This is a genomic window from Marinobacter sp. tcs-11 (assembly GCF_002049515.1).
In the GTDB taxonomy this organism is placed as follows: Bacteria; Pseudomonadota; Gammaproteobacteria; order Pseudomonadales; family Oleiphilaceae; genus Marinobacter; species Marinobacter nauticus.
Window position 1 is genome coordinate 1 of record NZ_LLYU01000011.1, and the last position, 109,007, is coordinate 109,007.

General features: G+C 54.5%; 102 protein-coding genes and 2 pseudogenes. 32 read left to right on the forward strand and 72 right to left on the reverse strand.

Annotation, left to right across the window (positions count from 1 at the left end; all coding sequences use genetic code 11):
• Nucleotides 1–113: 113 nt before the first annotated feature.
• From ARC85_RS12825 to ARC85_RS12960, 28 genes and pseudogenes are all read right to left on the reverse strand, one after another.
• Nucleotides 114–748: pseudogene (locus ARC85_RS12825) on the reverse strand (transposase); the annotation flags it as partial.
• 1,214 nt (nucleotides 749–1,962) lie between these two features.
• The gene (locus ARC85_RS12830) at nucleotides 1,963–2,376 is read right to left on the reverse strand and encodes a lysozyme family protein (protein WP_286714966.1); all 414 of its coding nucleotides are present in this window, start codon (nucleotides 2,374–2,376) and stop codon (nucleotides 1,963–1,965) included.
• Between the two features lie 111 nt (nucleotides 2,377–2,487).
• Entirely contained in the window at nucleotides 2,488–3,297 is an 810-nt protein-coding gene (locus ARC85_RS12835; protein ID WP_286714967.1) for a hypothetical protein, read from the reverse strand.
• Nucleotides 3,298–3,325: 28 nt separating this feature from the next.
• The gene (locus ARC85_RS12840; protein WP_286714969.1) at nucleotides 3,326–3,613 is read right to left on the reverse strand and encodes a helix-turn-helix domain-containing protein; all 288 of its coding nucleotides are present in this window, start codon (nucleotides 3,611–3,613) and stop codon (nucleotides 3,326–3,328) included.
• Nucleotides 3,614–3,687: 74 nt separating this feature from the next.
• The gene (locus ARC85_RS12845; RefSeq protein WP_286714970.1) at nucleotides 3,688–3,963 is read right to left on the reverse strand and encodes a hypothetical protein; all 276 of its coding nucleotides are present in this window, start codon (nucleotides 3,961–3,963) and stop codon (nucleotides 3,688–3,690) included.
• Nucleotides 3,964–4,056: 93 nt separating this feature from the next.
• Nucleotides 4,057–5,295, reverse strand: coding sequence for a hypothetical protein (locus ARC85_RS12850; protein ID WP_286714971.1), 1,239 nt, complete (start codon nucleotides 5,293–5,295; stop codon nucleotides 4,057–4,059).
• Nucleotides 5,296–5,791: 496 nt separating this feature from the next.
• A complete protein-coding gene (locus ARC85_RS12855; RefSeq protein ID WP_011783184.1) occupies nucleotides 5,792–6,541 on the reverse strand; it encodes a hypothetical protein in 750 nt (249 codons plus the stop codon).
• Nucleotides 6,542–6,565: 24 nt separating this feature from the next.
• Complete coding sequence (locus ARC85_RS12860; RefSeq protein ID WP_011783185.1) at nucleotides 6,566–6,967, reverse strand: hypothetical protein; 402 nt, start codon at nucleotides 6,965–6,967, stop codon at nucleotides 6,566–6,568.
• Between the two features lie 211 nt (nucleotides 6,968–7,178).
• Entirely contained in the window at nucleotides 7,179–7,448 is a 270-nt protein-coding gene (locus ARC85_RS12865) for a hypothetical protein (protein ID WP_011783186.1), read from the reverse strand.
• Nucleotides 7,449–7,511: 63 nt separating this feature from the next.
• Nucleotides 7,512–7,889, reverse strand: a complete 378-nt coding sequence (locus ARC85_RS12870) for a hypothetical protein (RefSeq protein ID WP_011783187.1) — start codon at nucleotides 7,887–7,889, stop codon at nucleotides 7,512–7,514.
• A gap of 30 nt (nucleotides 7,890–7,919) precedes the next feature.
• Entirely contained in the window at nucleotides 7,920–8,282 is a 363-nt protein-coding gene (locus ARC85_RS12875) for a hypothetical protein (protein ID WP_011783188.1), read from the reverse strand.
• A gap of 25 nt (nucleotides 8,283–8,307) precedes the next feature.
• A complete protein-coding gene (locus ARC85_RS12880; RefSeq protein ID WP_011783189.1) occupies nucleotides 8,308–9,117 on the reverse strand; it encodes a PRTRC system ThiF family protein in 810 nt (269 codons plus the stop codon).
• Nucleotides 9,118–9,129: 12 nt separating this feature from the next.
• The gene (locus ARC85_RS12885) at nucleotides 9,130–9,852 is read right to left on the reverse strand and encodes a PRTRC system protein B (protein WP_011783190.1); all 723 of its coding nucleotides are present in this window, start codon (nucleotides 9,850–9,852) and stop codon (nucleotides 9,130–9,132) included.
• A 74-nt stretch (nucleotides 9,853–9,926) separates the two neighbouring features.
• Complete coding sequence (locus tag ARC85_RS12890) at nucleotides 9,927–11,333, reverse strand: hypothetical protein (RefSeq protein ID WP_286714973.1); 1,407 nt, start codon at nucleotides 11,331–11,333, stop codon at nucleotides 9,927–9,929.
• Complete coding sequence (locus ARC85_RS12895; RefSeq protein WP_157680765.1) at nucleotides 11,291–11,518, reverse strand: hypothetical protein; 228 nt, start codon at nucleotides 11,516–11,518, stop codon at nucleotides 11,291–11,293. Before ARC85_RS12895 ends, ARC85_RS12890 begins: the two co-directional genes overlap by 43 nt.
• 1 nt (nucleotide 11,519) lies before the next feature.
• A complete protein-coding gene (locus tag ARC85_RS12900) occupies nucleotides 11,520–11,729 on the reverse strand; it encodes a PRTRC system protein C (protein ID WP_041657380.1) in 210 nt (69 codons plus the stop codon).
• 187 nt (nucleotides 11,730–11,916) lie between these two features.
• Nucleotides 11,917–12,384 carry a hypothetical protein gene (locus tag ARC85_RS12905; RefSeq protein WP_286714974.1) on the reverse strand — a complete coding sequence of 156 codons (468 nt, stop codon included), beginning with the start codon at nucleotides 12,382–12,384 and terminating at the stop codon, nucleotides 11,917–11,919.
• 16 nt (nucleotides 12,385–12,400) lie between these two features.
• Entirely contained in the window at nucleotides 12,401–12,628 is a 228-nt protein-coding gene (locus ARC85_RS12910; protein WP_286714975.1) for a hypothetical protein, read from the reverse strand.
• Nucleotides 12,629–12,683: 55 nt separating this feature from the next.
• Nucleotides 12,684–14,552 (reverse strand): PRTRC system ParB family protein, encoded by a 1,869-nt coding sequence (locus tag ARC85_RS12915; RefSeq protein WP_041657377.1) that lies wholly within the window; start codon nucleotides 14,550–14,552, stop codon nucleotides 12,684–12,686.
• 87 nt (nucleotides 14,553–14,639) lie between these two features.
• On the reverse strand, nucleotides 14,640–15,086 hold the full coding sequence (locus ARC85_RS12920) for a hypothetical protein (protein WP_041657374.1): 447 nt from the start codon (nucleotides 15,084–15,086) through the stop codon (nucleotides 14,640–14,642).
• A gap of 166 nt (nucleotides 15,087–15,252) precedes the next feature.
• Nucleotides 15,253–15,951, reverse strand: coding sequence for a hypothetical protein (locus ARC85_RS12925; protein WP_011783196.1), 699 nt, complete (start codon nucleotides 15,949–15,951; stop codon nucleotides 15,253–15,255).
• A 160-nt stretch (nucleotides 15,952–16,111) separates the two neighbouring features.
• A complete protein-coding gene (locus ARC85_RS12930; RefSeq protein WP_011783197.1) occupies nucleotides 16,112–16,375 on the reverse strand; it encodes a hypothetical protein in 264 nt (87 codons plus the stop codon).
• Nucleotides 16,376–16,402: 27 nt separating this feature from the next.
• Nucleotides 16,403–16,987, reverse strand: a complete 585-nt coding sequence (locus ARC85_RS12935; RefSeq protein WP_011783198.1) for a hypothetical protein — start codon at nucleotides 16,985–16,987, stop codon at nucleotides 16,403–16,405.
• 280 nt (nucleotides 16,988–17,267) lie between these two features.
• Nucleotides 17,268–17,867, reverse strand: coding sequence for a hypothetical protein (locus ARC85_RS12940; RefSeq protein WP_011783199.1), 600 nt, complete (start codon nucleotides 17,865–17,867; stop codon nucleotides 17,268–17,270).
• Nucleotides 17,868–17,979: 112 nt separating this feature from the next.
• Complete coding sequence (locus tag ARC85_RS12945; protein WP_286714976.1) at nucleotides 17,980–18,687, reverse strand: hypothetical protein; 708 nt, start codon at nucleotides 18,685–18,687, stop codon at nucleotides 17,980–17,982.
• 51 nt (nucleotides 18,688–18,738) lie between these two features.
• On the reverse strand, nucleotides 18,739–19,047 hold the full coding sequence (locus ARC85_RS12950) for a hypothetical protein (protein WP_011783201.1): 309 nt from the start codon (nucleotides 19,045–19,047) through the stop codon (nucleotides 18,739–18,741).
• 187 nt (nucleotides 19,048–19,234) lie between these two features.
• Nucleotides 19,235–20,020 (reverse strand): hypothetical protein, encoded by a 786-nt coding sequence (locus tag ARC85_RS12955; RefSeq protein WP_011783202.1) that lies wholly within the window; start codon nucleotides 20,018–20,020, stop codon nucleotides 19,235–19,237.
• Nucleotides 20,021–20,058: 38 nt separating this feature from the next.
• The gene (locus ARC85_RS12960) at nucleotides 20,059–21,465 is read right to left on the reverse strand and encodes a DNA cytosine methyltransferase (protein ID WP_286714977.1); all 1,407 of its coding nucleotides are present in this window, start codon (nucleotides 21,463–21,465) and stop codon (nucleotides 20,059–20,061) included.
• A gap of 183 nt (nucleotides 21,466–21,648) precedes the next feature.
• On the opposite strand from ARC85_RS12960, the gene ARC85_RS12965 reads away from it, so the two are divergent.
• Nucleotides 21,649–22,038 carry a hypothetical protein gene (locus tag ARC85_RS12965; RefSeq protein WP_286714981.1) on the forward strand — a complete coding sequence of 130 codons (390 nt, stop codon included), beginning with the start codon at nucleotides 21,649–21,651 and terminating at the stop codon, nucleotides 22,036–22,038.
• Between the two features lie 228 nt (nucleotides 22,039–22,266).
• On the opposite strand, the gene ARC85_RS12970 is transcribed toward ARC85_RS12965, so the two are convergent.
• Genes ARC85_RS12970 through ARC85_RS12980 form a run of 3 tightly spaced genes read right to left on the reverse strand, consistent with a single transcriptional unit; the run spans nucleotide 22,267 to nucleotide 23,399 of the window.
• Nucleotides 22,267–22,845 (reverse strand): hypothetical protein, encoded by a 579-nt coding sequence (locus ARC85_RS12970; protein WP_286714982.1) that lies wholly within the window; start codon nucleotides 22,843–22,845, stop codon nucleotides 22,267–22,269.
• A complete protein-coding gene (locus ARC85_RS12975) occupies nucleotides 22,832–23,131 on the reverse strand; it encodes a hypothetical protein (RefSeq protein ID WP_286714984.1) in 300 nt (99 codons plus the stop codon). The genes ARC85_RS12970 and ARC85_RS12975 overlap by 14 nt, the downstream gene beginning before the upstream one ends.
• Nucleotides 23,132–23,153: 22 nt before the next feature.
• Nucleotides 23,154–23,399 (reverse strand): hypothetical protein, encoded by a 246-nt coding sequence (locus tag ARC85_RS12980; protein ID WP_286714985.1) that lies wholly within the window; start codon nucleotides 23,397–23,399, stop codon nucleotides 23,154–23,156.
• Between the two features lie 164 nt (nucleotides 23,400–23,563).
• Between ARC85_RS12980 and ARC85_RS12985 the strand changes: the two genes are divergently transcribed.
• On the forward strand, nucleotides 23,564–24,700 hold the full coding sequence (locus ARC85_RS12985; protein ID WP_286714986.1) for an ATP-binding protein: 1,137 nt from the start codon (nucleotides 23,564–23,566) through the stop codon (nucleotides 24,698–24,700).
• Nucleotides 24,701–24,733: 33 nt separating this feature from the next.
• Here ARC85_RS12985 and ARC85_RS12990 read toward each other — a convergent pair whose 3' ends face one another.
• The 5 genes from ARC85_RS12990 to ARC85_RS13010 all read right to left on the reverse strand — a co-directional run bounded on the left by ARC85_RS12990 (nucleotide 24,734) and on the right by ARC85_RS13010 (nucleotide 29,098).
• Nucleotides 24,734–25,705, reverse strand: coding sequence for a hypothetical protein (locus ARC85_RS12990; RefSeq protein ID WP_286714988.1), 972 nt, complete (start codon nucleotides 25,703–25,705; stop codon nucleotides 24,734–24,736).
• A 17-nt stretch (nucleotides 25,706–25,722) separates the two neighbouring features.
• A complete protein-coding gene (locus ARC85_RS12995; RefSeq protein ID WP_286714989.1) occupies nucleotides 25,723–26,274 on the reverse strand; it encodes a hypothetical protein in 552 nt (183 codons plus the stop codon).
• 14 nt (nucleotides 26,275–26,288) lie between these two features.
• On the reverse strand, nucleotides 26,289–27,779 hold the full coding sequence (locus ARC85_RS13000; protein ID WP_286714991.1) for a hypothetical protein: 1,491 nt from the start codon (nucleotides 27,777–27,779) through the stop codon (nucleotides 26,289–26,291).
• A gap of 150 nt (nucleotides 27,780–27,929) precedes the next feature.
• Complete coding sequence (locus ARC85_RS13005; protein ID WP_286714993.1) at nucleotides 27,930–28,631, reverse strand: hypothetical protein; 702 nt, start codon at nucleotides 28,629–28,631, stop codon at nucleotides 27,930–27,932.
• Complete coding sequence (locus ARC85_RS13010; protein ID WP_286714995.1) at nucleotides 28,628–29,098, reverse strand: hypothetical protein; 471 nt, start codon at nucleotides 29,096–29,098, stop codon at nucleotides 28,628–28,630. Before ARC85_RS13010 ends, ARC85_RS13005 begins: the two co-directional genes overlap by 4 nt.
• A 356-nt stretch (nucleotides 29,099–29,454) precedes the next feature.
• Here ARC85_RS13010 and ARC85_RS13015 point away from each other — a divergent pair, with 356 nt between their 5' ends.
• Complete coding sequence (locus ARC85_RS13015) at nucleotides 29,455–29,769, forward strand: type II toxin-antitoxin system TacA family antitoxin (protein WP_286714997.1); 315 nt, start codon at nucleotides 29,455–29,457, stop codon at nucleotides 29,767–29,769.
• A complete protein-coding gene (locus ARC85_RS13020) occupies nucleotides 29,769–30,323 on the forward strand; it encodes a GNAT family N-acetyltransferase (protein WP_286715000.1) in 555 nt (184 codons plus the stop codon). The genes ARC85_RS13015 and ARC85_RS13020 overlap by 1 nt, the downstream gene beginning before the upstream one ends.
• Here the strand turns inward: ARC85_RS13020 and ARC85_RS13025 are convergent.
• From ARC85_RS13025 to ARC85_RS13050, 6 genes are all read right to left on the reverse strand, one after another.
• Complete coding sequence (locus tag ARC85_RS13025) at nucleotides 30,320–30,766, reverse strand: hypothetical protein (RefSeq protein WP_286715002.1); 447 nt, start codon at nucleotides 30,764–30,766, stop codon at nucleotides 30,320–30,322. The two genes, ARC85_RS13020 and ARC85_RS13025, sit on opposite strands and share 4 nt — an antisense overlap.
• Before the next feature lie 12 nt (nucleotides 30,767–30,778).
• Nucleotides 30,779–33,499 carry a DEAD/DEAH box helicase gene (locus ARC85_RS13030; RefSeq protein ID WP_286715004.1) on the reverse strand — a complete coding sequence of 907 codons (2,721 nt, stop codon included), beginning with the start codon at nucleotides 33,497–33,499 and terminating at the stop codon, nucleotides 30,779–30,781.
• Nucleotides 33,496–33,996 carry a hypothetical protein gene (locus ARC85_RS13035; protein ID WP_286715006.1) on the reverse strand — a complete coding sequence of 167 codons (501 nt, stop codon included), beginning with the start codon at nucleotides 33,994–33,996 and terminating at the stop codon, nucleotides 33,496–33,498. Before ARC85_RS13035 ends, ARC85_RS13030 begins: the two co-directional genes overlap by 4 nt.
• Before the next feature lie 244 nt (nucleotides 33,997–34,240).
• Nucleotides 34,241–34,561 (reverse strand): hypothetical protein, encoded by a 321-nt coding sequence (locus ARC85_RS13040; protein ID WP_041657361.1) that lies wholly within the window; start codon nucleotides 34,559–34,561, stop codon nucleotides 34,241–34,243.
• On the reverse strand, nucleotides 34,561–36,462 hold the full coding sequence (locus tag ARC85_RS13045) for a single-stranded-DNA-specific exonuclease RecJ (protein WP_286715008.1): 1,902 nt from the start codon (nucleotides 36,460–36,462) through the stop codon (nucleotides 34,561–34,563). The genes ARC85_RS13040 and ARC85_RS13045 overlap by 1 nt, the downstream gene beginning before the upstream one ends.
• Before the next feature lie 162 nt (nucleotides 36,463–36,624).
• Complete coding sequence (locus tag ARC85_RS13050) at nucleotides 36,625–37,758, reverse strand: hypothetical protein (RefSeq protein WP_286715009.1); 1,134 nt, start codon at nucleotides 37,756–37,758, stop codon at nucleotides 36,625–36,627.
• A 755-nt stretch (nucleotides 37,759–38,513) separates the two neighbouring features.
• Here ARC85_RS13050 and ARC85_RS13055 point away from each other — a divergent pair.
• The 5 genes from ARC85_RS13055 to ARC85_RS13075 all read left to right on the forward strand — a co-directional run bounded on the left by ARC85_RS13055 (nucleotide 38,514) and on the right by ARC85_RS13075 (nucleotide 43,008).
• The gene (locus tag ARC85_RS13055) at nucleotides 38,514–39,005 is read left to right on the forward strand and encodes a DotD/TraH family lipoprotein (protein ID WP_011783221.1); all 492 of its coding nucleotides are present in this window, start codon (nucleotides 38,514–38,516) and stop codon (nucleotides 39,003–39,005) included.
• 12 nt (nucleotides 39,006–39,017) lie between these two features.
• Nucleotides 39,018–39,908, forward strand: coding sequence for a type IV secretory system conjugative DNA transfer family protein (locus tag ARC85_RS13060; RefSeq protein ID WP_286715010.1), 891 nt, complete (start codon nucleotides 39,018–39,020; stop codon nucleotides 39,906–39,908).
• Complete coding sequence (locus ARC85_RS13065; RefSeq protein WP_286715012.1) at nucleotides 39,905–41,119, forward strand: type IV pilus twitching motility protein PilT; 1,215 nt, start codon at nucleotides 39,905–39,907, stop codon at nucleotides 41,117–41,119. Before ARC85_RS13060 ends, ARC85_RS13065 begins: the two co-directional genes overlap by 4 nt.
• 344 nt (nucleotides 41,120–41,463) lie before the next feature.
• Nucleotides 41,464–42,504 carry a ParM/StbA family protein gene (gene parM / locus ARC85_RS13070; protein WP_011783224.1) on the forward strand — a complete coding sequence of 347 codons (1,041 nt, stop codon included), beginning with the start codon at nucleotides 41,464–41,466 and terminating at the stop codon, nucleotides 42,502–42,504.
• A 36-nt stretch (nucleotides 42,505–42,540) separates the two neighbouring features.
• Nucleotides 42,541–43,008, forward strand: coding sequence for a hypothetical protein (locus ARC85_RS13075; protein ID WP_286715014.1), 468 nt, complete (start codon nucleotides 42,541–42,543; stop codon nucleotides 43,006–43,008).
• A 68-nt stretch (nucleotides 43,009–43,076) separates the two neighbouring features.
• Here the strand turns inward: ARC85_RS13075 and ARC85_RS13080 are convergent, their stop codons facing one another.
• The 3 genes from ARC85_RS13080 to ARC85_RS13090 form a co-directional block, all read right to left on the reverse strand.
• Nucleotides 43,077–43,931 carry a hypothetical protein gene (locus ARC85_RS13080; RefSeq protein ID WP_286715016.1) on the reverse strand — a complete coding sequence of 285 codons (855 nt, stop codon included), beginning with the start codon at nucleotides 43,929–43,931 and terminating at the stop codon, nucleotides 43,077–43,079.
• A 119-nt stretch (nucleotides 43,932–44,050) separates the two neighbouring features.
• On the reverse strand, nucleotides 44,051–46,693 hold the full coding sequence (locus tag ARC85_RS13085; RefSeq protein ID WP_286715018.1) for a DotA/TraY family protein: 2,643 nt from the start codon (nucleotides 46,691–46,693) through the stop codon (nucleotides 44,051–44,053).
• Complete coding sequence (locus ARC85_RS13090) at nucleotides 46,690–47,211, reverse strand: 6TM ABC transporter family protein (RefSeq protein ID WP_286715021.1); 522 nt, start codon at nucleotides 47,209–47,211, stop codon at nucleotides 46,690–46,692. Before ARC85_RS13090 ends, ARC85_RS13085 begins: the two co-directional genes overlap by 4 nt.
• Nucleotides 47,212–47,336: 125 nt before the next feature.
• Between ARC85_RS13090 and icmW the strand changes: the two genes are divergently transcribed.
• From icmW to ARC85_RS13115, 5 genes are all read left to right on the forward strand, one after another.
• Complete coding sequence (gene icmW / locus ARC85_RS13095) at nucleotides 47,337–47,861, forward strand: type IVB secretion system protein IcmW (RefSeq protein ID WP_286715023.1); 525 nt, start codon at nucleotides 47,337–47,339, stop codon at nucleotides 47,859–47,861.
• Nucleotides 47,862–47,873: 12 nt separating this feature from the next.
• Entirely contained in the window at nucleotides 47,874–48,524 is a 651-nt protein-coding gene (locus ARC85_RS13100) for a hypothetical protein (RefSeq protein WP_011783229.1), read from the forward strand.
• Nucleotides 48,524–49,630 carry a hypothetical protein gene (locus ARC85_RS13105; RefSeq protein ID WP_011783230.1) on the forward strand — a complete coding sequence of 369 codons (1,107 nt, stop codon included), beginning with the start codon at nucleotides 48,524–48,526 and terminating at the stop codon, nucleotides 49,628–49,630. The genes ARC85_RS13100 and ARC85_RS13105 overlap by 1 nt, the downstream gene beginning before the upstream one ends.
• Nucleotides 49,630–50,928: a hypothetical protein gene (locus ARC85_RS13110; protein WP_286715076.1), complete on the forward strand. Its 1,299-nt coding sequence runs from the start codon at nucleotides 49,630–49,632 to the stop codon at nucleotides 50,926–50,928. Before ARC85_RS13105 ends, ARC85_RS13110 begins: the two co-directional genes overlap by 1 nt.
• A gap of 136 nt (nucleotides 50,929–51,064) precedes the next feature.
• On the forward strand, nucleotides 51,065–52,159 hold the full coding sequence (locus tag ARC85_RS13115) for a hypothetical protein (protein WP_286715026.1): 1,095 nt from the start codon (nucleotides 51,065–51,067) through the stop codon (nucleotides 52,157–52,159).
• A gap of 109 nt (nucleotides 52,160–52,268) precedes the next feature.
• Here ARC85_RS13115 and ARC85_RS13120 read toward each other — a convergent pair whose 3' ends face one another.
• The 12 genes from ARC85_RS13120 to ARC85_RS13175 all read right to left on the reverse strand — a co-directional run bounded on the left by ARC85_RS13120 (nucleotide 52,269) and on the right by ARC85_RS13175 (nucleotide 72,715).
• On the reverse strand, nucleotides 52,269–52,985 hold the full coding sequence (locus ARC85_RS13120; RefSeq protein WP_286715028.1) for a hypothetical protein: 717 nt from the start codon (nucleotides 52,983–52,985) through the stop codon (nucleotides 52,269–52,271).
• A gap of 16 nt (nucleotides 52,986–53,001) precedes the next feature.
• Nucleotides 53,002–53,604, reverse strand: a complete 603-nt coding sequence (locus ARC85_RS13125) for a hypothetical protein (RefSeq protein WP_286715029.1) — start codon at nucleotides 53,602–53,604, stop codon at nucleotides 53,002–53,004.
• A 33-nt stretch (nucleotides 53,605–53,637) separates the two neighbouring features.
• Nucleotides 53,638–53,985: a hypothetical protein gene (locus ARC85_RS13130; RefSeq protein WP_286715030.1), complete on the reverse strand. Its 348-nt coding sequence runs from the start codon at nucleotides 53,983–53,985 to the stop codon at nucleotides 53,638–53,640.
• A 162-nt stretch (nucleotides 53,986–54,147) separates the two neighbouring features.
• Nucleotides 54,148–55,602, reverse strand: coding sequence for a YqaJ viral recombinase family protein (locus ARC85_RS13135; RefSeq protein ID WP_049756955.1), 1,455 nt, complete (start codon nucleotides 55,600–55,602; stop codon nucleotides 54,148–54,150).
• Between the two features lie 171 nt (nucleotides 55,603–55,773).
• On the reverse strand, nucleotides 55,774–58,626 hold the full coding sequence (locus ARC85_RS13140) for a type IV secretory system conjugative DNA transfer family protein (protein WP_286715031.1): 2,853 nt from the start codon (nucleotides 58,624–58,626) through the stop codon (nucleotides 55,774–55,776).
• The gene (locus ARC85_RS13145) at nucleotides 58,626–58,916 is read right to left on the reverse strand and encodes a hypothetical protein (protein WP_286715033.1); all 291 of its coding nucleotides are present in this window, start codon (nucleotides 58,914–58,916) and stop codon (nucleotides 58,626–58,628) included. Before ARC85_RS13145 ends, ARC85_RS13140 begins: the two co-directional genes overlap by 1 nt.
• Before the next feature lie 2 nt (nucleotides 58,917–58,918).
• Nucleotides 58,919–60,292: a secretion/conjugation apparatus DotM-related subunit gene (locus ARC85_RS13150; protein WP_286715035.1), complete on the reverse strand. Its 1,374-nt coding sequence runs from the start codon at nucleotides 60,290–60,292 to the stop codon at nucleotides 58,919–58,921.
• The gene (locus tag ARC85_RS13155) at nucleotides 60,292–60,780 is read right to left on the reverse strand and encodes a lytic transglycosylase domain-containing protein (RefSeq protein ID WP_011783240.1); all 489 of its coding nucleotides are present in this window, start codon (nucleotides 60,778–60,780) and stop codon (nucleotides 60,292–60,294) included. Before ARC85_RS13155 ends, ARC85_RS13150 begins: the two co-directional genes overlap by 1 nt.
• 862 nt (nucleotides 60,781–61,642) lie before the next feature.
• A complete protein-coding gene (locus tag ARC85_RS13160; protein ID WP_011783241.1) occupies nucleotides 61,643–62,527 on the reverse strand; it encodes a hypothetical protein in 885 nt (294 codons plus the stop codon).
• On the reverse strand, nucleotides 62,524–63,300 hold the full coding sequence (locus tag ARC85_RS13165; protein WP_286715036.1) for a hypothetical protein: 777 nt from the start codon (nucleotides 63,298–63,300) through the stop codon (nucleotides 62,524–62,526). Before ARC85_RS13165 ends, ARC85_RS13160 begins: the two co-directional genes overlap by 4 nt.
• An 89-nt stretch (nucleotides 63,301–63,389) precedes the next feature.
• Nucleotides 63,390–71,102, reverse strand: coding sequence for a helicase-like domain-containing protein (locus ARC85_RS13170; protein ID WP_286715039.1), 7,713 nt, complete (start codon nucleotides 71,100–71,102; stop codon nucleotides 63,390–63,392).
• 74 nt (nucleotides 71,103–71,176) lie between these two features.
• Nucleotides 71,177–72,715 carry a hypothetical protein gene (locus ARC85_RS13175; protein WP_286715041.1) on the reverse strand — a complete coding sequence of 513 codons (1,539 nt, stop codon included), beginning with the start codon at nucleotides 72,713–72,715 and terminating at the stop codon, nucleotides 71,177–71,179.
• A 280-nt stretch (nucleotides 72,716–72,995) separates the two neighbouring features.
• On the opposite strand from ARC85_RS13175, the gene ARC85_RS13180 reads away from it, so the two are divergent.
• Nucleotides 72,996–73,508, forward strand: coding sequence for a hypothetical protein (locus ARC85_RS13180; protein ID WP_286715044.1), 513 nt, complete (start codon nucleotides 72,996–72,998; stop codon nucleotides 73,506–73,508).
• Nucleotides 73,509–73,685: 177 nt separating this feature from the next.
• Here the strand turns inward: ARC85_RS13180 and ARC85_RS13185 are convergent, their stop codons facing one another.
• The 6 genes from ARC85_RS13185 to ARC85_RS13210 all read right to left on the reverse strand — a co-directional run bounded on the left by ARC85_RS13185 (nucleotide 73,686) and on the right by ARC85_RS13210 (nucleotide 81,281).
• Nucleotides 73,686–74,027 carry a hypothetical protein gene (locus ARC85_RS13185; RefSeq protein WP_011783246.1) on the reverse strand — a complete coding sequence of 114 codons (342 nt, stop codon included), beginning with the start codon at nucleotides 74,025–74,027 and terminating at the stop codon, nucleotides 73,686–73,688.
• A gap of 47 nt (nucleotides 74,028–74,074) precedes the next feature.
• On the reverse strand, nucleotides 74,075–74,494 hold the full coding sequence (locus ARC85_RS13190; protein WP_286715046.1) for a hypothetical protein: 420 nt from the start codon (nucleotides 74,492–74,494) through the stop codon (nucleotides 74,075–74,077).
• A gap of 43 nt (nucleotides 74,495–74,537) precedes the next feature.
• On the reverse strand, nucleotides 74,538–74,969 hold the full coding sequence (locus ARC85_RS13195; protein ID WP_011783248.1) for a hypothetical protein: 432 nt from the start codon (nucleotides 74,967–74,969) through the stop codon (nucleotides 74,538–74,540).
• 136 nt (nucleotides 74,970–75,105) lie between these two features.
• The gene (locus ARC85_RS13200) at nucleotides 75,106–78,165 is read right to left on the reverse strand and encodes a putative type IV secretion/conjugal transfer ATPase (protein WP_286715047.1); all 3,060 of its coding nucleotides are present in this window, start codon (nucleotides 78,163–78,165) and stop codon (nucleotides 75,106–75,108) included.
• A 12-nt stretch (nucleotides 78,166–78,177) separates the two neighbouring features.
• Nucleotides 78,178–79,050, reverse strand: coding sequence for a recombination-associated protein RdgC (gene rdgC, locus ARC85_RS13205; RefSeq protein ID WP_286715049.1), 873 nt, complete (start codon nucleotides 79,048–79,050; stop codon nucleotides 78,178–78,180).
• 83 nt (nucleotides 79,051–79,133) lie between these two features.
• Nucleotides 79,134–81,281 carry an ATP-dependent helicase gene (locus ARC85_RS13210; RefSeq protein ID WP_011783251.1) on the reverse strand — a complete coding sequence of 716 codons (2,148 nt, stop codon included), beginning with the start codon at nucleotides 81,279–81,281 and terminating at the stop codon, nucleotides 79,134–79,136.
• Between the two features lie 134 nt (nucleotides 81,282–81,415).
• On the opposite strand from ARC85_RS13210, the gene ARC85_RS13215 reads away from it, so the two are divergent.
• On the forward strand, nucleotides 81,416–83,344 hold the full coding sequence (locus ARC85_RS13215) for a CHC2 zinc finger domain-containing protein (protein WP_286715051.1): 1,929 nt from the start codon (nucleotides 81,416–81,418) through the stop codon (nucleotides 83,342–83,344).
• Here the strand turns inward: ARC85_RS13215 and ARC85_RS13220 are convergent.
• Both ARC85_RS13220 and ARC85_RS13225 read right to left on the reverse strand, forming a co-directional pair.
• The gene (locus ARC85_RS13220) at nucleotides 83,308–86,865 is read right to left on the reverse strand and encodes a DEAD/DEAH box helicase (RefSeq protein ID WP_286715053.1); all 3,558 of its coding nucleotides are present in this window, start codon (nucleotides 86,863–86,865) and stop codon (nucleotides 83,308–83,310) included. The two genes, ARC85_RS13215 and ARC85_RS13220, sit on opposite strands and share 37 nt — an antisense overlap.
• A complete protein-coding gene (locus ARC85_RS13225; protein WP_286715055.1) occupies nucleotides 86,866–88,284 on the reverse strand; it encodes a hypothetical protein in 1,419 nt (472 codons plus the stop codon). It lies immediately after the preceding gene.
• Nucleotides 88,285–88,453: 169 nt separating this feature from the next.
• On the opposite strand from ARC85_RS13225, the gene ARC85_RS13230 reads away from it, so the two are divergent.
• The 11 genes from ARC85_RS13230 to ARC85_RS13280 all read left to right on the forward strand — a co-directional run bounded on the left by ARC85_RS13230 (nucleotide 88,454) and on the right by ARC85_RS13280 (nucleotide 98,971).
• Nucleotides 88,454–88,756, forward strand: a complete 303-nt coding sequence (locus tag ARC85_RS13230) for a hypothetical protein (RefSeq protein WP_286715058.1) — start codon at nucleotides 88,454–88,456, stop codon at nucleotides 88,754–88,756.
• Nucleotides 88,757–88,764: 8 nt separating this feature from the next.
• Nucleotides 88,765–89,112: a hypothetical protein gene (locus tag ARC85_RS13235; RefSeq protein WP_286715060.1), complete on the forward strand. Its 348-nt coding sequence runs from the start codon at nucleotides 88,765–88,767 to the stop codon at nucleotides 89,110–89,112.
• 617 nt (nucleotides 89,113–89,729) lie between these two features.
• Complete coding sequence (locus ARC85_RS13240; RefSeq protein ID WP_286715061.1) at nucleotides 89,730–89,957, forward strand: hypothetical protein; 228 nt, start codon at nucleotides 89,730–89,732, stop codon at nucleotides 89,955–89,957.
• Between the two features lie 86 nt (nucleotides 89,958–90,043).
• Nucleotides 90,044–91,300: a tyrosine-type recombinase/integrase gene (locus tag ARC85_RS13245; RefSeq protein ID WP_286715063.1), complete on the forward strand. Its 1,257-nt coding sequence runs from the start codon at nucleotides 90,044–90,046 to the stop codon at nucleotides 91,298–91,300.
• A gap of 257 nt (nucleotides 91,301–91,557) precedes the next feature.
• Nucleotides 91,558–92,334 carry an MBL fold metallo-hydrolase gene (locus ARC85_RS13250; RefSeq protein WP_286715065.1) on the forward strand — a complete coding sequence of 259 codons (777 nt, stop codon included), beginning with the start codon at nucleotides 91,558–91,560 and terminating at the stop codon, nucleotides 92,332–92,334.
• Between the two features lie 30 nt (nucleotides 92,335–92,364).
• A complete protein-coding gene (locus ARC85_RS13255; protein ID WP_286715067.1) occupies nucleotides 92,365–94,269 on the forward strand; it encodes a site-specific DNA-methyltransferase in 1,905 nt (634 codons plus the stop codon).
• Entirely contained in the window at nucleotides 94,266–96,989 is a 2,724-nt protein-coding gene (locus ARC85_RS13260; protein ID WP_286715068.1) for a DEAD/DEAH box helicase, read from the forward strand. The genes ARC85_RS13255 and ARC85_RS13260 overlap by 4 nt, the downstream gene beginning before the upstream one ends.
• Before the next feature lie 114 nt (nucleotides 96,990–97,103).
• A complete protein-coding gene (locus ARC85_RS13265) occupies nucleotides 97,104–97,514 on the forward strand; it encodes a hypothetical protein (RefSeq protein ID WP_011783264.1) in 411 nt (136 codons plus the stop codon).
• Nucleotides 97,515–97,528: 14 nt separating this feature from the next.
• On the forward strand, nucleotides 97,529–98,137 hold the full coding sequence (locus tag ARC85_RS13270; RefSeq protein ID WP_286715069.1) for a hypothetical protein: 609 nt from the start codon (nucleotides 97,529–97,531) through the stop codon (nucleotides 98,135–98,137).
• 55 nt (nucleotides 98,138–98,192) lie between these two features.
• Complete coding sequence (locus ARC85_RS13275; protein ID WP_353744299.1) at nucleotides 98,193–98,492, forward strand: DUF7673 family protein; 300 nt, start codon at nucleotides 98,193–98,195, stop codon at nucleotides 98,490–98,492.
• Nucleotides 98,492–98,971 (forward strand): hypothetical protein, encoded by a 480-nt coding sequence (locus ARC85_RS13280; RefSeq protein WP_011783267.1) that lies wholly within the window; start codon nucleotides 98,492–98,494, stop codon nucleotides 98,969–98,971. Before ARC85_RS13275 ends, ARC85_RS13280 begins: the two co-directional genes overlap by 1 nt.
• Before the next feature lie 59 nt (nucleotides 98,972–99,030).
• Here ARC85_RS13280 and ARC85_RS13285 read toward each other — a convergent pair whose 3' ends face one another.
• Both ARC85_RS13285 and ARC85_RS13290 read right to left on the reverse strand, forming a co-directional pair.
• On the reverse strand, nucleotides 99,031–99,756 hold the full coding sequence (locus ARC85_RS13285; protein WP_011783268.1) for a nucleotidyl transferase AbiEii/AbiGii toxin family protein: 726 nt from the start codon (nucleotides 99,754–99,756) through the stop codon (nucleotides 99,031–99,033).
• A complete protein-coding gene (locus tag ARC85_RS13290; protein WP_011783269.1) occupies nucleotides 99,753–100,448 on the reverse strand; it encodes a helix-turn-helix domain-containing protein in 696 nt (231 codons plus the stop codon). Before ARC85_RS13290 ends, ARC85_RS13285 begins: the two co-directional genes overlap by 4 nt.
• Nucleotides 100,449–100,726: 278 nt before the next feature.
• Between ARC85_RS13290 and ARC85_RS13295 the strand changes: the two genes are divergently transcribed.
• The 3 genes from ARC85_RS13295 to ARC85_RS13305 all read left to right on the forward strand — a co-directional run bounded on the left by ARC85_RS13295 (nucleotide 100,727) and on the right by ARC85_RS13305 (nucleotide 104,201).
• A complete protein-coding gene (locus ARC85_RS13295; RefSeq protein ID WP_286715070.1) occupies nucleotides 100,727–102,562 on the forward strand; it encodes a hypothetical protein in 1,836 nt (611 codons plus the stop codon).
• A gap of 49 nt (nucleotides 102,563–102,611) precedes the next feature.
• The gene (locus ARC85_RS13300; protein ID WP_041657329.1) at nucleotides 102,612–102,956 is read left to right on the forward strand and encodes a hypothetical protein; all 345 of its coding nucleotides are present in this window, start codon (nucleotides 102,612–102,614) and stop codon (nucleotides 102,954–102,956) included.
• A 588-nt stretch (nucleotides 102,957–103,544) separates the two neighbouring features.
• Entirely contained in the window at nucleotides 103,545–104,201 is a 657-nt protein-coding gene (locus ARC85_RS13305; RefSeq protein WP_041657325.1) for a hypothetical protein, read from the forward strand.
• A gap of 42 nt (nucleotides 104,202–104,243) precedes the next feature.
• Here the strand turns inward: ARC85_RS13305 and ARC85_RS13310 are convergent, their stop codons facing one another.
• The 5 genes from ARC85_RS13310 to ARC85_RS13330 form a co-directional block, all read right to left on the reverse strand.
• Nucleotides 104,244–104,924, reverse strand: coding sequence for a hypothetical protein (locus ARC85_RS13310; protein ID WP_286715071.1), 681 nt, complete (start codon nucleotides 104,922–104,924; stop codon nucleotides 104,244–104,246).
• A gap of 7 nt (nucleotides 104,925–104,931) precedes the next feature.
• Complete coding sequence (locus tag ARC85_RS13315) at nucleotides 104,932–105,663, reverse strand: hypothetical protein (RefSeq protein WP_011783275.1); 732 nt, start codon at nucleotides 105,661–105,663, stop codon at nucleotides 104,932–104,934.
• 109 nt (nucleotides 105,664–105,772) lie between these two features.
• The gene (locus ARC85_RS13320) at nucleotides 105,773–106,003 is read right to left on the reverse strand and encodes a hypothetical protein (protein ID WP_041657321.1); all 231 of its coding nucleotides are present in this window, start codon (nucleotides 106,001–106,003) and stop codon (nucleotides 105,773–105,775) included.
• A gap of 478 nt (nucleotides 106,004–106,481) precedes the next feature.
• Nucleotides 106,482–107,135 carry an RNA-guided endonuclease TnpB family protein gene (locus ARC85_RS13325; protein ID WP_286715073.1) on the reverse strand — a complete coding sequence of 218 codons (654 nt, stop codon included), beginning with the start codon at nucleotides 107,133–107,135 and terminating at the stop codon, nucleotides 106,482–106,484.
• Nucleotides 107,136–107,277: 142 nt separating this feature from the next.
• A complete protein-coding gene (locus ARC85_RS13330; protein ID WP_020742476.1) occupies nucleotides 107,278–107,592 on the reverse strand; it encodes an ArsR/SmtB family transcription factor in 315 nt (104 codons plus the stop codon).
• A 111-nt stretch (nucleotides 107,593–107,703) separates the two neighbouring features.
• Between ARC85_RS13330 and ARC85_RS13335 the strand changes: the two genes are divergently transcribed.
• Both ARC85_RS13335 and ARC85_RS13340 read left to right on the forward strand, forming a co-directional pair.
• Nucleotides 107,704–108,738 (forward strand): permease, encoded by a 1,035-nt coding sequence (locus ARC85_RS13335; RefSeq protein ID WP_000098298.1) that lies wholly within the window; start codon nucleotides 107,704–107,706, stop codon nucleotides 108,736–108,738.
• A gap of 12 nt (nucleotides 108,739–108,750) precedes the next feature.
• Nucleotides 108,751–109,007: pseudogene (locus ARC85_RS13340) on the forward strand (transposase family protein); the annotation flags it as partial.

The following is a 109,007-nucleotide window of genomic DNA, read 5'->3' on the forward strand; positions in this document are numbered from 1 at the left end:
TTATGTTGGGAGGAGAAAGCTATCGACTGAAGCAGAAAGTTACAAGCTAGACTATGAAAGGTGGGTCAATTTTATTGGCCAAAGGTGGGTCAAAATAAATGGCCATTGACAGCCATGAAATCGATCGACCAACAGTGGTTCGTCAGTTCTGGAACGCACAGTGGCTCTGGGTTTCTGCTTGGCAGCCGCTTCTTTCCCTTTCGCCTCAGGTTGAGTTTGAGCAGGCAGTACACGCGGTAAACTCGCTTATGGTTCCAGACGTGCCCTTGGCGTCTCAGAATTTTGAATAGCTTTCTAAAGCCATACCGAGGGTACTTGTCCGTTAAAGCCAGCAGCACATCGATCACAGGATCATCACGCGATGTATCGAGCTGATAGTGGTAAACAGATCTGCTCAGGCACAGTGCCTTACAAGCCGCTCTGATGCTCAGCCCATGGGTGCCTCGCAGGTAATCAACAAGTCCGCGTTTAGCTGCTGGCTTCAGAGCTTTTTTTCGATAACGTCTTTAAGGGCTCGGTTTTCCAGACTCAGGTCCGCAAACATCTGCTTGAGCCTACTGTTCTCTTCCTCCAGCGCTTTTAGCCGTTTTATGTCGGATGCTTCCATCTCACCATATTTGGCCTTCCAGTTGTAATAGGTGCCGTCAGATATGCCTTGCTCTCGGCAAACATCCTTAACCTTCCGGCCGCCTTCAACTGACTTCAAGATCTGTACGATCTGGGATTCCGTGAACCGTGTTTTGCGCATCATCCGTTCTCCTTTCGCATTGCTGCATTATGCCGGAGAACTCTAGGTATCAGTGGTCCGATTTTAAGGGAGGGTTACAATCCCTTCGCCCGCTTTTTAATTTCTAGGAGCAAGGGCTGTTGCACCAATCTTCCGATCTCTTGTGCATTTTTTTCTGATATTAGTGATTTTCAAACTCAAGTATGAACGACCTTGGATGCCGTCTTTGTGTCAGCTACTGCCGTTCAAAGGAGCTCAAATTTAGGCCGCTATGTCGACAAGCTGTGTGAAAACAAAAACTGATGGTGAGCTCAGTCAATTAAATACGATTCTTCGATATTGAATGCATGTTGAGACAACTCTCGTGCGCGGTTTTTGATCGAATTTTGAACAGTCTAAAGTTTCATAAGAATTCTCACACAGCCTGTCGATATTACAGAAACCCTCATCCAACAGATTCGATTCGAGCTCGGTGGCCGAATAGTCGCAGCTGCTGTCATCCCAGCGGGTGCCACAAGGTGTCCGCTTTGGGGAATCAGAAATGCATGATCTGAGTGAATATTAGGGGCGACTAACAGGCGGCTTTGTTCGCACTGCGGCCCCTTTACCCTACCAACTTTTGCACAGAACGGATCGTTGCAGCTTGGTTTCTACCAACCTAGTTTTGCACAAAACGGAGGCTATGCTTGGATGACAGAAGAGCTCGATTCCAACCCTAGAATGCAAATAGCCCAAAGAACAGAGTAAAAAGCGCTGCCATTAATTTGCACGCTCCTTTGCGAGAACGAAGCTCTTCCTGACTGTTTTGATCATCAAGCATCACCAAATCTCCTTAATCATCGCTGATTGGGTGTAACGTGGTGCGCCCAACTGGCCTGGTGATGATCCAGAACTGCTGGGTTGTTCCGCTGTCCATGTGTTGGAGGGTCACCAGCTGTCTCACTTGCGGGAGTCCATATTGGAACAGAAAGAATCGTGGCTTTGTCATTGAACAGTCCGCCAACGGGTATTTGTGCTTTCCCAGGTTAATATTTTCACGCTCAACCGCAGCTTCATGCCGTGATAGCAGTCTTGGCTTCTCAATTTTGAGCATCCACCATCCCAGACAACAGGGAGTCATTATCAGTAGGGGGCTCCAAATGATGCTCAATGGGATCGCCACCATTCCCACAATAAATAGGGGGTGGGGTGGAGGTGATTTTGCTTCCGATCTACTTGTCATCCGTATTCCTATGTCAGAGCTGCTCGTAAATGGCGCGAACACGATCCCTCATGGGGTAAGATTCGCGCTCCTTACGGCCGTGGTAATAAACGGCAACAGCATCCCAAATACTGTCTTCATTGCCGCCAGCTTCGTTCATAAGCCACCAAGCCGAAGCGTAATAGTTTGGGCATGGATCATTACGAATGGACTCGCTAGAAACTCCGATTTCGCCGGCTACGTGGGGAATCACTAGGTCATAAAGCCCCATGGGGCCATAGTGTTTAGGTTTACCCTGCCAGTTGGCCCGGGCCTCCAGGACCATGGCATGGAAAACCTTTTCAGGAATCTCAAATTTTGCCGCAGCATCGGAAGCACAGGCTGGCAATTCCGCAGAGGCCTGGGCCGATGCTAGGATCAGAAATGCTGAGGCTACTGTCTTCATCATGGTTCGATTCCCAATTATGATTTCCGGTCGATTATTCTAGTGAGATCTTTGCCGCAAACGGCCTGCAGAATAGCTGACAGCATCAGTATCATTGCCCCGCCGACGAAAGGTTTAGGTCACTTTAGCCTTAGGCGCCTTCGTGCGGGTTGTCGACAGCGAGGCATAGCGCTCTTTTTCATCGTTTCGCAATTGGGACTCTGGTCGAATAATGCCAACAAAAGCGACAACCACGAGAAGCATTCCGAGTCCAACGCCGACGTAGGGGATTCCTTTGGCAAATTCCCCAACGAAGGAAATAAATTCATCGGCTTGTGCCGCTGAGGAGGGGGCGGAGGATGCCAGTGCCGCGAGGACATTCGACCCTATGGCAATCACGAAAGCAGCGATTAGTAGTATTTTCAGCTGGCCCACAGCGCGATCCCTGAGTACGCCGTCCATTTCCTTTCGTGTGGCTTTCTGCTTGGTCAGCGATGGGCCTTTCGGGAAACGCTTGTACCTGGCGTTCTGCTTGGCGATGGTCTGAAGCTGACTGTACTCATGGCCATTGACCTTCACCGTCAGCGATTCGTTGTCTGAGAACAGTAATCCGACCTTAGCCGTGGCCTCTCCGGGGCCGCTGGTTGCGATAGCACCGAATGCCGCGCCGATTAATACGCCATCCAGGATGGAGTCGTCCCCGCTCAAGCCATCAATCAGCCCGCCAGCAATGGCACCGGTTGCAATGTTGTTGTTGCGACGCTTCTTGTGCTCAAGCGTCTTTCGCTTGCGATCATCTTCAATCGTATCGGAGGTTACGATTAAGTCGAGGTGGGCGAGATCCCATACTTTGCAGGTATTCAGCAGGCTGGATTGAGCGAATCGTGTTTCTCGGATTTGGTTGTCGATAAGATCGAGGCTTTTGCCATTGGCCAGATTGATCACGTGGATTCTCCAATTTGGTAAGGAAGATTTAATTGCATTCTAGCACGCCTAAAACGTGCTGCAAATTAATCTGAATCCACTCGGGTTTGATCGGGCCCCAGTCCTTAACTCGATAGACTCCATTCTTTGTGGCCCCCGTAAATTCGCAGTGCACGCCAATCTCACCAAGCGCTGAAATGGCGTCTTGCGCTGTGCGGCGCGGCATTCCTGTTGCTTCCATGATGGCAGGAACCGTGTTGACGCCAGAATCTATAAGGTGCGCCACATAGATTCGCCTGTAGAACGCTGTTTGGGTTTTGGTGGCTCTTTTAGTCATGGTTTACGTGTCATTGGGGTGGGGTGACAATGCAGGAAATCGTTTCTGCGGTTTCCAGGGCGGTATCATCAAACTCAGTCTTTGGGGGCGGGCCAACTCATTAAAGCAATATTTTCTGGATCGAAGCTTACGATAGAGCCGTCCGCCTGTTTCAACTCATAGTGACGAGTGAAAATATTGACGTTCAGATCACCTTTCAGGGCGCAAGCGGGTTCGGTGCAGCCTTCGAGGTAAACTGTCGCGTCCTCTGTTGTCATTAGTGCCGGCGCGACCGCCCATACTAGAAGCATGACAATGAATGGCAGCATGACAACGGATAGCCACCCTGCGCTTTGGCGGTTTCTACTCACGGAAATACCTCCTCAATTCGTGCTTTTAATATAACACGGTAACGAGGTTCGGACTCCTGCCAGCCTCCATCGATCATTCGGGGATCTGACGGTTCAAGGGTCGCGGTAGTCCTTTTTGGCGCGAATCCTCGGCATGGTTCTTAATCTGTGCTCAAAGGTGGCCACATACTCACTGGTGAGTTCGATGGGTTCCAGCTTCCCGACGCCACATTCCTCGCAAATGTCTGTGTGCTGGGTGGTAGGGAGGTGGCAGTATTTGCATAAGTAGGCTTGGTCATAGCCGTGTTCTTGTATTGCCTGCAGGTGCTTGGTGTTCCGTTCAAGCCGTTTCTTTTCGGGCAACCAGTTCTTCAGGGTTGATTGCTCTCTGCTCTCCCAGGCCAGCTGCTGTTTGAGCGCGTCATGCTTGGCTTGTTCCTTGGCGTGCGCAAGATCCCTGATGCGCATTTGTTTTAGCGCTTCAGCTTGTTCGGTTGACTCGCGTTCACGTTCTTGCTGCTGCTTTCTGGCTTCTTCGGTGGCGACCTGAATTTCCTTCAGGGTTCCAAATTGCACTTCGTACTGTCGGCCCCGGCTACGCCGTTTCAGATACCGTGGGCCGGTGCTGTCAGGATTGGCTGTTAATATCAACGATGGTGGACTCAGGCTTTCCAGGTAGTTTCCGATGACCACTTCCGGTTTCAGAAGTTGCTCATTCTCGGCCGCATCCAGAAACCAAATATGAGCTGGGCTGAATCGTTTAGTGTTTGATTCAGCCAATAGCTTGTCGGCCCAGTCGACGACACCGAACGCTTGAACAACTGCGTCGGCTATCGAATCGGCGAACAAAAGCGTTCCAGGTGCTTTCTGGAAAATGTAATGGTCAAAGACGAAGCCCTGCCAGGCAATCGGATGACCGTTGAAAAGCCAGTCCCCTGGCACTGATCGATGAATCGCTGCAGGGATGGTTTCTCCCTCAGAGCATTCACTGGCTAATCGTTGTTGGGCGTAGGCAATGCCGTTTTCGGATAGTTTGAGCAGCTGGGTCATTCTTGCGTTGTATCCGGCCGGCCGCATTATGGTGTGGATCTCATTGATCTTGCTGCCGTGGCGTAAGCGGGCGTGGGTTTTCCGGGCATGTTCGTGATCGGCTTTCGCTCGCTCAATCGCTTTCTGGCTTTGTTGCCGCTCGTGCCGGGCCTTTAGATCTTCCAATCGCTTTTGAACAAAGGGTGTTTTGTCATATAGGGAACACTGGAACCACTTTCGGGGCGCCAAATGAAGTACCTGGTTTGTGAATTGTTCAGGGTCATCCACGATGGAGCGGGGCAGTTTGCTCAGGTCAATCTCCATGAGATTGTCCAGGTCCCGGGTTTTTTCGATATCCGATTTGTGCGAAACGGCTACCTCGATATACAAGGTGGCCTCATTTTTCAGGGTGGCTGTTAGATCGGGGCGCCAAAGGCGTTGGCTTTCCTCCTGGCTAACTCGGGTTTCATATACGCAGTGTATGAATGTCACTTCCCGCCTTGGGAGCTCCAGGTTTTCTACCAGGTCGTCCGGGTCATCCGGCAGACTTGAACGGAGTTCGATCGTCTTCTCTGGGATGGTGATGCCGCCATGCTCAAAAATAATCTGGATGGCCATGGAGTGAACGGCTGTCTCGTAACCGCCGGGGCACTCGGCTGCCTGATGGTGTGCAAAGTAGGATCGGTGATTCGGGTTCGATCTATGGCGAGCCTGAAGCTCGGCCCCACACCCTGGGCAGGTGCAGTTACAGGCGAGGCCGGATGGCACATCATCCGGCCGTACCAATCGCTCCCCTTGGAGTCCGAAAGGGGTTCTGAGATTATCTGAAACTTGGCGCATTCCTGTGGTCGGTCTCTTCGGTAAACCAACGCTCCATATCAATCACCAGTTCGGTGTCCACGCTTGTTATCTTCGGTGGAGGCGAAAGTTTACCTTGGTGTTCCGCCGTCTGTAGCAGGCGCTTGTTTTCAAGCTGTTCCCGTTGCTCCCGAAATACGCTGGATAAAGCCGATACCGGAATATCGAAACCGTCGTGTTCATTCATGTGCCGGCGAAGGTCTTTAAATTGTGAGGGGGCGGGTGGTGATTCGAGCAACCGTTGTGCATCGGGTGGTCGAATATCGTTTTCTTCTGCCCAAAGGGTCACAGCCTTTCGCCAGGCTTCGCTATAGGGCTGGGTATCAAATGTCACCCGATAGGCGTCAAAAGAACCATCATTCTGCCTTTTCTGATGATTGACCCGAAAGGCGGCTCTCCAATTACCTCTCCGGTTGATGAAGAAAGTCAGGGTAATGCCGTGCGCTCCGACACCGCGATACGGTTTGGTTGTCTTGTGGTCCTGCGTCACGAACAACCGGTATTGATATTCGCGGCTTTCCAGTTCCCATTGGTGGTCCAGGGCCTTCGCTCGGCGCTCCTGCTCACGAAACAACGGGTCTGACGCGTTCTGCGTCTCGGCATTTCGCGTTGAAAAGTATTTCTGATGGTAGCGACCTCCGAAAGCCCTTGTCACTCGGAAGCCGAGCCAACCGGTTGGGTGATCGCCAGCTTTATAGAGTTTGACTCCCATGTTGTCTCCCGAGGTAGTGCCTGGTTAAAGCTTATAGCAGTGGTAATCCACGCCTTTGAGCGTCCAGATCACAAAGCTGATGGTGTCCCCTTTGACTCGATACTGCGCTGTATCACGTTGAGGTTTTCCGAGCGGCGCTTCGTAAAATGAGGTCAAATGACACATTTCGCCATACTGTTCTTGGAACGATTTTCGGTTGAAGGTTATCTCGCACTGCTTTCCGTAACTCGAATCAATCTCTGGTTGGGTAATGTGCGCAACCTTTTCTTCCGACTGTGAAGCTGGATTAATCTTCTTCGTGACCAGCAGGCATTCGCCAGAGTCTCTCAGTATGCTGATTTTGTGGTAGCTCTGATTGGCGAAAGCCAGCGGGCTTAATGTGAGCATTGTGATCAGAGCGAGTATCCGGAGCTTGGGTTGTTTCATGGTTAATCCTTGTGTGACGTGTGTCTCAGTATACCGTTTGTGAGAACCTCGATGGAGGTAGTGCTTTGTTGTGTTGATGTAAATCTTCTTTTAGGCCGAACTGCGTTCGGGCTTGGGCGGGCCGGTGGCCCTTAGCTTTTGCGTCCAGTCGGGCCTGCCCTCCCGAACACGTAACCACACCGCGCTTGCGGTGCGGTTGCTGGCGGATTGGCTAGATCGGTTTGCCGGCGTTCTGATAACGCGTTTCTTCATCGCAAGGCGTGATCGGGGTGCCGTTGTGCTGGGCTTCCAGGTCGAAATCCTCCGGTTGCCTGATGGCAATCTGATCGTGGTAAATGTCCAGGGCGGCGTTTGCCAGATGGCGACTTGGTACAGCTGCGTTGATCTGGATGACAGTTTGCTCCGGCACCTGCCGGTCGAGCGGGTGGAGTTCGTTCAGTGGCTTGCGAGGGGTGGCGTGAATCGTGACGATTGCTGGCATGGTGTGTTCCTTTTGAGTGGTGTGGCCCTCGCGTGGATTCGGAGGGCTGGTTCGTGGGTTGGGTCAGGGTGCAAAGGGTTCGTCGAGTGAGAATCCTACGGCGCGACTGAGGCTGGACAGGCTGTAGTTGTCCTGCCATGCGGCTCCGCAATTCATGCAGAACACCTCCTGAAAGGCGGTGGTGTTGTCGATCTGAACTTCGTCTCCATTGATATTCCGGCTCTTGCACGAGGGGCAGGAGGCGGGGTCGTGGTTCAGGTAGTATTCGGCAACGGTAGCCGTCCCGCTGAGTTGCTCTCGGGCGTCATTCAGCATGGTGACGGCTGAGGTAAAGTCCTCATTTTCAAGGTCGCACTGGCGAGCGGCGTTCAGCAGTTCCTCGATCTGGCCGAGGTCGAATTTCAGTGGCAGTGCGCGCTTTGCGGTTGTTGCTGTGGTCATGGTGTTACTCCGATTAAGGTGTTGGGTGTCTCAGGCGGCGTCGTCCGCCAGCAGATAATTGATGGCGTCCTGGCCAAGAATTTTCCAAACGTCCTCTGCGTTGTAGAGTCCGTCGAGGTATTCAAACTCGCAGGGAATCGCCCCGAAGTTCACTACCGTGTCCTCCGCGTACACCATGAGTTCGTACCAGCGACGAATCTCACCGGCCTCAATGGACACGCGAACGTTGTCGTAGTGGGCTTCCATGCGGTCGGCAAATTCATCCAGGCGGACGCGTTCGCCGCGCCCAACCAGAAAGCCGTAGTTGGCGACGAGGTAGCCCGCTTTTGGGAGAATGGCGGGGGCTGAGGTGGAGCCAACGGTATCGGTGCGGGTGATGTGTGCGTAGTCCATGTGAGTCTCCGGTGCTGTCGTTTTGTTAGTGTTTCGTGCTGTTGATGGGCATGAAGGGGATGCCCTGGCTGTAGCCGGTGGCCAGATCAAGCATGACGCCGTTGAAACCCAGCTTGCTCTCGCGTAATAGCTTCCAAAGCATGTTGATGGCAGCGCCGGATACGCTCTGGTTGATCATCAGGTCTTGTCGGGCCAGGGACTCGGCTGCGGAGCAGGAAGGCCGGTTGTCGTCCTCGCGGGTGGCCATTTCGGGGAAATGCGCCAGTGCAGTCGGCCATTCGTCAGAGATTTGGTTGTCTCCAAACCGCCCGAACACCACTTGCCCCTTGTCCTTATCGCAGCCCAGGTCGAGCCAGTACGTGTCTGCGTGGCCACGGTAGCCGTTCACTATCCAGGGATTGTTCTGGTGGCGATCATCGGGCTCAAAGCGCGCCAGCGCTTCTCTGCGGGCGTCCAGATTGTCTACCGCTGTAATGACCAGATCGAAGCGACCGAGGCGGCTGTTGCGGTTGAATCGCTCCGGCAGGGCTGTCCAGTTGGTGCCCATCATCAGGTTGGCGCGTTGTACCAGTGCAATGGCTTTGTTCGCACCCACTTCGTGAGGCCAGAACCGCTGGCGGACGACATTGCTAGGGGATACTTCGTCGTCGTCCATGACCGTCACTGCCAGCCCTTTGCCGCCGAGGGTGATCAGGGCATGGTGCAGGCGAACAAGGCCGTCAAACAGCTCTGAGCCGTTACCACCGGCCCCGATCATCAGAATGTCCAGCGGACTGCTGGCGTTCAGGAAGCTGGGAGGCGCGGTGCGGACAGGTTTCTCGATTTGCATTGTCATGGCACTCTCCGGTCAGAAGCGGGCGTTACGGGTGGTGATGTGGCGCATCCATTGTTCCAGTTCGCAGCCCATATCCTTGAGCTTGCTGACGGGGAAGCGGGCCTTGCCTTGCAGGTCTTTGAAGAAGGTTTCCATTTGCTTGTTGCTACCCACGGTTGAGGTGTCCTCCACGGCGGCGTACTCGGGGTTCCAGTGCGTAAACGGCGAGGTGAAGAACATATCTTCCAGCTTTTCGATCTGGCCCTGATGGGGGCGGTCGGGTAGGCGGTTGCCACCGGAACACCAGTGGCCGATATTGCTTTGAATGTTGGGCAGGCCGCAGTGCAGAAGCTTGGTGTTGCGCTCAGGGCGGCGCTCGCCTTTGTAGGCCGCAACGTGCAGGGAGCCTTTGTGTAGCATAAAGACAAGGGACGGTACGGCAACGGTGTATTCGTGTCCCACAATGTTGACGACTGTTTTCGAGCGGGGGCGATACCACATCATCGTCTCATGTGAGGAAGCCAGGCACTTCGCGTCCAGAAATTCCAGATCGGAACCCCGGTAGTCGCCAAGCATGGCCATCAGGGACATTTTGTCGTCATGCCCGAACGGGCGACCGGCCCCAAGCACTGACTTGGTTTCGGTGTGGTGAATGTCGTGGGCAAGGATTGAGAAGGTGTCTTGCGAGTCGCCAAAGCGGGCGCGGTGAATGACGAGGGCGCAGCTTTGAACAAAGGTGTCTGGTTGTTGGGTCATGGCTAATCTCCGGTCATTTCTTATGCTTTCATAGTACGCCATACGCGTACCTAAAGCAAGCCGGATTTAGCGTTTTACTCGGTGTCGTCGTTGCCGATCAGGAACAGTTCGGCCAGCAGTTGGTGTCCCTTGTTGAGATCGTTGACCCATTCAAGGATGGTCTTTGGGTCTGCATCCCATGACAGCATGACGGCGCCATCGTCGCCCTGCATATACATTTCGTGCATTTGTTCAGCGTACTGTGCGCACAGGCGGTCGTCCTCGCAGTAGACGGGGGTTAGTTCGTCCAGAACTGGCAGGGTTGCCTCACTGCTATCCGACACCAGATGCGCCCGCTCCACGCACCAGTTTTCTTTGCCCTGGAAGGGCTCAAGCGCCGATGCCACATCGTTCAGCCATGTGCTCAGGCGTTTGTCGTGTTCGGTTTTTGGTGCTGGCAGGCTTGCCATTGTTTTCGTAAGTAGGTCTACCGTTGCTTCGGCCTCCAGCTTCCAGTTTCCTACGATCTCTTGGTGCATAGTGACTTCGGCAACATAGTGCTCCCATGCCTCATAGCACTCGATGATAAAGCAGTTGCTGGCGCTGATTGCTTCCTCCACGTTTGCTTCGGAGTCGTCAAGATTGTGAGCCGTGAGGTATGCGGCAATACCGTTAAGGTCATCCTCAACTTCGTCGATCATCATGCCCCCCATATCCGCTAAGTTGGTGGGGGTGTAGAGGGGAAAGAGGTGCTTCTGAATCAGGGTGAGGCCCAAGGTCATCGCCTTCCAGTAGGCGGTGCTGGTTGTGATTACATCAACGCCTAGTTCCAGTCCCATCGTGTGATCGGCTCCCATCAGTAGGCCGCCGCCAATATTGGTCTCACCGGCAAAGCACAGGGTTAGCTCAAGTGGCTCTCCGTGGTGCAGAACGTTAGGGTTCATGCGCTCGTTGAGTTCTGCGGCGATTGCTTTGAGGGTGCCTGCCAGAGCGTGGTTGAACGCGGCCCAATCGGCACGAATGTCCTGATCGGGGTTCTGGTTGATCTGCATCAGCTTGTGAAGCTCATTGATCAGGCGCGGGTCGATCACTTCTGGTAGCTGCTTTGCCCAGGCGGTCACGAACCGGCCAATCTGTCGCAGTGGGGCGATTTCGGTCAGGCGGCTGTGAATGCCGCGAATGATCTGGTTGCTGTCGTCATTGGCTGCGTGTGTCGAGAGATAGCCAATGGCTGACCAGAGACGGTTGGGGTGGCTTTTGTTGTCCGCCAGCCAGCGCGCTTGATCGGCGCTTACATTGCCGGACAGGGCCAGCAGGCGAATTGTGTCGGCCAGCGTCTTACGGGTTGGCTGGTGCGGGAATCGGGTATCGCGGAATACCTCGCCCATCAGCGTTTGGGTGTCCGGCAGTGTTGCCAGACGGTGAGCCGCCAGCATAGGCTGGCTGGCCCACGCTGGGTTTACCTGGGCAGGTTGGGCATCATGGTTTCCGGCATCGGGCATCCCTTGACCGAAGTGGCCAGTCTGAATAAGTCCCTGAGTTCGTGCTGCGCCAAGCATGATGCATCCCCTGTATTTGTTTCGTTGAAAGTTGAGCCGAGACGTTGCTGGTCATGCGTCTGTTTGACCGGCTTGGAGGGCAACGGCTCGGTTGCCCATTCCTCAAGCTCGGCCAGCGCCTTGGCCATGCTATCCATTTGCGTGGTACTCATTCGGGACGAGCTGATACACAAGCTGGTCATTCTCAATGCCGATTTCGTTCACTTTGCCGAATCGAAGCGTTGGGTACTGATCTTTGTAGAACTCAAGCACCTGATCAGGCGTCAGATCGGAATCAGGGTCGGGGAGGTCGGTCGCACCGAAGCGGAATGCGCGGGTCAGAACGGTTGCTTGGGCCATGTGTATTACTCCTTGTCAGTGTTGAATGAAGGATCACCTTCACTTGTTTTAAGTGTACGCGTATGGCGTACTTATGACAAGGGGGGTTGATGGTTTTTTCGGGTGATAAGATGAAAAAAGCCACCGGCAAGGCCGGTGGCAAAGGCTGGCGGTGCCAGCTCTGGAGACTCGCCACCCATGACGAGATTTACAGATCGAAACCGGCGCTAACCGTGGAGTCGTCGGAATCGGTCGATGTGTCTGTGTCCTGTGTGGTGTTGACCGGCCCTGGGCTGTCGCTTGCAGCAGCGGTAGTCTGTTCGGTTGCCTTTTTGGGGCCTTTCTTCGCATCTTTGGCGGCGGCAGCAGAAATGGCGGCATCCAGGGCGGCGGCACGATTGGCCCATCCGTTGCGTTTACCGGCCTGTTCTTCAACCATGTTGGCCAGCTTTTCCTCAATGGCGTCAGGTTCGCCAACAACTTTGATTGGCTGGGCCAGGGCGGCGCTCAGCAGGCGCAGTTCCTCGGGCGCTTTGTCGGACACCGGCCCAACCAGTGGCTTGACCACAACCATGAGTTCGCCTTCGGTGCTGGCGGCGGAAATGTCCATTGTGATCTTGGCGGTCTTGCTGTTTAGAATCGGAGTAACGGCGTTGAGCAGGGATGCAGGGTTCATGGTTTTTCCTTTTTCGTTAGTTGGCTTGCGTAGTCAGTTCTTCGGGAACCGTCATCAGGTTTGTGTCAGTCTGGTCTTTGCAAAAGATCAGGCCTTCTTCCAGGTCAATTTGTTTAACCTCAACCCACCGGGGTTTCTCCGCCCCGTTAAGGTCAGACCACCACAGGCGGTCGCCGGTCTGGATGGGGTGATCGTCCTTGGTGTGGGGCTGCCAGTTCATGGTTTCGGCGGCGACGTTGTTCATACGGGTGTCCTGTTCTCTTGTGGGCTGACCTCAAGGGTCAGCCCGTTCAATGGGTTTATGCTTTGAGCTTCAAGCCTTCCGGCAGGTAGCCTGCAAAATCGAAGGGTGAATCCTTCACGGCTTTGATCAGATCGCCTTTCTTGCCAGCGGCCAGTTTGGCGAATGCCTTTTCACCGTGTTCTTTGTCGTAGGCTTCCGCGAAACCAGAGTCTTTGAGGCGTTGCGTGGCCATTGGCTTGGTGAATGGCTCCAGGTACTCGCTGTCCATTGTGAAGTGCTTGGTCAAATCCACTTCGCGGGACTTGGCTACCCAAACCGCTACGGAGCCGAAAGCGTCCTTTTCGTTCTCGCCACCAAATGAGCTTTTGGCCTTCTGCATAACCTTGGCGGCAATCCGGCGCTGCATGGTGGTCAGTTGCTCCATGCTCAGGGTGTCCAGCATGGCGGCAGCTTTGGCGCGGTTCTCGCCGGTCAGGTTCATCGGCCAGCCCTGGGGCTTTTTGTCTGGCTCTACATTGGCGTCGGACATCATGCTCAAGACGCTGATGATCAGGGCAGTCTTGTCGTCCTCGTAAACGTGAGCGGCAGCGGCAGTCCGGTGTACCTGATGGTGAAGATCAACGATCTTGCGTGGAATTGCGCTCTTGGCAACCTCTGGCTTCTTCGCGGGCTTTGCGGCTGCTTTGGACTTCGCGGCACTCGCGGAGTTGTCGGTGGTTTCAGTTGCCTTTGCTTCTGAGGTTGCTGTATCGACCTGAGTAGCTGGCTTGTCGCTGTTGTCTGTGGCTGGTGCCTTGTCAGTGGCGATCAGGTTTTTATGCTCCTGCACTTTGTTGGTGTGGCAGGGCAGGTTGAAGCAGACGTTCTTGGTGACAGCAGCGCGGGAGCCGAGCGTGTTGTCGATGGTTGCGCCGTAGTGTTCGCAGCTTTGGCAGGCGGTGGCCTGTTCTTCGCCAACACCATATGTGCCAGACTCAACAATCACCGTGGTGGTGCCTGCCGCCAGTTCGCTGGTAAAGGCGACACGGTGGAAGGATTCAGATAGGTCGGCTTTCACGCTGTCCAGATGGTTTTGGTTTTTCTTGTTGAAGCACTCTTTGTTCAGGCAGCGGGCTTTGCCGAGCGACTTGCTGTCGGCAAACAAAGAAGTCTGCGTGTTTGAGTTGTGCGGGCAGGTCTGGCAATCGGTCAGATCGAATGCCGCCGCTTTCAGCGTCAGGGCCATGCCGGAAATGATCTTGCTCAACTGATCAACCGTCAGGTTCTTCTCAAGAATGGCCTGAAGCGCATTCTTCTGTGAAGTTTCACGAAGGCTGGACAGCAGTTGTGCATGGCCGAGAGCAATCTTTTCGTCCACCAGTGCTTGCGAAACTTCGTCGCAGCAATGGGTTAATTGAATCCGGCCATCAAAGAACGCAGGCGTCCAGCCCATGATGCGGCAGACTTCTTCCTTGTCCTTGCCTTGGGCCAGCAGGGCTTGTGCGGCCAGTCCGGCGTCAACGGGGCTCATATCAATACGCTGGATGTTCTCGGTGGCCGCATAGTCCAGCATTTCTTCGTCAGTCAGGTGCTTGATCAGGGCAGGAATTTCGGTGCGACCAACCTCGCGGGAAAGCAGTAGTCGGGTTTCGCCGGCTACCAGTTCATACTCTCCGTCGATCTGAGGGTGTGGGCGTACCAGGATGGGCTGGATTACGCCTTTGTCGCGGATAGACTCGCGCAGGTCGGACATTTTGGACTTGGAGCGAATCCGGCGCGGGTTGTGGCCTTCACGCTTGTGGATGCGGTCAGTGGCAATGATGGATGCTTCCTCTGCCTGCTCGGTTACGGGGGCTTGGGCTTTGGTGCTGTATCCGCCGCTGATCGCTTCGGCAAACATGGATTGGTTCTCGTTTGCTTGGGTGGTTTGGGTATCCAGTGTCATGCGAATCACCTCATCGCTATGGCTTTATTGTATAAATGAAGTGTACGCGTATGGCGTACCCTTTGCAACCCTGATTTACGCTTTTTGTCAGAATTGTGGGTAGCCAAATATGCGGCTCATGCCCTCTCGGTGTTCAACCCGCTCTGCAAATTGAAAGACATAATCCGCCGACAGTTGGAGCCGAAACCACTTCTTACGAAATGTCTCGGCGGGCCAGGCCCGATTCGTGATAATGCGATCACCAGGCGTTAGCCATTGATAGAGGGAATCCCCGTTGGGAAATGTTTTGTCGCAGCCATAGCCAAGCTGTTCGGTAAGCCGGATATTGTGAATGCCAAGTCGTTGTGTTCGGGTCAACTTTGACAGGAAGTTGATCAGCGGGGATTCCGGAATCAAGATCGGAGCATCAATCTGCTCGTTGCCGGTAACTCGTGTTTTCCTGGGCGTTGCCTTTGTGTTTGATGCCCCGCCAGGACAAAGGCCGTCCATTCGGGAATAGTTGGGGCGTTGAAGTTCGTGTCGTCGGTTGGGCATCAGTGTCATCCGGGGTTCGCGTAGTACAGACTATAGTGGCCGATACGATGTAGCCATTTTAGCGTGATTGGATGATCGGAGGGCGGGAGTGGGCTGCTTCAGGATGGGGTTGTCGCCTTTTGGCGACATTCAAGGGGCGGCGCCAGTTTTGGCGCCGAAGTGTTGGTCAACCTGCGTTGCGGTCGGCCACGGCGTTCATTCGTTGCTTCCGCCAGTTCTGATCGCCGCAATCCATGACTTTGCTTTCAAGTACCATAGTCATTAATGGTTTGAGTCCTGATAGCGGAAAGCTGGCGGAATAGATTGGTGTGAATGTGGTGGGCTTGCGATACCAGACGCCAATCGACTCTGTGCCTCCCATGATCTGATCTTCCAAAGCCTGCCGAGCGGTGTCGGGGTTGAAAGGGAAGAACGAAACGGACATCAGCGCAGGCCCCGATCGGGTATTGACCGGTGTTGCTCCGATACGTGTTGGGTTATATCGGCCAACCTCGTCTACCGTGATGATCTGATCAAGTTCACTGTTATTTATCGCATTGGCCAGGTCTGGCGTTTCAAATAGTGCCTGCGCACCGTCTACATTCCTGGGCAGCTTGTGAACGAAGGTGTAACTCGGTATTCCGGTTCCCTGGTCGCACTGCACCGTGAGATTCAGGTATTCCCCATCATCGCGCTCATAGCGAACGTGTGTTTGGCCTTGCACCTTTTCGACCGTCCATTCGTTCTCAGCAATAGAGGGGAAAGATAGGGTGGCCAATGCGAATCCGGCTGTTAGTGCGGCGTATCGTATGTGCTTGCCAATCACTTCGGGCTCCATAGTTTCAGCTTGTTGAACTCTTGTTTGCAGTTGGTATCGCAATCGCATTCCAGGATGCGGTTTCTGAGAAGGGGTTTTATGTGGTCAGGTGTCTCATTCCATCCACCGCGTTGTTCAAGGTATTCCTTAACCAGCTGGAGATTGGGGCATTGCTGGGGGTTGCTCATTTGTTTGCCTGTATCGTTGCATTGGTCGTCGTTTTTTGTGCCTACAAGTCGTTGTCTATCGTGGTTGGGAACCATGATTCATCCTTTGTTAATGTCGGTGACCAATCGTCAAGGGAATCGTCTTTTTTTCGTTGGCCGGTTGTCGGACGACTATTCGTAAACAGCCCCATCGGTAGCCACCAAAGAACCAACAGGACAATCCCGACAAGGGTGTAGCCGCTATTAAATGCCACGGCCACTGCCCAAAAAACAGTGGCGGTCATCAGAAGGTAGGTGACGATCAGTTTTGGTGTAATCGTGATCATTGGGCGCTCAATCTATCTGTGACTTGTTCAACCTGCCTGTTGTTGCAGTCGGTCTGGCAGTTCCCGCATTGGGCGTCCCGTATACAGTGGGTCGCACCGGCCCATGCCCTGGGCAATCTCTTTGAGTTTCATGGTGAACAATACCATTCGCTGGGCGTCCGAATTATCCCGGATTTCAAAACCGTATCGGGTATCCGTAAAGAATGGAACCTTGGCGATCATCCGGTGAGTCGTGATTCCAAGGGTTTCCGCGTTGTCCTGGCTCCAGGTTACCGCCATGATTGACCGTTTGCGAAGTTCGGTTGCTGTCAGGATTCGGGCTTGCTCTATCGCCTTGTTGAGTTGCCGGATGAAATCGGCTCCCCGAACTTGTTGCCCGCGTCGATCAAGGTATTTTCCGTGATCAAACTCGCGCTCCATACGAAAAATGAATCGCTGGTGAAATTCGTCCAGACTGCCAATGAAAAGAAACGTCCAGCGAGCGTCGCTGGCGGGCTGGTCAGTCTCGTGGATGCGGCCCATCACGACGATGGCCGGAAGACTTGACCGGGAGCTGGCCAGAGGGTTCTCGGTGGTGAATACCTGGAATGCCTGCAAAATTGTGGCGCTCACGGCTTACTCCTTTCTGTGGTTGTGCGTAGCAGTAGAAAAAAAGCCCCGGCACCGGAAAAGGAAGAAACGGTTGCCGGGGCAGCTGCTACCATCAACGCCTTGATGATGTGGTTAAGGTACGCCAAACGCGCACACTCTGTCAATCATTAATTCAGATTAAAGTATACCAAGGGATACGATATGGCAGATCGGTGTCGCTGTATTCGGAAGGGTGGGGCTGGCGGTCCAGTTGTACCGGCAACCGCTCAGCGTGACCGGTTGCCGATGGTACGGTGGTTGGTTAGCGCGGGGCCATGCCTGGATCGTCGTCCTCGCCATCATCAACCGTTCGGGTTTGTTCGCCGGGGCCGTGTTCGGCTAACGCCGTCAGAGTGCTGGCGGTCTTACGCAAGTTAGTTGGAGTTCCGTCCAGCCCGTAGTCAAAGGTATAGCTCTGACTTTCCATGCGCTCCTGGAACTCCCGGCAGGCGGTATATGGGTCGTCCTGTTCAAGTGCAGTATTCAGGTCATCGATCATATCCTGGATAGCCAAAGGCAGATCGTCTATCCGCTGAAACAGGTCAACCGGCGCGCTGATCGGTACAAAGGCGGGCCGTTCCAGCCACGCCTCCATATCGCTGGCCAGTTGATGCTGGTAATCCGGTGAAAGGTTGGCCGCAGCATCCAGGCGGCTGGCTGAATCAATCGCTTTGTCGGTCAGCTCTGTGATCTGATCGGTTGTGTGGGCAACCGTCAGGCAGTTGTCACCAGCGACGAAAAATACCTGGCGCAGTGCAGGGGTTGGCGTGGTAATCGCTGGCCCTTGTTGGCTTGCCAATGCTTGATGAACCCGGTTCCATGCTTCGGTTAATCGGTGAAATGCTGGGTTGCTGGTTGGCATCGTGGGTATCCCGCGTTGTGATTCGATCAATCCTCAGATTGTGATTCGGTTCCCAGGGAGCTACAAGGCGGCAGGTCGCCTATGTGGCGTTTTGGATACGCTGATTGTTCTGTCATTCGGTTCGCGTTTTCCAGATCGGTTTCCATCGTCGATTCCGATAAAAGTCGTCGTTCCTGGAAATCATCAGAAGGGCCGGCTTCTGTTCGAGTTCGTAGAGCGAATAACCAAGGCTTGCCTTTCGGGCTGGCGGATTGCCAGTTTGGTTCACCAGTAAGGGAACGAATTGGCTTCGATATGGGTTGTAGCTGCGAACCCAAGGGCCAAGAAATCTGCCGTTGCCTTCTTCGTTCACCTGGAGGCCGTGGGCAATGTGCTTTTCCCAAAAGGGGATTCGTCTTGGATTGTTGTGGTCAGTCGATGAAAGCTTGCCTTCCAGCCAAGGGTCGGGGCCGCTCACCTGCAGGAAGTCCTGAAAGGCCAGATCGAGTAGCCAAGTGTTGATTCCGAGCCCTTCCAGTTCACCGCTGTTGGTGATGTCAGTGACTTTGGCGATATTTGATTCACTGTGTCCGGCGCTGATATACAAAATTTCGTGAGCCATTGATGGGCGTTCGCGCAAATCCCCGTTTTGCGGCAGTTGCCGTGTGACCTTGAATGACCAGTTGGCGCCTTTCAGGTCTGTCGTCACCACTATGCGGGCTTTCGGAGTAAGGTGCTGGCGGTCTTCCATTACGACACTCAACAATGACGCGGCGACGTGCTTGTTCGCAAAGCGCTCAAACTCGGGCCGGTTAAAAATCAGGTATTCCGTCTTCTTCATAGTGCATCCTTATGGCGATTGGCTTGCCAACGGGTTACGACGAGTTGGAAATTAAAGCACATTGGCGGTCTGTAGGATTGTGATGCCTTGTAAGACGGCGCTACCAATCAGGGCAGTCACGTTGATCAGGTTTGCCAGACATTGCCTTTGCCAGTAGTGGGGGATGATGTAGGTTAGTGGTGCTAAGGCAATGAGTGAGCAAGTGGCAAGTGTGGAGTAGGGTGCCACTGCCGGAAGCGTGAGCATGGCGATTGCCCCGGCAAACATTCCTACGAGCAGAATCCCGTAAAGGGCGCCGCCTACGAAGTCTCTTGTGATCACCCTGTCTTTTGTTGCGATAGTCTGCGTATGTTGCTCCATAACTGCCTCTTTTAGCGGGAGTGGTGTGGTTGGTGAGTGTTCATGTGTGCCCTGGTGTGAGCTTCAACGCTGTGCCGTAGTCATGCGGGCCGTTGGCCCTTTGCTTGTGCCTCGGCGGGCGTTGCCCACCAAGGCGGTGGCGGGTCGGGCTTCGCCCTCCCTGCCGGGAGAGCGGTTGCCGTCCGGTTTAGCCCGTTACCTTGTCCCATTGCTCAATGAATTGCTCAAGCCAGATCAGGCGGGCCGGATGGATATTCAGGTTGTCGGTGTGCAGCAGCTCGTCAGCGCTCATGTGTGGCAGGTTTGCGGCCTGACAAAACGCACGTAGGGCGTCGATTAGTCCTGCCTCGGTCGTGATCGCTGCCAGATTCAGGTTGAGCCAGCGACGATCTTGGTTGAGTGATTGCGGCAGTCCGTACAGTCCCACGTAGTCGATGGGGTAGCGCGTGGCTTCATCCTTCGTAACCCAGCCTTTCCTATCGTTCCAGTAGCCTCGCCCGTTCTCGGTTCGTGCCTCGCTGGCGCTGAAAATAGCCCATGTGTTGGTTGTGGCTTGATTCGGGGCCAGAGCCACGAAATCGCATTCATCCCCAAGACTCAAAAGCAGTGAATGCCGAACATTGTTGACGGTCTCCAGGGGAGTGAAGTGACTGGCGTTATCAAGACCTGTCCAGCCGTGATCGTCGCTCCAGTATGCCTTATCTTCGCTGGTGCTGCGTTCGCGCTTCAGTACCAGCGGGGCGTTGTTGTCTTGGGTGCCGTTCATGGCGTCTCTGATCGCCTCTACGGCCTCCTCGGCGCATTCGATCTCGTAGTGGCCTTGGGCAATGTCCTCATTGCTGTAGTCGCTCTCAGCGCTGAATCGCTCAAGTCGTTCGTCTTTGCCGAGTTCAACGAGGGCTGCGAGGGCTTCAACATGATCGGGGCGAAGGCGAATCAGTAGGTTTGCAGTGGTGTTGTTGGTGTCGGTCATAGTGATGTTCCTTTCGTGTGTTGGGGTGGTGCTGGCGGTTAAGCCGCCAGCGCCGTTGGTTCGATGTGTTGGGTCATGGTCGGGAGCAGTGTTTCCGCCAGTGTTCGCAGGTTGTGGCCCAAGGCGGCGCCGATGGCCTTGAACAGCGGGTAGATCACAGATTGCCCCAATACTTCGTGTGCCACGGTGTTGGCCAGCTCACAGGTTTCTATCCAGCCCTTCGGGAGCGCCTTCACGGCAGCGTGCTCTGCGACCGTCAGCAGGCGCGTATAGCGGGGTTTGGTTGGGTGCATGATGTGTGGGTCGGTGCTGCGGATTCTGGCGTATCCGCGAGTCACGGTGTTGATGTAGCTTTCTTCGCCGGTATACAGCTGGCGCTGAAAGCCGCTGCCTTTCTTGGCGTCACGGAGCGCCTTTTCTTCGAGGTAGGTGTGGATGGCCCAGCGGTCATCGTCCTCGCTGATCGGCTCCAGTACGTCCGCCAGCTTTTCTTCTTTGACGCGCAATGGCTTGATGTCGGCCAGATTAAACATGCCTGCCTTGGCAAGATCGCGGCTCATGGCAATGACTACGGCGCGGTCGCGGTTTTCCAGTGCGCCGAAGTCACAGCCGTTCAAGGTGGTCTCGACCAGAATCGTATACTTCCAAGAAGCCAGAACCGAGCGGATAACGGCCATGCTCGGAGAGTTCAGCAGCTCCGGTGTGCATTCGATGATGGCTGCCGCTGGCTGGAACTTCTTAATCCATTCCAGTGAGGTAAAGAACAGGGCTCCGGCTTCAGGGTGTTCCTCGGCGCTGGCCAGTTTGCGCTTGCTACGTCCGGCCTTTGATTGGCCGCTGCAGGGTAGACCGATCTCCATCAGGTCGGCGCTCGGAACGTGGTCAAACTCCATATCCTGAACGGGCGCGTTCACCAGTACGCTGGATGAATCGAACAGGTCGGCGTTTGCCTTCAGGGAGGCGTCCAGATAGCGCCCGTCAATTTCCGCTGCCAGCAAGGTGCGGGTTTTGATACCTGCGCTGCGCCAGCCGTCATGCAGCGACCGCGACATCACCCCAGCTCCGTGGTACATGCTCACGACATTCAGCGGCTCACCCTTGAGCAGCTTGGTCAGTAGGTCACGGTCACGCTTGAGCGCCTTCATGGAGTTCGCCAGACGACGAATCACGATGCGGCCGCGACGGACAACGGCCCGGAGTTTGGTGCCGACAGGGAACCACTCGCCAACTTCCTTGCTGTTCAGGTCGATGATCGGCTTGTCCTTGTAGGCGGATACCTTGCGATCACCGTCTTTGCAGGCTTTGAGGGTGACGGTGCCGTTCTTGAAGCTGATGTTGTACCGGGTGTCCTGAGTAAATGCGCCACGGGCCAGACGTTGGCCTTCCAGCCAAATGCGGGGCTTTCCGCGATTGATCTTGACGGTGGGGGCGAGGATGGTGGTCATGGGTGTTCTCCGCTGTTCTCATCTTATGTCTTTATAGTACGCGTATAGCATACTTGCGTCAAGTTAAAATACTGATTTATATGTTCTTTGCGGTTTTTCTGGTTGTTGCTAATTGTGCGCGTATGGCGTACTATGGTTAACACGTACAGAGGTTTTCAGGCTTGAACGGATTGGAGGTGCAAGATGCAGACATACACAGATGCCACTGAGGGTTACTTGATGCCTTTTGGTTGGGAGTGGGTTGACGAGGAAGTGTTCGAGGCGGGTTTCTGGTCTGAGGCTCAACCGCGCATGAAGGAGGCGGTGGCCCTGCCTGTCCGTGATGTTGTGCATACGGTAATGGATGCCTGGCGGCACCCGGATGGTCGCGTGATGCTGGTGACGGACGGAGGCGGACTTCTTTCGACGGGCGGTTTTCATGTGGTCTGGTGGCTCCCGGCCACCGGCTCGGAAGAGTCCCCTCGCTGTTATTGTGTGGGTGAAGATCAACGGTTCAGTGATGGGTTTCTTCGCTGGATGGGCTCGGGCTTTCAGGGCGACATGCCGGAGCGCGGCTATGAGTATATGAGCTGACCTTGGGCGTGAAAGCCGGTGGCGCCATGCTCTCGGTTTTCACGCGTTGCCCGATGGTGGCTATGAGGCATAAAAAAAACCGCCGGCGCACCGACGGTTGTGGTGAGTGGTTCCCAGCGAGAACTATCCACGAAAAAACATACCGACCATATCGGGCAGGATGCCCAACACCCTTCGATTGTAGCCTAGCTGGCGAAGCGATTGGTGCCCCGCCTCTCATTCATGGGCTCAGAACAGGCTGGGCTGTATTTCGTCGTTCGGGTCGCTTTCGCTATCCAGTTCGCCGTCCACCAGGTCAAACAAACCCTGGTCGTGAGTCTCCTTGTGTTCGGTTGCTCTCGGTTGTGATGGTTCTGCCACTATTTCCTTGCTGGCTTCCGCTGGCGGGGTTTGTTGTTCGTCGGGCTGGTGGGCTGCTGCTTCCGGCTGGGGAGCCGAGTAGTTGGACTTTGGTTTGATGATTCGGCCGTCCAGATCGAAGGGCATATTGCAGGTGGCCGCAACGGCGGTGTCGGGCGCCCGGTTCAGGTCGATCTTGAGTGCTTGGGCGAGAGCGATGCCCGTTTCAACCAGATCGGAGCCGGTGGCCACCAAATGCCGTTCCGGGCAGGCCACGATGGCTTCCTGGTCATTCAGTTTGATGTTCAGGACGAGCAGTTCTGTCTTGGTGGCTGGATTGCCGGGGCCGATAATCCAGCGCTTGTATGGATTGTATTGTGCATTGGGTAGTGCGTTTTCAATGTAGCGGCGCAGATCGTCGTCCATTGGGCGCACGTTTGGCTTGGTGTCACGGTCAGTATTGCTCACTTTGGCTTCCCCTTTGTGTCAGGCTTGCCCAATAGGGTTTCAGGGTGTCCGCTGGTTCTGGCGTGGTCAGCGATTCGCTGGCGGATTCCCAAATGCTTTCGTCGCTATCGGTGACCTCAATCTGGATAGCCGCTCTGGCCAGCAGGCCTTCGTTGGTGTTCCGAAGGCGGTCTACGGTCTGCCGATCATCGTCATCGTTCAGGTTGAGATTGTACCGGAGGGCCAAGCGCTGGCGGACCATGTGTTCCAGTTCGTCCGAGTCGAGTTTATGGGTGGAATGGGTCATGCTGGCCTCCGGTGGTTGTGGGTTATGCGGTCGCCGCAGAGTGGATGGTGCCACGGACAAAAGCGCAGTGGCCGTTGAGGTTGTAGCGGGGGTGGGTTTCCAGTACCAGCTCGCCTTTGTCGGTCTCGAATGCTGACATTGGCAGGTTGCCGGTGCGCTTGGCGAAATCGGCAACGGTGATGGGTTTGCCGAGGGTATCCGCCAGTCCGGGGGATGCGTACTCAGGGATGAGTGCCAGGTCGTCGGTGAAGAATGCGATAGGGGTCATGTGCGAATCCTTTTTCATGCTCAGTGTATGCGTATAGCGTACCATATAGAACAACGGGATTGCCACACCGATTGCCTGCCATTTAACCAGTTTGTGGCAATTAGTTGGTTTTAGTAATACCATTTACTAATTAGTTAATCCGCCTACTAAACCGGACTAAAGTTATGCAGATTCAGTGGCACTACGAGCGCAGCAGGTTGATCACGACCGTGTTATCGGGGTTTGAGGCTGGGCTGTCCAATACCATTACCCTGTTCGCACCCAGGCGGATGGGAAAAACCGAGTTCGTGTTGTATGACCTGATTCCAGCGGCCGGAGAGAAGGGTTACAAAACGCTCTATGTCAGCTTTTGGGAGAATCCGGATGATCCGGTGTCGAGTCTGATTGGTGCGGTTGATCGTGCCATTAGCGGTTCCTCCTGGTTGAAGCGTCGAAAGGCGCCGGAGAGTCGATCTATTCGGGAGGTCAAAGTCGGGGGAGGGGTTAATCCGGCAGGCGTTGTGTCCGGTCAGGCGGCTGTGAGTTTCAATGATGCGGTGGCGCCGGACTCGCAATCGCTGTCAAACCTTCGTTCAAAGTTCACTCGCCTGTTGGCCATTCATCCTCGTGTGCTGTTGTGTCTGGATGAGGTGCAGCACCTTGCGACCAGGGAATCATTCGAGCCGCTGGTTCACTTCCTTCGCACGCTGATTGATGAACATCGGGAGCGGCTTTTTGTGGTCTACACAGGCTCCAGTCGGGATGGGCTTCGTCAGTTGTTCAGCCGGAGAAAGGCGCCGCTGTTCCGATCTACTTCCCAGATTGATCTGCCTGATCTTGATGCGGGGTTTGTTCAGCATATTCTTTCTGCGTTTCAGCAGGCGACCGGGCGCTCTCTGGATCTCGCCAGTGCCATGCGGGCTTTCGTTGCCTTGAATCGGGTGCCCTGGGACTTCCGGGCGCTGATCGAGATAATGATACTGTCTGGCGAGACAGATATTCTGGCCGCGACTGACCGGTACCGTGAAGTTCAGATTGAGGAAAGTGATTATTTGAGTACCTGGAAATCCCTGAAGTCGGTCGATCGTGCGGTGCTCGTCTGGTTGTCCAGGGAGCGAGAGGGTGGACTGTATCAGGAGGGTGCGAAGCAATTTGTCGCGGATTATGTGGGGATGGAGCTGGCGGATGTGTCAGTTCATACCATTCAGAATGCCGTGAAGCGGTTGCGAGGTGAGCATATCTGCCAGGTTGATCAGGGGGTCTGGGATTTTGAGGATTCCCACTTCAAAACGTGGGTGGCTGAGAATAAGGATGCCGATTGAGTGCCGGCCTGTGGGGCCGGCACCGGTGGTGGGTTACCAGGGAGTGGGGCTTTCGGACGCGTGATCGTCGATATCGCTCGCCAAATCCAGTGGGCCATCGGCCGCATGTGCTCTCGCCGAGGGCGTTGCGATGGTCTGCAGCAGGCCTTTTGCTTCGGCTGGCGTCAGTGGATACCCGAATGGCAATGGATTCTTGCCCAGCTGGGTGGCCATTTCGTAAATCGGGTCTGCCAGGTCATTGTAGAGTTGTGTTTGCCCAAGCATGACCGGGTTGTTCAGATCAACGTGAGTCCAGCGGCGTCTCTGGGTGTCGGTGACCTCCGTGGAGGTTCCGGTTTGGGTGGCCATTTCTTGAATCAGGTCTACTACGTCCGTGTGTGTGGCTGAGCGACGATTGTAGTCCGGGGGAATGATCGCCATTTCGATGCCGGTGCTGATGATGGAGTTTCGCAGGCCGTGGTATGAGGTCAGCATATCCTCCAGTTCCGGGTTAATCATTGGGGCTCCTGCTTCCTGAGCTTTCGTCTCGGTGCTTCCCGGACGCAGGGTTTCGCACAGTTGGGAGGGTTGGCTGGATGGTGTGATTCCCCGGGCTTGATCCAGTCGGTGCAGAAGGAACTCCAGGTACTCCCGTTCGTGAAACCAACCGCTGTTATTGCGCAGCCACAGTTCCGTTGCGTCATCCATTTGAGTTGGTGAAAGTTCCCCGATTCGCTTCCCTTCGACGGCTGCGAAGTTTGGTGCTGGCGGATTCTCAACGCGAACGGGGCGTTCAATCAGTCGCTCGGCCGCCAGCTCCAGCTCGTTCTTGGTTCGGGTGAGCGCTTCCCCGAGGCCTTGGGCCAGTTCAAGCAAGTGGGGGGCAGTGAGGTCTGCATCCTCTCGGCATAGGCCGGCGCTGATTGCTGCATCTGCAATGGCTCGGCCAAGCATGTTGCGCTGATGGGCCAGGCGGTTACGTTCTTCCCGCAGTTGTTCGATTTCCTGGCTGGCGGTCTTTTCCATGAGTTTGCTCCGGATAGTTAACGTGAAGGGCTGGGTTGTTCGTCGCTGTCGGCATCGTTCGCCAGCTGTAACGGTTCGTCGGTCTCGACCTCGGGTGGCTGCTTTGCTCGTTCGCTCAGCGTGCTGATGATGGTTGATAGTTCGGCGCCGGTGACGCTCGTTTTGCCTTGTTCGATCAGGCCTGCGTCGGCTGCACTCTTAACGATGGTGCTGACCAGGCTGTTCAGGCGAGCCTGAGTCTGTCGAAGGTCGCCGTTCTCCAAAGGTTTTGATTCCCGGAGGTGCTGCGATGCTTCATCAGCTGGGCGGTGCCGGTTCAGGTGCCGTAAAAATGTCGGAATGTTGCGATTCGGGAAACTGAGCTGATCGGTGGTGCTTTTGATGATTCCGTCTATCGTGGTGAGCTCAACCTTGCTCTCGCTGGGGTATAGGTGCACGTAGGCACCGTTCAGGTCGGAGTAGACGCAATCCTTGTTCGGTGTCGTGTAGCAGAAATTGGTAAACCCGTAGTCGGCAAAGTAAGCCTTCATGGCTTCCAGGGTTTCTTCGGTCGAAGGTGTGGCGGTCATTACGGGTGCTCCAATCAGTTCAGGCGTGGGCCTTCGTCTTCGTCGGTATCATGGGGGTCCGATACGTGCAGGGCTTCCGAGTCTTTCAGGGATGCTCGATAGCTGGCCGAATTAACCGAGTCGATCTTGCGCTCGATCTCCGATTGTTGCTGCTTGAGCATGGCCAGGGTGTACCGTTCATCATTCGAAACGCTGTGGCCTTCCCGGATTTGCTGGCGGATCTCATCGGTGAGCTCCTGGTGCATGAACTCCAGGTCGGCCGCTTTGCTATAAAGGGTGTCCAGGCTGGTGTTGCGAAGCTCGTCGTGCCAGCTCTGTAGCATTTGGGTGTCCGTGAACAGGTGCTCGGTCGACGGCTCCCCGTATAGGCTGGCCATTTCAATGTCGGCCAGTGCCAGTTTCACCTTCAGGTTTTCCGGTGAGGGCAGGCTATCCAGAATGTGCAGGCGCTCGGCCGCCAGGGCTGGCGGTAGGTCGGTCGGCAAGTCCTTGGCCATCTGCGCCGGTACCCGGGCCTGAGTGTCGTGAATGTCTTTCAGGTGCGGACGTACAAACTCTGTCAGCTGCTCCCAACTGTTGTAGGGCATGGCCCGATGTGCATTCGGGTGGCACCAGAGGGAGGCGGCAAACTCCGCCAGCGTGGTGGTGCGAAACAGGATATCCGGATTGCGGGCCAGACTGTCGACCTGGTGCTGGTCAGGATTGATCAATACGGTTTCCAGTGTATCCGGAGATTCCCGCAGTGCGGCCAGTATCACCTGGTCGTCGGCGTGCTCTTGGTCACGCTGGAATAGTGTTTTGAGGTCATAGGTGGTGCCGGCGTGCTCGCCAAAGTTGCTCAGGCTGGCCTCAATCGCCAGGTTAACCCCTCGCGGGCGCGGGATGACCAGAGGATCCTTGGCTTCCCGAATCTCTCGCTCAAGCTTGGCCAGACTGCGGCTTGCCTGATCAAGCATCTTGTCCGTGGCCGGTGCGAGGTCGCCTACCCGGTGAGGAATATCGGTCTCCCGGGTTTTCTGCTGGGCTTCGGCCTCCCGCTGGGTGAACCGGTGTGCCTTGTCGATGTTGGTTGTGTAACCCTGGGCGTTCTTCGCCCAAAACAGCATTTGGTTGTCCGGGTGTTCCCGGCTGTCCTGCAGGACATAGAGATCCGGATTATTCAGCGTCGCTTGCTGGCGGGCGTATTCAATCAGGGTAACCAGGTGTGCCAATGGTAGATCGTTGCCGGGGTCCGGGTTGGCTTGGCTGTACGCCTTGAAGTTGCTGTTATCCAGTGCAGTCAGGGCGTCAAACGCTTCGTGTTGGCTGATGTGTGCGCCGGCGTCGTTGACCAGTTGTGCCTGTTCTTTCGCGCGCTGGTGGTCATCGTTGTTGTGCTGGCGGATTGCCTCAAGGATTTTTCGGCCGGCCGGGGTTTGTTCGGCCATGGCCAGGAATAATTCGGGGTCGGCCTTGATCGTGGCCAGCCACTGTTGTCGCTTCTGTTCGCTGATGGTTTCGCTCATGGGTGTCATCGTCCCGTATGGTCACAATGGGTATCGTAATCTGAAATAACATGACCAAATGATAGCGACTATGGCGGGTGTGGTGGTGGTTGCGGTGGCGAACAAGTGCCCGAATCGCGCAATCCGGGTCACTTTGGATACAGTGGGCGATTATTGTTGGTCGGTGCTTGGCTGGCGGGTGGATAGCTCGGTTGCGTGCAGGTGTTCCAGTGCGGAAGCCAGCAGGTCTACCTGGGTGATTGGTAAGGCCCGGTAATATCGAGTTGGCAATGGAATCGCGGGACCGATGCCTAAGATGCGGTACCAGCGCAGGCGCCAGACTCTTTGGCTGACCAACTGTATCTGCGGTTGTCTTGCTGCTTCGGGGTTCGGGTTCTTCATTTGGCCGCGCAACCAGGTCTCAAAGATCAGGTGCAGCGCGTGGGCGCCAATCAGAAAGACCATGCTTAGAAGCCCGATGAAGGCGACAAAGGTTCCGTTGTAGCCGGCTATCCATTCAGTGCCCTGGTTCGCCGCCAGGTAGAGTTCCCGGGGCTGCAGGAGTTGGAAGGCCGGTATCAGTATGAACGCGCCGATACCCGCGATCAGAAACCGCTTCGCCCTCCGGTCACGATGTCGGTTTCGGGTGGTAAACATCTCCACTTCGGTGCGCCTTGCCTTCAGGGCATCCAGGCGTGTATTCCGTGCATCCGGGTGGCTCGATGGCATTTGAATCTGGTTCAACACCGATCGTTCGGCTGCAATGAGCTGGCGGATCTCCTGTTCGTACAGGCTGTAGAGGTGAGGTGATGCGTTTTCGCCGGCAGGATCACTTCGATACAACGGCTTGCCGTCTTCCTGGTGTGGGATCATGCCTGGGCCTCGCTTTGATTAAAGAGTTCCGTAACCGGGGTCTTCAGATCTGGGAGTCCACCGGTGACAGCCCTGGTAGTTTCAACGATACCTTTAAGGCCCTGGCGAACCATGTACTGGATCGGGGTTTGCCCCATAAAGGGTAGGCCGCCACGAGACGCCCGCATATCGTTGCGGGCCAGGGCGATGCTGCCGTGCCTGTGAGCAGTCTCTTTATACAGCATCACAAGGCACCGGATCCTGATCAGGGTTCGCCGATCCAGCGGGGTGATGGATTCTTCCTCTACCTGCTTTCGCAAGCTCAACAGCTGGATTAGTCCCACGCCAATCAATGCAGTCAGCTCAGACTCATTGCACTGCCAGTCTTTACCAATCCGGAAGAAGGCTCGTGCTGCCATAAGGGAGACGGTCTTGCTGCGTTCAGCCTTTGGTTCAGGGGGTGTCAGTGTGGGAATTGTCGTTGCCATGATCGCTATGTTGATAGAAAGCTTGTCCACTTTTGAGTGGTTGTATGCCCCGCATTATACGTGCCTTATCGTTCGGGTGGTGTTAACAGTCTTCAAAGCGTCTGCGCACCGCCCCTGAAAAGCGCCCGGAAAGGCCGCCTGTGGGCGGCATTCAACTCTGAGTGAATCATCTGTCGGCGAGACCTGGCCGGCGCTGCCGCATGTATCGAGGCGAGAGGGCTGGATACCATCTGCGGCGGGCGCCGCCGATGGTGGCTCGGAACAGGCTCCCGCCTGTGCCGAGGGTGTGCACCGCTTCACTTGTACGTCACTTAGGCGTACAATTATTCTGAGAATTGAATGAATGAGGTGCCAACATGATGGTAGCTGATAATCCGGGGGGCGTTAAACGGCGTGGTCAGCGCAACACTGCGCGCTTTAATTTCCGCGCCCCTGAGGGTATTAAAGAGGTGGTAGAGCGCGCCGCGGCGCTGTCTGGTCAAGATATGTCGGCGTTTGCCATCGATGCCATGTACCAGCGTGCACTGGCAACGATACGGGCTCACGAAGTGACATTGTTGAAGGCGGAAGATCACCAGGCCTTTTTTGATGCGCTGGAGAACCCGCCAGAGCCTACTGAGAGACTTAGGGGTGCCTTTGCACGGCACAAGGCGCAGGTGGTTCGCAACTGATGACTCTGAGTGTCACCTTTGAGTTGCTGGATAGTGCCCGGCACCGGCGGGACGAGTTTTCCTCCGGTGTTGGGCAGGTTGATCGATTCCTGCGAAAGACGGCAGGGAAGCTAATGAAGGGTGGGACAGCGCGGGTCTTCGTGGCCGTTGAGTATGGGGGTGATCCTGGGCGGATTCTCGGTTTCTTTTCGATCAATGCTCATACCGTCAACTACAGCGAGCTCCCCCAGAGATACAAACGGTACTCCTTGCCTAGTGGGCATATCCCTGCTGCCTTTATTGGCATGATGGGTGTGGCGGCTGATGTCCAGGGGAAGGGTATTGGCGGTCTCTTGCTGGTAGAGGCGTTGCGGGCTGCGCATCGCGCTTCGCAGCATCTTGGTACTGCAGTGGTTATGCTCGATGTGCTGGATTGTGGGGATTCGTCGGCGGTAGCGCGACGGCTGAGATTGTATCGTGACTTCGGTTTCAAGCCCCTACCGTCCCAGCCGTTGCGTTTATTCATGCCTATGGCGACCGTTCGCCGCCTTATCGAAGAGGTCGAGGGCGATTAACTCATGCCCGGGCTGTCGTATTCATCCTCATCTTCATCCTCATCGTCAAATTCCTCCACCTGCATTTCAAGTTCCATGGATGCCGCCAGCTGATCCCATGTGGCGTGGGCAATGACCTCCGCCAGCTCGCTGATGGTGTAATGTGACACGGTTGCCGGTTCTTCGGTGTGCATGTCGCTGGCCTTGGGTTCGCCAGACTCCCACTGCCCAAGATCGGTTAGGGGGTGATCTGTTTCATCGTACCGATCAATCAGACCGATGTTCATCGCTTCTTTCAGGGGTGAGGTAAGGGCGACCTGCTCTGCGACGATCTGATAACCGTCAATCAGATTCATGCTGATCGCGCGGACCTGATCTTGAGTGATGGCGCCTTCCAGGATCAGGTCAATGCTGTAATTCATGGATGCGCTGCTGTAGTCCAGTTGCAGTCGGGTGTTCGGCATGGCTTGTCTCCTTTATCCGTTAATCGGCATGCTTGTGGTGTCTTGGTGCTCGGCTGCGTCACAGAGCGTTAAGTGGTTTTGATCAAGGGGCTCTCGCTGAGTTGCTGGCAGTATCCCTTGTACCTGGTCGTGGAGCGGGGGTGCGTTTGCGAGCTCCTGTAGCCAGTCCGCAAAGTCGAACCCGCCCCGGCCTTCGGTGGTGCGGTAATCGGTTGGCATCTCTATGTCGCCGGCTTCAAGAGCCTCGTCAATGGTTTGCTGCTTCTCTATCAGTCGTCGAATCATCTGGGTGTCGATGGAGCCCTCAACGGCCGTGTGATACACAAGAACGTGATCCAGCTGGCCAATACGGTGTGCCCGGTCCTCGGCCTGGTTCATATTTCCCGGTACCCAATCAAGCTCAGCGAAAAGAACGGTCTGTGCCGCGGTCAGTGTCAGGCCAACGCCGGCTGCCTGTATGGTTCCCACGAAGACTTTGCACTGTTCGTCGCTTTGGAACCGGTCAGCTTGCGCCTGGCGTTGCTCGTTCGGGGTTTTCCCGGTGACGACGGCCACGGTTGCCGGGGTGCCTCGCTTCCCAGCCTGTCTCTTGAAGTGGTGATTGAGTGCGTCGACATAGGCTTCAACGACTTCCGCGTGATGGCAGAACAGGATGAGTTTGCCGTTGGCCAAGACCGTTTTCGCCAGCTCTACGACCTGGGGAACTTTTGATAGTGCAGTTTCCTTGCGCACCTCGCTCATCTGATGAAACGCTGTGCGGGCCTCTTTCACCAAATTTTCAGCCTGAAGCCGGTACCGCGTGCGCTGAACGCTGGATAAGGCGGTTTCGGCTTGTGCGTGTTCGTACTCGGTTCTGAGTGCGCTTCTCTTTTCAAACAGCGCCTCAAGTGTGGCGGTGGCCTGTTCCAGTCTCCGGTATTGCCCGTTGTGATCCGCCAGCGCTGGTCGATCAAGCTCGATGATCTGTCGGGTTTTCGGTGGCAGATCCTTGAGTACCTGCGCCTTCCGTCGCCGGACCATAATTCGCGCCCGTAGCTGGCGGTTCAGCTCGGGTAGATTGGATGAGCCTCGCGCATTCCAGCCGAAGTCCGTCTTGTGGGCGTTGCAGTAACGAATTTCAAAGCGATGCTTGTCTGCGAAGAAATCCGGATCCAGTGCGTGGGCCAACGGCCAGATCTCGGCCGGCCGGTTCAGAATCGGTGTGCCGGTGAGAAAGAGTTTCCGATTTGCCGGGATGCCCGGGGTTCGTTTTTCACCGCTACCGTGCCCGAGGATAGCCTTTGTCCGTTTGGCATCCTCGTTTTTGAGGGCGTGGGCCTCGTCAATGATCAGGAGGTCCCAGGGCTGTTCGGTCAGTCGTTCGTAGTGCTGTTCCACCAGGTCAAAGTTGATGACCACAACCTCCGGGGTGCCAGAAGGCCAGCTATCCGGTCTGCCGTCGCGGACCCGACTGACCGAGAGCGCTTTGGTGTCCCATTTTTCAAACTCGCGTTGCCAGTTGATCTTCAGGGAGGCGGGGACGATCACCAGGATTCGTCGTACCTCCGGTAAGGCATTGGAGACCCCGATTGCCTGTATGGTTTTCCCAAGTCCTGGCTCATCGGCAATTAATGCATTGCCCAGCTGCAGCGCATAGGCGATACCCGCCTTCTGGTAGGGCAGGTAGTCCAGTCCTTCCGGGGCGACCAGTTTGCTGTGTGTTGGTAGCGCCGCATCCAGGTCGGCTTGCCCGGATAGATCGTGGGTTGCCTTTAAAGTGGTCAGCCGGTTCTTTATCGCTGTTGGTGTTGGCAATCCCAGCGTCGGAGCGTGGCTCTCCAGGGTAAGGCCATACTGGTGCTGCAATGCTTTGATCAGGGCAACCGTGGTTTCGCTGATGGGTACCCGAAAATAACCGGCCCTTCCCTTAGTGGTGCCCCGGCCTTTGCGGCTTTTCACGTATTGGGCTCCCGGCTGTTCCATGATCAGGTCGTACAGCCCTGCATTTGGGTAGCCGTTGGCCAGCAAGTCTGGGTCGGTCGGATTGCGGGTTGTCTGGATCTTCAGTGCGGTAGCCTGGCTGGCGGTCGCCGGTGTCCTGCCGGTGATGACCTGGATGTTCGGCCTGGATTCGGTGATGGCCAGATCGGTATTGCGTCTTTCGAGTGTATGCGGTGCGCGCACACTCGAATTACTTACCGGGAGAATCGGGGGTGGCTCCTCCGGGTTCTCGTGAGCGTGGTTGCCTCCGATTTCCGGTACCGGAAGTACAGCCTTGGCGCTCTCCTGGTCAATGCGGTCCTGGCGGCGTCGCTCCTGCCAGAGCTTCTGGTGGGTCTGTAGGTGTGTCCGGGCCTGCTCGTTGCTGAGGGCCAGGCGAAGTCCGCCAGCTTTCAGTTGTCGGCCAAGCTCAATCAGGCGAATCGTATTGTCGTGGCTGGCGGGCACCTGGTAAATGTAGAGCGTCTTGGTCGTTACCCTCCCGCTGATCCGGGATTCCTGATGCAGTAGTCGCTCTTCCTGTTTGACCAGGTGGGCGCCCGAAAGCCTTTGGTTGATGAAGGCGATGGACTCCGCGTGTGTTTGGATAGATAACAGGAAGTCCTGGCCGTCCTTGGTCAGATGAAGCTGGCCAATAGCGGGCAGGGCTGGCTTGCCCGCCGCTTTGCTCTGGTGCTGCGGGCTTGGCTGAACGGTGGAGCGGGAGCTGGCCCCGCCGCCATGGAGTGCTAGTCTCCGGGTGTACTCGCTCATCGGCCCGGTGTTTGCCTGGTTTCGGCGGTGTCAGTCTGTGTTTCCCACCAGGGATCCATCTTCACAATCGCGCCTGCATCCAGTGCGGCCTCGTTGGCCTCGAAAAACGCTTCAAATCGCTCAAGGTTTTCGAGGCACCAGGCTTCCAGCTCCTTTGCTGTTAGGCGAGGGGAGAAGATGGCGCCGGGTCCGGCCTCAAGTTCAGCGATCATGTGAGTGCCATCGCCAAAGTCTCGGCACGCTGCGTTGGTGTAGTCCATCACGGCCGTGGTTGCTTGCCGCTCTCGCCAGTTTCCGCCTACGGCAACCACGATGGGTTCATCGGCCACGTCGGCCGGCTTTGCCGAAATTTGCACTTTCTCGCCAACCATCTTGGGTTTTTCGGTCACCTCAAGGAGTGTTCGCTGGTGGTAGATGAGGTCGCCTTCGTTCAGGGTTATTGAAGGGGTCTGTTTCCAGCCATCCCGGTCAAACCGCATTATGCTTGGTTGGCTCATGGTGTTGATCTCCATTGGTTGTGGCGCGTTATGGTCTTGCGCTGATCGGGTTCATGCTTCCTTCTTTATACCGTCTTGGTTCGCGTGTGTGGGGGCTTGAGCGCGATACGGGGCGGGGTTGTCGCCTTTTGGCGACTCCCTGCTGGCGGATAGCTCGGGCTTCGATTTCTTGTGAGGGGCGAGGCCGCACAAAGGCGGCTATCTCAGGTTGAGGTTTCGTTCTTGCGCTAAGCGCCTAGCGCTTTTATCTGTTGCTTCCAGACTGTTCGGTTGTTGAGGTGGTGATGCGTGCGAGGGCTCTCCGGGTTGCCTCGACTTTAATGGCCTCCCAGTCACTGCTCAGGACGACCGCCGAACCAATCAGGCAGGCCCAGGCGCTCAGCCAGGGTGTCCCGGCTCCAATCGTGGTGGCCAAGGGCATTCCATGGAGGCCGGTATAAATCAGTCGGCCTCCCACAACAATGATGGATGCCCAAAAGAGGGTGGAGGTCACCGGTCGGCGCGTCCACATGGATGCCAGAATGCATCGGCCCGCCAGCAGTACGGAGTTGGTTGAGCGCGTCATTATTGGCCGACCCCTATGATGTCGATGGATTTTGCTATCGCCTGGATTTCGTTTTGCCCCCGAAAGCGGTTGATCGTCAGAGTGTAGGTCACCCGAACTGCAGACCCAGGAGCCACCGTATCCGGGTTTTCCTCGTCTCGGCTGAAAAACCAAAGCATCGGGATAGCCTTGGCGCCATGGGAGACCGGGTAAATCGTTGTGCCGTTCTGATCGGTGTTGCTCAGTGGCTGCTCGTCGGCATCCATGACCAGTAGTTTCTGGTGGGCCGTTCCCACTCCGGCTGCCCGAATGACTTTGAAGTTCTGGGTAAAGGTTGGCTCGGGAAACAGGTTGCCCCAGGGCTGGCGTTCAATCCAGGCGGCAAACGCGTGATCTCGAAGGTGTGCCGGAAGTGCGCCATCGGCATACACTGGATTTACAAGAGGGGATACCGTAAGGGAGTGTTCGACCGCTTTCGCAAACAGACGCTTAAACCGGTTTAGCTCTGTTTTGTGCAAGGACAGGCCTGCTGCCCGAGCGTGACCGCCGAACTGCATCATCAGATCCGGGGCCTGAGCCGCAACGAAGGCCAGCGTGTCTCGGAGGTGCACGTTGTCAGAGCGGCCAGAGCCTTTGAGCCAGTCAGGGTCACCGTCTGCCTCCGGCGTTCCAGGTTTTGCGTTTGGGTCACCTTCCGGGGCGAAGCAGATTACCGCACCTTTCGTTCGCTCCTTAATGCCCGACGCCACCAACCCAACAAGGCCCGGATGCCATGACGGGTTGTGGAGAACCACGCACGGCGTTTCGGTGTCCGGGGTGTCGCTCAGGCTGGCCAAGGCCTCGTCGGCTTCCTGTTGCATCGTCCGTTGCACCGATTTTCTTTCTTCGTTCAGTTTGTGGCATCGGTCTGCCTCAATGCCGGCCATCATCTGTGTTTCGGAAAGCAGGCACTCAATACCGGCGGTTGGGGTTTCCAGTCGGCCAACCGCATTAATTCTGGGTACCACCTGGAAGGCGATGTCGCTGGCGGTCACCGGGTAGCTTACGTTGGCCGCTTCCAGCAGGGCGCGGACGCCAAAGGAGAGGTAGCCGTCGAGGTGGGCTTTCCGTGCCGGCATTTGGAGCCCCTTGTTGATCCGGTCCAGGCCCACCTTAACCATGATCCGGTTGTTCAAATCCATCGGAACCATATCCCCGATCGTGCCAACGGCCACCAGGTCGGCAAAATGGTTGATCTGGACGGCAGCGATCCCTCCCGCTGCGGCCGAGGTGCGACTGTTTCTCTTCAGCCGGCTGATCAGGGTTTGGCGAACCAGGAGCATCATATAGAAGGCCACGCCACATCCGGCCAACGCCTTGGAGGGAAACGGGCAATCCTTTCTGTTCGGGTTGACCACAGCGAAGGCGGTGGGGAGGGTTTCGCCCTGGGCGTGGTGATCGGTAATGATCACATCGGGCGCCCCATTGGGATTAGCGCTGCTTACGCCTTGCCATTGCGAGATTCGGGTGACCGCATCATGAGAGGAAATCCCGTTATCAATTGTGACAATCACATCGGGGTACAGTGGCTTGATTTTGTCTTCCGCCAGCCGGGGCTTGAGGCCGTAGCCATAACGGAAGCGGTCAGGAATAACAGTGTGCAGGCTTGCCTTGGGCATTCGGAAGGCCGACAGGGTATCGGCAAACCGTTTCATGCATCGGTTGAAAATCGCGGCACCGGTCGCTCCGTCGCAATCAAAGTCGGCTACGCAAATGATCGTCTGGCCTTCCAGTAAAGCATCGGATAACCGAACTGCTGCTTTAAGGGCGTCCGTCAAAAGGGTGGGGCTGACCAGGTGCTTTGGGTGATAGGTCTCAGGGTAGCCGGCACCCCGATTAGCGAAAATGTGTTCCTTGAGCTGGCGGACGGCCGGATTTTCCACGGCTGGGCCAGTCGTAACGATTTCTCTGCTCTGAGGGGGAAGCCCGGCCGATTCGGTTTGGCTTGTTGATGCAGTGTTCATATCCACCTCTATCTATCTCGATATCCAGTTGTGTTCGGGTGACCTCAAGCGCAAGCGGTTAATAAACGCGGTACCGCCGTCTCAGAGTTTGTCCAGGAAGCTCTGGCCAACCGTATTGGTCTCTTTGCTTTCCCCGCTGGCGGGGTTCCCGTATCGACCTCGGGTGGCCGGCGTTTCGCCTTCGGTGTCCTCATAGCCTCGGATAGCCCCAAGGCCTTTTTGGCGACGCGCTTCATTCAGCTCTGCGAGGGTGTCCTTTACCTTGTCGATATCCCCGCGTGGTGGGCGTGCCAATGGCAGCTTGGTTGTCCGGTCTACCGATATATCTCCGTGCGAGTAATAGCGGACGTTGGTAATGGAGGTGTGGCCCAGAGCGGCCGCTGTCTCTTTCATCGATGCACCGCCCCGACGGAGTTCCACGGTATAGATCTTCCGGGCCGTCCGAAAATCCGCCTCAGCCAACACCTCAATCGCCTCCGGGTTGTCCATGTATATCTGTTGAAGTATCCGGCGAGCCTGAATGACCAGGTTGGAGCGGGTGCCCTTGGAAATGGATTGGGCGTACTGAAGCGTTTGGTAGAGCGTTTCAATTTGGGCGTCCGAGAACTCGTCCAGGATAAGCCGGCGAATGCGGGGTTCCTCATCACGAGATTTGGCCGTCTGAACCTCCAGAAAGGGGAGCTCTTTGGATTCCCCGGGAAGTATCTGGCACGGAGGCTGAACAAGTTTAGCGGTCGACCATTCGATCGTTCGGAGTCCCGTCATGCAGGTCACCAAGAATAGTTGGATGGCCTGGTACTGCGTCACGGTGAACTGTTGAGTCTCGAAGTAATCCTGCAGGCGCGAAATGGTGTCCTGTGAGATCAGATGGGAGAGCGCGAAATTACGCCGTTTATTCGGGACGTTGTTTCGGGTTTCCAGGAGCAAGCTTTCCATCTTGGTTTCCAGCCAGTGCATTTTGTTTCGCCCGGCAAAACGTCGGATGTCCTTCAGGTCGTTCCGCTTGGTTTTCTTTGATGCAGCTCCGCGATCCAGGTGCTTCTCCATCCAATCAGCGAATGCCTGTTGGGTGTCCTTATCTCTCAGTAGGTGTTCCAGCAGGTTCTCGCGGACGAATCGACCGAATAAGGATCGGGTTCGATCGGGTACGCCACCGGTTGCCGAGAAAGGGCTTGGGTTGTCGGTATCAAAAGGGGTGTCGATTTTTCCGATCACTTTGGTGCTCCGGGGTAGTCAGTCGCAACAGGGTTCACCAGCGTTGCGGGTGTCTTGCTCAGATATGGGTGCTTTAGAGGTTTTTGTTCCCCAACTATATAAACTCATAGTATCACATACAAACTACACAGGTGCCTGTGCACTGTATAGGATGTGCTAATGTAATTATTGCTCGCGATCTTCTAGCCGCTCACTGGTAATTGGCTGCTGAGCGATCAACTTTGACCCATATTCTTCGGGTTCAGCGAGGTGCTGGTGGTCACCTGGCACGTGGATAAAAATTGTCTCGTGGCCGTCTTGTGGCGCTTTTTTCATTTTTATGGGGTCTATTTTTCTCAATTTTGCGAGATGTGCGGCTGGCGGTTCATGGGTAGGGCGTCTGGATGGCTTTTTATACTGGCTGTTTTGTGGTCGTTTCGTGCTCGTTTGATGGCGTTACTGCGGCTGAACTGTGGCGCTCTCGTGGCCGTTCAGTAAGGCAGGGGGGTTGAATCTAACTCTCATGGCGCTTTCGTGTCCTTCTGGTGGCCGTTTTATGGCCTTCTATCTTGAACGTTCCCTTTCTGGCCTTCCCATGGCCCTCCTGTGGCCGTTTCGAGGACGTATTGAGGCTGATGGGCCGGTTATGTGCTGATTCGTGTTACTGTGCATCCTATAGATACGTGTAAGCCGTAGTTTGAATCATGCTTGATCGCTCAGGCTCCTGCCGCCAAGTGGTAGAATTGCTGGGAATCTAACTTCATAAAGGTATAGGTATGCTGAAAAAGGCTATTGGTTGTTTTGTTGTCCCGGTTGTTCTTCTGTCTGGCTGCGCGTCATCCCCGCAGGATGTGACGATGCAGATCGATCCCGGTGTTGTTCAGTTATCTCAGGCCGCAAATGAGATTTCGCAGAGCTACAAGATGCTTTCCTATGCGGAGAGTGCTCGAGTGACTGCGGATGGTGCCGGTAAATCGCTGGACTATCATCCTGAGGATTTTCCAGAAGAGTGGCGTCGCTCGGTTGTTCTGCGTGAGGATTTTTACGGCGAGCTGGAGACCTTCTTGCGCGGCTTGTCCCGGTTGGTTGGCTACCAGGAGCCGCAGGTAATTGGCAATGCACCCGTTGTTCCGATAACGGTAGTCGTCAACCGCACGGAAAAACCGCTGGCTGAGTTCCTCGTAGATGCCGCATATCAATCTGGCGGCCGGGCTCTGGTGACTCTGGACCCGAATGTGGATCGTCTGCAAATCACCTATCCGGAGTAAGGGGTTCGTTATATGGAAGCCATGCCGCTCGATATCTGGATTGAGGCTCAGAATCCGCCAGTATATGAGGAAATTGTTGAGTATCGCGCGAACGGCAACACGTTTGGTGATCCTGTGGACGGTGAGGGTGGTGCAAATATCCGTGGCAGCGCTATTCGGGAAACCGCTTTCAGTCTTGCTGCTCAAACGGCGCTCGCCTGGCGCTATGAAAAGCTTTTGGAATTTACCAAGAGTCAGGAGGGGACGCTGGACCGGATCGCCAGCTTTGCACCATTTGTAGTTGATCAGCACATGCTGTTGCCCTCCATTACTGAGATTCGGGATCGCTTTGAGTTATCGCCGGATGATCAGCAATTGCGAACCGTGGAGATTCAATATCGAGTGGATGAGCCTCCCCGGGCCATTAGCGTCCCGCCTACATGGCGGGATTACTTGTGGAGAGAGTACAGCTATCCCGAGGCGCCTCACCCCAAGCTTCTTCCGCGATCAAGCGCTGAGGCGGAGATTTGGGAGGAAGCGGTCGAAGAGGGTTGGCGTTCTGGGTTGGAGCAAGCTCACTTTTCTTGGACAAACAACCTGAATGAGCTGGTTCAGGATATTCGCGGCCGAGTCACCTACCGGATTCTTGAGTCCCGGGGCATCGTTGAGCGTCCGGTTATGGTTGGCTCTGAGCCAGAGATGACAACCGGAAGTGATGGTCGTGTGGTGAATGCTGGTGACACCGTTTATTCCGTGGCCGTGCCTATGAGCTTCAAGAGTCAGGACAGCTGGGGTGCGCTTTGGGTGTCTGATGATGCTATGCAGCGGGCGCCGGCGTTTGGGCATGAGTCGTTCCTGGCTTTGGAGCCTGATGAATCACGAGTGGGTGATCAGTCAATGCCGGTGTTCGGTGAGGTTGAATGATGGTTCAGAAGGATTCGATTCCCCTTATTAATGACGAGCACCCGTTCACCCTGGAGAAGTGGAATGATGCCCTGATTCAATTGTATGAATGGGGTGTGGATGACATTTTGTTCCAGGATGGTGAGGCGTTGGCTGTCCAGCGCAAGGGGCGCATTGTCACGGTTGGAACTCGACCAATGGATTTGGAGACCGTCGAGTTTATTCTAAACGGGATGTATAAAAACTCTGCGGCCGCCATTCTGCAGAAGGGTGAGGATCATAACTTCACCTACCCGGTTCGCAAGGATCGGACTACCACATATCGGTTTCGGGTCAATGCCACTGCTTCCATGGGTATGTATTCCTCGCCCGTCGGTGTGGATATTACCATGCGAACCATAGCTCAGGTTCCGCCAACAATGGCTGAGCTAAAGGTCCCTCAAGAGCTTATTGATCTGCTCTTCCCGAGAACGGGAATTGTGATTGTTGGTGGTGCAACAGGGTCAGGTAAGACAACACTGCTCGGGTCTGTCATTCGGGAAATTCTCACTGATCCCGTTGGCCGGAGAGCGCTCACCTACGAGAGCCCGATCGAGTTTGATTATCGGGCCATCCCTAATCGAACCGGCCGAATTGCGCAGTCTGATGTTTATATCATGCTGCGAGATTATTCCCATGCGACTGCCAACAGTCTGCGCCGTCATCCTAATGACATCATCTTGGGTGAGGCCCGGGATGCAGAGACGATTGAAGGCGCTGTCCATAACGCTGAGACAGGTCACCGCGTTTATACGACGGTTCACGTTAACTCTGTTGGAGAAATGCTTTCTCGGATGGCGGGCGTTTTCCCTCAAGGTGAGCGATCCCGTGCGCTTTCCGGCCTGATTGGGAGCGCCAGGACTCTGATCTATCAGGAGTTGGTACCAACGGTCGACGGTGGGAGAACTGCGATTCGTGAATATTTGAGCCTCGATGATCAGATGCGCCGGACTCTCTACGCAACAGACGAATCCAAGGTGACGAAGGTAATGACGGATTTGGTTGACCGATATGGTCGGCCGCTGATGCGAGATGTAGAGGATCGTTACCGCGAAGGTGTGCTATCCAAAGCAACATTTGAGCGTTATCAGGCGGAGCTGGGTGGTGCCGGGACGGAAATCGTTATGTCCGACTCTGAACAGGGTGAAGTTCTATTTGGAAGTGAGGTAGCCGATGAAGCTGCATCTTGTTGAGTATACCGATGCTCATGGTAATACGGGGCCAATCATCTGGGCTCACAAGAGTCAGCGGGCCTCAGTGGGTGGCGTTGTGTCGGTGGTCGGCATCCTGCCGTTCGCCTTCCTGCTTCTTTTCCCTTATGCCGTTTTCTTTCAGATAGCAATTGTAAATTTGGGGTTGGATATTTATCGGACCAGGAAGCGAGCCTATCGGTGGGCAGACATAACGCGCCGTTTTCGCTTCTTTCTGACAGGTGGTTATTGGCGTGTGCAAAGGGCGCACGCTCTTCGGCAAACCAAGTGGGCTTGGGATCATTTCAAGGGTGTTAGGCATTAACCCAACATAAGGATTGAAAACTATGAAGACGAAAAGACGCGCGATCGACAATGGTTACAACCACCATAAAGTCGCCTGGGTAGAAGATGGCAAAATCAAGACAATCAAGTACCCAGCGATTCTCGGTTCATCGACTGAAGCGATGACAGAGCTCGGTGGTGGCTATGCCAACATGTATGAGTCCACCTCTGGTGAGCGCTTTGTGGTGGATGAGCACGTATCCAATCGGATTTCCTTGAGGACTGGTGATTATGGCCTTACCGAAGGAAATCGCGTCCTGGTTAACCACGGGCTGCGTGAGACCGGTATCAAGCCGGATGACGAGGTCATGTTGGTCACTTCGTTGCCTGTAAGGGATTTCTTTAGCTCCGATGGCTCTCGTAACGAAGACCTGATTGCCGGACAGAAAGAATCAATGATGAAGCCGGTGAAGGTTGTTTTGAATAATACTGACGACCCGGTTCGTGTCGCCAATATCGTTCGGTCTGACGTTGTTTCCGAAGCGGTGGCTGCGGCCTTCGATTTCCTTGTGGACAATGTTGGCGAATCAGCAAAACCCTTGCATGCACCATTAGCTGTCCTGGATTTTGGTGGGTCCACTTTTGATGTGGTCACACTGACCAAGGATTTGCGTATTCGTCATGCATCATCCGGCACGCTCAAGCGTGGAACCATGGATATCATTGAGCCGTTGAAGCGATTGCTGCTCAAGCATGCACAGGAAATGAAGATCAAGGTTTCTGAGATTCCAGACTGGATGATCAACCAGGTTATGGCTACCGGTAAAATGCCGTACTTCAGTTATGAAGATGGAAAGCCGAAAAATACTGAAATGCCTGTGAACGATGTAATCGAGGCGGCTGCTGCAGAAACCGTTTCTGAAATAAAGGCGTTCGTGAAACAGAAGATTGCTAACTTCAGCGAGTATCAGGCGGTTCTCCTGGTTGGTGGCGGCTCTTTGTTGTGTCGCAAGCTGTTCCGCGATTGGGAGGAGTTGCCGCAATTCATTGTTATGGATGAGTTTGCAAACGCTCGGGGCATGCTAAAGCTGGTCAGCATTTAATACACTGCTTATGCGGGGCGTATCGTGAAAGAAGACGTGAAGCGAGCACGAATTTTAATCGGTGGCGACAGCGGTTGCGCTGGGTATACGCAAGAAGAAAAGCGCATCCTCAATGAGATCCTTGGTAGTCGGGTTTCGGTGCGCAACATGATTGTCCATAACGCGCTAAGGATTGTGTGTCAGGCCATCCTGGAAGATCCAGATCGGGGGTGCCCGGGTTCTCTCATGGAATTGCGGGCATCCTTTGGTGGTGCGGTTGGTAATCCTGTAGTGGCTCGTAGTGCTGCTTCGCCAGCGGCGAAAGACGCAGTGACGGTGGAAGCTGTTGATGCTGGTGATGATGCCGAAGCGTCGGCTGTTGATGATACGCCTGACTGGTTGGCCGCTTCTTCGAAGGCGTCCCCCTCAGAGTCGGAGATTGCTCGGGAGCAGGCCTCGCCTCCTAAGGAGGAAGATCCTGAGCGGGCACTCATGCGGAGTCGGGCTCAGTCATTCATAGGGTAAAAAGAAGGGTTGGTGCAAAAGAAGAGGGCCGGGTACCTGAGTGGTAGCCGGCCCTTTTTTTGTGGGGGTTAGATGGCTGAGTATTTCTCCGGAAGCTTGCCGCCACTATCAACTTCTGTTGTTGCGGTTCCTGGGCGGCCGGCGCAGTATTGGTTGACTGGACCATGCCGCTCAATCATCGGAGCAAGCCACTGTTTGTAGCCGCCGTTGCTCCATCCTTTCAGTGGGATCTCTTCACCGATAGGTGTCAGAAGGCCGGAGTAGGCAAGCCGCAGATATTCCAGCGCAGCGCCTTCTCCGTTAGCGCTATAGCGCTTGGCATACTCCTTCCGCACTCGGTCGTAGTATTTACCTTCATCACCCCGGTAAGCCACATGCTTATTGCCTTTGGCGCTGAGGCTAATAACCCGCAGAACCTCAAGTGCTGCCCCAATCGTCCACAGTGGGATAAGGATCGCAAACAGGGCGAGCTTGATGGGAGCCACAAAGATAGCGTCAGTGAGTACGTTGCCCGTAACGGTGGTGCCAGCGTTCACCTCTGGTTTGGTGACCGGCCAGAGGCGGGCGCGAAGACGGACTGCGCTGTAGCGATGAAACTGGAATGCCAAGGATACGGCGATGCCAAACGCAATTGCGGAACCTGCAAGCGCAAATACCAGCATGAAGATTCCGCCCCAGTCTTTCGGTAGCGCGTGGATTCCATACCAGCCTCCAACGAAGAAGATGAACGCTGATCCGATCAGTGCATGGTAGTTGCGCACTTGATCAAAGCCTGAGCCTGTGTTCAGTTTGGCGCCGATTTTCGCTGCGTGTTCGGGAACATTGTTGCCAAGGGTTCTGCCGATGTCAGTCATGGCTGCAGAGGCAAATGCGCCAGCGGTAGTGGCGTCCTGGCCGGCTTCTCGGTTTCTTTGGTTAGCCATTATCGGCCTCCTTGGTATCTATTGACTATCTATGTTTCCAGAATACCAGCCATAAAAAAAGGCGCTAGTTGGTAAAGACCGACTAGCGCCGTGTGGTGGCCCAAATTTATGTAGTTGGGTTAGAACCTTCTTCTGGGTGCTCCCATTCCGCCCCCGTCATTGCCATTTGAGCTGCCTGGCGTGTTGCTTGGCTTGCTGGCGGAGCGCTGTGCCATGCTTTCGCCGCGGCTCATCACAGCAACAATGGCGCTACGCGTAGCTTGCTCGGTATTGTTTTCACCGAAGGTTGCGCGATTACCAATCCAGCCAATTGCGCGATCGTTAAGCTCCAGCATGCCCGAGAAAATCCGCATGATAACTTGGTATGAAATGATCCCCACAAGGGTGACGCCGGCCATCGTAGAGACAAGGCCAAAGCTGTAATTCGTCGTCATACCGAGAAATCCGATCATGATGTAGTCGATCATAAAGGTTCCTACTATATCGAGAACCTTTATGCCGATTGTGAAGCCAATGACCATTAAAGACGGATAAAAGAGAATTGATACAAGGTGGATGAGCCCTTGTTGTGCTGTCTGCGGTGCAAAGGCCTTCTGGCCCATGTCGCTTGCGAACAGGATTGCCCATAGAGGAATGACCACGGTCGCTTCAACCACATAGATCATCCATTGCACCAACCCGATAATCCATTGAATCATCACGACGGCGGGCAGGTAGAACGCCAGAAATATCCCAAGGAAGAACAGATACATAATCAATGGCGTCAGGTCCTTTAGGAATTCCAGCGCCATGATGCCCAGAAATGAACTGGTGACCCAGTTTGATGCTTTGGATGCTACCCACGAAGCCGGATTTGATACCAGGTCAACCGCCTCTGTAACAAGGCTCTTTCTGTCTGGATCTGACCACAGTTCGTATGTCCGTGCTGTAAGCTGAATCCCATACAAAACTTCGGCAAATGTGATTAAGTTGTGCCCGGTATTTACAAGCCCGGTTACCAGGTTGTCGTCTCTTAGGGAGTCCACGATGAATGGGAAAACCATTGAGCGAAACAAGTGGCTTGGCCCCCATCCTGTGCCATCCCCGATGAGCGCACCGTGGTTGTCCTCTCCAGACTCAACCATTGTCTGGATATAGGTAGAGATATTCTCGCCAATTTGCGACGCGGCCACTGAGCCGCCAGGCCCCCGGCTTCCAGCGTTACCGGCCAGGCTTCCGTCTGATGCATAGCTCAGCGGATTGGCATCCAGCCGGGTATTCATCACTTCACGGTTTACCGCTCTTCGGTATGCGGACAGTCGGTCAGCAATCCGTGCCGCAAATTCCGGGTCACCGGTGACCTGTTCTATCAGTACAATCAGCCGGCCGACATTCATTCGGGATTGCGCCGAAAAATTTACGGTTTCCAGCACTTGAGAGTTAAAGGATTGCTGCTGAAACCAGTAGAGACCCAATACGGGCCAACCGGTTCGCAGGACCGCATCTTTGTGTGAGTCGCCGGTTTCGACACTTTGGCTGCGAAGGTTATCAAGCGCGGTTCCATAAGCGCTGTAGATATTGGATTGCAGGCGGTCGATGGCACTGACTGCGTTCTTAGCTGCTGATACGACCTCCGCAGGCTCATTTGCCTGGGTGAGCCGGTAGTCACCTTGAAGGGACGGATCGAGCATTGAGTTGAAATACAGCTCAAGGTCGTAGGTAAGTGCCCGGGTGGCGGCCTCAATCTCTGGCGAGTTGCGTAATGAGATAAACTCCTGGCTGATGCTTCTGTGCGCTGCGGTGAACGCTTGGCTGATTTTTTGTTTCGTTGGAGTTCGACTGAGCATATCCGCAACGCCTGTGCATAGGATGCCTCCCGGGCAGGCCCCGCCAGCGCCGCTTGGGGCTTCCATTTCAGAATTGTCCGGCCGGTTGTTTACGTTATATTCACCAACGTTGTAGTCTCCGAAGTAACTGTCATATTCCACGATCGTTGAGCCGCAGACAGAATTGAGTCCGGTTGGTTGGTTCACAAAGTTTCCTGCGGAACCTTCACGTGTTAACTCATACAGTACGCCCTGACGCGAATACCCTTCGCCATCCTTGAACGTGTCAACCGGTGGACCAGCCACTTCCAGTAGTTCGGATTCGGACATTCCTCGTGGGTTGATGGAAAGACGAGCACCGTTTTGCTGCTCCATATAGGCGCCCACAGCGTTAATCACAGCCGTGCATACCTCGCTATCGATGATTCCCTGCACGGTGGTTCTGACGGCTGGTAGGGGGGTCTCGGTGATCACCGTGTAGTCGCTTTCACCCATAGCCGCTTCTGACGAGAGGTTGCCAAGAAGGTTTGACTGCTCCCCCATCCATATAGCCGCATACTGTCCCGCTGAATATCCGGATGGCATCGGTACCGCCAACAAAACAGCGACGGTAAGATGAATTGGAGCCCAGGTCATCGAGATCGGTGAGCTCTCAACATCTTTTGCTTGCGCGACCACAAGAACATGTTGGAGCGATTTGGCGATGATCACGAATACGATCACAATCATGCAAACGAGAGAGAAGGGGCGAATTACTGACCCTATGATTCCCGCTTGGTCGGGCTGACTGCCAATGCTGTCAGCTTCAAAAAGTACCGACAGAAGCCACTGACCAAAACCGCCAGTAGCCACGGCACGTTCATTCACAGGAATTTCAGCCATCGCAAGTGTTGAGGCAGTCGCAAGGGCAAGGATTGCTGCAAGCCAGAGACTCTTTCTCATGTAGCGGATGATCATGATCTGCCCTTCCTTATACGCCGACGCTGCAGCCAGGCCGCATATGCGAAGCACGAGGTCTGAAAAAAACCGGCAAATGTGACTGCGCCGCAGGCTAAAATTGACCATGCCCCAATCGCCGATGAAGGATCTCGACTTACTACAAGAATGGCGGTGTAGAGCGCGAGGATGATCGTAATTGCACCGGTAATAATCGGCGTTACCCAAATCAGCTTTGGTTTCGAGACCGGATCGCCGGCATTACCATTATTGCGCCAACGCCCGCTTAAAATGTCCTTCCATAGATTTGGGAATCTGCTTCTGATCCGTTTGCCATCGCGCAAAAGAACATCAGCAGCTGTCACTTTTGCGGTGGCTCGCCCGACCTTTCTCAGAATACCTTTGCCGGCTTTGGGATTTCTGCCGGTGTTGGCATCGGTTGATCTTTCGTTTTCAGATTGATGCGCCCATCCGGAATCGTTCTCTCCCGACTCTGCAGGCCATCGTTCTGCTTTGCTTTGGACTCGCATTTTGCTCATGGGGGTGACGTTCCCATTCCCGAATTGATTTCAGTTATAATATGCACTAATCCATGTGAAGTCTGTTGGGGTCTTCGCCATATCAGGCCGGTTTCCCCAAAACGCAACCCATTAGGTGTCAAATAGTGGAACAACTCTTTGAAATGCCCGGGGGCGGAGCTCCCGAATCTGGATCTCAAGGTCAGACAGCGTACTGGCAGCGAGTCGATACTGTTGCGCACGATGTTGTCCAGATACTTGATGAAAAGGAGCACTGGGTAATTGAGGGTAGTCCGGATTTTCAGGCTGTTCTTGACGAGTTGCTCGATTTAGTTCGGGAGCATCCTCGCCTTTCCGAGTTTGTGAGTGAGCAACCGGAATCGGCATTAAAGCTTATGGCCTATCTGCATACCAGTACCGCGATGATGTTAATGCATGTGAATGCTGAATCTCGGCCAGCGTTCGTCTCCGCGTTCTTGGAGGTGGTTACCGAGGTTCTTCAAAGAAATCCTAAAGGGCAGGTGGGGGTTGCTGCGGGGCTGGCAGTGGACCGCTTTCTTGCTTTTGAGAGGGCGGGGCTTGTGGCTCGCATTTTTTCTAAGGAGCGCGTCGAAGGCGTCCTTGACGCCATAGAGCGCGCAGGCGTCTCCGCGTCGTCGCGTCGCACCTGATTAGGAGGGTTTATGAAGCTGTTGATTCCAGGGATTTGCGTTGTGGGTGTTTTTGCCTTACTTAGCGGCGCACCAAATATCAGCTATGCCCAGGGGGCTCCGGCGTCGCAGAATGCGTGTTCGACGCTGGACAAGATGCGTAAGGGTTACCGTGAGATGAACACGGCAATGGCAAAAGAGCGTACCAGGAAGGTCTCGGAAGAAAAGGAAGAATTCGACGCCGAGGATACGGGCTGCTTTGGTGACTGGGGTACCAATATCGGTCTTGGGCTGCCTGGGTTGGCTGACGCATTTTTTGACCAGCTGAAAGATCAGGCTTGCAGCGCTATGAATGACTATGTGAATAGTCAGCTGGACGCCTTGAGCAGCAGCATAAGCGGGCCGCTTGATCTTGTCGGGCTGGATGTCAGCTTCGGTGGGGAGCAGCCGTTCAATCTATCATCTACAGAGAAGAAGATTGGCCTTGATACGGGCTCCATCGTTGATGATGTTTTTAAGGGGGCGCCAGATCTTGAGGATAGCGGTATCGGTGGTTTTGATGGCCAGGTAGGAAAAAATCCGTTGGGTGACCAGGACCTTGATGATATTTACCTGAATCAAGGGCGGGGCGAGTCAATTCCGACGCCAAACTGGAATCCTTCAGCTGGTGGAAGGGGGCAGTAATGGGTGATACGTCTTTTTCAGCTCGCCGATCTGTTCTATCCGCTATGGTTGCCGCAGGGCTTGCGTTGGGCTCCCAGCAAGCAGCTGCATGTTCGTGCATTGTAACGGCCACCACCGGCGCTGTTCAGATTTCAGGTACCGTGGCCACGGGGTCGGCCGCTATTGTTGCCGCTTTGCAGCTTGGCTTTGATAAAACGGCCGTGCAGGTGAATGCCAGTAGTGCGGATTCCGCTGATCGGATTGTCTCGGCCCTTGAGGGTATGACCAATGCTTTGCGTGAGGACATTATTGCCCAGCCGGCGATCGAAGCGGCCGTCAAGGCTGACCTTGAAGAGAAGTCTCCCGCCTACCATGCGACCAACGAGTGTGAATATATAAACCGTACAAACGACTCCAAAGCGGCCGACGTGATCCTCGGAGCCCAGCAGGAGGCGTTGGCCAATTCCGTGGTTGCTTACAACGAGATCACGTCTCAGTACGAAGAGACTGTTAACCCTGAAGTTGCGTTTAAAGCGCAGACGAACCAGCTTCTTACGGCTTACCCCGGTGTAAAGACCGCTCCGATAAACATCATTGACGGGCCAAACCGGGTAGGCGCCATGACTTCGGATGAATTTCGGGATGCGTCTCGGGCATTGAATTTAACGCTCAACCCAATGCCGGCGCCGAAAATTGCTGCCCCCTCCACGCCCGCTGAGATCAATATGAACGTAGACGCTGATCTGTTCAATATGCGTATGCAGCTTCCGCAGGGCGTGTCTCAGACGATTCTCTCCTATGAGGCGCCACTGCTTGACCTGCCAGAAGACTCTTGGTTTTCGTCCATTCTCAAGCGTATGTCGCCTGCGGAATATGAGGCGTTCACCGAGGATGGTCGAAGTGTGTCCTACTCGGATTTGCTCAAGCACATGGCCACGCATCGTATGAAGGATCCGGTGAGCGTCGCTAATGCTGCAACAAAAGGTGAGGTCGGACTTAAAAAGGATCTGGCCTTGGTAAAGGCCGATCACCTGGTCATGGATTATGAGCTTTGGTTGCAAGACCGGTATCAGTCGTTGCTCTTGTCGCAGCTCGTTTCCTCTCAGATAAGGCAGGAGCGTAAGTGATGAAGCGTACCGGTATCTCTATGGCGCTGGCACTTGTTGCTGGCGGATTGGGATGGTCTGGGAATGCAAATGCGGCGGCTGGTTTCGCCGCTGGCTATGCGGCGGGTTTTCCGGCCGGTTTCCAGGCCGCCTGCGAAACATGCTCTGCCGCTACCCAGGGTGCATTTTCGGTCATCCGGGCCTCCATTATGCTGAGTGAGCAGGCTATCGGTATGACCATCAATGATGGGCCGTACTATAAGCCAATTCCTATCGGATTTCCGATGCTGCAGACGCAGATTAACGCCAGCTCCGCGGATTCCACTCAGCGGATTGTGAGCGCGATCGAGGGGGCGACCAGAACACTCTCGGATATCATCACCCAGCAACCGGCTATTAGTCAGGCGATTGAGGAAGACCAGAAAATGCCTGGTCCTCAGGAAATGACAGACAAACTGGATTCCCAGGGTGGGTGTCAGTCGCTTCAATATGGCCGGGTTCTGGAGAAAATACCGCGCTCATCCCTTGGTTGGGGGTATCAATACGTTACCAGGGGTTCCTACCAGGACGACGACGGACAAAATATTGGTAACTCGGTTTCCCCGCCTTCCGAGCCCCCGGAGGATTCGGTTGGGGTAGAGGTAATGATGGCCGACGTAAAAACTCGGGCGTCCCAGGTAACCAGTCAGGAGTTTAATACGCTGCAGGCGAGGGCTCAGCAGGCCGGCGCAGATGATCTGTCCATTGGGGCAATTCTGGATCCTTCCTTTCTGTACGCCACGGATAAGCGAACGCTTGAGTTTGATGGTTCCGGAGACGAGCACGGCATTAGTGATGATGAGCGGGCTGATTACCTAATCCAGTATTTGACGGCGGACGCTCCCACCCACGCAGATGCCCTTGCTGCCTCCGCGACAACGCCAGTAGCCCTGAATGCAGCAGTCGATGGCCAAATTCACAATATGGAGTTTGGAATGGCCATGGCGGCCTTGGATGAGCTTATCAAGCTGCGACGCCCGCGCTCAGGCGCAACGGGGCCTGATGCGTTTCTGGCAGAGGCCATGGGTGAAGAAGCCCCGGCAACATCATCGCAGGATGAGTTCTGGTACCGGATATCCCATTACCGTCAGCGAGACCTGCAATGGATGGGGCGGACCATGATTGATGATGATTATGCGCTGGCTCAGCAGGTTCAGATGGAGGCTGAGCATTTGGCTTTGAAATATGAGCGTTGGAAGACGGCCCGAACCAATACGCTGTTGTTGGCACAAGCGGTAGCGAATGTTATGTCGGAAGAGCGGGCGCAAACGAGCAGATAAGTAAGGGTTGAGTCGCTAGAGGTGGTTGCAAAATGGACAGTAAACATCGCATAGAATACTATAAGTCAGTGTTAGTTCCTGTCTAATAATCTTCATCGCCCGTTTGGCGCTGGCGAAGTTGTTTAGGAGAGTTGATGTGAGAGATGGATATGTAAAGGGTGCGCAACGAGCGTTCTCAGTAAAAGCCATTCCATTGTTTGTCGCCGGTATGACTGTTGCAGCAGTTGCTTCGTTTATGCCTGTTGCGAATGCTGGCAATGATGATCGGGCAACCACCAATTACGACCGCGAAAATGATGGGGGCAGATCGCCGTCGTGGCAGCGTGCTGAACACAATACTGCGCGGTCATCGGTGAGTGGGGTTGCGATTGAAAGTAGTAACTTGCCTGTTGGGGCCCAGGCTCTACAGGGTAGTTATGATCGTATTCGCCAGAGCTCAGGCTGGGTGGCGCTCGAGGATCAGGTTGATGACCAAACAGGCCGGATTGATGATTTGGAAGACTTGCTTGGCGAGCTTGACTTGAAGGCTGATGATTTCCAAAACGGGTCAGTTGTTGTAAGTGATTGGGAGGCCTTGTCGGGTGGTGCGTCTATCGTAACCTGGAAGCCGGCAATATCGAATCAAGTCTCTGACTTCGTACAAACCAAAGAAGGTACGCAGTCATATACCCGGACAGTTCAAGTGTACGAGCGTAATCCCTCAACTGGTGAGCAGGAATTGGTCGATAGCTTTGTTGAGCGGCGCGATGTAGATGTTTCGGAAACCCGAATTGTCGATGTCGCCAACAACCCAGGTGGTGGTCAGGATGGTTGGTCCGATTGGGTCGAAGACACGGCTTCGGGCAGTCTTAATTGCGGTTCGTGGACTCCTTGGGCTGGGACGGTTGACGAGGGGACTTCGTTTACGCAAGCGCGAAGCTGCGATGTTCCTGCCTCTAGGTCGATCTATTACTTGGTGGATGGCGCGGTCATCGACCAAAAGTCAGAAACTACGGTTGCTCGGACAATTGAAGAGTCGCAAGTCGCAGTAGGAACAAAGAAGGTCTACGGGAAATGGGTGTATGATGGTGGGATGTGGGGCGAGCCCCCCGCTGGTTATACGTATTATACCGGTTATTATGGCAACGGTTGGATTGAGGGTGGCAGCTGTAGTCCCATAGGTAGAAAGGTCTGGACCAAAGGTTTAAGCGGCGGTATCGACTTTGATAAGTTGTGGCACTGCGAGAAGTAGACCGTTGTAGTGTTAACCGTTGTAGTGTTAAATGAAGAGTGCTGCATTTGCAGCACTCTTCCACGCTTAATCTGATGAGGGTTGTTAGCTTATTCGTGGTACGTAGTATTTACTTGGCGTGGGTTGGGTCTAGTGGCTCACTGCTATCACATTCTTCGATTCGGATTAAATCGTCAGTTTGGCTGTTATAATTCACTTCCTCTATTGAACCATTTTCTAGTGCTGCTGAGAGTTCACTTTTATATGCGGCTCGCATCTGTTCGCGCGTTGGAAGTTGTACGTATTTTTCTTTGAGTAGTGCGCTAAGGGCTTGTGTTAATTCCTTGTGGCTGACCTCAAGTTCCTTAATTTTGTCGGAGCTATTGGAAAGAGCTTCGATCATATTGTTATGCGTTGATTGTAATTCCTCGCTGGCTCTTTGCTGGAAAGCCATTACTTCTTGTTGTTCCTCAATGATCGCCTCCAAATGTCGGATTTTTTCGTCAGCATCATCAAGTCTTATCGTTGGTGCATCTTTCTTGCTGATTAGATCTTCCGTTGCATCCTGAATATCCCTTAGCTGATCCCAGAGCAGTTTAAGTGCCTTGGCCATACCAAAAGATGCAATGGAAACTTGGGTTGCTCCAGGTACGCCATACATCCCGGCGCCCAGGGATGCCCAGCCGGAGATTAGAGAGAGGTAGTAGAGTTTGCCGACGACGCCGGCAGATTTGGGGGCGTGTTTTTTTGTGAATTTCCAGGTCTCCTTCATGGATTCCCGGCACCTTTGCCACCAGCCTTTGTGGCTGGTGGGCTCTGTATTCTGGTTTTTGTCGTTATCGTCCATGTATCGCTCCACCAGGTTAGTGGTAAGTCATGCTTGGACCGTTATCCTCACTATCGGCCTGAGCTGGAGCCTGGTTCGCTTGCTCGCGCATTTCTGCAGCGGCATCAATTTGGCGTTGAGCATTCATCAAGGCTCTACGTGCCGACGGGCTGTTCTGAATCATGTTGTTGAACTCAACCCGAGCTTTCGGGTCGTCCTGCAGCTGCTGGAATGCTGTGGCCATGGCTTTCTGGAACGAGGGGTCTGACAGAACTGGGTCGTCGGTGACTGGGGTGGCACCCTGAACTCGCTTTGAGTTGGATGCATCGAGGATAGCTTCTGCGCCACCTAAATGTTTTTCCGCCATGTCTTTTGTGATGCTCGTTCCGCCAGCATTCAAGATGGCGGCCAATACCGCCGTGCCAGAGGCGGTTGCAGCGAGAGCCGCGGTAGTAGGAGTGCTGGATGTGGCGGCGGCCATCATCATTGCGCCACCGCCCATCAGCAGTAGGCTGGAGCCGCCAAGGCCGGTTTTCTCGCCATAGGTCGCGAAATAGCTCGCCATCTTCTCATGGCTTTGCTTCAGTCGGTCTGACCAGTTGGATGTGGGTTTGGCGGTTTTAACGGTTTCGTTGGCCATGTCAGGCTCCTTGCTGCTTTCGCTTGGGTTTCATTAGGGCAAGAGCTCGGCGCTTGCCTCTTCAACAATACTTTTCAGTTCGTCAACCAGGTGTTCAAGGTTGGTCAGCATCCGAATGCTCTTTGGGGTGATGCTCTGCTTAGCTTCCGGGCTGAAACTCTGGGCGGCTCCGTCCTTTGCTTGCTTGAGCATCGTGAAATGAACCACCAAATCGAACACCCCTGGGTGCGCGCACACTTTCAGTTTTTCGACTTCTTCTTCGATCACTTTCATGGTGGTCACTATGTTGCTGTAGCGATCCAGGGCGTTATAAAGTGTGATCGGTTGCTTGTGGGTGGTGACTCTGGCGTTGACCATCGTTCGCTCCTTGGGTTTATCCACAGAAATTCTTGATAACTCTGTGGGTAACTCGGTTAATCGGCTGCACGAACAAAGAAATCGTATTCCGGTTACTTTGTGATCAATTTTCCGTGCATTCGAGAGTTGTTCACCACCCATTTTATATTAACCTGCAATACCCCATGTGATTGCGCTTCCATACGGCTACGCTAGTTGCAGACCTGGCTGCTCATCCTCGCCATCATCAAAATCGATTCCGGTTACGCTTGATGCGGATTCGTTGACAGATGGGGCGCTATCGCCCACTTGGAACGCCTCAATGTGGCTCTGCATTTGTTTTTCAAGGAGGGCCTTTACCGGCTGATCGGCCTTCTTCCTGGTAACTGCAATTCTGAGTGTTTGATCCTTAAATTCGTTTTCGCTCAAGCCCTGTTCTTTTAGCTGGGCCTTGATTGCCCGGCTATCCCAACTGGTCTTATAGTGGGCATCAGATAGGAGTCCATTCGCTTCCAGAGTGCGTAGCATGGCCTCTGGGTTCAGCGTGTCAGACGGCGTGGTGAGTTGTTCGCGCTCAACGCCGGCCGCCAGTAATTTGTTGGCCGCGCGCGCCGTGTTGAATTTATCCGTAAAGCCCGCCGTTAAGCCGGGAGCTGCCTCGAAGGGCCACTCTTTAAGGTCGTATTTTGCTCGGACGGTATCGATTCGGTTGCGCGCATCAAGGACACGATCTTGTGCAACGGATTCTGCGATCTTGAACGTTAGTATCTCGTTCTGAGCATTGGAGACGATCTCTTTGTCCTTATCGGTCATCTCCGCTGGCAGCTCGGGTTTGGGTTTTTGATAGGGTGTTCCCGTTAGAACATATTTTTCCCAAAACTGCTTGGTCAGCCGAATGAGATTGTTTGCCAGCATATCGTTGTGCTGGAAATATCGGACCTTCATGCCGAAGCCGGGCCGATCCACCTTCGCGATGTTCTCGGCAATTGCGGCCCACTCTTCATCAGATTTCGGGGGATTCCGCATAAGGTCGTCAATCATTTCAGCCGGGATATCCAGTTCGGCCAATGCATAACCGTCGGCCGCAACGCCCAGATTCGCTTTATGGAGAAGGCCGTACCAGTGCAGCTGAGAACCGTTGATTAACGAAATACCCTTGTCTTCATCAAGCGAGTTGCGAACTTTGAAATCCGTGATGATTCGGAGCTTCCCTGCATTCGCTACTTCATCCGGGTTCCCCCCAATATGCGCGTGTTTTGCGTGCGGTCTACTGAAAGCTTGCTGTATTTCTGGGGAGTCGACGATACTCTGGTGACCGGTCTTTTTCAGGTAGACCATGTGTGCAAGGGGTTCCATCGCCGTTCCTCGGCGCATATAGATATTTGGGCGTTCTGGCAATTCCAGTAACATTTTTTGGCGCCAAATGCTTTCGAGCGAGTTGTAGGCGGGGCGTTCTCCTAGAGCCGCCAGCGGAAATTCGCCAGCTTCAGAACCACCTATTGTTGCTGCGCGATGCGCGTGCCAGATCGCTCGTTCGCCTTCGAGTGCAATGGTTTCTTTGATCCAGTACGCCGCCACGCTGTCAGATATGACTGAGCGCTGGGGGAGGGCGTTTATGATCTTTTCTACTTGCTCGTAGAGGGCTGGATTGCGACTACCCACGGCACGGACCTTCTGCGGTTTCGATTCATCTTGCAGTAGTCTACGTGACTTTCCGGTGGTGCGGGATTATCCGCCGTGAGGGTGGGTCACTTTGGCAACTTTGTGAGGAAGTGGTGGGAGGGTGGCCGTCCGTGGCCGAGGTTGAGGCAGGTGTATTCCTGCTCCTTGTTATCAATCGTTGTTAAGCCACATTTTCATGCTGGATAAGGTTCGCTTGCTGTCGCGGATTACAATGGCTTGCTCTTCCGGGGTTCTCGGTGTCGCAGGTGTCGTTTCTTCGCTGCGCGGATAGGTCAGACTGCGGGTAATGGCCACGGCCGTTTCCTCGCTTACCCGGCGACTATCTTCCAGTGAGCCGCCAAGGGCCTGCTCGATACGTCCAGCGTAGCCACCGCTTCTCATGGCCATATCAATTTCCCGCTGATACACGGGGCGGTTTACTCGAGTCGACAATCGATTCGGATCCATCACCCACAGCGCGTTATCAAGAAGCGACGCGCCGGCTTCCGGTTCGTCTGCCAGCCGTGGGACAGCTGGTGTGTTCTTGTCAGTCTCAGTCACCGTTTCTGACTGCTGTTCAGGCTCAGACGCCGGCGCTGGGTTCTCTCTCTTCTCTATGGCCGAACGTACCTGGGCCGCTTTTTCTTCGCGGATATCGCTTGGCGACTTCCGCTGTTTCCGGGGGCTGTTCAGTATGTCCAAAGCATCACTTGACTGTAGCAGGGTGCCGCCTGGTTCTGTCAGCTCGGGGGTACCGCTATCTTCGGTATCGGTTGATAGTTGATCTTCTGGTGGTGCGAGTGTGTTTACGGTGTCCCAGGTGTCAGACAGCGCTTCAAAGTTGTCATTCTCGGCAGGCTGGTTGATCGGTTTAGCTTCGACAATGATTTCATCGTCGTCAACGCTCAGTTCCGTCGAGAGTAAGCTTTCGGATAATTGATGGCTCAAAGCGGCAATCATTAACCCTTCGGCACGTACAAGGCTATTTTTGGGTAACGGTGCGCTACGATCGGCTGGCCAACGACGAATAACCTGGGTTACTTTCCGCCAGTTCTTGATGGCTATATCGAGGGATAAGTCTCCCAAAACATGATTAGGGATGCTGCTGTATTCCGGGATTTCCTGGTTTCCAGCAATACCGAGGTCCAATCCTTCGGCAACTGCTTTTTTCATCGCGGTCGCAATGGGGGAGTCTTTCTGGATGTACTTGGCCCCCGGTCCCCGGGTGGGGTAATCCACGTCGAGTAGTCGATGAATCATAAAGTCTTTGATCATCGAATCTTCATCAATCCCATGGTAGAAGGTTTGCCAGGGCGTGATGGTGTCACGCCAGAACACGATCCCTTCACCTTCGACCACCGATCGGGTGTCCTGAACATCGACACGGGAGCGGCGTTCGAACGAGGCAGACTTATTATCAAGGTACGTCCCGGCAAGGCCGTTTTCGTCCATGGCGTAACCGCTACTCACTGCTGCAAAGCCTTCCCCGGCAACTTCTTCGATCAGTTTCCGTGTTTCACCGAGGCCTTCAGACGCCATGACAATTTTGAGCTTGGTGTTCTCGGCAATCTGCTCCGCTTCGTCAGCATCCTCACGCTTCATACCCGCGTAATCCTGACCTGCGATCGTAACAGCTGTATAGAGGCCTCGGGCCTGAGCCAGAACAGCGCCGTAGCCCTGAGTCATCATAAACGCAAATTCGTCGTTAATGATGCCGTAGGGGACGGGAGAGGTTGTCGGCAGGTTGTCCAGTACATCCTCTTTTCGGCCTTCGATATCGGGCGGGATACCGGTACTGATGGCGTTCTTTTGAGCCGCCAGGACAATCTTCGCAAGGTTCTTCATTTCATCCGGTGCTTTCTCAAGCGCCGGAATCATAACCGTAACGATACGGCGCCTCAGAATGCAGTCGAGGAACGAGATTTCGCCACGTCCTACCATGTAGATATCGGCATAGGTATCGGACAGGGAGGCCAGCGCCCGCGTGTAGTAAGCCTGAGCAAAACCGTGCTGGCGATAAACTTCTGAGTCTTGCTTATCGGTTGGATTGCCCTGCTTGTCCTTGGGGTTTTCCTTGTAGCCCGACAGAGAAGTAAGGTAGGCCCTGATGGCTTCCCGGCTTTCCGGTGTTATGGGTTTCGCTCGTTTAAGCTTTTCGATTTCCTCAAATTCCAACGATTTCCGGATCACCCCCGGGTTGATCTTCAGGTTGGCGCGGTCACGCAAATCAACCAATGCCGGAGTAATCGACGATATCAAGCTGATTGCCCGCTCCGAGAACAGTTTGTTCTCGCTCCCGCCCGGGGGCATCAACGATACGAGTACCTGTGTAATGGATTCGGCGTTGCCATAGGCGAACAGGTTAACGTTGTTGCCTCGACGTACAGCGCGGTCGGGCTTAATAGACGAGTTACCCTTGATGTAGTTGAGGGTTCGATAATCGTCCTCACGCCCAAAGTATCGTGCGAGGGTGAACAGCTGCCAGCCAAGTTTCGGAGCTGCTTTAGCATCCGAGTACATGATCCCCGAGCCCACAGCCAGGTAGTTCGCGGCTTTACTGACTAGGGCTTCCGTTTTACCGGAGCCTGTTGCCCCAACGAGTAGTGTGTGAGTCAGCAGGTGTGAGAACGAGAGCCACATTTCGTAGGGCTTTTCGGACGCCCTCATGTTGCCCAGGAAGAACTCGCCACGAGCCTTGTAATAACCCATGCGACCGGGTTTGGCGTCCCGGTAATCGGTGATTCCAGCTTCGGATGGGAGTAGGAGGGGGAGTCTTTGGTCTTTCCCCTTTACTTTGCTGATGATCCAGAAGATAAAGGGCGCTACCACGATGACGAAAAAAGTGGTGCTAATCAGGGCGACACAGAGCGCCAGGGCAATAACAAATGCAGAAAGGCCCCATGACTCGGCAAAGGCATCGCCAATCTTCTGGCTGGTCGTTCGGGTGTCGCGATATAGGGTGTTGCTTTCGATCTCCTGATTTTGCTGGAGACCCCGCATTTTAAGTTTAGGGGCGCCGGCCATCAGTGATCACCTCTGAGGTATGCCGGCAATTCGGCGTCAGACTTACGGTTATCCTCGACGGGGTGTTGCTTTGCGTCCACAAACTCATCCGCGCTCAGCGTGCTTGCCATTAGGTCATCCTGCTGTTGGGCTTCCCAGGCCTCGGCCGCGGGATTGCGACAACCGGCAGTCACTTCAATTTTCTTGGGCTGGACAATCTCCACCGTTGGCCAGGCTGGTGCGGCCATAAGCTGCGTTGGAGATGTTGTGGCGGCCAAAGCAAAGAGGGCTGAGTAGAGATATTTTTGCATTATCAGTTCCTCACCGGGTCATACAGGTCAACCCCGCGTGTTGGGGAATACTTCGCGTCGTCGCCGCCATCCAGTACGGCTTTTTCCGTGATCTCAGCAATCGTCCCGTCATCTGAGCCAATCCACATTTCATCGAAAAGCATCTGTTGCAGGGCGTCCGTGCCGGCCTCAATGCAGGCTTCCGGAATGGCGCGGCCGACGCGCTTCTCCAGCATGTAGTGAGCCCAGGGCCCGAGTGCCTCAGATGGCGGCCGGTCGCCGCCGAGGAAGTCCAGAGCCAAATACAGGCCTCGGTGGATTGGTTTTAACCAGAGAAATTCGGGGGCTGTGAAGATCCCCTTTTTCCAACTCGCTTCAAGAAGCGCCATAAAAAACGGGGTTTTGAAGTGATGAGCCTTTTTGATGGCCTTGATAATGTGGTGGTTCTTGGTCGAGGCGATGATCTTGTCGATGCCAGCGGTATCAATTGAGGGGCGTTGCCGCCCCTTCGCATCAAGCCGTTTGAAGCTCAGAGCAAGCTTTAGCGCAAGCTTGCGGGCCGAGCCGAGCCCATTAACATTCGCAGTGTAAAGAATGGCAAGAACACACTTTTCGTAGCTGTCCAGACTGTCTTCGCTAAACTTTCCACCCAGCTGCGCTCGAAGTAGGGCGTCCGTTTTGCTTACATCGAGACGACAGGATGCTGGCGGAGGCAGCACCCTTCGACGTTCTTCGACAGACCAGCGCACTTTCTTCTCGGACCATCCCCGGATAGGCTTCTCGGTATCAACGGCGTCACTTTCAATACCGATCATTGCGAGGGTTTGGGCACCAATTCGCTTTTTTCGAACAACTACCAATTCGTTGAGAAGGGCATAATCAATCGGCTGGCGGGCCATTGCCCATGGCCCTTCGTAAAGAGGCTCGGCTAAAAGGTTTTCATGTTGGACACTGGCAACCGCGGCGTATTTGGACGCATTGCGCGCTTTGAGTTTGTCCAGGTTGAAGCGACGGACAAACTTATTTACCACGTGAAACGAACGGAACTGGATGACCTGCCAAATGAAGTATGGAACCAGGACAAGGCAGATCGTGTGTGAAATCGTTTGAATAAGTAGTTTCGCAGCGGGCCAACCGTAATCAGCTGGGTTCGACTGATGCAATGCACCTGCCCAGCTCTCAAGATTGGGGCCGATTGAACTCGGGTACAGCCACTGAATGTATTGGATGCCCTTGGCCAACCAGCCAACCACAAAAAACAGGCCGGTCAGGATCATTTCGGAGTTGGAGCGCCAGAGCATCCAGGCTGACGCAAAACCAATGGCTATCGCGGCCAAAATGAAAAATGCGGTATCCAGCGTCTTATCGTTACCGTTACCACCACCTTGAGCTGACATTACTGGTTTCCTCCATTCTGCTTCCCGAACGCTTCAGTGAACTCGGCCTGCAGGCGTTCGGCGTACCGAGTTCGATATGGTTCGTTCTTCGAGTGGTACCGGGCGATAGCTCTGAAATAATCCATCGAATCTCTCGCCGTTTGGTTAACTGTGACGTTTCGGATATACCAGGCAGCGAAGCCAACGGAGATGCAGTCATTGTTCTGGAGCATCTTCTCTGTAATTCCGTGCTGGCTGAGGAAATCCAGATGAATTGTGTTGATCTGCATGAGTCCAAGATCGTAGGTGCCGTTCGTGTTCTCAATTTTTGCACCTGACCATCCCCCTTCGACCCGAGCGACGATTGAAAGAATGACCGGATGGACCTGATAGCGCGTGGCCACCCTCTCAAGGCATTCCATGCTCAAGGGTGTAGGTTGCTCAAGTCGATGCACAACCTCTTGCGGTGCATCGTCCGGAACGGTTGGTGGCGGTGGTAGATCGAGCATACGGTTGGCAGATCTCTATAATAGTTCGCAGGTTTTTGGTGTCACATGATGGAGTACAGTATAACCTAGCGACTCACGCCCCCGAGGGCTGAGCTTCCAAACCGGAAAGGCGGGAAAGTTATGGCTGTTAGTGTTTCACTCCGACAAAAGCATTGGCGCTGGGCGGCATGCCTTATCGGTGCTCTTGGCGTTATTGGGTGCGCTTATTCGTTGCACTTCTGGGTTGGCCCATTCCTCGCGTTCATTGTCTGTTTTATTTCACCTGAGGTTGCCTCTGCCTGTATGACTTCCTTATCCGCCGCGAGCATGGCAGTGACTCCCGCGAGCATGATGTATTTGACGCTCATAACGGCCATGGTGGCCTTTCGATTGGCGTTGGTGTCGCCGTGGGTGTGGCGGCTGTCTCGCCGTGAAACGGAGCCCGCAGTATTCGCGCGGCACTCGGTTTGGCGCGTTGCCTCATTGGTGTTTCTGCACCATGTAGCTATCTGGTTTGTTCTCGCTCTCTCGGGGGAGTTGGTGCCCCGGATTTATGCATGGCTGGAATATCCCGAGACCGTTAGCGTCCTTGATGTTGTGCTTTGGTTTGGGGCGCTTGCTGTTGGGATTGTAGCGGTTTATGCCACTCGCACCTTTACTTGCCTGATACGGCGGATGGAGGTTCGTAGTCAGCCAGTGGTTTATGTTGTGTGCCGATAACTGACCTTGTGTTCTTTGAAGATTGGTGGTGCGTGCTGGTTTGTGATTAGGCGGGGCTTGGGGCGAGGGCGTATGTGTGCAAGGTGCTTACTGATAGCATGTGCGGCCTGCTGGTTGCAGGCCGCTTCCACACGCCCTGTCCCCGGGCGCGCGGCTTGGCATTCTACATGCCGGGACGGTTCTCCGGTTCGTCATGGGTTTCTGTGGGCTCAAAATTAGCATTCAAAGTAACCTCGAATGTCCTTTCGAGCATGGCATAGGACGACTGGAATAGATCGGTGACCTTATCCAGAGGGTAGCCGTATGTCTTGAATGCTCGTCGTTCGTCGGGGGTCGATTCATTGATATGCGCCTTGGCGATGGGCGTTTGGGTGTCCCAGGCTGACGCCAGTAATTCACCGGCGCGAAGAAGCAGGTTTCGCCGAAGCAGCTCCACCTCACCTTCCTTCATTTCTGCTATGGCCGGCTGGCGGTTCAGTGTGTCCTCCACGGTGTTCCACAAAAGGTTTTGCATATCTTCCAGTGTGTTGGCGTCTCGCCCATGGTAGAAATCAAATCTTTGATGCGCTGCAATCACGGGGCTGATGGCTTGCATCATTGATACTGTGCGGCGAAAGCCGAGAGTCCCTTCGTCTGTGCTGCTTTTCTCTTCTTTCCAGATGCCTGGTAGTTCGGCACAGTCCGCCAGCAAGGATGCGACATCGATGGATTGGGCGACGCCCGGGTTATTCCGGTAGAGCCCTTGCAGGACCGTTGTAACCGAGCCAGTTAAAGAGGGGAGGACTCGAGGGTCGTCCACGGAGCCCAGTTTCTCGTGAAGGGCAAGACTCTGCTCGCCAATCGCCTGGATCAGTTCTCTTGATCGGCGCTCCGTTTCTTCAGGGTAGATCACCGTTGTGTCGCTCAGCGTTGCGCTGAGAACCTTCGAGATCGTGCGAAGCACTGAAATGGATGCCAGTGCTTTGCTGCGATTTGCCGCGTCCCGGGCTTCTCGTTCACGATTGGTGGCCTCATGCTTGGCTGCTTCATCAAAAATATTGAAACTCATGCCTTAACCTCCGGCTCAGACTCCGCGTGTCCGGGCGCATCTTCATTCAATGCGTCATACATAGGGTTAACTTCCGGCGCCGGCGCGGGTGTTTGTTCAGGGGTTTCCCCAAGAATTTCGTCCAAGCGCTTTTGGACATTCGCCGGCATCGCCTGGAGCATTTCGTTGATATTCATCGAGCCAAGCAGGTTCGCTACCGGCGTCAGGTCCAGGATCTCTTGTTCAGACAGGCCGGCCGTCTCCTGTTGATGTTTCATGGAAAGATTGTGGGCCGACTCAAGGGCTGTATCCAACATGAGTAGGGTGACCGATGCCGGAATGCCCGACACCTTGTTCAATGCTGTCCGCGTTTTCAGGCCCGCTTTTGGATCGCCGACGTTGATCAGCGGCGTGCGCCCCAAAATTTGCTTAGTCATCTCCCGCGCCTTCTCCGGGATGGCCGGATCGTTGTGAGGTTCGGTGGATGCTTCCAGATCCTCTGTGACTCGGGAGGTCAATTCATCATTGAGCGCGCTATCAAATTGCAGGTCCGCCTGCGGTTGAATCACAAAGTTGGCGTAATCAATCAGCACGGGCAGCAGGATGTCCCGTCTCATGGCACCGGCCAGCGGCACGTTGGCGTCACCAATGGCCACTTCCAGGATGCCTCGGTCAGCCGCACGGGTGACCATCATGGATTCAACCGTTTCCAGGAATGTCTCTGGCGACAAATGGATGGGGTAGCCCTTCGGGAAAGGGAGGTTGGCGTGGTCGGTCGAGGTTGGTTTGGTCATAATCCCTGCCGTGGTAGTTGTCACTGTGGTGGCTCCATTGTACGGCGGTCTGGTGGCCGGCTGGGCAGCTGGCCACCATTCCGTCTCGTTTACGCCACGCCGTCTCCCGGACCATCTGACGGATCATCGTCATAGCTCAGGGCGAGCTCCAGGTCTTCGTCATCGTCCTCAGTGTCATCAGCAGCCCACTTGGTCATCAGTGAGCCGCTGGTGTCGGCAATGGTGCGCGCATAGGAAACCAGGGGCTGGTGTGAGCCAGTCTGCTTATTGATCGCCTGGGCGAACTTGAACAGGGGTAATGGGTCGAGCTGCTTGTCTTCGTTCACCTCGTCACCCACCATCTGGGTCAGCTCTTCAAATCGGCGGCGTGTTGCCTGCAGCTCTTCTTCGTAGGCAAACGGTTTGCCGTGGTCTTCGGTCAGCGAGGCGAGGTTGGCCTTTGCTGTTTCCAGCGTTGCCTGTGTTTTGGGGATGCCATTGTCCTTTCCGATCTTACGGACATAACTCACCAAAGTTTTTGCAGCTTCGTAGAAGTGATCAACAGTATCGTCATCTTCTTCCTGGCCGTACATATCGGTCGCGTCGTTTACCTTGTAAAGCGCCTCATGCGTGCCGTCCAGTCGCTGCACCTGAACTGCCGACGATATCCCCATCCGGTTTACCTGAACCGTCAGGCCGCCAAAGGTGCCAATATCAGTGATGCGGTATTTCGGGCATTGATCAATCAGCACCTCAAGTGCTCCGCCAAGGCTCTTGAGCCCGCCAACGATAGATGTGGGCCCTTCGCAGAGCTTGGGTACCGGGCGATCGATGTGGAGTGCCATTGGAGTGTTATTGCGCACCAATTCGCGCTCTTCGGTTTTCAGCTTCAGATATTCTTCAATGCGCTCGATCTTCTTTTCGGCCTTGATGATTTGGCCGCCGATGTCGGCCTGTGCGTCGGTATGGCTATCCAGCATACGCTTGAGCTTATCAAGCTTCTGGCGCGCATCCATGAATTCACGAATCGCGGGGTTACCGGTCGTGATTGACAGAATGTCCTCATAGCCTGGCTCGATTTCTTCATCGATCTCCCGGGCACAATCTTCGGGCCGGCGCATCGCCTGGTTCACCATCTTCAGTTTCCGGTTCAGGGTTTCCCACATGAACAGGTCGAACGAATCAACGGTCACATACCGATAACTGTAAGCTGTCTCAAATGAGTTGCCTTGGCGGTCCATTCGCCCGAGGCGCTGTTCAATATCTGCGGGTTTCCACGGTGGATCCAGCTCATGCAGGGCGACCAGCCTTTCCTGGACGTTGGTACCAACCCCCATTTTTTGTGTGGAGCCGAGCAAGAAGCGAATCTCGCCGGAGCGACACTTGGCGAACATTTCCTCTTTGTCTGCGTCCGTTTTGGCGCTATGGATAAAGGCGATTTCGTCTTCTGGGATGCCTGCTTTAATCAGCTTTTCTCGTACATCGTCGTAGACATTGAAAATGCCTTTGCCGGTGGGGCTTGAGAAGTCACAGAACACCATCTGCAGGGCTTTCTGCTCGTCGAACTTCCGGTAGATTGATACCAGGTTGCGGACGCACTTGTTGACCTTGGATTCGCTGTTGTCCTCGAATTTCGGATGAATCAACCGTGGGTCGAGCGATGCTTTTCGTCCGTCAGTCGCAATTGTCAGTAGAATGTCATCCTTTGGTGTTTCTACGTCGTCCGGGTCAACCTCATCCTGGGCGTCGTTGAGGGCAGTTTTGTCGTTGGCACGGTGCAATCCCTCCCGAATAGCCTTGGCAATCAACCCGGCGCGGTCAGACGAGTCCTGCCGGTTTCGCACATCCTTGGCCCGGGCCTCGATGTACTTCATAAACATTTCCATGAACTCGGTCTGATCGGAGGACACGAGTTCGGTAACAATCTCCGGGCTGGGGAGGTTCAGATCTTCCCGTGTTTTGAAGTCGATGAAGGTCCGGATCATCTTGACCAGTTCGGGAATGTTCTTGAACCGGGAGAGGCGCGACTTCATCTGGTAGCCACCACCTTCCGGCTTCATTTCCATGCCGTGCTTGATTTCGCCAAACAGGCCCATCCAGTCGTTGAAGTTATAGATGCCCATTTCTTCCAGCAGGTCAGGGCGGAGCATCCGGGTAAAGGTGTAGCACTCAACGATGGAGTTGCTGATGGGTGTGCCGGTGGCCATCATCACGCCATAGCAGTCGCCATGCAGTTCCCGGAGGTACTGTGTTTTGATGAGCATGTTCATCGCACGCTTGGAGCTTGCGTTAGTCACGCCTGGAATGGCGCTGGCGGTATCTGGCATCAGGTTCTTGTAGTAGTGGGCCTCATCCACGCCGATGAAGTCGATCCCGATTTGCTCCATGTTCAGGATGTTTTCGTTACCCTTGTTGATTTCATCCATGGTTCGGGCAAGGCGGGCTTCCAGGCGCTTGATCGCCTTTTCCACCTCTTTCGGCGTTTTCTTGGTTTCTTCGTTGTCCAGGGCTGCTCGGAGCTTTGCCAGCTCGCGCTCAACAATCAGGGCCTCAAACTCGTTGGGGACTGTGATCTTCTCGAAAACGCTGTGAGTACAAACGACCAGATCCCAATCGCCCATGGCGCACTTGGCCGCAAACCCTGGGCGGTTTGCCGCGCGGGCATCGGCCGCGCTCATCATCAACACTTTCGCGTTGGGGTAGATGGACTGTGCGTCATTGCAGAACTGCTCAAGCATATGGTTCGGTACGACCACCATGGGCTTGCGCCATCGGCCCATCTGTTTGCCTCGAATGGCAGAGCCGATCAGCTGAAGTGTTTTCCCGGCGCCAACTACGTGAGCTGTCATGCTGTTCTTGCCGGACACTGCGCGCCAAATGAAGTCGCTCTGGTGTTTCCGCGGTACCCAGCTTTCCGCCATTCCGGGGAATACCAGGTGGTCACCGTTCGGTTCATACAGCACCGTGGTGTTGAATCGCTCGTTATAGAGGTCGACCAGAGATTGCGCTCGCTGCGGATCCTTGAATATCCAGCGATCAAAGGCATCCTTGATCTCGTCATGCTTGGCCTGGGCCTTGAGCGTTTCCTCAACATTGATGACGTATCGGGTTGGCTCGGTACCGGGAATCGGATCCTGAACTTTCGGGATAGTATTGGTGAACAGGTTGCCCAACAGGTCCAGGGCATGGCGCCGTTCGGTGCCCCAGCGTGACTTCAATACATGGTCATTCTCGCGGGCGATCGCGGCCATCGATGGCTTACCGGAGGTCGCTGACGGCTCCAGTCTCCAATGACGTTCAACGTCATCGAAATAGGGGCGGACACCCCAACTACCTTCGATTGGAATGCCCAGATGCTTCAGAAACTCCTTCATTACATCTTCTGGCAGCCAGAAAGCATCGGGGCTCACTTTAATTTGGCTGGCGGTCAGTGGCGCCGGCAGGGATGCTTCCAGAGCGTCGAGGTTTTTCTGAAACTCCGGGGCGGCCTCAAGGACATTCCGGCAAGCTTCAATCTTCGGTGCCAGGTTGCCCGACAGGTAAACCGCTCTTTCCACCATTTTGTTGGTCAGAGGATCAATGAACGCCAGCTCTTGCTCGACAAGCTGCTGGCGGACCTTGGTAACCGTGATTTCCGGGTCCACCTCTTTGAGTAGGCTGATCATGTAGGTCTCGGAAATCATGCCGGTATAGGCAAGGGAAATCGCCAGGGCATCCGGCAAGTCTTTGGCTTGCGAGGGCTGTTCGTTCAGCGGCCGGGCGGTACGCTGGAACAGAATGTCAGGACGATTGAGTTCGCGGGATTCTTCATCGTAGGTTTCTTTGAAGGCCATGCGCTGCGCGCGCGGGTCTTTCGTGATCTCGCTCCACGCTTTTTTGGAGAAGGCTGGTTTTGCCTTCTTCTCCACGGCTTCCCAATTGTCAAAGTGCTGGCGAGTCGCTGCACGAAGGTCGTCCAGCTCTGCATCCGACAATTCACCTTTTGTCTCAGCGTCGAGTAGCTCTGACAGTGCGATCATTGCCTGAATCGCAGCGACGCCCCGTTTCTGCATGTTCTTCGGAAACTTGGTGTTGGGCTCATCGCCAATACTGCCGTCAGGGCGAATCGTTCTGACATAAATCTGTTCGCCCCGGATAGAGAGTGCCCCGGGCAATTCGCTCAGATCGGTTGCCGCTTGAGAGTTGCTGGCCAGGAATTGCTGGATGTCCTCGGCGGTCACCGTCTGGTGCTGGTCATCCGATACATTGGTCGGCAGTGTTTCAAATGCTGCGCTGACCCGTTCGCGTTGTTCCTCCACCGAGCCGCCGCCCAGTACGGACAGCTTCGGGCCGTGCTGACTGCTTACCACCGCCAGCTCACCCAACAAGCGCTCTGGCTGATCGATATAGGCTTGGTTGATCGTGAACCCGTCCATCAACTCGCCAGGTTGGTACACCTCGCCGGCGATCTCCTGGGCGCTGCCTGTCAGGGGCGCTGAGACAGACTTGGTATCCAGAATGTTGATCGGCTCGTAGCTTGGCGTGAAATTCCCCTTTTTCTGCAGGAAGATCACATCCGTCACCACTTCGGTACCGGTGGTCTTTTCAAACGTGCCGGCCGGCAGTCGGTAGGTGCCCATAACGTGGGCGCGATCCATGATTTCCTTGCGTACTGCGGTGTCTTTGCCATCGAGGACGTAGGCCGACGTGATGAACGCCACCACGCCCCCGGGGCGCACCTTGTCCAGACCCTTGAGGAAAAACGCGTTGTGAATGGTGGTTCTGCGTTCCGGGTGCTCAGGGTCGAACATTCCGTAATCACCAAACGGAATGTTGGAGATCACGGTGTCGAAGAAGCTGTCCGGGAAGCTGGTGCGCTCAAATCCAGATTGAAGGATTCGGGCGTCCGGGTGTGCGGCTTGCGCGAGGCGGGCTGTATAGCGATCAAGTTCAATGCCGGTGAAGCTCTTAACCTTTGGCGCCACGGATTCAGGCATAAACGCTTTGAAGTTACCGATACCGCAGGAGGGTTCCAGTACGCGGTTCAACGGGAGCCCCATGCGATCAAGGGCTTCCCACATTGGCCCGATCAGGCCTGAGTGGGTGTAGTGTGCATTCAGAATGGTTGACCGCATGGAGTCCAGCTCCCGGGACTCGAGCAATCCGTCACGAACCATCTCGCTGACGGTGCGGGACGCTTCCAGGACATATTTGGGGGCCGTTCCATAGGTGCGGAACATGTGGGCGTGGATACCCCCGAAACCGGAGAAGCGCGCCAGTTGCTGGCGCTCTTCGTAGGTCGGCTCGGAGCCATCTTTTTCGAGGGTACCCAGCAGCCGGATGGCTGCCAGGTTATCTCTCAGGCGTTCAGAGGCAGTGCGGCCTTCAAGTTCAGGTTCGCCGCGCAGGGGTTGAGGTCCTTTAGCGCTGCCAGCGGTCTGTTCGTCTGCAAACTGCTCCCAATCGACTCGCCCAGCAGGTGTGCCGCTTCCGTCTCCATCTGCGTCTGCAGTCGAATCCTCTCCTGAACCGGCATGGATCTCATGTTCTTCTGCGTCCGCTGAATCAGTCGGTGCCGGATGGTCATCTGATGGCTGTCCAGCAGGGCTTCCAGCAGTCCCACCAGAACCAGGAAGGGCGCCAGTGCCAGCTGCTTCGGATTCTCCGGATTCTCCATCAGCTCCATCAGATACTCCGGCTTGCGATCCGCCAGGTCTTCCAGCGCCCCGATCATCAGTGGGCTCCGTAGCCAATGGGTTTTCAGGTGTTGCAGAAGGTCGTCCAGAAACGCCTGCATTGTCTCCACCGGCTGTTCCGACGCCCGGGTTGTCCGGGTGACGGTCTCCAGCTCCGGAATCGTCATGCTCGGATTGTCCATCGCGGCCATTTCCTCCACCGCTGCCTGGCCCTCGTACAGCCATTTCAGCATGTGTTTGCGTCCCGCGCTGATCCCCGGTTGCGCCATCGCGCTCTTGAGTGTTGCCGCGCTCACCGCCTTGGTCAACGACTGTTCCAGCAGGTTGCCCGGATTGCTCCCCAGAAGCCACTGAAGCTGGAACGTCATCGCCGTTTCCTCCAGCCACGCTTCCGCCGCTCCGAGGCACCCCTCCACTTCGTCCGCCAGCGGGCACGCCGCTGGAAATTCCTCCGGTGTTTGCGGGCACTTCGCTACTTCCGCCATCACTTTGGCGATCAGTTCCCGGACCACCGGCAGTTGCGTCTGTTCGGTCATCGGTATTCTCCTGTTCGTTTACTGTTACATTCACTGTAACAGCTTCAAATCGCTCGCGGGCCGCTTGTGGCGCGTTCTCCGGTAAGGAAAGTCCGAGGCTGGCCCAAAATTTCAGGGTTTCATCCCGCGCCTGCCGGGGTACGCCGTCAGCCAAAATCCGGCTATCGGACGTGACTTTCAGCAGCTGGGCGTTGATGGTCGGTTCCGCACCGTCCGCCAGCGGGTTCACCGTCAGTGACAACAGGCGCAAGGCGCCGGCCTCTGTTTCAAGGGCGCGTACCGCCACCGAATCGGTGTGGGCCCCGTGGTTGACCACCAAGCCGGCCCAGCCGTTGCTGAGTTTCTGGCTCTCCGGTACCGCTTCATACATGCCGCGCACACGCATGGCCAGCGTCAGGCCAGAGAAGGGCGCTTCCAGCGCCTCATCCATCGTCAGCCAGTCCAGCTGTCGCTCAGTCTTCCGGCTTTCATAGCCACCACGGGTTGGTACCAGCGCCACTTTCTCCTTAATGCGCATGCCCCGCTCAATTTTGAACCGAACGCCGTTGCCGTCCTCGTACAACGCTTCACCGGCAAAGTTCACCCCAAGGGTGGCCACCACATCGGCTTCGCTCAGCCGATCGTCCTCTTGGAAACCCTCTTTTTCTTGTACGTTGTCCCGAACAGTATCCCGTTCCTCACTCCCTTCGACCGAAACCTGAGCGATCCGGATTTCGGCAATCTGGTTTTCAATATCGGCTACCTTTTTAACCAACCGGTCGTCCATCACCTGGCCTTGGCCATCCAATCGCTCTTTCAGGCTATCCCGAAGAGCAATCAGGTCATTCAGTCCCCAGGGGCGCTGCTCAATCAGATCGGTATTCCGTTTCTTGGCTTCGATTTCCCACTCATTCAGGACTTCCGTTTCAAGGTCCAGGAGAGCCAGTTTGAAATAATCGTTACCCACTTCTTTCCATTGGTTTTCCAAAGCGCTTCGGCGCTCCTGGATGACACCGATCTTGTCCGTTTTGCCGGCTTCCCAATAGATTTTTAGGCCGTCCTGGATCAGTTCGAACGCCTGTTTATTGGTTAGGTTCTCCACCGTACGCGTATGGAGGATCGGTTCATCTGTGTTGTCGTGGGTATACAGGATCAGCGATCGTTTGGACTCGGGTACCCAAACATCCAGGTCACCCGGCAATGCAGCTTTCAGGGATTCCAGATTGAAAGGGCTATCCGCTGTAACGTCTTCGGCCTGCTGAATCTTTTTGGCTTGCTCACGGATAAATTCGAACTGCCGAACTTGCTCAGCGGTCAAATTCATCAAGGGAGCTCGGGGATATAACTTCTGCAGGAAGGCCGACATTTTCGCCGGCGTATCGATCATGGGGCCCAGCAAAACGTTGATATGGCCTCTCATAATTTTGGCACCCAATCTTTGGGTACCCACTTTAATGGCAATGTCCTCAAGCTTGGTCTGCAGCAATTCAGCCCGTTTTACCGAAACTGATTCGTCTTCCTGAGTATTGGAAGGCCGAAGCAATAACACGGATTTCCCGGCTTTATCCTGGGCAACCTGGGCAATCAGGTTGTAACTTTCAAGGTTTGGCCAGGGAAGGGTAGGGGTTGCCATAAACGTACCTATATCCAATTAAAAAGTGGGTATCCAAAAACAAGGAAAGGCCCCCGAAGGGGCCAGGGCAGCCTTTACAGGCCTTGGCTGGACAGTTGCTCTTCAATGTCGTCCATATCCACCTCGAAGCTTGAATCGGCAAAATCGTCCAGCCCGAAGTCGGTCTGTTCTGCCAAGTCATCTACCTCTTCAACCTCTGCAGCGGTGGTTGTCGGTGCTGCAACGGTCGTCGTTTGCTGAGCGGTATGGTTAACCGGGGCAGTTTGCGGGGTTTCCTGCACTATCTGCTGGGCAGCTGCTTGTGGCTGGTTTGTCGCTGCGGTTTGTTGTACTTCCGCTGGCTGTCCTTGACTCACCGACGCCTGCTGCTGGGCAGCCGGTTGTGACGGCTGGTTCGCCGCAGGTTGATTTGGCTGGGTTACCTGATGTGTGTTTGCAGTTGGTACTGCTTCATAAGGATTGGGCTTTTCGTCAAGACCAGCATTTGGCGAAACCCGCAGTTGGACACCGTGATCACGACCAAAAGTGTCCAGATCTGCCATAGCAAATCGTCCTTCCGGCACTTGTTTGGAGCGGTAGCTCAGAACACCAAAAGAATACTGTGGGGCGCCATCATCCAGGGCGTACAGCGTCTTCGTTTGTCCGGGCTCCTGTGGAAGACGATGGCGCTGAGCCGTTTCGCTAATAAAATCTTCAATTTTAGAGCGCTCATTATACTTTGGCTCTTCGGCTCCGGTTTGAGCGTTCTTCTGCATTGATCGACCGTCCCATTTCAGACCGATAGCCCCCAATGTGAAGCCAGTAACAAATTCACATTCACCAGTCTCGCCACTATCCAGGGCTTGCCGATGCGACGGTATGTAACTGGTTGCCAGTCGCGATCTGGACATCGCGTTTTCGATGATTTCCTCTTTGGTGAGAGGAACCGCATTCCGCTGATCATCCAACTTATATGCGTTCAATCGGATTTCCTCGGCCTGAAGTCGACCGGGCATTCGAACCATAATCATGGGCTGTGTACCGCGGGGGGCCATGTCAATGGCATCATTCAATGCTTTGTGCAGTTCGCCATCAAAGGCATCCGAGCCAAAGTGCATTTTAGTCACTGAGGCGTCTTCAGGGATTACCATCACATCGGCACGGTGATAAAGACGGCCGCCCCGTTCAGCGATTTCGAGTTTCGATTTATCGCCAGGGTCACGCTTGGGGTAAATCTTCACCCATCCTTTGGAGAAGCAGATGTCCGATTTTTCCTGGTTTGCTGCCACTTTGGGGCCAGCATTCTTGGAGATACGCTGCATATGGTCGGTGACGTATGCACCATTGCCGTCCACCTTGTATTTGGAGAGCCGAATCATACCGCCGACTTCCGTGTGCATCATGGCGCCCGGGTTTGCAAAATCGTTGATACCGTTGGTCTTCTCGTTGTAATGGCGGACTTCAACGCGCTTGGGTATCCCGTTGTCATCCTTGGAAAACATATCCAGGCCGATGATCTTGGATTTTTTCGGGTCCTGGGTATCGATCTGGTATTCCTCGATCTTAATAACCGTGGTTTTTTGTTGATTGCGCTGGCGGGTCAGCTCTTGCGCGGCCTGCATTGGGTTAAACATGGCGGTTGCTCCGTATCACCGTTGAATGTGTTGACTACAGTATACTGTGTGATAATGCTCGACAACGCAGCTTGAGTGATACGCCAAAGCCTTGCGGGTCAAACGGGCGACACCAGGGAAAGCCGATATATCTCTATCACCCTGTATTTATTCGGTATTCCGGTGTTTTTTGGTTATCCAAATTTCCAAAACCCCGAACTCTGATGTTGCATTTGTGACGCAGTGCGGGGGTATGGGGTAGCGGACAGTGTGGGACAACGTACAAGATATAGGTGTTATTATGGTTGATCGTGCGGATGTGGGTGGCAATTCTTTTGAGGGGAGCGAGCACGGCGGGAAAGCCGTGGAGGCGGTGCCGGCGACCGGGCTTGGGGCGCGGCTGGATTTTGCGATGTGCTATGCCCGGATGAATGGCTCTATGCTGCGGAAGGCGCTGGAGCGCGACCATGGTGTGGTTCTGACTCGCAGTACCTTGTCGAAGATTTTGCGCCACAAGATTCGCAGCTCGAAATACACCATGGAAATTGCGGAAACCCTGGGCGTGAATCCGAAATGGTTGCAGACCGGCCGGGAGACTATGACCGATATTACCGGGCGGCTCTCCTCCAAAGAGCGTGGGCTATCTGATGTAAAGCGCATTGCCCGCTCTTACCTTATTCCCCCGAAGAGGGCGGATATCGTACGTTTGCATGACAAGCTCATTACGGCCGCAACCAAGAACCAGCTTTCCCACTCTGATGTTGCATTGCTCGACGCTGTACTTACACGAGCGCTGGCGGACAAAGAGGAATGATGGCCTTGAGGCGTCTGCTGTGCAGACGGAGGCAGGGATAGCGTCTGTCGCACCTGCGCCCTGCGGGCGTCGGTGCAACCCAGGCATCTCGCCTTTCGGCTCGTGCCTGCTGGCGGAGTGCTGGTCATAAAAAAGCCCGGCAATGCCGGGCTTTTCTGGTCTGTCTTGTTACGCTGATTAATGCATTCCGGGGGCGAAGTCCTCGGATTCATCATCGTCCAAGCGTTCATTGGCTGCTTCGTTTAAAGCCAGGTTGAAGTTGTTGCTGGCCATTTCATTCAGAAGGTCGAGAGTGTGTTCGCCGGAAACCCGGGCATCCTTCACTCCCTTCTCGATCAGAGCGTCAATCAGGTTGTCGCTCAACGCCTGATCTTCGCGAATGTCAAAGCGCTGCTCCCGTTCGTCCAGGTGAATTGGTCCGCGAGTGCTACCTGCCAGGTACACCTCGCTGTTGCCGTCGCCCATCCAGTCCTCGATGGTGGCCATGAATGCTTGTTCGCGTTTTGTCAGTGCGCTCATTTGCGTCTCACTCCGCTGCGTTCTAGCAGGTTGGTGTTAAGTGTGTTCTACGATGCTGCCGTTGCCTGACAAAGCGCAACGATTGCGTCCGCTGTATTCCTATACACGTCAGCGGGCGCCGTATAGTTTCTTATTTTTCTTGCGTCAGCTTCTGATCCGATTTCATCGTACAGGTTTGGGAGTCGCGTTATGTTCACAACTCTCTTTTTTGAAACGGATTCCTGGGCATATTGACGGATACTGTCGTCCGCCCGGAAGGCCACTTCAAACATGCTTTCATCGTCGTCCATGAGAGCGATGAGGTACATTGGGTCGTTATCGCTTCCTTTCAAGCCGTATTGAACCAGCAGAACCTGCTTTGGCTCCAAGTCCGAATAGGGCCATTCAAGAATGCCAAACGTGAGATCCTGGATCTCACCTTCTGCATCCCGGGTTGCGCGTACCAGCGCTTCAACCATCACTGTCATAGCGACCTCTCAAGGGTTACTGTAGTTCAGTAGTACAGAACCGTCATTGTACCTTATCGCCAGTGCCATAGTGGTAGTTCATCACAAATTCCACGTGATTCTTGTAGTAGCTGGCAGAAATCGTATGGGTGCGCGGCTCATAGCTAAGGGTGTCTGGATTAACAATCTGTTCGCACACCTCAATAACCCCGTGGCGCTTAATGAACGCCTCGATTTCCTTCGCCGAAGGGGCGTTCACGCCGGCTTCACTTGCGCGCTGTACCTGGCAATTTAGTACGATTTCCTCACCATCAATATCAAGGTTGACGGTGTGGCCAAGCCACCAGGGACCATTATCATCAATGATGGTTGCATCAATCGCCTCCGGAATCTTTGGCCCGAATAGTGGGGCCGGGGTGAAATAGCGCAATGCAGTCAGCTCTCCAGCTTCATTGCGCGATATGCCGATGGTGGTTGTTTCGATGATGCAAGCCATGGTGTTGTCCAATCAGTATTGCCTGTTAATCCAGCGCTGCCCGGTAATCTTCTTTTAGTGGGGGGCGACATCCGGTCCTTAGCTCTTTAGCTACCTACTTACAATAATTTAATCCTTGCGCACTTTGCCAACTGCGTCACAGTTCTGCAATCAAGGTTTGTAACATATCGTTTGTTTTGTGTTCGGTCACTTCAAATTCGTCAAGTTTTGCAAGTCGGTCTTCAATTTCTCCCTTGATGGATCCGCCCGGGTACTTATTTCCTAGTCGGCGTAAAGCTTCATTTGGTGCATATTTTTCATACGCCATGCCTCTAAACGCCCGGTCAATGGCCTCTGTGGCAATCAGCCAAAGGTACATTGGGCCATCAGTCAAATAAACGTGATGCCCCTGTGATCCATCCTTGGTTTTGAAGATGACGAACGCTTCTGCACCTTTTTTGGAGGGCGGCCGGATGCGTCGAATAATCTCCATCTGTGAATGCGTAAGATCGAAGCGGGCGCGGACTTCCTCGGCTTCTTCCCTGGTCATGTTGCCGGCGCCCAGGATGATTATCGTGGTGGCCAGGCGAATAGACTGGTCGGTATGGTGCTCAAACAGCTGGCTGGCGACCTGAATATCGACTTTGTTCTTTCGACCTTCGGCAATTAGGCCGTCAACTTGGGCCTGGGCGCTCGGAATTTTTGCAAAACGCTGCCGTTCATCCATGGAGAACCGCTTGTCATCGGTTTTCAGGCTTCTCATTCGTTTGCCGTGGTACGTCTTGTACTGCGTTGGTATCAGGGGAAGGTAATCTTCGTGGAAGAAGAAGTCGCGTGTCAGCAGATCGTAGCCAATAAAGAAGGCTATCGACGCCTTCCATTTGGCTCGATCGGTTTGTTCCCGCGGTACCAGGTCTTCCATGTCCAGGCTGATCACTCGGGATTCGCCCAGCTCAAATTTCGTTTCCCCATTGATCATGGGGAACAGCTCGACGGCCTCTCGAATGCTACGGGAGAACATATCCAATACGTTGATGCCCCCGATCGTATCGGGGTAGTCGCTTTGCATAGCCTCTGATGCAATTACACCGATCAGGTCCTGCAGGATTGGCATGGCCTTCCGGTGGGCAATGAGGGCTGCTCTGATTTCTCCAACTTTAAACAGTGCATCTCGGATTTCGTGCCACGTTGTGCGTTCGTCGTATTCGATCCCGTGCTTTTCGACCTTTTCAGTAACGTATGGGTTAGCAAGCGACGAGTAGGTTCGGGCTCGGTCTCCACCATTTTTCGGGGATGCGTAACGCTCGTACAACTGGTTAACTGCAGCCCCGATCATTCCTGGCATCATTTTGTCAACGGCAGAATTGCCCTGCATCGAGTAGCAAACTGTGCCGATCAGGTTGCCCAAAAATTCGAGATGGTTGGGCATCGGGCCTTCGCATCCCAGCGGTGTATCGAACGGGTTGAATTGATACTTCTCGTTATTCTGAATCCGGATGTACTGTGCAATGTTCTTTTGGTCGTCCGGTACCGACATTCTCACTGCGTCGACGATCGACCGTGAGCTTGGGCCTATGTCGAGACTCCGCAGCAAGGGCATATCCCGGGAGCTTGAAGGATTCAAGAGGTAGTACAGATTCAGAGTGTTCAGGGCTGTCGATTTACCGAAGCCCATAGGGCCAACGAGCATGGTGACCCAGGCTGCCTGGCGTGGCGACCCCTGCTGATAATGAAGGAATCGGCCTTCAGCGCTCCGGAAAAGCATGTTTCCGTCTCGCTGTGTCCAGCTTGTCGTTGGTCGGAATAGTGGCGAAAGCCCAATTGCGTCCGGCATTGGTGGAGCCATGACGCTGCCCAGGGGGTGATCAAATAGACCTGCGTGTGAGCCCATCATTGCTTCTATGGGTGCGGCAAACGCATCCGTCGTTTGGCAGCCGCCCCATGACTGCAGCGCCCGGTTGAGCTTTGTCGCTCGGTCGCTGATTTCCTTCAGATCGTAGGTAACACCGTTCTTCTTTGAGTATGTCGGGTTCGCCGGGGCCCAGGTGCATGCCGTGATGAACATGGCGGGCACCACGCCATTCGACTTGTCTTCATAGTTTGTCAAAGCGACATGCGCCTCTTTGACCTGGCGATTTACCGTCGACGCCCACGGGAAGGTCTTGGCGAGGGCTGTATTGAGGTAGTCAACGCCCGCTCCCTTCGGCTTAAAGCTCATGCAGATCCGGAAGGGTAGACGCATACTGGACGCCTGTATGATAAGACGGTCAAAGGTCTCCGGCTCAGTCGGCCCACGCGAAACCGCCAGCCCGTAATGGATCCGGTTGCCCGAAACAACATAGGACAGGCCAATGGTTTCGGGGTTGCTGCCAAAAAGCTGATCCCCGAAGGGCGGCGGCATCATGTGATCGGCATTGCGAAAGTCGCGCCGCCGAGGTTTGACCGGTACATGCATCTCTTTGAGGAAATCTTCAGCTACACGCGGCTCAAAATCTGGCGCGCTTCCCGGTTCGGTAATTTGCTTGGCGAGACGCATGTACTGGCGAACATCAATATATTGCGTTAACAGGGATGCGTCCTTGATGCTCCGCAAATGGCTGATGTTCGTGACAAACGAGTTAACCATATTACTGTGCCGGACACGCAGTTGCGGGAACGCAGCATCATTCAGGAGCGCCTCGGCAGTTGCCGGCCACGTCTTCATGGCCTCTGTGCGTTCCTTGATCTGACCAGACATTTCGTTATTGGCGATAGATCGAGGATAGGTGTAAAGAGCGATGTAACAGTTCTCTGCCTGGCACCACTTTGCCATTGTGGTTGCCTTTTCCTCCATGATTTCGTCTATAAATTCGCCCATCCCCAGCTTTCGAGCTGTAAGCTGGGTTCCACGTAACGCGTTCTTTGCGTAGGTATAGGCTTGATCTGGATCGAATTCAAAGGAGATGGAGAAGCTGTGCGCGCCACTGCTCATAAGTTCACGGCCGCAAATCTCCGCCAGCTCGTAGATCAAATCACGCATCTCGCTCCCTTGCAGGGTGGAGGTAAGTCCGCGCACCCGGAGAACGGTCATCATTGTGCCGTCGCGAAGGACAAATGTGTGCTTGTCGTCCGTGGTGGCTGGGTCGATGAGTTTCCTTGGATTGGTTCGCCAGATTGCCTCATGCGCATAACATAGGGCGGCATCCAGGTTGTCGACAATTCGATCTACAAAACGCATATCAGGTGTTCCTTACTGGTTCGCAGGTGCGCCAACCGCTGTAAAAAGGGTTTTCAGAGTGTTGTCGGTCTCAAGCAGGAGGTATCCGGCCCTATGGGCGAGATCGTCAAAGGTGTCATCCTGAATCTCGTACTTGATACTTTTCAGGCTTCCGTCTCGGTGGAGCATGAAAGTCATTTTTTCGCAGTGCAGCTCAAGGGCGGCGATACTGCGCGATGATGCGACGGCCTGTAATTCGGAGTCTCGGAGGTCTTCGTTATTGATCGTAATGGTACTTTTCGGTTCAAGCTCATCCTTTATCTTGGCTTTTTCTCCCAGGATCATGCCGACGGGGAGCTCCTGGCGCTGCAGCATCCACTCCATAAGCCACATTTCCATATTGATGCCTTCAAATATGGGGGTGAACGCAAAGTTGAGCCCGGCGCGGCGAAGAAGTGTTATTGCAGCATCCGCCCCGCCATCAGAGCTTGCACCGATCCAGCAATGTTTGCTGATGGCCTGGAATACAATCGGAGTGACCGTTTCAGACTGCGGCATCTTGGGGAGCTGTTCTCGAACGATCTCAGCGCGAATCTCTTTGTAATCGCCTTTGGCGACTTCTTCGCCTCGGCTCTCGCGTTGCTTGACCCGCTTCTTCAGCTCTCGCTCCAGAAAGCTCTTGGGTACCGAGCGTTTGAACGCGAGCAATTCCGCATAGATGAAATGGGAGCCTTCAAGCTGGATAACCCGGGTGTCGGGTATGGTGTCGAACTCACGGAAGCCAATCGTACTTTGTTCGAGGTGCTGACACTCCCGGGCGGGGTAGTTGTTGGCAACTGCTTCCATTTCTTCAATCGAAGGAGGGTTGTCGTCGCCGATCTGGTAGATCCGAAGTTGCTTAATCATGGCCACAAATACCGAAGTAATGTGGCCCTATTATCACATAGCTAACTGTAGTTCGAATGCCGGCGCTTTAATACGTAGCCGATTCATCCGAAAATCCTTATAGCAGGCTCATCGTGCTCTTCGGTCACCGGTGGCGGGGGCGACCTGTCAGGCGTAAATTCCGGCTTTTTTGCTTGGTAGCCCTCCCTGTTTGTCAGCTGGGCCTGTGGCAGTTGGAGCCCCATTTCGGCAATGTATGGGGAAGGGTCTACCACCACGGGCTCACCGCCTGGGAAGTGGTAAAGGTCGGCGTGGTGCATAGTTAGCGTTTCCGCTGCCCGAGTTGCAGCAACGTACGCCAGCCGACGTTCTTCTTCTGGTTTTCCTCCATCGTCATCTGGGTCAGCTTGGTCTTTGGAAGGTGACGTAGCCGAAGGGCGGCCGTTCATCTTCGCAGAATCAAGCGGCATTAAACCATCCGACATGCCGGCAATAATGACGTGCGGCCATTCAAGCCCTTTTGAGCGGTGAATGGTGGAAAGGGTAACTCTGTCTTCGTCATCGCTTGCCTCTACAAAATCGCTGATCGGGCCTTCCATCAGATATTCCATGAAGCAGTCAGGCTTTGCCCGATCGATTTCGTCTACCAGAAGGTCCAGATTGTCAGACCGCTTCACTCGCACCACATCATCTTTCTCACGATCAAGGATCTTCATCGGGCCATCTTTCATCCATTGCACCAGGCGTCTGGCTAATTCTGGCTGTGTCATATTGTCCGCGTTGCCATGGGTATTTGCGAACACTTCTACCAGAAACGCCTGAAGTCGTATGCCGGCTTTGCCAAATTGCTGTGGTGCTTCGTGAATGGCGAGCGTAAGCAGGTTCTCGTTGTACTCCTGCAGTGACTTGATTGTGTCATTGATTCCTTTCTTGCCAATCCCGTCAATGTAGGGCTGTAGACTGCGCAAGGCCATCCAGTCGTCCCACTTGTTGGCTATCCGGATGCATGCTGTGGCGGCTTGAATCTCCTGACGTTCATAGAAGCTCATTCCGCCAACCACCGAGTATGGGATGTGCGCTTGTTTAAGGGCTGGTTCCAGGATCGTTGTCATCCGGTTAGTCCGATACAGGATGGCGATATCGTTGTACTCAGCCCCCTGCGCACGAAGCTCGGATATCTGGTCCACAATGCTCTGGGCCATATCTCTGTCCCGTTCGGAGACTCGTACCTCGGGGAGAGTTCCTTGGTCTTTTGCGGAGAACGGTTTTTTGGCAAGGCGTGACCGGTTGTGTTTGATAAGGTTTCCGGCTGTCGTAACGATCTTTGAGTGCGATCTGAAATTCTCTTCCAGCTTGGCGACGGGCGCCTTGAAATCCTCGATGAAGCGTCGAAGGTTGGCGACCCTCGCCCCTCGCCAAGTGTATATACCTTGATCGTCATCCCCAACCATAACCAGGTTGCCATGGTGCTCCGCAATCGCTTTGGTCATCCAATATTGAACGGCGTTGGTGTCTTGTGACTCATCGACCATCATATAGCGGTGCTGCATGGCCAGGCCTTTGGCCACCTCTGGGTATTTCTTCAGGGCCCGGGTAGGGAGCAAAAGGAGGTCGTCGAAGTCGAGGTATCCACCTGAGCGCTTGTCTTTTTCGTATTGAACAAGCGTTTGTGCTGCAAGACGGTCCAACATGGAGACCCTCTCATGGTTCGGTGTCGCTCCGGATTTTGCGCAGCGCGCCTTCTCAAGTGCCATCAGTGCATCAGAGACGTTGCCCGGGCAAACTCCGCTCTGCTTCATCAGTGACCAAAGCGAGAAGTCTTCCTTGAGCTTTTTACGCAGTTCCTTTGCTTCAACATTGGCTTTATCCGCCAGCGGCTTGCCAATGTCATTCATGAATCGGCGCTGTTCATTTTCGGTTAGAATTACCCAGTCTTGGTCTTCTTTCAGGCCAAACATGTCCTTGTACTGTCGGAGAAACCGAAACCCAAACCCGTGGAATGTGTCTACAACAACGTCCTCGCCATCAAAACCGAACGCCTTGGATAGCCGCACCTTAATTTCCTTCGCAGCTTTCCGCGAAAAGGTCACCAACATGATCGACCGCGGGTTGATATTCTGGTCGATCAGGCGTCCCACTCGTTGCACCAGCGTTGCGGTCTTCCCGCTGCCAGCGCCGGCCAAGACGATCAGCGCCCCATCAACGTGATTCGCGATTTTTTCTTGCTGTTGCGTAAGTGACACTTCGGCCATGGTTCTTCTCCGGTGAAAACGGCTGGCTCCTATAGGGCTTGGCTCACCGTCGCCCTTAGATTATGGGGTATTATACGATTCATGATTGCCTGTATGTGATCTGCAAACCCATTGAAGTGTCCCTGGAGAGCAAGGTGTCGCCTTTTATCAACTTTTCGGAAGCTCCTGAGAAAATCAAACAACACTATGTTCTTTCCAGGTACATCGAGGACAGTGGCGTTGAGCTGAAGCAGATGGGCAGGGAGGCCGTTGGCTTGTGTCCCTTTAAAGAGGAAAAGACGCCTTCATTCTCCGTGAATGACGAAAAGGGTGTTTACCTGTGCCGTGGCTGCGGCGCAACCGGCGACATTATCACCTATGTAGCCGAATCAACTGGCGTATCCCAGGGTCGGGCAATCCGTCTGCTGGCTGAGAAGATGGGGTACCAGATTCGCAGCGAAAGCGATCGGCAGGGAGAGAAAGGGCGGAAAGCGTCAACGAGCATTAATCGCGCTTCCCGCTCCGATATGATCGAAGTCCATGATCATACTGCTCAGGTGGCCCACGCCTACCTTTTGTGCGTCCTCAGTGACCCGCAACACCCGGTCTCCCGTTATCTGAAGCAGCGCGCCTTTGGGCCTAATTTGGTGAAGCGCTATGGCCTGGGTTTCCTTCCTTCTGATTCACCTCTGTGGAGTCATATTTCGGGATCCTCTGCGTATAACGCACAACCAACTTCCTTTTCGGCGCCACACTGGCGAACGCTTGCCCAAGAAAGCGGGCTGCTCAAGGATCGTCATCAGGTATCAATGTTTCAGGGTAGGTTGCTATTCCCGATTACCAATGGCGATGGTCGGTGTGTCGCCTTTTCCGGGCGGGTCGTTCCAGGAATGGAAAGTACGGCAATCATGCCTGATCGGAAGTATCTGAACAGCCCGGAATCCTTTATCTTCAGCAAATCCCAAACGCTTTATGGTGTAACTCCCTGGCACGCAACTCTGAATCACGAGGGGGTCAGAGAGGCGTGGAGGCGAATCAAGTCCGCAAATCGGGTTGTCGCTGTAGAGGGTGTTACTGATGTTCTGCGAATTGCAGAATTGGACACTTGGGCAGTTGCGTCTTTGGGGACCGCGATCACCCAAACTCATATCGCTCTGCTGTTCCGGTTCGCTGACACTATCTGCATGTTAACCGATGGTGACTCGGCCGGCATTGCAGCTTCGGAACGTGCGCTTCTCATCGGTTTTTCTCAGTTGTCCGCGGGTAAGCGCTTCGTGGCGGCCCATCTTCCTCAGAAAGAAGATCCGGACACCTATTTTCAGGGCGTTGTTCAGTGCCCTAATCCTTGCGAACATTTTTGGCACCTGATAAGCGGATTGCCTCATGCTCAGCCGGAGCAGGTTTGGTTTGACCGCGTAATTGGAATGGTCAATTCTCCGGTGTCCATTGGGGATGCAGTGCTGATTGACCAGGCTTTGTCAGAGGGTGCCCCGGTGTCACTTCCTTCCGATGCTCATTGGCGCGTGGCTATTCTGCGCTACGTTTACGATAGAACCGGTTACTGCCCGGCCGGCATTGGACACAATGGGGTTAGGGGAACCGTTTATCCTGCACATGAGCAACGGTGGGTTCTCGATGATGCTGCAAGGTTCTGGCTCTATCGAGTTGCCAGGGCGCCGTTCATTCTTCCGGAACTGTTTGCAGGCAAGCTGGACGCATGGTGGAGCAAAGATATTCGCGCGGGGCTTTTGGCCTCTGAAATCGACTGCCCGCCTGCTTTTCGAATCCTGGTTCGTGCTGCCCAGCATATTCGGGATTCGGGGACCAAAATTTCAACGGGTGACCATTGGCCTGTCTTGGCTGACGCTCTCATGCAGGCTGGTGCTCCAAGTTCGCTGGTAATTACCTGGTCTCAGGTGCTTTCGGATGGCGATGGGGCTATGGCCACGCTCGGCTACGGCGATGAGGCGTTGGTTCCAGATTTGTGGGTTGCTGAGTTTCAGGAGTGGGCTGAGTCCATAATCGCGGCCTTTTCTCGCACTCTTGATCAGGCGGTCAACCGGCCGGCGCTTTCACCGTCTTGATCTCTCAAGTTGTGTAGCTCTACCAGTCTTTCCCAGAGCGCCGCCGCATTGGACTGTGTGGTGGCCATTCGTTTTGGTGGTTCTCCGGATAACCACGAGCTTTCTCCCCAAAGGCCAATGCCGGCCTCGGGTAGTAGTAAGAGGTTATTGAACGTAGCGCCGATGTAGTGAACCTGGATACCGTTGGAGCGGATAGTCTCGATTGCCCGCATGAATACCTGGCTGTCCTTGTGGCTTAGCAAATAGTCGTGCGGAATAAGCCATTGAATACGCATTCCGCTTCGGGAGGCTTTGATCATGGCGTTTCCGGCCGCCTGTAATCCTACCCTGTCCATTTCGCTTGAGACCAAGATGACTGAGCCGAGCTCTCGCTCAGACAAAGCTTTGATCAGCGCATTATCGGACTCAGTCTCTTTGTATATGGCGTTTGAACCAAAGACTCTCCTGAGACTGGTCAGCCAGGTCTCTTTTCCGGTCTGGTCCGTTGGCATGGATGGCCACGGTACTCGCTTACCATATTTCCTTAGGTGTTCTCCAAGCGTTCTGCCCGGCAAGCCGGCATGATTCAGGGTGTCCAGATCGCCCACCACGATTAGCGAGTCTTGCGCTCTCGAAACGGCCACATTCAGCATTGAGGTGGATTGGTCGAAAAAGTAGGTTCGACCGGCTGGAACGGCGCTGTAGGTCACACTGAAAATAATAACTGGACGCTCGGCGCCTTGAAGGGAGTGGACGGTGCCTACAGTAATGCCATGCTTTCTGCCGAGCCTTTTTGTCAGGGCGGTATCAATCAGCTCGGCCTGTGCTTTGAATGGCGTCACAACCGCAATCGTTTCGCAGGCGTCTTTGTTATAAGCCACCCTCAGCTTCGGAGCATGTTCCTCGACCAGCTGCGCGATAAGCTCTGCTTCAAAGTCATTCTGACGAGAGCCGTACTGTTGACGCTCCGCGCCTGGGCAATCAATAAAGCCTACAGGCGGAAGGGGGCAAATGGAGTCATCAATTCGCGCGCTGGTTAGCCTTCCCTGATACGAAAGCTCATTACAGAAAGTGAATATCTCCGGCAGGCATCTACGGTGCTGCGTGAGTAGGATGCCCGATTCGCCGCCAGCGTCCGATCGATACCTGGTTGTCCGTTCCGAGAGCTTCAAGAGGCTGCCTGAGCTAACGTCTCCCCCCGATCGAGTAATCGTCTCGCTCTCTACAGCGTTGATCTGATCCGGGGCTATCAAATCCGAGGCAACCCTGTTCCCAAGGTCTTCTCGAAGCTCAAGGCTCCAGACTGGCTCCAACTGTTCCTTGTCCCCGATGGCCACCAGTCTCTTGGTAAGGCTGAGACTCGCAGCGGCAACATCGGGCGCGCATTGTCCGGCCTCATCTACTATCAGTAGATCGGTCTGTTCAAATAGCGGTATTTCGGCTTGCCGTTGAATGTCCCAATAGGACAGGATCTTGGGTAGTCGGTGTAGCGTGGCCACCATAACGGGCGACAGGAGAAATCTTCGATCAAGTTGGGCTACTACTTTCTCTCGGGTTCGACCATCTTTGGCTCCGCTACGCTCACGTTCGCTCATCGCAGCAATCCATTCGCCTTCCCGGACATGCAGAGCAAGCCAGAACCAGCGACCACGCGCCTTCTCATTGAGGATGCGGTTCGCGGCCCCTTCCCATCGCCGCATGTTCTCTCCGCCAATCAGGTTGCTCACTGCTTCCCTAAGCGTGCCTTGATGCTCATTCTGTTTGGCTCTGAGTTCGCGGAGTGCTGCCGTTGGTGTCGGCATGGCTTCACCGTCCACCAATAGGCCTTTCATTCGCCTTCCTGCCCAGCGCTTTCCGAGCGAACTCTTGCGGATAGGCCTGATCAGTTTTAGTCCCCAGTCCTGTTCCCAGTGCTTTGCTGCTGCCTGCTCTATGGCTTTAATCTGTCTCTGAATATCCGCCAACGCTCGCTGCGCCCGTTCAGCCGCACTGAGTTCAGATCTGATTGCTTGCCATGCCGCAATGTCCCCGGCGTCACGCAGCCAGCCTTTACGTCTCCAAACTTGCTCATGTTCTTTTAGGTGGCGAAGCAATGTTGGTATGGCGCTGGTTTTCGCGGCGCGTTTAAGGTTGTCGGGCAGGGCGCGAGCCCAGAGTTGTTCTTTTGCTTCCGCCTTGAGCAAGGCTTTCAAGGCGGAAGTCGCTGACTCAATCGACGCGATTTCGTCGCTACGGGTGACAGCGCGTGAGTGCTGAACGAATGTCATCGTCAGCGCATTGAGATCAACGTTTTGTTCAAGCGCCTCCATATCTTCCAGCGTGGGCAATCCTTCTTTGCGAGCAGTGCTCGCAGCTTGTGTGGCTGCGTTGTAAAAGCCAAGTGAGGGCCATTGATCTATCCAGCGACGGGATATCAAGGCTTCGGTGTGGTCTTTTGGTTGTCCATTCCGGCTGGTGGAAAAACTTTGAAGCGCGTTCCTGAGTGCTTGGTTGTTGGTGCTGGCGATAACAATGTGAGGGGGCTTTTTGCTTCTGAGGACGCTCTCCACGACCTGAGATGCCACCATTTCCTGCAGGATTGCCGTTTTTCCGGTACCGGGAGGGCCTTGAATTGTTAGTGATTCGCCGGGCTGCAGGTGCAGTGCTGCGCAAACCGCGTCTTCCTGGTCATCACTTAGCGTTCTGAAGCCATTAATCGTGCCCCACCGTGTCATTGCATGTGGTAATGCCTCTGCACGGCCAGGCTTCACATGGCGGTGGCCGAGCAGGGGGCTTAGGACTCGCTCAAGGCACGCCAGATCCGGTTGGAGTGTCTCGATCGCGTCGTAGGTTCTCAGCAGGGGTTCCACGGCACCTACGCCTTGGCGCGCGGGTAGAGCGATGCCGTAAGCCCGTTTTTGGTATGTCACTCCCGGGATAGGCTGATGCGGGTCAGATTGGCAGACCGCCTCAAATAATCGACGCGCATACTCTGCGGCTTCGGGGAGTGTTAGGGCCGGATGATCGTCCGTCCCTGGCTTGAAACTGTCTTCATGTGTCGGGGGTAGTTGCTCGTCAATCGGGTTGGAGTCGTAGAACTGGTCCGCCAGCTCAACCGAACCGAGGATGACAGAGCCCTGGGCGGCCGGTTCAAGGCATTCCCGGCTAAAGCGGGGTCGGCCAACGACCATAACCCGGCCGTCTCTATTTGCGTAAAGGAGAATCGAAATCGGCGCCAGAAAATCGGGCGCCCACTGGTGAGTCTGTATGCCATGGCGGACGGCGCTAATGCGCTCAAAAACGAATGGATGCCAAACCAGTGGTGTCCAAACTGTTGATGAATCTGACCACGCGTTTACGTCCGCTCGGGTAAGTGTTGATAGTTCGTCGCCGCTGTTGTTCTGGGCTTGATCGTCAAGTCGACCATTGGCAATTGCACTGCTACTCAACCGACGATAGGGGAGTCGATGCCAGGAAGCTCTGGTAATTGATGCTCGCCCTGCCTGAGCGTCAGTCAGGCAGAACGAGTAATACCTTACTATCTGATCAATCGACTTGGCCATTCAGTCCAGCCACCGAACGCAGTTCAGGTTTGCCTTTTTGTAGAGCTTCTTGGCTTCCCGGCTGTAACCCATCATCTTGAACAGCTCATCCTTGTTATCTTGGGATATCTCGCGGACTCTGCAGCCATCAACGTGAACCACTGTATTGCCGCCTTTGGTGGTATACAGAGTGCCGGCATCGCCCGTCCCGTTGCTGATGGCCATAGAGCCGTGCTCGAAGCCATAGAAGCCAATGTCGTATCCATCCTCATTGAACAGAACGCACTCTTTGGCCACTTTTTCCGCTTCGGTGGTGGGTTCAGCGGGTTCGCGCTGGGTTGGAACGGCAGACAGGGTTGGCCGCGTCGTAGCGGGGGTTGTTGGAGTTGTGGTCGATGTGCTTGCAGCTACTGTATCCGGTGCTGTCGAAGACTCTGAGTTATCTTCGGGAATGTTCAGGTCGTCAGCTGATTGCTCGTTAACCAGACTTTCTGTTGGTTCGGAGGTTGCGGCAGGCTGATCCCAGGCGAACGTACTGGCCACGGCGTTTCGCTTGTCGAAAGTGTTGGGCTCCAGGTCGGGCTCTTGAAGGTCGTCGCCGCCGTCCAGCTCAACGAGGTCGTCAATCTCATTTTCAATCTGCGGCTCATTCGCGAGCGCGGCTAGATTGTCTGCGGTTTCATCCTCTTCGTCCCACTCGTCAATCAGTGAGGCCATATCTTCATCTTCTTCGGCCTCTGCGACTGCCTTTCCGTCGGGACTCTCCATTTCAGGCGTTTCAGAATCAAGGTCAATATCCCAGTCGTCGTCCGCATCCAGACCGACGGCCTCTGGCTCAGGATTGTCGCTTTCTTTCGGCGCTGCCGGCACCTCTGATTCATCGTGAGCTTCTGGTTCCGCGTCATCCAGCTCCAGGTCAATATCTGGTTCCGTGCTGGATTCTGTAGAGTCGGGTTCCGTGTCTGCTGGCTCATAAGGAATCTTGAGCGCGTAGCACATATCTTCCGGTCTCGCGGCTTCGATTTGCTCAACGATTTGAGCCCGCCAGCCATCGTCTTTCCCAAGCTGGCCAGCGATCAGGCGGCTAAGGTCGAGCGCGGGAATCCGGCCACCAGTATCGGATGTCAGTTGCTCTGGGTACGTCAGAAGTCGCACCGGCGGAATGCCGTTATTGTGATTCCTTGGGGCGTAAACGTCCTCGGGTTGCCACTGGTAGGTCTCGTAGCGAGTGGTCTGTTTGCGAAGATAGCCGGTGATAACCGCCTTAATGTCTTCGCCGTTGCCGGAAGTCAGGCCAGCGACCGCCGTAAAGAGGCGTCCAATTGCAGCTTGCCCATCCCCTGGCGCTTGCTGGGCTTGAAGTGGAAGAACGTCAAGCTTGAGGATGCTGACGCTCGTGTTGTCGTTCCAGTAGTCCAGTTCTTCGGCATGGTTGTTCATCAGTAAATCCCGGAAATCCTGCAGTCGGTTGATTGTCGCACCCGGAAACTTGGCGCTATGTCACATAGTATATCTTAAACCATATTTATTCATGAGAGTGGTAACATCATACATTGAGGTTTAACGATCCATCTTTAATGTCTGAATACAGCTCACTGGAGTACAGAATATGATTTCCGAACATGAGTTTGACGAGCAGTTCAAGCCGCTGGCCCAGTCCCGGGATGGCGATTTGCTAACCCCGCGATATAGTGACGCTCTCACATTTGCCTCAACTGAAGGGTTGGGGGAGTCTCATATCTGGGCAGTGACGGAGGGCGATGACGATGACTCGCTCTATGCGAACCCTGGCCCCCATGCCGTGAACGTTATTGGTTACCTGGTAACCGAAAAGCCTTGGCTCACCGGGGATGAGGTTGCCATGTATTTCGAGGATGATTCGGAAGACCTTTCCCTTTCACCGGGTATGTGAGGCGTTAAATGGATATCAAGACGTTGCAGCGACTGATTCAAGCCCAAAATCTCTATGTTTTGCAGGATACCACCGCCGTTGTTGGCGATGCGGCTCTGTTTCATAGGGAGGATCACCGTGGCTATACGACCAATTTAGCTGAGGCGCACCTGTTTACGCTCAAAGAAGCCAATCTCCGTCACTTTGAGCGAAAGACCGATAAACCGCATAGATTGGGTGATCTGATTGTCTTGTCGGGGCTGAGTGTTGATGTCGGTGTTCTGGACGGCTCTCATGCTCAGAGTGCCCGGGATGTTGAGTCTGTCCAGATCGTAGACGACCCAGATGATGTGTCTGCGAGCCCGGATCAGTGCTGAGTGCATACGCCGGCTTTAGTGTTTTGCGTGGAAATTTAGCGTTTTGTGTGGAGAAATTTAGCACTTTGTGTGGTCGTATAGCGGACGTACAACGCTTCGCAGTCGTAAGTGTTGGGGTGGTGTCAATCTGACGGCGGCCCAACCTCCTATTCTCCGGCCATTATTTCTATGTCAAATACTTAGCAGTATTTGACATAGCATATCCCGCCCCGTAATCTTGATACGCTAGACGACCACACAAAGTGCTAAACATTTCCACGCAAAGTGCTAAACAAGACAACCAGGTCACGCAAGGTTATGAAATCAAAGGGCTATTATGGCTTAGCCATTTTCATAAGCTGGTCTTCTACGCCGTATCCCAGAATCGACTTTAAGTTTTTTTAGCACTTTGCGTGGAATCTCGGTCCTAAACCATTGATTCCTGGATTGCCGAAATTAAGCACTTTGCGTGGTCGTCTATGAGATTCGCCGGGTAAGTGCTCAAAGGCAGATTTATCTTGAGACTGAAGCTGATGTTCAGCTAATTGCCGACGAATTTGGTTGTTGATCGCATTCTTCTTGTGGCGTTATTGATCGCTTGAGCATCTGTATTTTTATTCTTGTGGAGAGTTATTTGTATGGCGAGTGAGGAAATTGAGCGGGACTTTGACCGCCAGAAACGAATTGGCATCATCATCGGTCTCTTTGTTGTTGCTGTGGCTGGAATTGCATCGTGGTTATCACGGCCTCAAGAGGGTCAATCCAATGCTGTTGATGTTCATAGCGCGCCAGCTGCGTCATTTAAAGCGCATTACTCGCTGCCTGGCGATTTCCGGGCACACTGCTGGCGGTGGCTTGGATTGTGATTGGGCTCCGCGGCTGGTAACTACTGAATGAGCCAACATAGCGTCTGTTCTTGCCTCGTTGGCGGTGTTGCCCATGAGGTTTGCCTATGAGTCGCTTCCCCGGATTCCCCATTTTTGATGCCGCCAGCCAGCTTGACGATCAGCTGGACGAACAAGGTTATGCGTCTGTTCGCGATGCTATTGTGGCGTTGTCTGTTGATCAGGATAAGGCTTTTCGCGATCTGGATGTCAGCCTTCGGTACTTGACGGACTACTCCAATGTCCCGGGCACCTACAACCGCTTTCGGAGCGAAGTGCAGCGGTTTTTGAATTACCTATGGGTTGTGGCCAGCCGGACGCTCGATCAGGTGGATGCCGAGGTTGTTTCCAGCTACTTCAAGTTCCTCAAGAATCCGCCAGCCGCCTGGGTGGCTCCCAATATTCATTCGGGGTTCCTGGATGAACAAGGACAGCGGATCATTAATCCCCGCTGGCGCCCCTTCACGAGTCAACGCTCCCAAGGCGAGCGTTACACCGCCAGCCCGGCGAGCCTGAAATCATCGCGGACTGCCCTCGCCTCTTACTTCCGGTTTCTGCGCCAGCGCAAAATAATGGCAGAGGACCCGTTTTTGGAGGTTCGTCGTCGGGACACAAAGGCAAAATCCAATGCCTTGCTGGAGCGCCAGGAAGCGTCGGTGCGCCGGTATACGGACTGGCAGTGGTCATTCATTCGGGAGGCCATCGAGCAGGCGGCCGACCAGGACCCGGAGTATGAACGTCACCTATTCATCATCGTCACCATGAAATCCCTGTTTTTGCGGGTCGGCGAGTTGGCCGTTCGGAAAGTGGATGGCGAACTTCGCATTCCGACGTTTTCGGACTTTCAGAAGCAGGTGGCCGGTGGCGAGGCATTCTGGACCTACTACGTCTTTGGCAAGGGCGACAAGGGGCGCACCATTACCTGCCCCGAGGCGTACCTGCCCTACCTCAAACGCTGGCGGGCCCACCTGGATTGCGACTCTCCCCTGCCCTTGCCCAACGAATCCCGGCCTATCCTCCCGTCCGCTCGTGGTGGTGGCCTGGGTGCCCGGCAGATTCAGCGGATCTGCGAAGAAGGCATTATGCTGGCGGCTCAGACGATGAAGGATAAAGGGTTTGATGACGAGGCGGCCCAGTTGGAAGCGATTGCCTCGGAGACGCATTACCTGCGTCACACCGGAGCCAGCCAGGCCATCGAGGCCGGCGCGGATATCCGGCATATTTCCGAAGAGCTTGGGCACGCCAGCGCGGCGTTTACCGAGCAAATTTATGTTAATGCAGACCAGGCCCGCCGTCGTGCGGCCGGTCGCAATCGGAGTATCTAGGCTATGACCTCAAGCAGTGAGATTTATGTAACCTATATCGTTCGGCAGCGTGGACGGCTCCAGACTACCCCTCCAGAGTCATTGATTCCCCAGAGTGCAACGGTTGATCTCCCTGAGTCTGTCTCACCCGGGGAGATTCCGGCTTACATTCGACAGCGCCTTCGCCCTCATAGGGAGGCTGATCCGTCGGATAATTACCGAGGGCAGTCGCCCGATGAAGTGGTAATTCTGAATATGGTTCGGCTGGAGTCATTGGCATGAATGTTGAGCTTGAGTTTGTGGGTGCTGGCGGCGCCCACAGCGACGATCTCGGTAACGCATGTGCTTTACTCCGTTTCGAGGGGTGCGGTGGGATGCTGATTGATCTTGGTTCGGAAGCCTTCTTTTCCGTTCGGGCGATGGATTATCCCTTTGATTCCGTGTTTGTTACCCACGCTCATCTTGATCACATCGGTGGACTGGAAAGGCTGTTCTTTGCTCGCGCATTTTCCGACCTGCCGCTTATCAAGCTTTATGTTCCTGTTGATATCGTGTTTCGGTTGCATCAGGTTCTTGCCTCTTCGGGCACCCAGGTCGCCGAGGGTGGCAAAAATTTCTGGGACTGCTTTCAGCTCATTCCGGTTGGCCGCCACTTCTATCACCTGGGGTTCCGCTTCAACGTCTTTCCAGTTCGGCACCATTATCCTGACGAGGCATTTGGGTTGGCATTGCCTGGCAAGTTTGTTTTTACCGGTGATACTCGCCCTATTCCGGAACAGTTGGTGGCCCACGCAGGCCGTGGCGAGGTTATCTTTCACGACGCCACGATGACCTCCAACCCCTCGCATTCTGGGGTTGACGATTTGGCTCGCGAGTATGCTTATCACGATTTTCTGGATCGCCTGGTGTTGTATCACTTCGGTTCAGACGCTGAGCGCATGAGTGCGGAGTCGCAGGGTTGGCAAACGGCTCGCCCTGGAAGCCTGTATCGTTTTCCGCACACCGGTAGTGCTGATGCCGTCAAGCCACAAAGTGGTGCTATTGTTAGTGTTTAACAGGGTGCAACTAGCAGCCAAGGATTCATTATGTCGTTGAATAAGAAAGCCATTCTCGCCCGACTGGACGAGCTTTCTCCGCAGGAGCTCAAGCGGTATCTGGTGCAGGAGCTAACCCAAAAGAGGCTCGGACTGACCTGGGAGGCAGACCTGATCGAGCGCGATAAAGCGCTGAATTCGGACTTGGTGTTCCCAAGGGTTGATCCCGAGCTGTCGCATTGGCCGGAACAGTCCGCCAGCAATAACCTGATCATCGAGGGGGATAACTTTGATTCGCTGAGATTGCTGAGGTCAACCCATCGTGGGCGCATTCGGGTTATTTATATCGACCCGCCATACAACACCGGATCAAAAGACTGGGTTTACAACGACCACTATCTGAAAAAGGACGACAGATGGAAGCACAGCAAGTGGCTGGAGTTTATGTACCAACGGTTGTCTATTGCCCGGGATTTATTGACCCCCGATGGGGTGATCATGGTGTCCATCAACGATGAAAACCGCTCCAAGCTCGAATTGCTGATGGATGAAGTTATGCCGGGGATGCGCATTGGTAGCTTTGTGTGGAAGACTCGGACAGGCGGTAATGATACTCGGGGCGCATTCCTGTCCGACAACCACGAACACATCTTGATTTACGGTAATCCCGGATTTCAATTCAAGGGTCTCGAAAAATCGTATTCCATATATACCCATGAAGAAAATGGGCGCCCTTTTTATCTGAGCGATCTTGCAAAGGCTCACAACTGGCGTGAGAGGCCGAATACCTTTTATCCCCTGAAAGATCCAGCTACCGGCATAGTCTATCCATGCAATCCAAATCGCGTCTGGGCTTATGCAAGCAAAGAACGGTCTTCAGATTTGAAGCTACGCACAAAGACGATGGATGACATGATTGAAAGCGGGGATGTCTGGTTCCCTCAGGATCAGCGCGTTGAAGAATTTTCAACGCTAGAGGAACTATTGCGTGCAATTGCCAGTAAAGATGTCCCAATGAGCGGAAAAACACCTTTGCTGTGGGCTGATATGCCCAATCTAAATGCTTGGGTTGGTGTGAAAATAGGCTATGGGCGTCCACGACTGAAGAAATTTCAGGATCAATTGAAGAACACGCGAACCCCGGTCTCATCTTGGCTGACCCCCCGGACAGAAAAAACCTCGGTATCCTCGGAGGATGAATATCTGGTTGGCGGGACTACCGAAGGTACTGCAGAAGTTAGAAACGTGATGCAAGGCAGTATGGGAGGGGCTTCTTTCCCTTACCCCAAGCCTCCATCAGTGCTGGCTGCAATATTGGACCAGGCAACCCAGGGGAACGATATTATTCTGGATTTTTTTGCCGGCAGCGGCACCACAGCTCAAGCTGTTATTGGGCTTAACGCCAAAGACGGCGGCAATCGTCGCTTCATCATGTGCAGCAGCACCGAAGCAACCGCGAAAGAGCCGGATAAAAACCTGTGCCGGGATGTCTGCGCCGAGCGTGTGCGCAGGGTAATGTCCGGCTACGGCGATACCCCGGGCCTCGGCGGGGACTTCACTTACTTCACACTGGATAAGGTCGAAGAGGCCGATCTGATGTTTGAGGCCGAGCCCCGCCACGCCTTCGGATTGCTCAGTCTCCGTGAAACAGGCTACCTGTCCGAGCCGCCAGCCGATCAGCCGGTGTGGGTTGTCGCTCAAACCGCCAGCAGCGCAATTGTTTTATGTCCCAGGCTGTCCGATGAAGCTGTTGCCGCCCTTGAAGCCCTACCGGTTAGCCAGTTGATCGTCTACACCGACCGTCCGGACTCCCTTCAGGAAGCCTTGGCCGGCGACAAGTCGGTGACCTGTTATTCCATCGAGAGCGCCCTTCGATACGCCCAGGGCGGTAATCAGGCCTCGGCATCCACGGCGCCTGTCGGAGACCCTGAGCCGGAACAGGAGGTGTCCCAATGACCTCGCTTACCCTGAATGTCTCGACCCCTCAACACAATGTCGCGATCCCTGAACCATTCCAGACAACGCTGATCACAAATCTTACCGAGCGTCTGACTCGTGAGAACAGCCCCCCTTGCCTTCTGCGAGCACCCACCGGTTCGGGCAAAACCTTTGTACTGGCCAAAACGCTATCCAATGTCACCGCCCAGAAAAAGGTGGTCTGGTTCTGGTTTGTCCCGTTCACCAATCTGGTTAACCAAACCCTGGATGATCTGGTGACCAACGCCACCGACCTGACACCGGTTCAGTTTACCCAAGGCATTAACCAGGAACCGCAAGCCGGTCAGGTGTTGATTTCCACCGTGCAGGGGGTTTCCCGGCGAGCGTGGAGGCTGGCGGACTATGACGCCGGCGGTGGTGAACAGCTACGCACGCCGGCCGATTTTATCGCGCTGGTGAAGTCTCAGGAGCTTGAAGTAGGCGTCGTTGTGGATGAGGCCCACATTGCGCTGGATGAGGCAACCGAATTTGGCGCGTTCGTGCGCTGGCTGAATCCGTCGTGCCTGGCGCTGGCCACAGCTACCCCAAAGAGTGCCCGGATTAACAACTTTCTTGCCAGTGCCGGACTGAGCTCTTTTGAAGGGTTCAATGTTGCCCGGGATGATGTGGTGCAGGCACGCCTGAACAAGAAGTACATTGAGGCCGTGGTGTATCAGCTCAAGGATACCACGGCAGCAGTGGCCGACCTGAACCGTACCGTCTTGAGGCAGGCTTGGTTGCGCAATCAATACCTCGCAACCCAGCTTCAGGGGCTGGGCATTGATCTGACGCCCCTGCTACTGGTGCAGGTGGACAATGGTAAAGACACCATTGAGGACGCTGAGCGCGCCTTGATTGATCTGGGGATTCCCATGCCGGCGATCGGCAAGCATTCATCGGATGAGCCGAACCCGGAACTGATGGATGCCATCGCCAATGATTCATCCAAAAAGGTGCTGATCTTCAAGCAATCGGCCGGTACCGGCTTTAACGCCCCCCGGGCCTTTGTGCTGGCTTCCCTGAAATCGGTCACCGACACCGACTTTGCCATGCAATTCATCGGACGGGTCATGCGCGTCCCTCGGCAGATTCGTAACCAGTACACCCAGGCGGACGTCATACCGGCTGACTTGAATACCGCCTATGTGTACCTCGCCAATGCCGATGCCCAGAAAGGCTATCAAAGCGCCGTCGAGATCACCGGGCAGGTTCGCAGTGCGCTGGAAGGCGAATCCGAAAAGCTGTACCGGCGAAAAACCCAATCGGGCGCTCCAGTGTTCACCAACCGGCCGGTGTCAACGCCGGAGCTTGACCCACGAACCCCCTTTCCCGGTACCGAACAGTCAGACACCGATGAGCTGGACACGGCAACCACCGGTACGAATGGCGGAATAGTGGGTGGCCCTGGCGCGCCCCTGCCACCAATGCCTCACCCTGTAAATGACGAGTCCACAACCGGGGAAACCGGCAGTCTCTTTGATGATCTCGACGAGGTGGACGAGGAATCCGCTGATGAAGAACCGAAAAAGCCTGACCCGCAGACCGCCGCCAGCATGGAGGAATGGCAAGCGATCATGGCGGAGCGTGGCATTCGGGTGTATCCCGTTAACCACGATGCGCGGGAAGTGCCGGTGGCCCTGGAGCGCGAGGTTCGCCCCACCGGCCTGAATATGGGTGAAATTGCCGAGCGAGTGGCTACCCGGGTGATCATTACCGACCGCCAGAAGCGGGAAGCCGCGCTGGCGGCCCGAAACCGGCTTCGGGAAAAAGAGCGGCATACCGAGCTGACCACCGGGGTTGTCAAAAGCGTTCAGGATGCCTTTATCGTGGTTGACCGGAACGTAGTAGCCAGGGAGGCCCGTGCCGCTCTTGATCGGCTTCCCCAGATCGAGCCGGCCGATCATAAGGTCATCGTGCAAACCCTCGCCAAGCGCGTTGAGGGTACGCTGAATGAGCAGATCATGGATGCCGGTGAATCTGTTGCCCCGGATGAGCTGACTCGAATGAGTCGCACCGCAGCGTACTGGCTTGTCCGCCAGCTTACGGGTGACCTTGAGGAAGCCTTGTATGCCGAGATTGCCAAGGAAGCCGTGACCGAGCCGGCCGGGCCATTACCCGCCGCCATGTTGTTCCCATCGAGCATTGCGTTGGAGCCCAGTCATAAGAACCTGTATCGGGTGCTTCCGCCCTCAACCGACGATCTGGCGACCGTTGAGCAAACGTTGGTGATCGAAGACCGGGAGCTTTTGCGGGATACCCAGTGGCAGGTTGGCAATGAGCGGTTTATGACCGGCCGGTTTGATTCAACCTTCTCGCTGAACAGCGACGAACGAGCGTTTGCCGATGCGTTGGATCAGGCCAGCTTTGTCGCCTGGTGGTTCCGAAACCCGGATCGGAAGTCCTATTCGGTTCAGTTGGTTCGCGGCGAGCATCGAAATTACTTCTTCCCAGACTTCGTGGTGTGTGTGGAGCATGTGGACGGCCAGACGCCCATGGCCCGACTGATCGAAACAAAGCATGACGTGAAGGATGCCCGGAGAAAGGCCAGGCACATTCCTCAGCACTACGGAAAGGTATTGTTCCTGACACGGGATAGCGGGAAGCTGCATGTGGTGAACGATGACGGTGGCCTGGGACCAGAAGTGGACTTAGGCGACCTGGAAACCTTGCGTACCGAATTGCAGAAAACGGCGCCGTAATTGATATTGGGTCAATCGCATAGAAAGGTCTGGTGGCCGGCAACGGCCGCTCGACCTCATGGCTACATAGGAGGCTTGCATGATGTTCCATAATCTCTTGTTGTGAGGTGACCTATGTACGAAAAATTCAGAGCGCTCCTTGGCCTCAAGCCAGTTGACCCGCTGGCTCACTATTATGACGAGGCCCGGCTGCCTGGGCCCTTTGATGGCTTGTCTGGATCTGAGCGGAAGGCACATGAAATTGCCCATAGTCTTTTGAGTGTGCCTGTTCGTCAGATTTTCGTGGTGACCGGCGCTAATGGTTTATCGGCACAGATTGCCGAGGCAAACGGAGACCCTGAACCACCGCGAGATGGTTGGCTGGGAGACTTGCGGCTTTTGATTGAACTCACAGAGGCTACCGGTAATCACTTTGTGGATTGGGCAGCCACACAGCCAGGGTTAGTCGTTTTTGATCAGTGGAATGGCAGATTGCGGCGAGCGGTCATAGATCTTTCCCATTATCTCAGCCCTGAAAAGGTATAGAGGTCTGAGCACCCATGCCAAAGGCGTCTAATGAGAAACTGAGGCACTACTGGGGCATCTTCAGGGATGCCCGTTTCACTCCGGCTGATCTTTGGCGTTGGTTCCGAGGTGCCTATTACCATGCTGGCGGGCAAGACAGCTGGCCACGAGATGATTTTCTCAACTGGCTGGCCCTGGATCGGAAGTCGTGGATTGAATCGGCCCCCGGTCCGCGCGGTGGTCAAGGCTGGCGGATTGCGGCTGATGCAGTTGAGGTTTGTCTTGCCGAAGAAGCCTTTATCGAGCGTACCCGGAAGGAAGCTCTTGGGGCTATTTCGGTTGTATCGGTTCGTATTGGCTTTCTGGATGTCGAGCAACGGTTAGCTCATCCCCGGTTTTGGGAAATCGTTTGGTGTTTTGAGCCGCCGATACCAATTCAAGGTCCAAACGTAAATGGGGTTCCTCGGCACAATACGACTGCCCCATTCTCATTTCGTGTGCCCTCCACGGTTAGTCAATCCGACCTGCAGAAACAGGTGGTTTGCGCCCAGGAGCACGTATCGGGCTTGATCGTTGAAGCAATCGACAGCCACAAACAGTGTATTCACCAACTATCCGGATTACTGAACAATGCCGAGCAATGAGAATAATCGCAAAGAGATGCAGGACCGAATGGCAGCCAGGCTCGCAGCTCAGAGAATGTTTATAGAAACCGAGCTGCCAGTGATCCGCCAGCGGGGCCAGGCGGCCCTATTTCGCCTGCTTCCGGTGGCCCTCAGTGATACGGGCCAGTCTTCCGTGGTCGCTCGCTTCCTGCTCGGCCTGTATAACGGCAAGCGTTTTCCGATGGATATGACCGAGTTGCGGAGGCTGGATCGCACGTTGCTGGTGGATTGCCTGGCGGTATTGGAGATGGATCACCAACCTGAAATGGAGATTCACCTGTATGTCGAAAATGGCGGAACTCTATTTGAAGAACTGGCTGACAGGTTTCAATAATGGATCATCCATTTAATCGAGACCTACAGAACGTTCTGGATGCCGATGAAGCCTACGATTTTCTACCGGAGGGTTCCTGGCTTTCCGGTGGATGCGGTTTGCTGGCGGAAAGCCTGCACAGACTGATTTCTGGTTCTGAGATCTATCTGGTGGGTCGACTGGACCAGGGCATTCCTGATCATGTGGTTGTCCAGCTCGTGTATGGGAATGAGGCCATCTATCTGGACTACTCGGGGGTACAGACCGAGCGCGAGTTAATTGCCGCATGGCAAGCGGAGCTTCCGGGCGTACCAGTTCGGCTTTGTTCGCTTTCGGATGCGCTTGCCGCAGGGCTGGATACAGGTGAAGTATTGCACCAACAAAGGTTGGTTGCGCCTTTTTGCCGTTACCTGGTCAATGAACTTGGTGTGGTCGATGCCGAGCGGTGCAATCCAGATTGGGAAGAAGATTACGAGGAATGCGGGCCCTCGCCCTGTTAACTTGCGCTTAGTGCCGTCGCCACGAGCTACTTAACCCCGGCAAAGGATATTTGCCATTCTTAACAGGGGCCAAACATGGAAAGTGTGTCTTCATCGTTCTGATGGTCTAACCATTCCTCGATGATGCTGAGATCATCAAATAACCGGCCGTTAAGTATGGGGTCACCCTCATACGCGCTGGCATAGCGTTCCATTAGGTGGGTTGGATCGCTGAAGAACTCTTCAAGCTGCGCTACCAGTTCCGGGGGGAGATCTGCTGAATACCGACTCGCAATGAATGCCAGGTCATGCAGATCGCGAGCCGTTGTTCGGTAAGGCATGGCTGGGTCTTCCCGTGCCGCCAATAGCTTCAGGTGCGCGATTTGGCTGATGGAGTACATCTGTATGCCGTTGATCACGCATATACTGGCTGGGTCAGGCGTGGTCCGCGAAGAAATCTCAATTTTGATGGGGATCGGTGGTTCACCCTCGCCGGTTGAGAACATTGGCCGGCAGCGGTGGGTTGTTCCAGTTTTCTTGGGCTCATTGAAGCTTGAGAGGCTAACCTTGATTCCCTTTCCGGCCAGCTTTTTGATGGCGCTGTTGCAGATCCTCTCTATGTTTAGGTGTCCCTGCAATGAAGTTGTAAGGTCGAAATCCAGATCTTCGCTGAACCGTTGCAAATCGTATCCCAGAAGTAATGCAGTCCCCCCTTTCAAAACCAAGGGTTTGCCTTCGTCATGGATGATCTCGCAGATCGCCTGCATGATTTGTCGATGGGTTTGTTGTTGTTTTGTCAGGTTCACTGGTGACCTCCATTTAGCCAATCCTCAATGCCCTCTCGGGCTGTGTCTGCCAGAAAGGGCTCACATTGCGCTACCCATTCTCTCACTTGTTCCAGGTTAACCACATCATCAATATCGGTAACCTGCACATTAGGTACTCTGCGCTGGCGGATTTCGCAGCTGTCTATCAGCAGGTCGAATACCGCGCGTTCTGGATTGGCCGCCCAGATACACGGCGCAACCACGCCGTACTGTGCAATCGTTGCAGTGGCATTCCATAAGCCCGCCACGCCGAGTAGTGCGCCTGTATGTGCTGTGTGCTTCCCGGCAATCCGCCAGCTTGAGGGGTTGCTCAAGCTGCTTGTATACCAGAGTGCTGGCGGTCTACCATCAGCTGGTGGTAGGCATAGTGCTGTCATGCCAGACAAATAGTATTTCGGTGTCCCAAGGGCTTCATTGCTGGTATCACGACCAAAAACATCGAACATCCATTCGAGGCCTAGCTCGCAAGCAACGGATTTGTATCTGCCAAAGGCTACCGCTCCGTCGCCTTGCTCAATTTTGACAATCGTACGGAGTGATAGCCCGGTTGCTTCTGCAAGTTTTTCGCCAGACAGTCCTGCAGCCTTCCTCGCGTAGCGAATGGCGAGGCCGATCGCTGCCCCAGGTTCTGGTGATGCTCTCTGAGTCATTGGTGTCTCAATTGCCAGCATTGTAGCGTGTCCTCCTGGTGCCCACCTTCATTTCATTGTGCATTATACTGCACGGTGCATCTTAATGCACTGCGCCAGTCACCCTGCTCGATGCTGGGCTTCACTTTGTCGGTTGCACTGTTTCCAAATGGCGACATTCACGTTCTGAGGCGTGGTCACCCAACCGCCTCACCACTAAGCTATCCTGATTCTTCTCTTTTGCATCGCAAGCAAGCCATCAGCTTTGCATTTCGTCGGGGAAATGGTGCGTTCAAACTTGCTTATCGAGGGTAACTGCAATGAGTCCACATCTTTTACAGGCTGCGAACGCCGGTGCTGAATTTCGGGCAACACTCAAGCAAACAGATGGCTTCCAGCGCACCAAGTGGTTTGACACTCTGCAAAAAAGCGTAAAGCCAGCGGTTTTGGCAGTCGTTATGGCGGCCGGGGCAACCGGGTGTTCCACCATGAGTGACCGGGCGATGAGCGGGCTTGCCGATATAAATATGGGTGGGTCGACTTCAGGGGTTTCGGAAAATGTGCAGATTGCGTCAGATACTCCTTATGGAAAAATGGTTGCGGAGGTGACTGATCTGGACAACTTGCCTCGCCATGAGCTGGCGGACTTGATACAGAATCGTCAGCCCGCAGAGAGGCTTGACCACATTCCTGAGATTGAGGTGACCGATTTAGCCGCCCAGGTTGCTGAGAACTTTGGTTTCACGGCCGGCGTTCTTGATGAGCCGAAGGCGCTTCTTAATCCTTTTCAGCCAAATAAGCAGGTTCAGGTCTCACAGAGTCAGGATTGGTCTGCAAATCTTGGTATCGCAACTGACGGCTTTGGTATGGGTTTTCTCTACAAGATCCCGGGCACTCCTAATCCGTTTGCGCTGAACGGCAATCATATTCCAGGCGCCGTTGATAGTTTTGATGATCCATCACAGACAGCTCATGTGATCGTCCCTGAGAGAATGGAGGGATCGCTTTGGGATGACGCAGTTACCGGTGTCTCGGAGCGTAATATCGCGTTTACATTGTTCCACGAGCTGGCCCATACGACATTTCATCAGGAAATGATGCTCTATGGGGGAGAGAATCCTGCAAATGAATCTGTCGAAGATGCTTTTCTTCAAACTTACAAGATTCAGGTTGAGGCTCACTCCAATGTTGCTGCCTCGATGGCTATTTACAAGGCTTACGATATGTCACCCGAGGCATTCCAGGATTTCCTCACAACTCTTGAGGGAAGGGATAATATGCGGGCCTTGGGCGGTGGTATGTCTGGTGCTCCGGAGGACAACAACGGGCTTTCCATGTATCGCTCATCTCAGGGGGTAGAAGTGTTGTCGGAGCTTGTCGAGCGTGACCCGCATTTTCTGAAAAATCTTAGCTATGAGGCAATTCCTCTGGTTGCCTACGATATTGTCGAAAAAGCCGGCTATTTCCATAACGCGGCTGAATTGATAGCCAACACTATGCCCGATCAAACCTCTTATGATTTCAGTCATTCCAATAGCCGGCACGACAGCCAGCTTATTCAAGCGGTACGGGATTACCTGCCGGTAGGCTCGGAAGCTCACATCTATGCTGATTACCTGGAGCGAGATTGGCAGACTCATAGTGCCATCAAGACACTCCATGGGGTGTCGTCAGCCCTTTCTGCCTTTGCCATGCTCGGTGGAGACTATAACGGTGAGCGAGATGTTCAGAGCGGCGCTCGTGCTGTTGACTCTCTTACTCACCTTCCGGATGTTCAGAGTGTCCTTGGTCAGCATATTGCAGAATTGAAGGCCGCGCAGAATGCTGGATTGACGCCCGAGGCGGCACGCTCCATTAGCCAGTCGATGGATTCCGTTTTGGCAGGCTTGCCGACAATTCAGGATCTCTCTGCCCAGCGAATGTCTGCCATCGAATTAATCCAGGAAGCCCTGGTTAATATGAGCGAAACCGCTAAGCAGGCTGACCCCAGCTCCGTGGTCGCTCATGGCTCTGGTGAGTCCGCAACCGATATTGCTTCTTACATCCAGTCTGTCTACGGAGACCAGTATTTTCGATCTGTATCCGCATCGCCCAATTTGGATGTACCAGGCCACGATGAAGATGAGGATCGTTTGTCAATGTCACCGGGGCAGTAAGTTACAATTGCGGCTACCCGAACCCATATTATTCATTTAGGGCCTTACCATGAGTTCCACGCAATACTCGGCTACGCCTCTCACTGTTTTTCAAGCTGGTTCGCTGCAAAAGGACGTGTTTAGATCAGTAGAGCGGCTACGCAGTTTACGTGACTACGCTGTTTCCATTGCGGATATGGGGACTGTCCCCATTTTAGATCAGCTGCTTGAGAACGCTCAGACCTATTCCATGTTCCTCGAAGAGTTAATGACTCCCTCCCTTGAGCGGTCTGACACTGATAAATCGGTGACACCGACGCTGCTTGCTCAAATCAGGCAGCACTGCGAGCTTGTTGACAAGGCGTACGCCGATCAGGAATCCGCTACCCTTGCCGGTGACCCGGGTACCACATGACCTTGCTAAAAGAGAATCCTGCAGAGATCGGAGCTGATACCGCAGTTAGCCATGTGCCCACCGATTACGAGGGCCCTTGTGCTGTCATCCAGTCACAGTCCTTAGCAAACGTTATCGCCGTGCTTCCCTCAGTTAAGGAGGCAAACCGTGTGGCCAGATATGCCATATCGCCGTCTGGCGGGTATGGATCTGTTTATGTCGAGCCTACAGACCTTGCTGTAACCTGCTTAACGCTTGAGGCATGGCTCTGAGGGTTCAATGCTACAGTGCGTGAAAAAAGCTTCTTATAGCCGCTGCGCGTTTGGCGGCAGTGCCGCTGGCGGGCCTTTGGCCCTTTCCTGATTTCGGGGCGGGCGCCTGCCCTTCCCTCAAATGCCTGGTCGCCGCCGGGCGGCTTCCATGCTTCAGCTGCTCCCATTTCGATATTCTTCTTGGCTAAATGCTTCGGTTTTTGCCATGTTATACGCCCGCACTTAGATTTATAGGAACTCCGAGCGCTTCATGAAATCCCGTCCGTCCCAACACAAAGGTTATGGTGGTCCAAATAATCGCGATCCGCTTCTCGACACGGGGGTTCCCGGTGTAATCGTGTCCAGAGCGATAAAGAAAGACCAAAAGCGCGTTGTGGTGTCTGCAGCGTTCCAGATGGGACAACCCGGTGGAAAGCCAAAGCCAGTCATGCGCTATGTTGGCAGTCTGTTTGAGGGTGCGCTGGCGGATGATCCTCTCGATGCTTGTCGACGATTCTCCGGCTTTTTGCGCAAGGCCATGGCCATACGCCGCTACGCTGAAAGCTTTTACGAGCGTGGTGAGTATCCAGCTTCACGGTTACATTATGACGATGTGCCAGGTTCTATTGTTGAGATGGTTCCCGAGCCGCCTGTTATGGACTTGAGGGCCATCATGGATTCCTTTGAGCCTGGTCATGCATCTGGTGAATCTGAGGCGGACCTGGATGGGCTCGCATTGACCCTGCAAGGGTATACGCTGGAGCGCCGAAGGCCTCCGATCGTTTTCAATGGTCACCGCCTGACCTTCCACTCACTGATGGCTGAGGGTGTCAGAGTTTTTGTCCCAGAGCAGATGGGGCGCGGTCGGGATCATTGGTGGTTAACCGTTGATACTGAGGATGGGCAAATCCTTGATGAAATCTACGATGGTGACCATGGTGGGGGTAGCCAAACCTCTCTTCGGGAGGCTTGGCTTTATCTGGTTTCGCTCCTGCGAGCGCACCCGGCCCGATAGAGGTATTTCCTGCTGGCGGGTTTTACCTGGTGTGCCAACGCGCTATTCGCCTTTCGGCTTGCTGTTTGTTTTGCTTTCCGCGGCGCGCAGAGCTTTTTCGAGCAGATCGGGTACCGGTACCGAGTCCGGGAAAAATCGATCCGGGATATGGGTTTCTCTCGTTATAGGTGTATCGAGTCGGTAGTGTGTCTGGCGCAGTTCCTCGTAGTACCGCCGAGCAGCAATTGCGCGTTTATAGCACGCCAAGAAGTGTTCGCGGTTAGTGCCGTCACGGGCAACGCTATAGAAGACTTCGTTGCGCGCCTTATCCGCCACTGTCGATTGTGCGACTCTGAGCATTAACGTTCGTGTGTTGCCTGGCTTGGCTGTTCCAAGCCATACGCCCACAACACCGGTGTCGACGGATGTGCGGACGCGCTTTGTGTCCCTGGGGGTAAGGTTTCCTTCCATTAACCGCGTAATGACGAATGCCCAGGCCTGGTTGAGCGAGTCAAGGTTAGAGCTTTGCTTGGCGCTGAAATACGCTTTCGTTGGTTTCCCTTTTGTCCGCTCGATGCGAACTTGCCAGCCCGGCCGGGAGTTACCATTCCAGGAAATATAGGTTGGAATATAGAAGCGGCAGCCATTGATATCTTTCGCCTTAAACCGCACCCACACGTCGCCAACGCGAACGTGAGGGTGTGGTTTTTCCAGGTCGATACTCAAAAGCTCCGTTAGTGTCATGCTGGCCTCAGCGAGAGTCTTCCGTTGTCCTTGCATGGTTGATTATTGCGTAAAGGAATCCCAGTTGTCTTCGGGCCTCGTCTTCGCTGGCCTCGGATCCAGGGGAAAAGCCGGCCAACGTCATCAGGCATTGTTGTGTGTTCGGCAAGCCTAGATCGTAGATCTTTTGCGGCGACAGGTTGGCCAGATCTTTGAGAAGCGAGCCGAGGAAGTGTTTGGCTCGATGTGCGAATACATCGTTACCTCCGAGCGCGCCTGACGCCAACTTGTCCGTATCATAACCAAGATCTTCGACGGCCTGGATAATCCGCGCGTGTACCTTCACTTTCTCTTCGAGTTCGGCAATACGCTCCTGCCGCTTGAGCGACGGAAGAAGGAACTGATGAACTATGTCCCGCCCTTTTGGGGTTAAGGCAACCCGCTTCACGGTTGGCGAATCTTCGTAAGCAGCCATATCAATCAATGGCGCCCTGTCGTTAGTGTCGCCGGCAAGCAGGGATAGGCGCATGCTTTTCTTCTGGCCCATCAGCAACCTTACGCATCGGGTCATTCTGTCGGGCGCAATGCCAACTTCACGCCGGACCTCCGCCAGCTGAGCATATCCCCTGTGATCCGCCAGCAGCTGGATGCACAAAAGTGTTTGCAAGGCCTCGACATCGCTTGAGTTATTCCACAAGTAGAGTTCGCTCAGAGCCTGTCCAAGTTCTTTGGCAATTGATTGGCTGTTGTCAGACGTCATCTATTTCCTCTATCCGCGCACATTGATTGGAGTTCTCCAAATTATAACTATGTTTTTGGAGTTCTCCAATTCAAGTTTATTGCGTGGCTCTAATTTTTGCGTTGAGCGCTTAGCCGTCCAGGAGGTAGTAATCGTAGGCGAAGCCCCAGATAACCTGCCGACTGCGTTTAGGGGCTGTCGACCGGCCGCGGCTATCGCGCCAAACCTTCACGAGAACAGGTTTGTTTCGATTCGGGTGAAAGATGATCAAGCTGCGATCACGCTCTCGGATTGCTTCGTACCCCTCTTTGGAGTCAATGTTGATAGGTAAGCCGTTGTGATAGACCCATACTTCATTCATAGAATTTTCCTTCTGGTTAAATAATTGAGCCCGGAAAATCATCTCCGGGTATCTTATTTATGCCGAAGGATTGGTTACTCTCGCTGCCTCGCATAAGTATTTATACGTACCCCATCGTTCACCTCGTTGTTGGGCGCCCTTTTGTGCCTTCCTCCAACATTCCCATGAAGCCCCTATTGATAGGGGGTCACGCATTTCTCGGTAAGCATTGCGTGCTACATTGGAATAAGGCACCACTGAAGGTCCTGGGAGGCGGGAAATGCCAAGGCACAGACCAACTAACCGGCTTCGTTCCGTACCGGAACATGGCCGAGGAAAAGCGCAGGTAGTAGATCGTCCTGGACAGCTTGCACACATCCTTTGGGCCGCGTCGCGGGGTGAGCTTGGTTGCCGGAATGTCGCGGTAATTTGGATGCTTTTCGGAAGCGGTATGCGGGTAATTGACTGCTCCTCCACCTGAAGGAAGAGGATTCCCAATTCACCGACAACTGGACACGGAGACTGACTCCATGCCACTTACACTCTCTCCAAGGGCTAATACCGCCAGCCCGGCGGCTTTAATATTGATCGCGGCATTGATGTCGCGGTCGTGTTCGGTTGCGCAGTCGGGGCAAGTCCAATGCCGTATAGTCAGGGGCATAGCCTCCATCACAAAACCACACCCGGAGCATAGCTTGCTGGACGGGTACCACGGGTCAATGGCCACCACCTGGCGGCCAGCCCAGTCGGCTTTGTACTCCAGCTGGCGAACGAACTCGCCCCATCCGGCATCGCTGATGGATTTAGCCAGCGAGCGGTTGCGCAGCATGTTTTTGACCTTGAGGGATTCGACGCAGATCACTTGGTTCTCGTTAACGATCTTGCGGGACAACTTGTGCAAGTTGTCCATCCGGCAATCGGAGAGCTTGGCGTGAATACGCGCTACCTTCTGTCGGGCTTTCGCCCGATTCCGGGAGCCGAGTTTTTTCCGGCTCAGGCGCCGTTGCGCCTTTGCCAGCTTGGCGGCGTATTTGGCCGTATGGCGGGGATTGCCGATTCGGAGTCCATCGCTGGTCACGAACAGGTCTTTGAGACCCAGGTCAATGCCGGTCATTTTCGGGGTATCCGGAATTTCTGGTTGATAAAATGCCAAAGATGTAAAGAAGAAAATCTTTCTCAGCGGATTATCTGATTGATCCTCTTCAGCCTACTCTACTGCCAATTTTCTGTTTCCACCTTCGCCTGAGTCTTCATAGCGATGCTGACTAGGGAGGACAGCGAGAGCTGGGCAAGCGTCAAAGCGGTTCTGGTTCATGCGCAATCCGGACACCTGCACAACATTCCTCTTGTAAGAAACCGATCAAATTCTCTAGGTGCCCATACTCGGGTATACAGACAATCGTGCGGCTATGTTTCTCCTGCCGGATCAGCCCTACCTTGGCCATGCGCGCAAGGTGATGTGATAGCGTCGAAGCAGGAATACCCAGCCCCTTCTGGATATCTCCGGCCGAAGCCCCATCATGGCCAGCTTTGACCAGAAAGCGGAACACGGACAGTCGGTGACTATTCCCTAGCTCAGCTAAGCTGGCTGCAACCTTTTCGTGATCCATAGCACGCCCCAATAATTCGATGTTTCTAGAATTATAGTTGACAGGTCGGATAAACGCAAGTAGGCTGCGTACATCATTTCGACAATACTAGAAATATAGGAGTAATATTGAATGTCATCTCAACTCCAAGACGCTCTAGGCATGTTCGCCTTTCTCGCTATCGAGCTATCGGTTTTATTCATTGGCATTAGCTTGCTGGTCGGAGTTCTTCAACGTCACATCCCACCATCCAAGGTGGAAGCGTTACTGACTTCCAGTGGGAAGCGAGGCTATTTTCTTGCTGCTGGTTTAGGAGCTATAACGCCCTTCTGTAGTTGCTCGACTATCCCCATGTTGAAAGGGTTGATTCGGGCACGGGCCGGTTTTGGGCCGATGATGGTGTTTCTTTTCTCATCTCCGTTGCTGAATCCTATCGTCGTCGGCCTGCTGGTTGCCACGTTTGGATGGACACTTACTGCTATCTATGTGCTCGCCGCTTTGGTGGTCGCGGTAGGTGCCGGATGGCTGCTTCACACGCTTGGCTTCGAGCGTTATGTGCGCCGGACGGCGACACAAGAGAGCAGTGGATGTAGTTCATCAGCAAGCCCGTGCAGTGCTACATCGACCGCATCGAGTTGCGGCACCAACAGCTGCGACACCACTCCGAAGACGGCTTCTTGCGGGGCTGATAGGAAGACAACAGTCTCTACGTCTAGCGAATGCTGTGACAGTCAACCCACTGTCACGGTTAAGAAAGAAGGGAAGTACAGTGGTGTGTGGCGGGAAGCTTGGTCGGACTTTATCGATGTGTTGCCTTACCTGCTCATCGGTATTGCGATTGGCAGCGTGATCTATGGTTTCATGCCCACTGACTTATTGGAGCAGTATGCAGGCCCAGATAATCCCTTTGCCATTCCAGTTGCCGCTGTCATCGGCGTGCCGTTGTATATTCGCGCTGAAGCCGTCATACCTCTGGCAGCGGCTCTGATGGCCAAAGGCGTGGGTGCCGGGACGGTGCTAGCGTTGATCATCGGCAGTGCCGGAGCCAGCCTGACTGAGCTCATTCTGTTGCGCTCTTTGTTCACGCTGAAGCTTTTAGCGGCGTTTTTAGCAGTCATTTTTGCTATGGCGATGATTGCCGGTTACGCCACCTACCTGTTTTTCTGATCAAGGCGGGAGATGATTAATTCGTTAAGCCTTCCTGGGTACCAGTTGGTGGATTCTGATGAGCAGAATGAAGACATACATTTTCGGCTTGAAGCACCTACACCAGTAGCCTGCGAGGGGTGCGGCGTGCAGGGTGAGTTCGTACGGTTCGGCAAGCGTGACGTTCCCTATCGTGATCTGCCCATCCACGGCAAGCGGGTCACTCTCTGGGTGGTCCGCCGCCGATACACCTGCCGGGCCTGCAAGACAACATTCAGGCCCCAGCTACC

Coding starts and splice junctions, on each gene's coding strand:
- ARC85_RS12830 (WP_286714966.1), bottom strand. CDS start 2,376: ATGATGAAGACAGTAGCCTCAGCATTTCTGATCCTAGCATCGGCCCAG.
- ARC85_RS12840 (WP_286714969.1), bottom strand. CDS start 3,613: ATGACTAAAAGAGCCACCAAAACCCAAACAGCGTTCTACAGGCGAATC.
- ARC85_RS12850 (WP_286714971.1), bottom strand. CDS start 5,295: ATGGAGATTGACCTGAGCAAACTGCCCCGCTCCATCGTGGATGACCCT.
- ARC85_RS12855 (WP_011783184.1), bottom strand. CDS start 6,541: ATGGGAGTCAAACTCTATAAAGCTGGCGATCACCCAACCGGTTGGCTC.
- ARC85_RS12860 (WP_011783185.1), bottom strand. CDS start 6,967: ATGAAACAACCCAAGCTCCGGATACTCGCTCTGATCACAATGCTCACA.
- ARC85_RS12865 (WP_011783186.1), bottom strand. CDS start 7,448: ATGCCAGCAATCGTCACGATTCACGCCACCCCTCGCAAGCCACTGAAC.
- ARC85_RS12870 (WP_011783187.1), bottom strand. CDS start 7,889: ATGACCACAGCAACAACCGCAAAGCGCGCACTGCCACTGAAATTCGAC.
- ARC85_RS12875 (WP_011783188.1), bottom strand. CDS start 8,282: ATGGACTACGCACACATCACCCGCACCGATACCGTTGGCTCCACCTCA.
- ARC85_RS12880 (WP_011783189.1), bottom strand. CDS start 9,117: ATGACAATGCAAATCGAGAAACCTGTCCGCACCGCGCCTCCCAGCTTC.
- ARC85_RS12885 (WP_011783190.1), bottom strand. CDS start 9,852: ATGACCCAACAACCAGACACCTTTGTTCAAAGCTGCGCCCTCGTCATT.
- ARC85_RS12890 (WP_286714973.1), bottom strand. CDS start 11,333: ATGCCCGATGCCGGAAACCATGATGCCCAACCTGCCCAGGTAAACCCA.
- ARC85_RS12895 (WP_157680765.1), bottom strand. CDS start 11,518: ATGGCCAAGGCGCTGGCCGAGCTTGAGGAATGGGCAACCGAGCCGTTG.
- ARC85_RS12900 (WP_041657380.1), bottom strand. CDS start 11,729: ATGGCCCAAGCAACCGTTCTGACCCGCGCATTCCGCTTCGGTGCGACC.
- ARC85_RS12905 (WP_286714974.1), bottom strand. CDS start 12,384: ATGAACCCTGCATCCCTGCTCAACGCCGTTACTCCGATTCTAAACAGC.
- ARC85_RS12910 (WP_286714975.1), bottom strand. CDS start 12,628: ATGAACAACGTCGCCGCCGAAACCATGAACTGGCAGCCCCACACCAAG.
- ARC85_RS12915 (WP_041657377.1), bottom strand. CDS start 14,552: ATGACACTGGATACCCAAACCACCCAAGCAAACGAGAACCAATCCATG.
- ARC85_RS12920 (WP_041657374.1), bottom strand. CDS start 15,086: ATGCCCAACCGACGACACGAACTTCAACGCCCCAACTATTCCCGAATG.
- ARC85_RS12925 (WP_011783196.1), bottom strand. CDS start 15,951: ATGCGATTGCGATACCAACTGCAAACAAGAGTTCAACAAGCTGAAACT.
- ARC85_RS12930 (WP_011783197.1), bottom strand. CDS start 16,375: ATGATCACGATTACACCAAAACTGATCGTCACCTACCTTCTGATGACC.
- ARC85_RS12940 (WP_011783199.1), bottom strand. CDS start 17,867: ATGCCAACCAGCAACCCAGCATTTCACCGATTAACCGAAGCATGGAAC.
- ARC85_RS12945 (WP_286714976.1), bottom strand. CDS start 18,687: ATGAAGAAGACGGAATACCTGATTTTTAACCGGCCCGAGTTTGAGCGC.
- ARC85_RS12950 (WP_011783201.1), bottom strand. CDS start 19,047: ATGGAGCAACATACGCAGACTATCGCAACAAAAGACAGGGTGATCACA.
- ARC85_RS12955 (WP_011783202.1), bottom strand. CDS start 20,020: ATGACCGACACCAACAACACCACTGCAAACCTACTGATTCGCCTTCGC.
- ARC85_RS12960 (WP_286714977.1), bottom strand. CDS start 21,465: ATGACCACCATCCTCGCCCCCACCGTCAAGATCAATCGCGGAAAGCCC.
- ARC85_RS12965 (WP_286714981.1), top strand. CDS start 21,649: ATGCAGACATACACAGATGCCACTGAGGGTTACTTGATGCCTTTTGGT.
- ARC85_RS12975 (WP_286714984.1), bottom strand. CDS start 23,131: ATGACCCATTCCACCCATAAACTCGACTCGGACGAACTGGAACACATG.
- ARC85_RS12980 (WP_286714985.1), bottom strand. CDS start 23,399: ATGACCCCTATCGCATTCTTCACCGACGACCTGGCACTCATCCCTGAG.
- ARC85_RS12985 (WP_286714986.1), top strand. CDS start 23,564: ATGCAGATTCAGTGGCACTACGAGCGCAGCAGGTTGATCACGACCGTG.
- ARC85_RS12990 (WP_286714988.1), bottom strand. CDS start 25,705: ATGGAAAAGACCGCCAGCCAGGAAATCGAACAACTGCGGGAAGAACGT.
- ARC85_RS12995 (WP_286714989.1), bottom strand. CDS start 26,274: ATGACCGCCACACCTTCGACCGAAGAAACCCTGGAAGCCATGAAGGCT.
- ARC85_RS13000 (WP_286714991.1), bottom strand. CDS start 27,779: ATGAGCGAAACCATCAGCGAACAGAAGCGACAACAGTGGCTGGCCACG.
- ARC85_RS13005 (WP_286714993.1), bottom strand. CDS start 28,631: ATGATCCCACACCAGGAAGACGGCAAGCCGTTGTATCGAAGTGATCCT.
- ARC85_RS13010 (WP_286714995.1), bottom strand. CDS start 29,098: ATGGCAACGACAATTCCCACACTGACACCCCCTGAACCAAAGGCTGAA.
- ARC85_RS13015 (WP_286714997.1), top strand. CDS start 29,455: ATGATGGTAGCTGATAATCCGGGGGGCGTTAAACGGCGTGGTCAGCGC.
- ARC85_RS13020 (WP_286715000.1), top strand. CDS start 29,769: ATGACTCTGAGTGTCACCTTTGAGTTGCTGGATAGTGCCCGGCACCGG.
- ARC85_RS13025 (WP_286715002.1), bottom strand. CDS start 30,766: ATGCCGAACACCCGACTGCAACTGGACTACAGCAGCGCATCCATGAAT.
- ARC85_RS13030 (WP_286715004.1), bottom strand. CDS start 33,499: ATGAGCGAGTACACCCGGAGACTAGCACTCCATGGCGGCGGGGCCAGC.
- ARC85_RS13035 (WP_286715006.1), bottom strand. CDS start 33,996: ATGAGCCAACCAAGCATAATGCGGTTTGACCGGGATGGCTGGAAACAG.
- ARC85_RS13040 (WP_041657361.1), bottom strand. CDS start 34,561: ATGACGCGCTCAACCAACTCCGTACTGCTGGCGGGCCGATGCATTCTG.
- ARC85_RS13055 (WP_011783221.1), top strand. CDS start 38,514: ATGCTGAAAAAGGCTATTGGTTGTTTTGTTGTCCCGGTTGTTCTTCTG.
- ARC85_RS13060 (WP_286715010.1), top strand. CDS start 39,018: ATGGAAGCCATGCCGCTCGATATCTGGATTGAGGCTCAGAATCCGCCA.
- ARC85_RS13065 (WP_286715012.1), top strand. CDS start 39,905: ATGATGGTTCAGAAGGATTCGATTCCCCTTATTAATGACGAGCACCCG.
- parM (WP_011783224.1), top strand. CDS start 41,464: ATGAAGACGAAAAGACGCGCGATCGACAATGGTTACAACCACCATAAA.
- ARC85_RS13080 (WP_286715016.1), bottom strand. CDS start 43,931: ATGGCTAACCAAAGAAACCGAGAAGCCGGCCAGGACGCCACTACCGCT.
- ARC85_RS13085 (WP_286715018.1), bottom strand. CDS start 46,693: ATGATCATCCGCTACATGAGAAAGAGTCTCTGGCTTGCAGCAATCCTT.
- ARC85_RS13090 (WP_286715021.1), bottom strand. CDS start 47,211: ATGAGCAAAATGCGAGTCCAAAGCAAAGCAGAACGATGGCCTGCAGAG.
- ARC85_RS13100 (WP_011783229.1), top strand. CDS start 47,874: ATGAAGCTGTTGATTCCAGGGATTTGCGTTGTGGGTGTTTTTGCCTTA.
- ARC85_RS13105 (WP_011783230.1), top strand. CDS start 48,524: ATGGGTGATACGTCTTTTTCAGCTCGCCGATCTGTTCTATCCGCTATG.
- ARC85_RS13110 (WP_286715076.1), top strand. CDS start 49,630: ATGAAGCGTACCGGTATCTCTATGGCGCTGGCACTTGTTGCTGGCGGA.
- ARC85_RS13120 (WP_286715028.1), bottom strand. CDS start 52,985: ATGGACGATAACGACAAAAACCAGAATACAGAGCCCACCAGCCACAAA.
- ARC85_RS13125 (WP_286715029.1), bottom strand. CDS start 53,604: ATGGCCAACGAAACCGTTAAAACCGCCAAACCCACATCCAACTGGTCA.
- ARC85_RS13140 (WP_286715031.1), bottom strand. CDS start 58,626: ATGGCCGGCGCCCCTAAACTTAAAATGCGGGGTCTCCAGCAAAATCAG.
- ARC85_RS13145 (WP_286715033.1), bottom strand. CDS start 58,916: ATGCAAAAATATCTCTACTCAGCCCTCTTTGCTTTGGCCGCCACAACA.
- ARC85_RS13150 (WP_286715035.1), bottom strand. CDS start 60,292: ATGTCAGCTCAAGGTGGTGGTAACGGTAACGATAAGACGCTGGATACC.
- ARC85_RS13155 (WP_011783240.1), bottom strand. CDS start 60,780: ATGCTCGATCTACCACCGCCACCAACCGTTCCGGACGATGCACCGCAA.
- ARC85_RS13160 (WP_011783241.1), bottom strand. CDS start 62,527: ATGAGTTTCAATATTTTTGATGAAGCAGCCAAGCATGAGGCCACCAAT.
- ARC85_RS13165 (WP_286715036.1), bottom strand. CDS start 63,300: ATGACCAAACCAACCTCGACCGACCACGCCAACCTCCCTTTCCCGAAG.
- ARC85_RS13170 (WP_286715039.1), bottom strand. CDS start 71,102: ATGGCAACCCCTACCCTTCCCTGGCCAAACCTTGAAAGTTACAACCTG.
- ARC85_RS13175 (WP_286715041.1), bottom strand. CDS start 72,715: ATGTTTAACCCAATGCAGGCCGCGCAAGAGCTGACCCGCCAGCGCAAT.
- ARC85_RS13180 (WP_286715044.1), top strand. CDS start 72,996: ATGGTTGATCGTGCGGATGTGGGTGGCAATTCTTTTGAGGGGAGCGAG.
- ARC85_RS13185 (WP_011783246.1), bottom strand. CDS start 74,027: ATGAGCGCACTGACAAAACGCGAACAAGCATTCATGGCCACCATCGAG.
- ARC85_RS13190 (WP_286715046.1), bottom strand. CDS start 74,494: ATGACAGTGATGGTTGAAGCGCTGGTACGCGCAACCCGGGATGCAGAA.
- ARC85_RS13195 (WP_011783248.1), bottom strand. CDS start 74,969: ATGGCTTGCATCATCGAAACAACCACCATCGGCATATCGCGCAATGAA.
- ARC85_RS13200 (WP_286715047.1), bottom strand. CDS start 78,165: ATGCGTTTTGTAGATCGAATTGTCGACAACCTGGATGCCGCCCTATGT.
- rdgC (WP_286715049.1), bottom strand. CDS start 79,050: ATGATTAAGCAACTTCGGATCTACCAGATCGGCGACGACAACCCTCCT.
- ARC85_RS13210 (WP_011783251.1), bottom strand. CDS start 81,281: ATGGCCGAAGTGTCACTTACGCAACAGCAAGAAAAAATCGCGAATCAC.
- ARC85_RS13220 (WP_286715053.1), bottom strand. CDS start 86,865: ATGGCCAAGTCGATTGATCAGATAGTAAGGTATTACTCGTTCTGCCTG.
- ARC85_RS13225 (WP_286715055.1), bottom strand. CDS start 88,284: ATGAACAACCATGCCGAAGAACTGGACTACTGGAACGACAACACGAGC.
- ARC85_RS13230 (WP_286715058.1), top strand. CDS start 88,454: ATGATTTCCGAACATGAGTTTGACGAGCAGTTCAAGCCGCTGGCCCAG.
- ARC85_RS13235 (WP_286715060.1), top strand. CDS start 88,765: ATGGATATCAAGACGTTGCAGCGACTGATTCAAGCCCAAAATCTCTAT.
- ARC85_RS13240 (WP_286715061.1), top strand. CDS start 89,730: ATGGCGAGTGAGGAAATTGAGCGGGACTTTGACCGCCAGAAACGAATT.
- ARC85_RS13245 (WP_286715063.1), top strand. CDS start 90,044: ATGAGTCGCTTCCCCGGATTCCCCATTTTTGATGCCGCCAGCCAGCTT.
- ARC85_RS13250 (WP_286715065.1), top strand. CDS start 91,558: ATGAATGTTGAGCTTGAGTTTGTGGGTGCTGGCGGCGCCCACAGCGAC.
- ARC85_RS13255 (WP_286715067.1), top strand. CDS start 92,365: ATGTCGTTGAATAAGAAAGCCATTCTCGCCCGACTGGACGAGCTTTCT.
- ARC85_RS13260 (WP_286715068.1), top strand. CDS start 94,266: ATGACCTCGCTTACCCTGAATGTCTCGACCCCTCAACACAATGTCGCG.
- ARC85_RS13265 (WP_011783264.1), top strand. CDS start 97,104: ATGTACGAAAAATTCAGAGCGCTCCTTGGCCTCAAGCCAGTTGACCCG.
- ARC85_RS13270 (WP_286715069.1), top strand. CDS start 97,529: ATGCCAAAGGCGTCTAATGAGAAACTGAGGCACTACTGGGGCATCTTC.
- ARC85_RS13275 (WP_353744299.1), top strand. CDS start 98,193: ATGTTTATAGAAACCGAGCTGCCAGTGATCCGCCAGCGGGGCCAGGCG.
- ARC85_RS13280 (WP_011783267.1), top strand. CDS start 98,492: ATGGATCATCCATTTAATCGAGACCTACAGAACGTTCTGGATGCCGAT.
- ARC85_RS13290 (WP_011783269.1), bottom strand. CDS start 100,448: ATGCTGGCAATTGAGACACCAATGACTCAGAGAGCATCACCAGAACCT.
- ARC85_RS13295 (WP_286715070.1), top strand. CDS start 100,727: ATGAGTCCACATCTTTTACAGGCTGCGAACGCCGGTGCTGAATTTCGG.
- ARC85_RS13300 (WP_041657329.1), top strand. CDS start 102,612: ATGAGTTCCACGCAATACTCGGCTACGCCTCTCACTGTTTTTCAAGCT.
- ARC85_RS13310 (WP_286715071.1), bottom strand. CDS start 104,924: ATGACACTAACGGAGCTTTTGAGTATCGACCTGGAAAAACCACACCCT.
- ARC85_RS13315 (WP_011783275.1), bottom strand. CDS start 105,663: ATGACGTCTGACAACAGCCAATCAATTGCCAAAGAACTTGGACAGGCT.
- ARC85_RS13320 (WP_041657321.1), bottom strand. CDS start 106,003: ATGAATGAAGTATGGGTCTATCACAACGGCTTACCTATCAACATTGAC.
- ARC85_RS13330 (WP_020742476.1), bottom strand. CDS start 107,592: ATGGATCACGAAAAGGTTGCAGCCAGCTTAGCTGAGCTAGGGAATAGT.
- ARC85_RS13335 (WP_000098298.1), top strand. CDS start 107,704: ATGTCATCTCAACTCCAAGACGCTCTAGGCATGTTCGCCTTTCTCGCT.